The 111,205-nt window shown below is 65.8% G+C and carries 115 protein-coding genes, 1 tRNA gene and 1 pseudogene (2 of these 117 cut by a window edge); 66 read left to right on the forward strand and 51 right to left on the reverse strand.

The features are described 5' to 3' along the window. The 3 genes in view from FVF75_RS05140 to FVF75_RS05150 are tightly spaced (at most 16 nt apart) and all read right to left on the reverse strand, a layout consistent with a single transcriptional unit that may run on beyond the window. Nucleotides 1-98, reverse strand: the beginning of a protein-coding gene (locus tag FVF75_RS05140) for a MaoC family dehydratase (RefSeq protein ID WP_148376880.1). Its footprint begins 937 nt before the window's first position; the window shows 98 of its 1,035 coding nt (coding positions 1-98); it begins with the start codon at nt 96-98; its stop codon lies beyond the left edge, outside the window. A gap of 16 nt (nt 99-114) precedes the next feature. Next, nucleotides 115-672 carry an NnrU family protein gene (locus FVF75_RS05145; RefSeq protein ID WP_148376881.1) on the reverse strand — a complete coding sequence of 186 codons (558 nt, stop codon included), beginning with the start codon at nt 670-672 and terminating at the stop codon, nt 115-117. Nucleotides 673-675: 3 nt separating this feature from the next. After that, entirely contained in the window at nt 676-1,530 is an 855-nt protein-coding gene (locus FVF75_RS05150; RefSeq protein ID WP_148376882.1) for an HpcH/HpaI aldolase/citrate lyase family protein, read from the reverse strand. Nucleotides 1,531-1,708: 178 nt separating this feature from the next. Here FVF75_RS05150 and FVF75_RS05155 point away from each other — a divergent pair, with 178 nt between their 5' ends. The 13 genes from FVF75_RS05155 (at nt 1,709) to lpdA (ending at nt 15,448) form a co-directional block, all read left to right on the forward strand. Continuing rightward, complete coding sequence (locus tag FVF75_RS05155) at nt 1,709-2,023, forward strand: hypothetical protein (RefSeq protein ID WP_148376883.1); 315 nt, start codon at nt 1,709-1,711, stop codon at nt 2,021-2,023. Between the two features lie 290 nt (nt 2,024-2,313). Continuing rightward, a complete protein-coding gene (gene mdh / locus FVF75_RS05160) occupies nt 2,314-3,276 on the forward strand; it encodes a malate dehydrogenase (protein WP_148376884.1) in 963 nt (320 codons plus the stop codon). A gap of 213 nt (nt 3,277-3,489) precedes the next feature. Continuing rightward, a complete protein-coding gene (locus tag FVF75_RS05165; protein WP_187392979.1) occupies nt 3,490-4,509 on the forward strand; it encodes a LicD family protein in 1,020 nt (339 codons plus the stop codon). 5 nt (nt 4,510-4,514) lie between these two features. After that, the gene (locus FVF75_RS05170) at nt 4,515-4,910 is read left to right on the forward strand and encodes an FAD synthase family protein (protein ID WP_148376886.1); all 396 of its coding nucleotides are present in this window, start codon (nt 4,515-4,517) and stop codon (nt 4,908-4,910) included. Nucleotides 4,911-5,192: 282 nt separating this feature from the next. Beyond that, nucleotides 5,193-6,386 carry an ADP-forming succinate--CoA ligase subunit beta gene (sucC, locus tag FVF75_RS05175; protein ID WP_148376887.1) on the forward strand — a complete coding sequence of 398 codons (1,194 nt, stop codon included), beginning with the start codon at nt 5,193-5,195 and terminating at the stop codon, nt 6,384-6,386. Between the two features lie 4 nt (nt 6,387-6,390). Then, on the forward strand, nt 6,391-7,272 hold the full coding sequence (gene sucD / locus FVF75_RS05180; protein ID WP_148376888.1) for a succinate--CoA ligase subunit alpha: 882 nt from the start codon (nt 6,391-6,393) through the stop codon (nt 7,270-7,272). Beyond that, nucleotides 7,272-7,871: a hypothetical protein gene (locus tag FVF75_RS05185; RefSeq protein WP_148376889.1), complete on the forward strand. Its 600-nt coding sequence runs from the start codon at nt 7,272-7,274 to the stop codon at nt 7,869-7,871. Before sucD ends, FVF75_RS05185 begins: the two co-directional genes overlap by 1 nt. A gap of 154 nt (nt 7,872-8,025) precedes the next feature. Beyond that, nucleotides 8,026-8,313 carry a hypothetical protein gene (locus FVF75_RS05190; RefSeq protein WP_148376890.1) on the forward strand — a complete coding sequence of 96 codons (288 nt, stop codon included), beginning with the start codon at nt 8,026-8,028 and terminating at the stop codon, nt 8,311-8,313. Next, nucleotides 8,310-11,282, forward strand: coding sequence for a 2-oxoglutarate dehydrogenase E1 component (locus FVF75_RS05195; RefSeq protein ID WP_148376891.1), 2,973 nt, complete (start codon nt 8,310-8,312; stop codon nt 11,280-11,282). Before FVF75_RS05190 ends, FVF75_RS05195 begins: the two co-directional genes overlap by 4 nt. 2 nt (nt 11,283-11,284) lie before the next feature. Further along, entirely contained in the window at nt 11,285-12,823 is a 1,539-nt protein-coding gene (gene odhB / locus FVF75_RS05200; protein ID WP_148376892.1) for a 2-oxoglutarate dehydrogenase complex dihydrolipoyllysine-residue succinyltransferase, read from the forward strand. A 145-nt stretch (nt 12,824-12,968) separates the two neighbouring features. Then, nucleotides 12,969-13,469 carry a hypothetical protein gene (locus FVF75_RS05205; RefSeq protein WP_148376893.1) on the forward strand — a complete coding sequence of 167 codons (501 nt, stop codon included), beginning with the start codon at nt 12,969-12,971 and terminating at the stop codon, nt 13,467-13,469. A gap of 107 nt (nt 13,470-13,576) precedes the next feature. Next, a complete protein-coding gene (locus FVF75_RS05210; protein ID WP_148377355.1) occupies nt 13,577-13,987 on the forward strand; it encodes an MAPEG family protein in 411 nt (136 codons plus the stop codon). Nucleotides 13,988-14,062: 75 nt separating this feature from the next. Beyond that, nucleotides 14,063-15,448 carry a dihydrolipoyl dehydrogenase gene (lpdA, locus tag FVF75_RS05215; RefSeq protein WP_148376894.1) on the forward strand — a complete coding sequence of 462 codons (1,386 nt, stop codon included), beginning with the start codon at nt 14,063-14,065 and terminating at the stop codon, nt 15,446-15,448. Nucleotides 15,449-15,452: 4 nt separating this feature from the next. On the opposite strand, the gene FVF75_RS05220 is transcribed toward lpdA, so the two are convergent. After that, the gene (locus FVF75_RS05220; protein ID WP_148376895.1) at nt 15,453-16,118 is read right to left on the reverse strand and encodes a GntR family transcriptional regulator; all 666 of its coding nucleotides are present in this window, start codon (nt 16,116-16,118) and stop codon (nt 15,453-15,455) included. Between the two features lie 31 nt (nt 16,119-16,149). After that, nucleotides 16,150-16,848 (reverse strand): M48 family metallopeptidase, encoded by a 699-nt coding sequence (locus FVF75_RS05225; protein WP_148376896.1) that lies wholly within the window; start codon nt 16,846-16,848, stop codon nt 16,150-16,152. A 128-nt stretch (nt 16,849-16,976) separates the two neighbouring features. Here FVF75_RS05225 and FVF75_RS05230 point away from each other — a divergent pair, with 128 nt between their 5' ends. From FVF75_RS05230 to FVF75_RS05240, 3 genes are all read left to right on the forward strand, one after another. Further along, nucleotides 16,977-17,303 (forward strand): TIGR02300 family protein, encoded by a 327-nt coding sequence (locus tag FVF75_RS05230; RefSeq protein ID WP_148376897.1) that lies wholly within the window; start codon nt 16,977-16,979, stop codon nt 17,301-17,303. Nucleotides 17,304-17,491: 188 nt separating this feature from the next. Next, nucleotides 17,492-17,567, forward strand: a tRNA-Ala gene (locus tag FVF75_RS05235). Between the two features lie 162 nt (nt 17,568-17,729). Beyond that, nucleotides 17,730-18,848: an amidohydrolase gene (locus tag FVF75_RS05240; protein WP_246138003.1), complete on the forward strand. Its 1,119-nt coding sequence runs from the start codon at nt 17,730-17,732 to the stop codon at nt 18,846-18,848. A gap of 3 nt (nt 18,849-18,851) precedes the next feature. Here FVF75_RS05240 and FVF75_RS05245 read toward each other — a convergent pair whose 3' ends face one another. The 11 genes from FVF75_RS05245 to FVF75_RS05295 form a co-directional block, all read right to left on the reverse strand. Beyond that, the gene (locus FVF75_RS05245) at nt 18,852-19,550 is read right to left on the reverse strand and encodes a c-type cytochrome (RefSeq protein WP_148376899.1); all 699 of its coding nucleotides are present in this window, start codon (nt 19,548-19,550) and stop codon (nt 18,852-18,854) included. A 17-nt stretch (nt 19,551-19,567) separates the two neighbouring features. After that, the gene (locus FVF75_RS05250) at nt 19,568-20,512 is read right to left on the reverse strand and encodes a sulfurtransferase (protein WP_148376900.1); all 945 of its coding nucleotides are present in this window, start codon (nt 20,510-20,512) and stop codon (nt 19,568-19,570) included. 40 nt (nt 20,513-20,552) lie between these two features. Further along, the gene (locus tag FVF75_RS05255; protein ID WP_148376901.1) at nt 20,553-20,744 is read right to left on the reverse strand and encodes a hypothetical protein; all 192 of its coding nucleotides are present in this window, start codon (nt 20,742-20,744) and stop codon (nt 20,553-20,555) included. An 11-nt stretch (nt 20,745-20,755) separates the two neighbouring features. Then, the gene (locus FVF75_RS05260; protein ID WP_148376902.1) at nt 20,756-21,034 is read right to left on the reverse strand and encodes a hypothetical protein; all 279 of its coding nucleotides are present in this window, start codon (nt 21,032-21,034) and stop codon (nt 20,756-20,758) included. Between the two features lie 9 nt (nt 21,035-21,043). Then, nucleotides 21,044-21,334, reverse strand: coding sequence for a hypothetical protein (locus FVF75_RS05265; protein WP_148376903.1), 291 nt, complete (start codon nt 21,332-21,334; stop codon nt 21,044-21,046). A 23-nt stretch (nt 21,335-21,357) separates the two neighbouring features. Beyond that, nucleotides 21,358-21,903 (reverse strand): rhodanese-like domain-containing protein, encoded by a 546-nt coding sequence (locus FVF75_RS05270; RefSeq protein ID WP_148376904.1) that lies wholly within the window; start codon nt 21,901-21,903, stop codon nt 21,358-21,360. Nucleotide 21,904: 1 nt separating this feature from the next. Beyond that, a complete protein-coding gene (locus tag FVF75_RS05275) occupies nt 21,905-22,174 on the reverse strand; it encodes a hypothetical protein (protein WP_148376905.1) in 270 nt (89 codons plus the stop codon). Between the two features lie 108 nt (nt 22,175-22,282). Then, entirely contained in the window at nt 22,283-22,492 is a 210-nt protein-coding gene (locus FVF75_RS05280; RefSeq protein WP_148376906.1) for a hypothetical protein, read from the reverse strand. Between the two features lie 4 nt (nt 22,493-22,496). After that, entirely contained in the window at nt 22,497-22,799 is a 303-nt protein-coding gene (locus tag FVF75_RS05285) for a sulfurtransferase TusA family protein (protein WP_148376907.1), read from the reverse strand. A gap of 27 nt (nt 22,800-22,826) precedes the next feature. After that, a complete protein-coding gene (locus tag FVF75_RS05290) occupies nt 22,827-23,462 on the reverse strand; it encodes a YeeE/YedE thiosulfate transporter family protein (RefSeq protein ID WP_148376908.1) in 636 nt (211 codons plus the stop codon). Between the two features lie 3 nt (nt 23,463-23,465). Next, on the reverse strand, nt 23,466-23,963 hold the full coding sequence (locus FVF75_RS05295) for a YeeE/YedE thiosulfate transporter family protein (RefSeq protein WP_148376909.1): 498 nt from the start codon (nt 23,961-23,963) through the stop codon (nt 23,466-23,468). Nucleotides 23,964-24,143: 180 nt separating this feature from the next. Here FVF75_RS05295 and FVF75_RS05300 point away from each other — a divergent pair, with 180 nt between their 5' ends. Beyond that, entirely contained in the window at nt 24,144-24,449 is a 306-nt protein-coding gene (locus tag FVF75_RS05300) for a ribbon-helix-helix domain-containing protein (RefSeq protein ID WP_148376910.1), read from the forward strand. A 320-nt stretch (nt 24,450-24,769) separates the two neighbouring features. After that, nucleotides 24,770-26,335, forward strand: a complete 1,566-nt coding sequence (locus tag FVF75_RS05305) for an ABC transporter substrate-binding protein (RefSeq protein WP_148376911.1) — start codon at nt 24,770-24,772, stop codon at nt 26,333-26,335. 52 nt (nt 26,336-26,387) lie between these two features. Here FVF75_RS05305 and FVF75_RS05310 read toward each other — a convergent pair whose 3' ends face one another. The 5 genes from FVF75_RS05310 to eutB form a co-directional block, all read right to left on the reverse strand. Then, nucleotides 26,388-27,758 carry an aspartate aminotransferase family protein gene (locus tag FVF75_RS05310; protein WP_148376912.1) on the reverse strand — a complete coding sequence of 457 codons (1,371 nt, stop codon included), beginning with the start codon at nt 27,756-27,758 and terminating at the stop codon, nt 26,388-26,390. A 17-nt stretch (nt 27,759-27,775) separates the two neighbouring features. Continuing rightward, on the reverse strand, nt 27,776-29,251 hold the full coding sequence (locus FVF75_RS05315) for an NAD-dependent succinate-semialdehyde dehydrogenase (RefSeq protein WP_148376913.1): 1,476 nt from the start codon (nt 29,249-29,251) through the stop codon (nt 27,776-27,778). Nucleotides 29,252-29,373: 122 nt separating this feature from the next. Then, nucleotides 29,374-29,850, reverse strand: a complete 477-nt coding sequence (locus FVF75_RS05320; protein WP_148377356.1) for an Lrp/AsnC family transcriptional regulator — start codon at nt 29,848-29,850, stop codon at nt 29,374-29,376. Next, nucleotides 29,850-30,830, reverse strand: coding sequence for a cyclodeaminase (locus FVF75_RS05325; RefSeq protein WP_148376914.1), 981 nt, complete (start codon nt 30,828-30,830; stop codon nt 29,850-29,852). Before FVF75_RS05325 ends, FVF75_RS05320 begins: the two co-directional genes overlap by 1 nt. Continuing rightward, nucleotides 30,820-31,824 carry a hydroxyectoine utilization dehydratase EutB gene (eutB, locus tag FVF75_RS05330; protein ID WP_148376915.1) on the reverse strand — a complete coding sequence of 335 codons (1,005 nt, stop codon included), beginning with the start codon at nt 31,822-31,824 and terminating at the stop codon, nt 30,820-30,822. The genes FVF75_RS05325 and eutB overlap by 11 nt, the downstream gene beginning before the upstream one ends. A 156-nt stretch (nt 31,825-31,980) precedes the next feature. Here eutB and bcoG point away from each other — a divergent pair, with 156 nt between their 5' ends. From bcoG to FVF75_RS05360, 6 genes and pseudogenes are all read left to right on the forward strand, one after another. Further along, complete coding sequence (bcoG, locus tag FVF75_RS05335) at nt 31,981-32,892, forward strand: 3-dehydrocarnitine:acetyl-CoA trimethylamine transferase BcoG (protein ID WP_148376916.1); 912 nt, start codon at nt 31,981-31,983, stop codon at nt 32,890-32,892. Continuing rightward, nucleotides 32,889-33,842 (forward strand): annotated as a pseudogene (locus FVF75_RS05340) (3-hydroxyacyl-CoA dehydrogenase NAD-binding domain-containing protein); the annotation flags it as partial. The gene bcoG and the pseudogene FVF75_RS05340, both read left to right, overlap by 4 nt. A gap of 384 nt (nt 33,843-34,226) precedes the next feature. Continuing rightward, entirely contained in the window at nt 34,227-35,834 is a 1,608-nt protein-coding gene (locus FVF75_RS05345; RefSeq protein ID WP_148376917.1) for an ABC transporter substrate-binding protein, read from the forward strand. A 176-nt stretch (nt 35,835-36,010) separates the two neighbouring features. Continuing rightward, nucleotides 36,011-36,967: an ABC transporter permease gene (locus tag FVF75_RS05350; protein WP_148376918.1), complete on the forward strand. Its 957-nt coding sequence runs from the start codon at nt 36,011-36,013 to the stop codon at nt 36,965-36,967. Nucleotides 36,968-36,977: 10 nt separating this feature from the next. Further along, on the forward strand, nt 36,978-38,042 hold the full coding sequence (locus tag FVF75_RS05355; RefSeq protein ID WP_148376919.1) for an ABC transporter permease: 1,065 nt from the start codon (nt 36,978-36,980) through the stop codon (nt 38,040-38,042). Between the two features lie 4 nt (nt 38,043-38,046). Further along, the gene (locus FVF75_RS05360; RefSeq protein WP_148376920.1) at nt 38,047-39,732 is read left to right on the forward strand and encodes an ABC transporter ATP-binding protein; all 1,686 of its coding nucleotides are present in this window, start codon (nt 38,047-38,049) and stop codon (nt 39,730-39,732) included. A gap of 89 nt (nt 39,733-39,821) precedes the next feature. On the opposite strand, the gene FVF75_RS17815 is transcribed toward FVF75_RS05360, so the two are convergent. Further along, complete coding sequence (locus FVF75_RS17815; RefSeq protein WP_281289571.1) at nt 39,822-39,944, reverse strand: hypothetical protein; 123 nt, start codon at nt 39,942-39,944, stop codon at nt 39,822-39,824. 343 nt (nt 39,945-40,287) lie between these two features. Here FVF75_RS17815 and FVF75_RS05365 point away from each other — a divergent pair, with 343 nt between their 5' ends. From FVF75_RS05365 to FVF75_RS05405, 9 genes are all read left to right on the forward strand, one after another. Further along, nucleotides 40,288-41,757 (forward strand): MFS transporter, encoded by a 1,470-nt coding sequence (locus tag FVF75_RS05365; RefSeq protein ID WP_148376921.1) that lies wholly within the window; start codon nt 40,288-40,290, stop codon nt 41,755-41,757. Nucleotides 41,758-41,961: 204 nt separating this feature from the next. Next, nucleotides 41,962-42,465, forward strand: coding sequence for a type III secretion system chaperone family protein (locus tag FVF75_RS05370; RefSeq protein ID WP_148376922.1), 504 nt, complete (start codon nt 41,962-41,964; stop codon nt 42,463-42,465). A gap of 162 nt (nt 42,466-42,627) precedes the next feature. Beyond that, a complete protein-coding gene (gene proC / locus FVF75_RS05375) occupies nt 42,628-43,440 on the forward strand; it encodes a pyrroline-5-carboxylate reductase (protein WP_148376923.1) in 813 nt (270 codons plus the stop codon). Then, nucleotides 43,437-43,775: a tRNA-binding protein gene (locus tag FVF75_RS05380; RefSeq protein ID WP_148376924.1), complete on the forward strand. Its 339-nt coding sequence runs from the start codon at nt 43,437-43,439 to the stop codon at nt 43,773-43,775. Before proC ends, FVF75_RS05380 begins: the two co-directional genes overlap by 4 nt. Then, the gene (locus FVF75_RS05385) at nt 43,775-44,725 is read left to right on the forward strand and encodes a 2-hydroxyacid dehydrogenase (RefSeq protein WP_148376925.1); all 951 of its coding nucleotides are present in this window, start codon (nt 43,775-43,777) and stop codon (nt 44,723-44,725) included. The genes FVF75_RS05380 and FVF75_RS05385 overlap by 1 nt, the downstream gene beginning before the upstream one ends. Nucleotides 44,726-44,803: 78 nt before the next feature. Continuing rightward, nucleotides 44,804-45,412 carry a thymidine kinase gene (locus tag FVF75_RS05390; protein WP_148376926.1) on the forward strand — a complete coding sequence of 203 codons (609 nt, stop codon included), beginning with the start codon at nt 44,804-44,806 and terminating at the stop codon, nt 45,410-45,412. A 128-nt stretch (nt 45,413-45,540) separates the two neighbouring features. After that, nucleotides 45,541-46,029 (forward strand): TRAP transporter small permease subunit, encoded by a 489-nt coding sequence (locus tag FVF75_RS05395; RefSeq protein ID WP_222861196.1) that lies wholly within the window; start codon nt 45,541-45,543, stop codon nt 46,027-46,029. After that, a complete protein-coding gene (locus tag FVF75_RS05400; RefSeq protein ID WP_148376928.1) occupies nt 46,019-47,575 on the forward strand; it encodes a TRAP transporter large permease in 1,557 nt (518 codons plus the stop codon). Before FVF75_RS05395 ends, FVF75_RS05400 begins: the two co-directional genes overlap by 11 nt. Before the next feature lie 27 nt (nt 47,576-47,602). After that, nucleotides 47,603-48,667: a TRAP transporter substrate-binding protein gene (locus tag FVF75_RS05405; protein ID WP_148376929.1), complete on the forward strand. Its 1,065-nt coding sequence runs from the start codon at nt 47,603-47,605 to the stop codon at nt 48,665-48,667. Nucleotides 48,668-48,719: 52 nt separating this feature from the next. Here the strand turns inward: FVF75_RS05405 and FVF75_RS05410 are convergent, their stop codons facing one another. Beyond that, nucleotides 48,720-49,637, reverse strand: a complete 918-nt coding sequence (locus FVF75_RS05410) for a LysR family transcriptional regulator (protein ID WP_148376930.1) — start codon at nt 49,635-49,637, stop codon at nt 48,720-48,722. Between the two features lie 119 nt (nt 49,638-49,756). Here FVF75_RS05410 and FVF75_RS05415 point away from each other — a divergent pair, with 119 nt between their 5' ends. The 5 genes from FVF75_RS05415 to FVF75_RS05435 all read left to right on the forward strand — a co-directional run bounded on the left by FVF75_RS05415 (nt 49,757) and on the right by FVF75_RS05435 (nt 55,145). Next, nucleotides 49,757-51,187: a form I ribulose bisphosphate carboxylase large subunit gene (locus tag FVF75_RS05415; protein WP_148376931.1), complete on the forward strand. Its 1,431-nt coding sequence runs from the start codon at nt 49,757-49,759 to the stop codon at nt 51,185-51,187. Nucleotides 51,188-51,222: 35 nt separating this feature from the next. Then, nucleotides 51,223-51,579, forward strand: a complete 357-nt coding sequence (locus tag FVF75_RS05420) for a ribulose bisphosphate carboxylase small subunit (RefSeq protein ID WP_148376932.1) — start codon at nt 51,223-51,225, stop codon at nt 51,577-51,579. 17 nt (nt 51,580-51,596) lie between these two features. Continuing rightward, nucleotides 51,597-52,406, forward strand: a complete 810-nt coding sequence (locus FVF75_RS05425) for a CbbQ/NirQ/NorQ/GpvN family protein (RefSeq protein WP_187392981.1) — start codon at nt 51,597-51,599, stop codon at nt 52,404-52,406. Between the two features lie 73 nt (nt 52,407-52,479). Continuing rightward, entirely contained in the window at nt 52,480-54,822 is a 2,343-nt protein-coding gene (locus tag FVF75_RS05430) for a nitric oxide reductase activation protein NorD (RefSeq protein WP_148376933.1), read from the forward strand. Between the two features lie 11 nt (nt 54,823-54,833). Then, nucleotides 54,834-55,145, forward strand: coding sequence for a hypothetical protein (locus FVF75_RS05435; RefSeq protein WP_148376934.1), 312 nt, complete (start codon nt 54,834-54,836; stop codon nt 55,143-55,145). A gap of 3 nt (nt 55,146-55,148) precedes the next feature. Here the strand turns inward: FVF75_RS05435 and FVF75_RS05440 are convergent, their stop codons facing one another. The 4 genes from FVF75_RS05440 to rplS all read right to left on the reverse strand — a co-directional run bounded on the left by FVF75_RS05440 (nt 55,149) and on the right by rplS (nt 57,750). Next, nucleotides 55,149-55,961: a division plane positioning ATPase MipZ gene (locus FVF75_RS05440; RefSeq protein ID WP_148376935.1), complete on the reverse strand. Its 813-nt coding sequence runs from the start codon at nt 55,959-55,961 to the stop codon at nt 55,149-55,151. Between the two features lie 100 nt (nt 55,962-56,061). Next, nucleotides 56,062-57,075, reverse strand: a complete 1,014-nt coding sequence (locus FVF75_RS05445) for a glycoside hydrolase 5 family protein (protein WP_148376936.1) — start codon at nt 57,073-57,075, stop codon at nt 56,062-56,064. 67 nt (nt 57,076-57,142) lie between these two features. Next, nucleotides 57,143-57,364, reverse strand: coding sequence for a 50S ribosomal protein L31 (gene rpmE, locus FVF75_RS05450; RefSeq protein WP_148376937.1), 222 nt, complete (start codon nt 57,362-57,364; stop codon nt 57,143-57,145). An 11-nt stretch (nt 57,365-57,375) separates the two neighbouring features. Beyond that, a complete protein-coding gene (gene rplS, locus FVF75_RS05455; protein WP_148376938.1) occupies nt 57,376-57,750 on the reverse strand; it encodes a 50S ribosomal protein L19 in 375 nt (124 codons plus the stop codon). 582 nt (nt 57,751-58,332) lie between these two features. On the opposite strand from rplS, the gene FVF75_RS05460 reads away from it, so the two are divergent. Then, a complete protein-coding gene (locus tag FVF75_RS05460) occupies nt 58,333-58,971 on the forward strand; it encodes an outer membrane protein (RefSeq protein ID WP_148376939.1) in 639 nt (212 codons plus the stop codon). A 33-nt stretch (nt 58,972-59,004) separates the two neighbouring features. Here FVF75_RS05460 and trmD read toward each other — a convergent pair whose 3' ends face one another. From trmD to ffh, 10 genes are all read right to left on the reverse strand, one after another. Continuing rightward, nucleotides 59,005-59,784: a tRNA (guanosine(37)-N1)-methyltransferase TrmD gene (gene trmD, locus FVF75_RS05465; protein WP_148376940.1), complete on the reverse strand. Its 780-nt coding sequence runs from the start codon at nt 59,782-59,784 to the stop codon at nt 59,005-59,007. A 44-nt stretch (nt 59,785-59,828) separates the two neighbouring features. Then, nucleotides 59,829-60,722, reverse strand: coding sequence for a hypothetical protein (locus FVF75_RS05470; RefSeq protein ID WP_148376941.1), 894 nt, complete (start codon nt 60,720-60,722; stop codon nt 59,829-59,831). Between the two features lie 72 nt (nt 60,723-60,794). Beyond that, nucleotides 60,795-61,604 (reverse strand): hypothetical protein, encoded by an 810-nt coding sequence (locus FVF75_RS05475; RefSeq protein ID WP_148376942.1) that lies wholly within the window; start codon nt 61,602-61,604, stop codon nt 60,795-60,797. Continuing rightward, entirely contained in the window at nt 61,601-62,113 is a 513-nt protein-coding gene (gene rimM, locus FVF75_RS05480; RefSeq protein WP_148376943.1) for a ribosome maturation factor RimM, read from the reverse strand. The genes FVF75_RS05475 and rimM overlap by 4 nt, the downstream gene beginning before the upstream one ends. 72 nt (nt 62,114-62,185) lie before the next feature. Further along, on the reverse strand, nt 62,186-62,596 hold the full coding sequence (rpsP, locus tag FVF75_RS05485) for a 30S ribosomal protein S16 (protein WP_148376944.1): 411 nt from the start codon (nt 62,594-62,596) through the stop codon (nt 62,186-62,188). Between the two features lie 36 nt (nt 62,597-62,632). After that, nucleotides 62,633-62,941 (reverse strand): chorismate mutase, encoded by a 309-nt coding sequence (locus FVF75_RS05490; protein WP_148376945.1) that lies wholly within the window; start codon nt 62,939-62,941, stop codon nt 62,633-62,635. A 20-nt stretch (nt 62,942-62,961) separates the two neighbouring features. After that, nucleotides 62,962-63,504 (reverse strand): GNAT family N-acetyltransferase, encoded by a 543-nt coding sequence (locus FVF75_RS05495; RefSeq protein WP_246138004.1) that lies wholly within the window; start codon nt 63,502-63,504, stop codon nt 62,962-62,964. Continuing rightward, nucleotides 63,501-64,031: a GNAT family N-acetyltransferase gene (locus FVF75_RS05500; protein WP_148376946.1), complete on the reverse strand. Its 531-nt coding sequence runs from the start codon at nt 64,029-64,031 to the stop codon at nt 63,501-63,503. Before FVF75_RS05500 ends, FVF75_RS05495 begins: the two co-directional genes overlap by 4 nt. Further along, complete coding sequence (locus FVF75_RS05505; protein ID WP_148376947.1) at nt 64,028-64,633, reverse strand: GNAT family N-acetyltransferase; 606 nt, start codon at nt 64,631-64,633, stop codon at nt 64,028-64,030. Before FVF75_RS05505 ends, FVF75_RS05500 begins: the two co-directional genes overlap by 4 nt. Then, on the reverse strand, nt 64,633-66,120 hold the full coding sequence (gene ffh, locus FVF75_RS05510) for a signal recognition particle protein (RefSeq protein ID WP_148376948.1): 1,488 nt from the start codon (nt 66,118-66,120) through the stop codon (nt 64,633-64,635). The genes FVF75_RS05505 and ffh overlap by 1 nt, the downstream gene beginning before the upstream one ends. A gap of 341 nt (nt 66,121-66,461) precedes the next feature. Here ffh and FVF75_RS05515 point away from each other — a divergent pair, with 341 nt between their 5' ends. After that, complete coding sequence (locus FVF75_RS05515) at nt 66,462-67,232, forward strand: glycosyltransferase family protein (protein WP_148376949.1); 771 nt, start codon at nt 66,462-66,464, stop codon at nt 67,230-67,232. On the opposite strand, the gene FVF75_RS05520 is transcribed toward FVF75_RS05515, so the two are convergent. After that, nucleotides 67,229-67,705 carry a hypothetical protein gene (locus FVF75_RS05520; RefSeq protein ID WP_148376950.1) on the reverse strand — a complete coding sequence of 159 codons (477 nt, stop codon included), beginning with the start codon at nt 67,703-67,705 and terminating at the stop codon, nt 67,229-67,231. The two genes, FVF75_RS05515 and FVF75_RS05520, sit on opposite strands and share 4 nt — an antisense overlap. A gap of 130 nt (nt 67,706-67,835) precedes the next feature. On the opposite strand from FVF75_RS05520, the gene FVF75_RS05525 reads away from it, so the two are divergent. The 3 genes from FVF75_RS05525 (at nt 67,836) to FVF75_RS05535 (ending at nt 70,199) form a co-directional block, all read left to right on the forward strand. After that, complete coding sequence (locus tag FVF75_RS05525; RefSeq protein WP_148376951.1) at nt 67,836-68,702, forward strand: LysR family transcriptional regulator; 867 nt, start codon at nt 67,836-67,838, stop codon at nt 68,700-68,702. After that, nucleotides 68,699-69,595, forward strand: coding sequence for a DMT family transporter (locus tag FVF75_RS05530; RefSeq protein WP_281289572.1), 897 nt, complete (start codon nt 68,699-68,701; stop codon nt 69,593-69,595). The genes FVF75_RS05525 and FVF75_RS05530 overlap by 4 nt, the downstream gene beginning before the upstream one ends. Nucleotides 69,596-69,731: 136 nt before the next feature. Then, a complete protein-coding gene (locus tag FVF75_RS05535) occupies nt 69,732-70,199 on the forward strand; it encodes an Hsp20 family protein (RefSeq protein ID WP_174770070.1) in 468 nt (155 codons plus the stop codon). 71 nt (nt 70,200-70,270) lie between these two features. On the opposite strand, the gene FVF75_RS05540 is transcribed toward FVF75_RS05535, so the two are convergent. Beyond that, entirely contained in the window at nt 70,271-70,636 is a 366-nt protein-coding gene (locus FVF75_RS05540) for a hypothetical protein (protein WP_148376953.1), read from the reverse strand. Between the two features lie 120 nt (nt 70,637-70,756). After that, on the reverse strand, nt 70,757-71,239 hold the full coding sequence (locus FVF75_RS05545) for an HPP family protein (RefSeq protein WP_217353125.1): 483 nt from the start codon (nt 71,237-71,239) through the stop codon (nt 70,757-70,759). Between the two features lie 264 nt (nt 71,240-71,503). On the opposite strand from FVF75_RS05545, the gene FVF75_RS05550 reads away from it, so the two are divergent. Then, on the forward strand, nt 71,504-72,043 hold the full coding sequence (locus tag FVF75_RS05550; RefSeq protein WP_187392982.1) for a globin domain-containing protein: 540 nt from the start codon (nt 71,504-71,506) through the stop codon (nt 72,041-72,043). Between the two features lie 8 nt (nt 72,044-72,051). Here FVF75_RS05550 and FVF75_RS05555 read toward each other — a convergent pair whose 3' ends face one another. Further along, entirely contained in the window at nt 72,052-73,530 is a 1,479-nt protein-coding gene (locus FVF75_RS05555) for an NAD-dependent succinate-semialdehyde dehydrogenase (protein WP_148376956.1), read from the reverse strand. 82 nt (nt 73,531-73,612) lie between these two features. On the opposite strand from FVF75_RS05555, the gene FVF75_RS05560 reads away from it, so the two are divergent. After that, nucleotides 73,613-74,413 carry an alpha/beta hydrolase gene (locus FVF75_RS05560; protein ID WP_148376957.1) on the forward strand — a complete coding sequence of 267 codons (801 nt, stop codon included), beginning with the start codon at nt 73,613-73,615 and terminating at the stop codon, nt 74,411-74,413. A gap of 3 nt (nt 74,414-74,416) precedes the next feature. On the opposite strand, the gene FVF75_RS05565 is transcribed toward FVF75_RS05560, so the two are convergent. The 4 genes from FVF75_RS05565 to FVF75_RS05580 form a co-directional block, all read right to left on the reverse strand. Further along, nucleotides 74,417-74,932 carry a hypothetical protein gene (locus tag FVF75_RS05565; protein ID WP_246138005.1) on the reverse strand — a complete coding sequence of 172 codons (516 nt, stop codon included), beginning with the start codon at nt 74,930-74,932 and terminating at the stop codon, nt 74,417-74,419. A gap of 104 nt (nt 74,933-75,036) precedes the next feature. Then, nucleotides 75,037-76,029 (reverse strand): P1 family peptidase, encoded by a 993-nt coding sequence (locus tag FVF75_RS05570; RefSeq protein WP_148376959.1) that lies wholly within the window; start codon nt 76,027-76,029, stop codon nt 75,037-75,039. 72 nt (nt 76,030-76,101) lie between these two features. Beyond that, nucleotides 76,102-76,842 carry an SDR family oxidoreductase gene (locus FVF75_RS05575; RefSeq protein WP_148376960.1) on the reverse strand — a complete coding sequence of 247 codons (741 nt, stop codon included), beginning with the start codon at nt 76,840-76,842 and terminating at the stop codon, nt 76,102-76,104. A 35-nt stretch (nt 76,843-76,877) separates the two neighbouring features. Continuing rightward, on the reverse strand, nt 76,878-78,038 hold the full coding sequence (locus tag FVF75_RS05580) for a winged helix-turn-helix domain-containing protein (protein WP_148376961.1): 1,161 nt from the start codon (nt 78,036-78,038) through the stop codon (nt 76,878-76,880). An 85-nt stretch (nt 78,039-78,123) separates the two neighbouring features. Here FVF75_RS05580 and FVF75_RS05585 point away from each other — a divergent pair, with 85 nt between their 5' ends. Genes FVF75_RS05585 through FVF75_RS05600 form a run of 4 tightly spaced genes read left to right on the forward strand, consistent with a single transcriptional unit; the run spans nt 78,124 to nt 82,919 of the window. Next, nucleotides 78,124-79,071, forward strand: a complete 948-nt coding sequence (locus FVF75_RS05585) for an ABC transporter permease (protein WP_148376962.1) — start codon at nt 78,124-78,126, stop codon at nt 79,069-79,071. Nucleotides 79,072-79,073: 2 nt separating this feature from the next. Beyond that, nucleotides 79,074-79,889, forward strand: a complete 816-nt coding sequence (locus tag FVF75_RS05590; RefSeq protein WP_148377360.1) for an ABC transporter permease — start codon at nt 79,074-79,076, stop codon at nt 79,887-79,889. After that, entirely contained in the window at nt 79,886-81,478 is a 1,593-nt protein-coding gene (locus FVF75_RS05595; protein WP_148376963.1) for an ABC transporter ATP-binding protein, read from the forward strand. Before FVF75_RS05590 ends, FVF75_RS05595 begins: the two co-directional genes overlap by 4 nt. Then, nucleotides 81,471-82,919 carry an aldehyde dehydrogenase family protein gene (locus tag FVF75_RS05600; RefSeq protein ID WP_148376964.1) on the forward strand — a complete coding sequence of 483 codons (1,449 nt, stop codon included), beginning with the start codon at nt 81,471-81,473 and terminating at the stop codon, nt 82,917-82,919. Before FVF75_RS05595 ends, FVF75_RS05600 begins: the two co-directional genes overlap by 8 nt. A gap of 2 nt (nt 82,920-82,921) precedes the next feature. On the opposite strand, the gene FVF75_RS05605 is transcribed toward FVF75_RS05600, so the two are convergent. Then, nucleotides 82,922-84,199 carry an acetylornithine deacetylase/succinyl-diaminopimelate desuccinylase family protein gene (locus tag FVF75_RS05605; protein ID WP_148376965.1) on the reverse strand — a complete coding sequence of 426 codons (1,278 nt, stop codon included), beginning with the start codon at nt 84,197-84,199 and terminating at the stop codon, nt 82,922-82,924. Between the two features lie 37 nt (nt 84,200-84,236). Next, nucleotides 84,237-86,120 carry an SLC13 family permease gene (locus FVF75_RS05610; protein ID WP_148377361.1) on the reverse strand — a complete coding sequence of 628 codons (1,884 nt, stop codon included), beginning with the start codon at nt 86,118-86,120 and terminating at the stop codon, nt 84,237-84,239. A 210-nt stretch (nt 86,121-86,330) separates the two neighbouring features. Here FVF75_RS05610 and FVF75_RS05615 point away from each other — a divergent pair, with 210 nt between their 5' ends. From FVF75_RS05615 to FVF75_RS05650, 8 genes are all read left to right on the forward strand, one after another. Then, a complete protein-coding gene (locus FVF75_RS05615; protein ID WP_148376966.1) occupies nt 86,331-87,410 on the forward strand; it encodes a coiled-coil domain-containing protein in 1,080 nt (359 codons plus the stop codon). Next, nucleotides 87,411-88,553 (forward strand): hypothetical protein, encoded by a 1,143-nt coding sequence (locus FVF75_RS05620; protein WP_148376967.1) that lies wholly within the window; start codon nt 87,411-87,413, stop codon nt 88,551-88,553. A gap of 92 nt (nt 88,554-88,645) precedes the next feature. Next, nucleotides 88,646-90,586: an AAA family ATPase gene (locus FVF75_RS05625; RefSeq protein WP_148376968.1), complete on the forward strand. Its 1,941-nt coding sequence runs from the start codon at nt 88,646-88,648 to the stop codon at nt 90,584-90,586. After that, nucleotides 90,583-90,942 carry a hypothetical protein gene (locus FVF75_RS05630; RefSeq protein ID WP_148376969.1) on the forward strand — a complete coding sequence of 120 codons (360 nt, stop codon included), beginning with the start codon at nt 90,583-90,585 and terminating at the stop codon, nt 90,940-90,942. The genes FVF75_RS05625 and FVF75_RS05630 overlap by 4 nt, the downstream gene beginning before the upstream one ends. Beyond that, the gene (locus FVF75_RS05635) at nt 90,939-92,285 is read left to right on the forward strand and encodes a DUF6638 family protein (protein ID WP_148376970.1); all 1,347 of its coding nucleotides are present in this window, start codon (nt 90,939-90,941) and stop codon (nt 92,283-92,285) included. The genes FVF75_RS05630 and FVF75_RS05635 overlap by 4 nt, the downstream gene beginning before the upstream one ends. A gap of 2 nt (nt 92,286-92,287) precedes the next feature. After that, a complete protein-coding gene (locus tag FVF75_RS05640) occupies nt 92,288-92,563 on the forward strand; it encodes a hypothetical protein (RefSeq protein ID WP_148376971.1) in 276 nt (91 codons plus the stop codon). 7 nt (nt 92,564-92,570) lie between these two features. Then, nucleotides 92,571-93,248: a DUF1523 family protein gene (locus tag FVF75_RS05645; protein ID WP_148376972.1), complete on the forward strand. Its 678-nt coding sequence runs from the start codon at nt 92,571-92,573 to the stop codon at nt 93,246-93,248. A gap of 202 nt (nt 93,249-93,450) precedes the next feature. Then, nucleotides 93,451-94,920, forward strand: coding sequence for an ABC transporter substrate-binding protein (locus FVF75_RS05650; RefSeq protein ID WP_148376973.1), 1,470 nt, complete (start codon nt 93,451-93,453; stop codon nt 94,918-94,920). A gap of 117 nt (nt 94,921-95,037) precedes the next feature. Here FVF75_RS05650 and FVF75_RS05655 read toward each other — a convergent pair whose 3' ends face one another. The 3 genes from FVF75_RS05655 to deoC form a co-directional block, all read right to left on the reverse strand. Beyond that, nucleotides 95,038-95,775 (reverse strand): hypothetical protein, encoded by a 738-nt coding sequence (locus tag FVF75_RS05655; RefSeq protein WP_148376974.1) that lies wholly within the window; start codon nt 95,773-95,775, stop codon nt 95,038-95,040. 143 nt (nt 95,776-95,918) lie between these two features. Continuing rightward, nucleotides 95,919-98,267, reverse strand: a complete 2,349-nt coding sequence (locus tag FVF75_RS05660) for an aldehyde dehydrogenase family protein (protein WP_148376975.1) — start codon at nt 98,265-98,267, stop codon at nt 95,919-95,921. A gap of 4 nt (nt 98,268-98,271) precedes the next feature. Beyond that, entirely contained in the window at nt 98,272-99,279 is a 1,008-nt protein-coding gene (gene deoC, locus FVF75_RS05665; protein ID WP_246138006.1) for a deoxyribose-phosphate aldolase, read from the reverse strand. Nucleotides 99,280-99,718: 439 nt separating this feature from the next. Between deoC and FVF75_RS05670 the strand changes: the two genes are divergently transcribed. The 5 genes from FVF75_RS05670 to oppF all read left to right on the forward strand — a co-directional run bounded on the left by FVF75_RS05670 (nt 99,719) and on the right by oppF (nt 105,236). Next, a complete protein-coding gene (locus tag FVF75_RS05670; protein ID WP_246138007.1) occupies nt 99,719-101,329 on the forward strand; it encodes a peptide ABC transporter substrate-binding protein in 1,611 nt (536 codons plus the stop codon). A 71-nt stretch (nt 101,330-101,400) separates the two neighbouring features. Next, nucleotides 101,401-102,324 carry an oligopeptide ABC transporter permease OppB gene (gene oppB, locus FVF75_RS05675; RefSeq protein WP_148376977.1) on the forward strand — a complete coding sequence of 308 codons (924 nt, stop codon included), beginning with the start codon at nt 101,401-101,403 and terminating at the stop codon, nt 102,322-102,324. Between the two features lie 57 nt (nt 102,325-102,381). Beyond that, nucleotides 102,382-103,272, forward strand: coding sequence for an ABC transporter permease subunit (locus FVF75_RS05680; RefSeq protein WP_246138026.1), 891 nt, complete (start codon nt 102,382-102,384; stop codon nt 103,270-103,272). 9 nt (nt 103,273-103,281) lie between these two features. Further along, nucleotides 103,282-104,259 (forward strand): oligopeptide/dipeptide ABC transporter ATP-binding protein, encoded by a 978-nt coding sequence (locus FVF75_RS05685; protein WP_148376979.1) that lies wholly within the window; start codon nt 103,282-103,284, stop codon nt 104,257-104,259. Beyond that, entirely contained in the window at nt 104,256-105,236 is a 981-nt protein-coding gene (oppF, locus tag FVF75_RS05690; protein WP_148376980.1) for a murein tripeptide/oligopeptide ABC transporter ATP binding protein OppF, read from the forward strand. Before FVF75_RS05685 ends, oppF begins: the two co-directional genes overlap by 4 nt. Nucleotides 105,237-105,251: 15 nt before the next feature. Here oppF and FVF75_RS05695 read toward each other — a convergent pair whose 3' ends face one another. Beyond that, nucleotides 105,252-106,274, reverse strand: a complete 1,023-nt coding sequence (locus FVF75_RS05695; RefSeq protein ID WP_148376981.1) for an NADP-dependent oxidoreductase — start codon at nt 106,272-106,274, stop codon at nt 105,252-105,254. Nucleotides 106,275-106,367: 93 nt separating this feature from the next. Here FVF75_RS05695 and FVF75_RS05700 point away from each other — a divergent pair, with 93 nt between their 5' ends. The 4 genes from FVF75_RS05700 to FVF75_RS05715 all read left to right on the forward strand — a co-directional run. After that, complete coding sequence (locus FVF75_RS05700) at nt 106,368-107,999, forward strand: long-chain fatty acid--CoA ligase (RefSeq protein ID WP_148376982.1); 1,632 nt, start codon at nt 106,368-106,370, stop codon at nt 107,997-107,999. A gap of 66 nt (nt 108,000-108,065) precedes the next feature. Next, the gene (locus tag FVF75_RS05705) at nt 108,066-109,268 is read left to right on the forward strand and encodes an acetyl-CoA C-acyltransferase (RefSeq protein ID WP_148376983.1); all 1,203 of its coding nucleotides are present in this window, start codon (nt 108,066-108,068) and stop codon (nt 109,266-109,268) included. Between the two features lie 79 nt (nt 109,269-109,347). After that, entirely contained in the window at nt 109,348-110,583 is a 1,236-nt protein-coding gene (locus FVF75_RS05710) for an acyl-CoA dehydrogenase family protein (protein ID WP_148376984.1), read from the forward strand. Nucleotides 110,584-110,587: 4 nt separating this feature from the next. Further along, a protein-coding gene (locus FVF75_RS05715; RefSeq protein WP_148376985.1) for a phosphotransferase family protein crosses the window boundary here: on the forward strand, nt 110,588-111,205 show its 5' portion. 411 nt of this gene lie beyond the right edge of the window; 618 of the gene's 1,029 nt are visible here — the first part of the coding sequence; it begins with the start codon at nt 110,588-110,590; its stop codon lies beyond the right edge, outside the window.

Here is a 111,205-nt window from a genome sequence, read left to right on the forward strand (position 1 = left end):
GCGCGTTCACCGCCCGAGACGGTGCGCGGCACGGCGTGGCGGATCACCTCGCCGATGCGGTAGTCCTCGAAAAACCGGCCCGGGTTGGTCTTGGCCATGCGCGCGCCCTCCGGCTCAGGAATAGGTGCCGAGGAACGGATTGTACCCGAGCCACCAGTGAATTGCCGCGATCACGGCATAAAGCACGACCGCGGCCACCACCGCCTTCATGTCGTTCTTTAGCGGCCCCGGCGCAGGCCGGTCCCACGGCACCGCCCGGCTGATCAGGTACATCGACGCAACCGCATAAAGCGCCAGACCGCCAAACAGCACGATCGAGGCCAGATCGCCGTTCACCAGGAGATGCGACAGCGCCCAGATCACCAGACCCGTCAGCATGTTGTGGCGCACCTTCGACGCCACCACACCCTTGACGCTGCCTGCCGCGAAGAAAAACAGCGCGATCAGCATCAGGAGGTTGTTGAGATGCCCCATCCCCGGCAGCGGCGCATAGACCGGCACCACCTCGGCCCCGCGATAGCCGATCACCATCAACACGATCCCGGCCAGCGCCATCAGCGCGACAATGCCCTTGCCGGCCTGGTCGCCCATCGCCGCCCGCGGCCCGGGCGCTATGCGTTTCAGGGTATGCGACAGCACCCAGAGGATGAGGCCGATGATGAGAAGTGTCATGTGTTATCCTTCGCGTTGCTCGATTGCCTCGGCCTTGGCGATCAAGGCCTTCGCCGTCACGATATGCAGATTTTCGACGATCTTGCCATCCACCACCGCAACGCCCTCGCCGCGCGCCTCGACCTCTTCGAAGGCGGCGATCTGGCGGCGGGCCAGGTCGAGATCGGCCTCGGAGGGGGCGAAAACCTCGTTTGCGATGGCGATCTGGTCGGGGTGGATCAGCGTCTTTCCGTCAAAGCCCAGGTCGCGCCCTTGCTCGCATTCGGCGCGCAGACCGGCCTCGTCCTTGAAGGCGTTATAGACGCCATCGACAATCGGAATGCCATCGGCGCGGGCCGCGATCAGGCTCATTTGCAGGGCGGTCTGGATCTCGGCGCGGTCCGGTCCGGGGCGGCAGCCCAGTTCCTTGACCAGGTCGTTGGTGCCCATCACGATGCCCGCCAGACGCGGATGCGCCGCGATGGTGCGCGCGTTCAGAACCCCCGAGGCGGTTTCCATCATCGCCCAGATCGGCACGTCCGCGATCATCTCGGCCAGCGTCTCGATATCCAGCGCCGAGTTGACCTTGGGCAGGAGCAGCCCGTCGATATCGGCACCGCGAAAGGCGTGGATATCGGCATTGCCCCACATCGTGTCAAAGCCGTTTATGCGCACCAGTTTCGCCCGGTCGCCATAGCCGCCCTTGTCGATCTCGGCGCGCAGAGTCGCGCGGGCGGCGTCCTTTGCGTCGGGCGCCACCGCGTCCTCGAGATCGAAGATGATCGCGTCCGCCGGCAGCCCCCGTGCCTTGTCGAGCGCGCGTTCCTTCGAGCCGGGAATATAGAGAACCGAACGGTAGGGGCGCATCGACTGGGTCATGATTCTGTCACTCCGCAATTTTGTTGCGGAACCGACCACAGGTGCGCACGAAACCGCAAGAGCGAATTTGCCGCGACGCAGAGAAACCCGCGCGCCCCCGCACCGAACGCATGGTTAACCGATCTTTACCCCGCCTCTGGCAGGCTGTTGGCAATCCGATCTTTCGAAGGGACACGCCATGCACCGCCATCATTTCGCCCTGACCCTCGCGCTTGGAGCCGGGATCATCCTTCTCGCCACGCAATCGCTGCGCGCCGAGGATGCGGTCTGCGGTATCCGCGACAGGGTGCTGGACCACCTCGCCACCACCTTTGGCGAACGGCGGCAGGCGGCGGGGCTGGCAGGCGCGGCGCAGATGGTCGAGATGTTCGCCTCCGACACGACCGGCACCTGGACGATCCTCGTGACCACCGCCAGCGGCGTCACCTGCATGATTGCTGCGGGAACGGACTATGAGGCCGTGCCGCCGCCGGTCGCCGGAGATCCGGCGTAGGCATCAAAGCCCGGATCGAGAATCAATGCCGAGGCCAGGGCGCCCCCGTTCCGATGCCGCCCTCGGCCATCCCGGACCAGAACGCCGCCGACAGGCTGACGGCAGAGAATGCAGGCTGCCGCCGCGTCGCCCCGAGACCACGCGAAGCCGTGGTTTTTCAGTTGGGTTAGCGGCATCAGGCGATTGCGCGGGGGTGACTTCACCCATCATGCCGCAGCGCGGCACCCTTGCGCCACGGGCGCAACGGGGCTAGGCATCGCGCCGAACCAACCTGATCGGAGATCGAAATCATGGCTCGACCCAAGATTGCCCTCATCGGCGCTGGCCAGATCGGCGGCACCCTTGCCCACCTCGCCGCGCTCAAGGAACTCGGTGATGTCGTTCTGTTCGACATCGCGGACGGCACCCCCCAGGGCAAGGCGCTGGACATCGCCGAATCCGGCCCGGTCGAGGGTTTCGACGCGGCGCTGAAAGGTACCACGGACTATTCCGACATCGCCGGTGCCGATGTCTGCATCGTCACCGCCGGTGTCCCGCGCAAGCCGGGGATGAGCCGCGACGACCTTCTGGGCATCAACCTCAAGGTGATGAAGTCGGTCGGTGAAGGCATCCGCGACAACGCGCCCGACGCCTTCGTGATCTGCATCACCAACCCGCTGGATGCGATGGTCTGGGCGCTGCAGCAGTATTCCGGCCTGCCCGCCGAAAAGGTCGTCGGCATGGCCGGCGTGCTCGACGCCGCCCGCTTCCGCCACTTCCTGTCGCTCGAATTCGACGTGTCCATGAAGGACGTGACCGCCTTCGTTCTGGGCGGCCACGGCGACACCATGGTGCCGCTCACCCGCTATTCCACGGTCGCCGGCATCCCGCTGCCTGACCTCGTGAAAATGGGCTGGACCACGCAGGAAAACCTTGACGCCATCGTGCAGCGCACCCGCGACGGCGGTGCCGAGATCGTCGGCCTGCTCAAGACCGGCTCGGCCTTCTACGCCCCCGCGACCTCGGCGATCGAGATGGCCGAAGCCTATCTCAAGGACCAGAAACGCCTGCTGCCCTGCGCGGCCTGGGTCGATGGCGCGTTCGGGCTTGAAGGCATGTATGTCGGCGTGCCCACGATCATCGGCGCCGGCGGCATCGAGCGTATCGTCGATATCAAGCTGTCGAAGGACGAGCAGGCGATGTTCGACACTTCGGTCGAGGCCGTGAAGGGTCTGGTCAAGGCCTGCAAGGGTATCGACGAAAGCCTGGGCTAGGCGATTTCCGGCGATATGGCTATTGGGCCGACAGCAAATCGGCCCAATAGCTTGCCGAAATGGATTGGTTCTGATCTGTTTTCCCGCTACTGATGCAAGTGCAGAAACTGCAAAGGGCCGCGCGCGGCGACACGGAATCCTTCGCCCTGCCGACGAGTATGAGATCCTCATTCGTACGAGCCCAAAACGCTTAGGTTCGCAAGGAACAGATGTATGCCCGATGTTGCCACTGCACGACACGCATCAGAACCAACGCGAGAGGTGAGCCCACGTACAAACGTCCTGTTCACTGAGTTCGACAAATGCGTGCGCGACCGGCGCGTCTCCGAAATGATCAGTTACCGTCACCTCCGACGGCTTCTGTCAAGCGTCCCAACGCGGGAGCGAGACGAGAGCTGGACCGAACGACTAATCCTTCTCTATTATCTGAAAGGCAAACGCCGCGCGCGCGCCGCGAGATTGTGCAAGGCTTTGTCGGAAAAGCGTCAGGCCGAAGGACGAGAGGTCGACGATGTCGCCTTCCGGCAGCGCCTATCGCAGGCTCTCCACCCATTCGATCTGTGCCAGCACGGAGTCAAGCTCCCGTTCCGCAACCGCGACACAGCAAAAGACGCGCAGACAGTTAGTTCTTTTCTCACGGTTTTGTCGGATCTAGGCTACGAGGCGTTCATTAATTCGGGCACGTTGCTGGGTGCGGTGCGGGAAAATCGATTTCTGGAACATGACGACGACTTCGACATCGCCGTCGTTCTCAAAATCGAAGACCCCGAACAAGCAATCTCCGCGTTCTATCGTCTCCATGAGGATCTGAAGCGGTCGGGCCGCTTCGTGATCCGGCCGCTGGAGAGAGCCAACAGTCCGATCCTTAAGATCCTTCTGCCTGACAGCAAGAAACACGATCCGCATTTCGACGTTTTTCCGGCATGGTTGATGGAGGGTAAGTTCCATATCTGGCCATATACCAGCGGGATCTTGGATGAGTCCGACGTTCTGCCACTTGGCAAGCAGTCGATCGGCGGCATCAACTTTCCGGCTCCGCGAGACGCCGAGAAGACGCTCGCACTGAATTATGGCGATGATTGGCGCACGCCGAACTCGCGGTTCGTGTTCCCGTGGCTTGAGGCGCGCGAGAATTTTTCTCGGTTTCTAGATATCTACATGGCCGATCATCGCCGCAATCGCAGAAAGGCCATGATGAGGCTACGACTACATTTTCTCCTCAAACGCTGGTGATGCCAATGAAGACTGTCATTACTTTTGGCACTTTCGATCTGTTTCACGTTGGGCATCTGAATATCCTGAGGCGCTCGGCCGAGCTGGGCGATCGGCTTGTCGTTGGGGTGTCGACCGACGAGTTGAACTTAGCGAAGAAGGGCCGAGCGCCGGTCTATTGCACGCAGGAACGGATGATGATTATCGCCGCCCTAGACTGTGTGGACGAGGTCTTCATTGAGGAAAGCCTGGAAAGAAAGCGTGACTACATACTGCAGTTCAGTGCCGATATCCTCGTCATGGGTGATGACTGGCGAGGCCATTTCGACAGCTTCAAGCAGCTATGCGACGTGCATTATCTGCCCCGAACCCAAGGCATTTCCACCACCGATGTTGTCGCGCGCATCCGAAAATACGCCTGAGCGGCAAATCATGATGGCCGATCCTCCGCTTGTCACACGCTTTGTTACAGCCCGCGCAGCGACGTGTCCCCAATGCCTGCCACGCCGCGCGACCGGTCCCGACTCGCGGAAGAATCGTGGTTGCGGGAAGCGCCTCTGACAACGATGTGATCACATATTTCAGACGTGTGATCACAAAACCGATCATTTCACGCCGAAAACCCCGTCAGACCCAGATAGCCGTTTATTCCCGCCTGCAAGATGTGCATGGTCCCGGCAACCGAAAGCAGATGGGACGAGTTCATGAACATCCATGAATACCAGGCGAAGGCCCTTCTTCGCAGCTACGGCGCCCCGGTCTCCGATGGCCGGGTCGTGACCAAGGCCGACGAGGCCAAGACCAAGGCGAGCGAGCTTGACGGCCCGCTCTGGGTGGTCAAGGCGCAGATCCATGCCGGCGGACGCGGCAAGGGCAGCTTCAAGGAGGCCGAGGCGGGCGAAAAGGGCGGCGTGAGGCTGGCCAAGTCGGTCGAGGAAGCCGCCGAGGAGGCCAGGAAGATGCTGGGCCGCACGCTGGTGACGCACCAGACCGGCCCGGCGGGCAAGCAGGTCAACCGCATCTACATCGAGGCCGGTTCGGGCATCGAGCGCGAGCTTTACCTGGCGCTTCTGGTCGACCGCGTGACCAGCCGGATTTCCTTCGTCTGTTCGACCGAAGGCGGCATGGACATCGAGGAGGTCGCCGCCAAGACGCCCGAGAAGATCCTGTCGTTCTCGGTCGATCCGGCCACCGGCTACCAGGGTTTCCACGGCCGCCGCATCGCCTTCAACCTCGGCCTCGAAGGCGCGCAGGTCAAACAGTGCGTGGCGCTGATGGGCACGCTCTACAAGCTCTTCACCGAAAAAGACATGGAGATGCTCGAGATCAACCCGCTGATCGTCTCGGATGCCGGCGACCTCAAGGTGCTGGACGCCAAGTTCAGCTTCGACGGCAACGCGATCTATCGCCACCCCGACATCGCCGAACTGCGCGACACCACCGAGGAAGACCCCAAGGAGCTTGAGGCATCGAAATACGACCTCAACTACATCGCGCTTGATGGCGAGATCGGCTGCATGGTGAACGGCGCGGGCCTCGCGATGGCGACGATGGACATCATCAAGCTCTACGGCGCGGAACCGGCCAACTTCCTCGATGTTGGCGGCGGCGCGACCAAGGAGAAGGTGACCGAAGCCTTCAAGATCATCACCTCGGACCCGCAGGTCAAAGGCATCCTCGTCAACATCTTCGGCGGCATCATGCGCTGCGACGTGATCGCCGAGGGTGTGATCGCCGCGGTCAAGGAGGTCGGCCTGCAAGTGCCGCTGGTCGTGCGGCTCGAGGGCACCAATGTCGAGAAGGGCAAGGAGATCATCGCAAACTCCGGCCTCAACGTGATCGCCGCCGACAACCTGTCGGACGGCGCCGAGAAGATCGTGAAAGCGGTGAAGGGGTAGGACAATGGCCATTCTCGTAGACGAAAACACCAAGGTGATCTGCCAGGGCTTCACCGGCTCGCAGGGCACTTTCCACTCCGAACAGGCGATTGCCTATGGCACCAAGATGGTCGGCGGCGTGACCCCCGGCAAGGGCGGGCAAAAGCACCTCGACCTGCCCGTGTTCAACTCGGTGCACGAGGCCAAGGCCGTGACCGAGGCCAACGCCAGCGTCATCTACGTGCCGCCGCCCTTCGCGGCGGACTCGATCCTTGAGGCGATCGACGCCGAGATGGAATTGATCGTCTGCATCACCGAGGGCATTCCGGTGCTCGACATGATGAAGGTGAAGCGCGCGCTGGACGGGTCCAAATCGCGGCTGATCGGCCCGAACTGCCCCGGCGTCATCACGCCCGACGCCTGCAAGATCGGCATCATGCCCGGCCATATCCACAAGCGCGGGTCGGTCGGCGTCGTGTCGCGCTCCGGCACGCTGACCTATGAGGCGGTCAAGCAGACCTCCGACATCGGCCTTGGCCAGTCGACCGCCGTGGGCATCGGCGGCGACCCGATCAAGGGCACCGAGCATATCGACGTGCTCGACATGTTCCTCGACGATGACGAAACCCATTCGATCATCATGATCGGCGAAATCGGCGGCTCCGCCGAGGAAGAAGCCGCCGCGTTCCTCGCCGAGCAGAAGAAAAAGGGCCGCTGGAAGCCGGTCGCAGGCTTCATCGCCGGGCGCACCGCCCCTCCGGGCCGGCGCATGGGCCACGCGGGCGCCATCGTCGCCGGCGGCAAGGGCGGCGCCGAGGACAAGATCGAAGCGATGCGCGCCGCCGGCATCATCGTCGCCGACAGCCCGGCCACGCTGGGCGAGGCGGTGTTGAAGGCGATCGGCTGATGGCTCGGCGCATGGCTCTTTCGGCGACGTTGTGCGGGCTGCTTGCGATGCCCGCCGCGGCACAGGATGCCGCTGGAATCGACATGCTGATGGAGCTGTGCACCCCCATCGCGGCGTCCGGCGCGTCTGTGCGCGCCGGATTGCGCGACGCAGGCTGGGCCGAGTTGGCCAAGCCCGATGCAGGCGCCGCCGTGGCCAATCTTGTGGCCTCGCAGATGTGGCATATGGAATCCGGGGCCTCGACCGAACAGCAACTTGCCCTGACCAAGGACTACACCGATGCCTTCTATGCCTCGCTCGGCAACGACATGCTCGGGCCGATCTATGCCCTGGGCGACGAGGTTGCGATGGTCCTTGCCGACGGGGGCAACCTGTCGTGCATCTGGGCCGGACCCGACAGCGATGCCCTCGCGGCCCGTATCGCGGCCGTTGGCGGGTTTCCTGCCGCGGACGGCACCGTGACGGGTGCAAAGACGCAGATCGTCGAGGTCGCGGGCACGGATTACCGGCGGATCGAGACCTATGCTTTCATCGAGGCGTCCGACCGCGCCGGCCCCTTGCCCTTCGCCGCCCGGCTGGACCGCTCGCCGGCCCAGTGACCCGCCGCATTGCCCCACGGAGGTTTTGCCATGACCGACCACATCCCCACCCGCAACTCGCCCGCCGCGCCGGGCGCCGACGGGACCTAGACCCGTGTTCGGGCGGCGGCATCTTTCGGGTCGGCGCCGTTTCCCCGGTTGGCGGGAGGACCGCATGACTCTTGTCAGCGTCGCCCGGGATTTCATCCATCCGCGGGCCGCCGGTCCTGCCGGTGCGGCGCGGCAATTGGGGCTGGATACACGCCGCACCCGCCCGCATATGACCATGAAGACCCGCGCCTCGGACCCGGACAGCCGGCGGGTGCCGCGCGCGGACCGAAACGACGAGATCACTGAGATCGTGCACCAGCGCCTTGCGTGGGCGTTCGGGCACGCAGGTTATTCCCCGGAGGTGCCGGACGATCGCCGGCAACCGCCGCAACAGCCGAGGTTGGAGACATGACGGACCAATCCCCCAACGACCAGTTCAAGGCCAGCTCGTTCATGCAGGGCCACAACGCGGCCTATCTGGAACAGCTCCAGGCGCGCTACGCCGATGACCCGGATGCGGTCGATGCCTCGTGGCAGGCGTTCTTCCGCGCGCTGGGCGATGCCGACCAGGACGCCCGCGCCGAGGCCAGCGGGCCAAGCTGGGCGCGCGCCGACTGGCCGCCGGTTCCCGGTGGCGATCTTGTTCATGCCCTGGACGGGCAATGGCCGGACGAGGCCAAGCCCGAGAAGGTGGCCGAAAAGATCCGCGCCAAGGCCGAGGAGGTTGGCGTCAAGGTGTCCGACGGCGAGATCCGACGTGCCGTGCTCGACTCGGTGCGCGCGCTGATGCTGATCCGGGCCTATCGTATCCGTGGCCACCTGGCCGCCGACCTCGACCCGCTGAACATGCGCGACGAGACCAACCACCCCGAGCTGGAGCCGGCCTCCTACGGCTTCAAGGAGGCCGACATGGACCGGCCGATCTTTCTCGATCAGGTGCTGGGGATGGAAACGGCGACCATGCGCCAGATCGTCGATCTGGTCCGGCGCACCTATTGCGGCACCTTCGCGCTGCAATACATGCATATTTCCGACCCGGAACAGGCCGGCTGGCTGAAAGAACGGATCGAGGGGCTTGGCAAGGAAATCCACTTCACCCGCAAGGGCCGCCGGGCGATCCTGAACAAGCTGGTCGAGGCCGAGGGCTTCGAGAAATTCCTGCACGTCAAATACATGGGCACCAAGCGGTTCGGCCTCGATGGCGGCGAGGCGCTGGTGCCGGCGATGGAGCAGATCATCAAGCGTGGTGGCCAGTTGGGCCTCAAGGAGATCGTCATCGGCATGCCGCACCGCGGCCGCCTGTCGGTGCTCGCCAACGTGATGAACAAGCCCTACCGCGCGATCTTCAACGAGTTCCAGGGCGGCAGCTTCAAGCCCGAGGATGTCGATGGTTCCGGTGACGTGAAATACCACCTCGGCGCGTCGGAGGATCGCGAGTTCGACGGCAACAACGTCCACCTGTCGCTGACCGCCAACCCCTCGCACCTCGAGGCGGTGAACCCGGTGGTGCTGGGCAAGGTGCGCGCCAAGCAGGCGCAGTTGAACGACACCACGCGCACCCGGGTGCTGCCGATCCTGCTGCATGGCGACGCCGCCTTTGCCGGGCAGGGCGTGGTGGCCGAGGGGTTCGGGCTGTCGGGCCTTGTCGGGCACCGCACCGGCGGCACCATCCATATCGTGGTGAACAACCAGATCGGCTTTACCACCGCGCCCAGCTTCTCGCGCTCGTCGCCCTATCCGACCGACATCGCGCTGATGGTCGAGGCGCCGATCTTCCACGTCAACGGCGACGATCCCGAAGCCGTGGTGCACGCCGCCCGCGTGGCGATCGAGTTCCGGCAGAAGTTCCACAAGGACGTGGTGATCGACATCTTCTGCTATCGGCGCTTCGGTCACAACGAGGGGGATGAACCGATGTTCACCAACCCCCTGATGTACAAGAACATCAAGACCCACAAGACGACGCTGCAACTCTACACCGAACGGCTGATCCGCGACGGGCTGATGCCCGAGGGCGAGATCGAGGACATGAAGACCGCGTTCCAGGCGCATCTGAACGAGGAATTCGAGGCCTCCAACGACTACAAGCCGAACAAGGCCGACTGGCTGGATGGCCGCTGGTCGCATCTGAACCGCCAGGGCGAGGAATACCAGCGCGGCCAGACCGCCATTCCCGAGGCGACCTTCGACGAGATCGGCGAGGCGCTGACGCGGGTGCCCGAAGGGTTCGACCTGCACAAGACGGTGGGCCGCCTGCTCGAGGCCAAGACACAGATGTTCGAGAGCGGCACGGGCTTTGACTGGGCCACCGCCGAGGCGCTGGCCTTCGGCTCGCTCCTGCTCGAAGGCTACCCGGTGCGTCTGTCGGGGCAGGACTCGACCCGCGGCACCTTCTCGCAGCGCCATTCCGCCTTCATCGACCAGACCACCGAGGACCGCCACTATCCCCTCAACCACATCCGCGAGGGGCAGGCGCATTACGAGGTCATCGACTCGATGCTGTCGGAATACGCGGTGCTGGGCTTCGAATACGGCTATTCGCTGGCCGAGCCGAACGCGCTGACGCTGTGGGAGGCGCAGTTCGGCGATTTCGCCAACGGCGCGCAGATCATGTTCGACCAGTTCATCTCGTCGGGCGAATCCAAATGGCTGCGCATGTCGGGGCTGGTCTGCCTGTTGCCGCATGGCTACGAAGGGCAAGGGCCGGAACACTCCTCGGCGCGGCTGGAACGTTTCCTGCAGATGTGCGGCGCCGACAACTGGATCGTCGCCAACTGCACGACCCCGGCCAACTATTTCCACATCCTGCGCCGGCAGTTGCACCGCACCTACCGCAAGCCGCTGATCCTGATGACGCCGAAATCCTTGCTGCGCCACAAGCTCGCGGTGTCCGATACCAAGGATTTCGTCGAAGGTTCGTCCTTCCACCGCGTGCTCTGGGACGATGCCGACCGTGACAACGGCACCGGGCGGTCGGACGCGAAACTGGTTCCCGACGACAAGATCAGGCGCGTCGTGCTGTGCTCCGGCAAGGTCTATTACGACCTTCTGGCCGCGCGCGATGAACAGGGGCTGGAGGACATCTATATCCTCCGGGTCGAGCAGTTCTATCCCTTCCCGGCGCTGTCGCTGGTCAAGGAGCTGGAACGCTTTGCCAATGCCGACGTTGTCTGGTGCCAGGAAGAACCCAAGAACCAGGGCGGCTGGACCTTCATGGAGCCGAATATCGAATGGGTCCTGGGCCGTATTCGCGATGACGGATCGCGCCCGATCTATGTCGGGCGTCCGGCTTCGGCCTCGCCCGCGACGGGCCTTGCAAGCCAGCACAAAGCACAACAAGAAGCGCTCGTGAACGAAGCGCTGACGATTGAAGGAAATTGACCATGAGCATCGAAGTTCGGGTTCCGACCCTGGGCGAAAGCGTGACCGAGGCGACCGTCGCGACCTGGTTCAAGAAACCCGGCGACAAGGTCGCCGCCGATGAAATGCTCTGCGAACTCGAGACCGACAAGGTGACGGTCGAGGTTCCGGCGCCCGCTGCCGGCGTGCTGGGCGATATCGTCGCCGCCGAGGGCGAAACCGTCGGCGTCGACGCGCTGCTGGCGACGATTTCCGAGGGTGATGGCGCGGGCGATGCCCCGGCGCCGAAGGCGGAGGCCAAGGCCAAGGCGCCGGCAGACGATGCCCCCGAGGCTGATGCGGATCAGCAGGACGAGCCCGCCGAGGATATCGACGTGATGGTGCCCGCGCTGGGCGAGAGCGTGACCGAAGCGACCGTTTCCTCGTGGTTCAAGAAGCCCGGCGACAAGGTCGCGGCGGACGAGATGCTGTGCGAACTCGAAACCGACAAGGTTTCGGTCGAAGTGCCGTCTCCGGCGGCCGGTGTGCTGTCAAAAGTGCTGGCGGACGAAGGCGAGACCGTCGCGGCCGGCGGCAAGCTGGCGGTGATTTCGGGGTCGGGCGGGGCCGTGGCCAAACCGAAGGACGCTGGCGACAAACCCGCCGCCGCGCCCTCCGGCAAGGATGTCGAGGACGCGCCCTCCGCCAAGAAGGCCATGGCCGAGGCCGGGCTGTCGCGCGATCAGGTCGAAGGCACCGGGCGTGACGGGCGGATCATGAAGGAAGACGTGCAAAAGGCCGTCGCCGCCGCCAGCACCGCCGCCCCCCAGCCGAAGGCCGAGACCAGCGCGGCGCCGCGCCAGGCGGTTCCCGCCGAGGACGAGGCCCGCGAGGAACGGGTGAAGATGACGCGCCTGCGCCAGACCATCGCGCGCCGGCTGAAGGATGCCCAGAACACCGCCGCGATGCTGACCACCTACAACGAGGCGGACATGTCCGAGGTGATGACGATCCGCGATCTCTACAAGGACCAGTTCCTCAAGAAGCACGGCGTCAAGATGGGCTTCATGTCGTTCTTCGTGAAAGCCTGCGTCCACGCGCTGCACGAGGTGCCCGAGGTCAACGCCGAGATCGACGGGACCGACGTGGTCTACAAGAACTACGTGCACATGGGCGTCGCCGTCGGCACGCCCTCGGGCCTTGTCGTGCCGGTGGTGCGCGATGCCGACTCGATGAGCTTCCACGCCATCGAGCAGAAGATCGCCGAACTCGGGGTCAAGGCCCGCGACGGCAAGCTGTCGATGGCCGAGATGCAGGGCGGCAGCTTCACCATCTCGAATGGCGGCGTCTACGGCTCGCTGATGTCCTCGCCGATCCTGAACCCGCCGCAGTCGGGCATCCTCGGGATGCACAAGATCCAGGAGCGCCCGGTGGTGGTGAACGGCGAGATCGTGATCCGCCCGATGATGTATCTGGCACTGAGCTACGACCACCGCGTCGTCGACGGCAAGGGCGCGGTCACCTTCCTCGTGCGGGTGAAAGAGGCGTTGGAAGATCCGCGGCGGTTGCTGATGGATTTGTAAGGGGGCGGGGTATTTGCCCCACCCGGAAATCACGAGGGACGCGGGGCGCGCCCACGCCTGCCGCAGGGCGGGGCCGCCCCTCCCTCCGCGATGCGGCGGCCTCGGGCCATCGGGAAAAAATCAATAAACTACAAGGGATAGACCCATGACGATTGCGAAAGCTGTTTCTTTCACCGCCCTTCTTGCGCTTGCCGCCTGTGCCGGGGCCGAGATCAACCAGCCGCCGGTGCAATACACCGCAACCAAGCCGCTGAACGAGATCAGCACCACCACCTTCACCACCCGCACCTTCACCCGGGTCGACGGCAAGCGGGCCGAGGTTTCGGGCGTGTCCTGCACATTCCAGGGCGACGGCTTCAAGTCGTCCTTCACCACGCCCGCAGTGGTGATCGCGCCCAACATGCACATGCGCACGCCGGCGGCGTCGGTGACCTGCAACTACAACGGTCAGAGCAAGACCCGCGTGCTGATGCCGTTCAACCAGACGCTGGCCGAGATCAACTCGGGCGCGATGTCGATCGGCGCGGGGGCGGGGATCGTCGGCGTTCTGGTCGGCGGCGCGGTCGCCGCGGCGCAGGCGTCCGGCCGCGACGCATCGCAGGATGTCTACGCCTATCCGGATGCGGTGATCGAGTTTCCCGGCTAGAGTTATGCCAGAATGGACGCGATGACAGAGCAAGACGGGACGACACGGCAGCGCGCGCAAGGCCGAGCGGCGGCCGGGTCGTGCCGGTCGGGGGCGGGCCGATGCCGATGACCCCCGAGCTTACCGTCCTCGCCCTCGCGGGCCTTCTGCAAGGCGTCCAGTTCACGCTCATGAGCGTCGCTGCCAACCTCGATGTCGGCCCGGCCAAGACCACCTCGCCGCGCGATCTCGACCGGATGGGCAGGCCGCTGGCCGATCAGTTGTCGCGCGGCCCCGCGCGGCTCTACCGCGCCTTCAACAATCACTTCGAGGGGCTGATCCTGTTCACGGTCGCGGTGGTGGTCGTGACGCTCTCGGGCCAGTCCACCCCCTTTACCGCCGCCTGTGCCTGGGTCTATCTCGGGGTGCGGGTGGTCTATGTCCCGGCCTATTATTTCGGCTGGTCGCCGTGGCGGTCGCTGATCTGGATGGTCGGGTTCGCCGCGACCATGTTGATGATCTTGGCGGCGCTGCTATGAGGCGTGGCGGCGAGAATTTCAAAGGCGCGGGGCATCGTCCGCGCGCACCCCGTTTAACGGCCCAAGGAGGCGGCAATGGCAGAATATGATGTGATCGTGATCGGTGGCGGCCCGGGTGGCTATGTCTGTGCCATCCGCTGCGCCCAACTGGGCCTGAAAACCGCCTGCGTCGAGGGCCGCGAGACGCTGGGCGGCACCTGCCTCAACGTCGGCTGCATCCCGTCCAAGGCGCTCTTGCACGCCAGCCACATGCTGCACGAGGCCGAGACCAATTTCGCGGCGATGGGGCTGAAGGGCAAGTCGCCCTCGGTCGATTTCAAGCAGATGCTGGCCTACAAGGACGACGTGATCGGCCAGAACACCAAGGGCATCGAGTTCCTGTTCAAGAAGAACAAGATCGACTGGATCAAGGGCTGGGCGACGGTCCCGGCCAAGGGCGAGGTCAAGGTCGGCGACGAGACCCACAAGGCCAAACACATTGTCATCGCCACGGGGTCCGAGCCGTCGAGCCTGCCGGGGGCCGAGGTTGACGAAAAGGTCGTCGTGACCTCGACCGGGGCGCTGGAGCTGCCGAAGATCCCGAAGAAGATGGTGGTGATCGGGGCCGGTGTGATCGGGCTCGAGATGGGGTCGGTCTATGCCCGCCTCGGCACCGAGGTGACGGTGGTGGAATACCTCGACGCGATCACGCCGGGGATGGATGGCGAGATTCAAAAGACCTTCCAGCGCACGCTGAAGAAACAGGGCCTTACCTTCGTGATGGGCGCCGCCGTGCAGTCGGTCGATGCCAAGAAGACCAAGGCGACGGTGCACTACAAGCTGCGCAAGGACGACAGCGAGGCCAGCCTCGATGCCGACGTGGTGCTGGTGGCGACCGGGCGCAAACCCTTTACCGAGGGGCTGGGGCTGGACGCGCTGGGCGTCAAGCTGACCGAGCGCGGGCAGATCGCCACGAAGGACCGGAAGACCTCGGTGGAGGGGATCTGGGCCATCGGCGACGCGATCGAAGGCCCGATGCTGGCCCACAAGGCCGAGGACGAGGGCATGGCGGTGGCCGAGAGCATCGCGGGGCAAGCGGGCCATGTGAATTACGGCGTGATCCCCAGCGTGATCTACACCACCCCCGAGGTGGCCGCGGTGGGCAAGACCGAGGAGCAACTGAAGGACGAGGGCCGCGCCTACAAGGTCGGCAAGTTCAGCTTCATGGGCAACGGCCGGGCCAAGGCGGTGTTCCAGGGCGACGGCTTCGTCAAGATCCTTGCCGACAAGGACACCGACCGCATCCTGGGCGTGCACATCATGGGGCCGTCGGCGGGCGAGTTGATCCACGAGGCCTGCGTCGCGATGGAGTTCGGCGCCTCCGCCGAAGACCTCGCCCGCACCTGCCACGCGCATCCGACTTTCTCGGAGGCGGTGCGCGAGGCCGCGTTGGCCTGCGGCGACGGGCCGATCCACAGCTGAGGGGCTACAGCCCCACCAGCATCCGCAACCCCTGGGTGACATCGGCGCGCACCGCAAGGCGCAGCGCCGGTTCATCGCCCGCCGCCAGCGCGGCCAGGATCATCCGGTGATGGCGGTGCATGTCCGTGCGTTCACGCGACATGTAAAGCGCGCGCATGGTCGGGCCGAGTTGCAGCCACACGGTTTCCGCCAGTGCCAGCATCGCGGGGGCCTGGGCGCGCAGATACAGCGTGCGGTGAAACTCGAGGTTCGAGCGGATGTAGCCGACCACCTCGTGCTTGGCGACCTGCTCGGCCACCCGCGCGTTGATGCTGCGCAGCCGCTCGATCAGCGCCAGGTGCGCACGCGGCAGGGCGCGTGCCGCCAATTCGGGCTCCAACAACGCGCGCAGGGCGGCCAGTTCCTCGATCCGCTCGGGGCCAAGGTCCGGTGTGGTGACGCGGCCCGAGCTTGACAGCGTCAGCGCCCCCTCGGCGGCCAGCCGGCGCACCGCCTCGCGCGCCGGGGTCATCGAGACGTCGAACTCCCGCCCGATGCCGCGCAGGGTCAGCGCGACGCCCGGCTCGATCTCGCCGAACATGATCCGGCTGCGCAGCGCGCGATAGACGCGTTCATGCGCGGACAATCCGGCATCGCCGGTGGGCAGTTGCGGATTCTGCGGCGTCAACATGCGGCAAATGTGATCACAAAATCCGCCCGCGTCAATCGCGGAAGCGATACCGGTGCAACTCCGCGCCTTTGCGCCGCAACCAGCGGCGCGGCGCCTGGTGATCCGGGGTCAGCCTCTCGACCACGCGCCAGAAGGCGGGGGAATGGTTCATCTCGGCCAGATGCGCCACTTCGTGCGCGGCGACGTAGTCCAGCACCTCGGGCGGCGCCATCACCAGCCGCCACGAGAACATCAGGTTGCCCTGGGCGCTGCATGAGCCCCAGCGCGACCGGGTGTCGCGCAGGGTGATCCGGCCATGCGGGCGGCCAAGGGCATCGGCGTGGCGCGCGGATGCCTCGACCAGCGCGTCGCGCGCCCTGAGCTTGAGGAACGCCGCCAGCCGGGCCGGCGTCGCCTCGGCCCCGGTCTCGGGCACATGGATCACGCCCGCGCCCAACCGCACCGCCCGACCGCTGCCGGCGACGATCCGGTGCGGTGTGCCATGCAGCGGCAGCATCTCGCCGGGCATCGGGCGCACATCGACGGCACGCGCCTCCAGATGGCCGCGAATCCACTCGGCCTTGTCGCGGGCGAAGGCCAGCGCCGCGCGCTGACCGATGCCGCGCGGGACCGTAAGGGTGACGCGGCCATCGAGCGACGATACCCGAAGCGACAGCCGCCGCGCCCGCGCCGACGGCCTCAGCGTCAACTCGATCGGCGGATCGCCGGGAAGCACCACCTGCTCAGCCATTCCGTCTCCCCGTGCCTTTGGCTCGGCATGGTTTCACCATTGCGCCGAAAAGCCTTTGACACCCTTTCGCACATGTGGCAATCGCACCAAATCTCTCAGAACGACCTGAAGACGGAAAGGGGTATTCGATGCCCAAGGAAGAATGGGGCACCAAGCGCGTGTGCCCGGAAACCGGCAAGCGGTTCTATGACCTGAACGCCAACCCGGTGGTCAGCCCGTATACCGGCAAGGTCGTGGAAATCGACACCGGCAAGACCTCGCGGACCATGGTTGCCGACAAGGCCGACAAGGCGACGAAGGCCAAGGAAAAAGAAAAAGACGACCTGGTCGACGACGAGGTCATCATCGAGGACGACGACGACGTCGATCTCGAGGACGATGTGCTCGACGACGACGAGGATGACGATGTCTCGCTCGACGATATCGCCGACGTGGCGGCGCCGGACGACGACTGAGCCTCTCGGATCGCAAATGAACCGGGCCGGGCCGCATCGCATGCGCCGGCCCGTTTTGATTCCAGCTGGTTCCGCCCGGGGTCTCGCTGTCGAAATCCCCCTTGCGGCGGATTCGGATTTTTCCCCTTGAACTGCATTTGCGCCTCGCCTACATACCGCGAGCGACGGGCGCATGCCCGTCCAAGGATGGGGCCTTAGCTCAGTTGGGAGAGCGCTTGCATGGCATGCAAGAGGTCAGGGGTTCGACCCCCCTAGGCTCCACCAAAACTCCGTTCCTGTGAAAAGCGATCGCGGCACCGCCGGTCATCGGCCATGACTCCGCCTTGGCGACGCTTGACCCGGTGCGAGCGGTCGTGGAACGCTCGGGTCGGGCAGGTAGCGCCAGATGGGGCAGAGATGAACGACCGGTCAGACCTTCACCGAACCATGACCGGCTGGCGCCGTGATCTGCACCGCCATCCCGAGTTCGGTTTCGAGGAACACCGCACCGCGGCCTTCGTTGCCCGGACGTTGCGCGACCTTGGTTTCGATGTGGCCGAGGGCATCGGCGGAACCGGCGTGGTCGGCACACTGGCGCGCGGCGGCTCGAACCGGGCCATTGCCCTGCGTGCCGACATGGACGCGCTGCGCATCGACGAGGCGACCGGGGCGGACTGGGCCTCGGCCACCCCCGGCACGATGCACGCCTGCGGCCATGACGGCCACACCGCGATGCTGCTCGGCGCGGCCGGCCTGCTGGCGCAAGAGGGCGGGTTCGACGGCACCCTGCGCCTTGTCTTTCAGCCTGCCGAGGAATGGGGCTGCGGCGCGCAGGCGATGCTGGACGACGGCCTGTTGTCGCGGTTTCCGTTCGACGAGATCTATGGGCTGCACAACCTGCCCGGCCTGCCGGTGGGGCATGTCGAGACCCGCGCCGGTGCGATCATGTCGGCCGAGGATATCTTCGAGATCACGCTGAATGGGCAGGGCGGCCATGCGGCGCAGCCACACCGGGCGCGCGAGGTCATGCTGCCCGCAGCAGGGCTGGTGCAGGCGCTGCATTCCATCGTGTCACGCCGCCTCGACCCCGCCGATGTGGCGGTGTTGTCGGTGACCGAATTGACCACGGACGGCGCGCGCAATGTGCTGCCGGGCCGGGCGGTCATCCGGGGCGATGTGCGCAGTTTCCGGTCCGAAGTTTCGGCGCGGATCGAAGAGCAGATGCGGCGCATCGCGGCTGGCGTGGCGGCGCAGCACGGAATCGAGGCCGATGTCAGCTATCGCCGGGAATTCGTGCCGCTGCTCAACGATGCGGACTTGACCGCCGCCGTCGCCGAGGCGGCGCGCCCGGTCTCGGCGGCGGTCGATGTAGAGGCCGCGCCGATGACCGCGTCGGAGGATTTCGCGCGGTTTCTGGCCCATGTTCCCGGCTGTTTCGCCTTTATCGGCAATGGCGAGGCGTCGGCCCCGCTGCACAGCCCGGCCTATGACTTCAATGACGACGCCCTGATCCACGGCGCCCGCCTGCTGGCCGCGATCGTCGCCCGGCGCCTGCCCGAAGGCTAGCGATTACCCGTCGTCTCCGTGGATTTCCGCGGTGCGGTAGTAGGCCCACAGCGCCACCACCTGACGCTCGGTCAGGGGGTTCACGAATGCAATGCTCGCGTCGCCTTTGACCCCGTTGATGAGCCGCGACAGAAAGACCTCGTCCGCCTCCTCGCGGGCCATCAGGCGCAGGTCGCGGCCCGGCAGGGGCATGTCGGGGTCGCCGTTGCCGAAACCGTCGTGGCAGCCCATGCAATAGGCCTGGTGGATCGCCTCCGCCTCGGCCAGGTCGGCGCCGGGCGGGGGAATGTTCAAGCGTGCGGCCAGCGCGAGCGGGTGGTCCGAGGACAGCGTTTGCAACAGCCCGGCTAGTGCGGCGCGGTCGGCGGCGGTGTCGAAGGACCGGTCGGTCCAGACGGTCAGCGCGGCGGCCCCGTCCTCGTCACCGGCCTTCAATAGCAGCCAGGGCAGGAGGCCCAGGGCACCCTCGATGCGGGCGGTCAGACCCTCGGCATGGCGCGGGGGCAGGGTTCTGTCGTCAAGGCGCACAACGTCGCCCAGCGCCACCCGCAACTCGGCCGGCAGGATCTGCGTCGCCGACCAGTCAAGGCCGGGATCGGCCGCGGCGGGCCCCGTCAGCCCGACCAACAGGAGCGTGGCCGCAACGCGATCAAGCGCTGCGGCCACCCGTGTTCTTGCAATGCCGTGACGCTTGCGCGTCATGGGCCGGTCCTCCGCCCTTATTGCGCGGCGATGGCTTGTTCCACCGGCATTCCGGCAGCGGTCCAGGCCGTCATCGACCCGTCATACATCTGCGCCTGCTTGTTGCCCAGGATCTCGGACGACACGAACCAACCGATCGAGGCCCAGTGCCCGGTGTTGCAGAAGGTGACCTGGTCGCCGGTGGTCGGCACGCCCGCCGCCTCGTAGAGCTTGGCCAGCGTCGCGGCGTCGCGGAAGGTGCCGCCGCCGTTTTCCGTCATCCAGCTTTGCGGCAGGTTGACCGCGCCGGGGATGGTGCCGGAGGCCTTCGAGGCGCCGTGGCGGTTGACGCCGAGGAACTGGTCGGCGGTGCGGTTATCGACCGGCAGGGCGCCGGCGTCGATCGCGGCCTGCACTTCGGCCTCGTCGAGCAGCATTTCCTCGCGCAGCGCCACGGTGAAGGTCGCCGGCGTGGCCTCGACCGCACCCTTGTCGAGCGGGTTGACCGGGTTCTTGTCGGCATCCACCTCGGCCAGGTAGGCCCCCATGCCGCCGTTCAGGATCGAGACGTTGTCATGGCCCAGAACCTTGAAGGTCCAGTACATCCGCGTCGCGGTGCCCATCTCCGACGAGTCCGCACCGGCCGGAACCAGCACCACGTGGGTGTCGTTGCCGATGCCGAGCGCGCCGATATGGGCCGCCAGCGCCGAGGGGTCGGCCGGGAACATGCCCGGCACGCCATCCGCGCCGACACGCCAGCCGTCCTTGCCGTAGTTGGTGTTGACCGCGCCCGGAATATGCCCGCGCAGATAGTCGGTCGAGCCGCGCGAATCGAGGAACACGACGCCCTCGGCGCCGATGTTGGCCTTGACCCAGTCGACATCGACCAGCGGATCGGCGGCCAGTGCCGGAGTGGCAACCAGCGCAATCAGCATGGCCAGCGTTGCCACCAGCGCCCGCAGTGAGTGTTGTAGGTGTTTCATTTTGGTCCTCCCTTGGTATCGGATCGGGGCAGCGCGCCCCTTACAGCGTCACGATGAGATCGGCGGACAGGATTGCCCGCGCCACCGCCGCCCAGCCGTCTGTGTCGTCCGGTGCAAGCCCGGTCGTATCGGCACGCGCGACGGTCAGCGTGCCCCCTAGCGTCTCGACCGCTTCCGCGACGCGCTCGGCGTCGGGAAACAGTCCAGTCTTGAGTTCCAGTATCGTCGTCATGCCCGTGCCCCTCAGATATTGACCACGCGGTCGGCTGCGGCGATGGCCTGCCCCAGCGCCGCGGCGTCGAGATACGGCAGGTCGTTCGCCATTGCCTTGACGGTGGTTTCCGGCTCGATGTCGCTCAGCTCCAGCAGTTCCGCCTGGGCCGCGTTCTCGTCGCTCTCGGCGACCGGTTCGGTCATGAAGACCAGCCGGACCTCGTGTCCGAAGATGGTCAGCCCGGCGGCCACGCGCATCGCCTCGGTGTGATCGCGGCGGCCAAGGACAAGGATGCTTTTCTCGTTCATGTCGCTCTCCTACAGGCTGACGACCTGGCCGGCCTCGGCCATCAGGGCGGAATTGACCGTCTGGCTGCCGCGTTCGGCGGGGCAGTCCTGGCCCGCCATGTGCAGATCCCACGAGTGTTCGCAGACCGCGATCCGCTCGGCATCCTTCGCGGCGTCGACGAACCCGGCGTCATTCAGGACCGTGACCCCGTCATTGGTAAGAAAACATCCCCAATTCGCGCCTTCCGCCGACAGCGCGCGGCCAAGGGCTGCAGCGACCGGGGCGGCGTCGGGGGTGGTGATGTGTAAAAGCACGTCCATGTCGGATCGGTCCTTTCGAATGCTCAGGTGTCCGGCGCGAAGGCGACGGTGTCGCTGCTTGCGCGCGCGAAGGCGGTCAGTTGTTGCAGGGGCGGCGGCGCGTCGGCGTCCAGCCGCATCGCCTGGGTGCGCATCGGGGCGGTGAAGATCACTTCGCGGCTGAAACTGCGGCTTTCACCGCGATCCGTGTGCTCAGGCGCCCCGGCCAGCAGCACCACCTCGCGTTGTCCGGCAAGGTAGATCAGCGCGGCAACCGCCTCGGCACGCGGGTCGGATGCGGGATAGATCGCGACGGTTTCGTCGCCGCCAAGGCCGATCGTGCCCAGAAGCCAGCGCAAGGCGTGAAAACTGACCGGCGACGCGGTGTCGTCTGCGAACAGTTCCTCCGCCGGCAGGCAGCGGGCGCCGTCCGGCGCGGCCTTGCCGCAGGTGGCTTCGGCGCGAATGTCGACGATACGCGCGCCATCCGGCAGATCGCTGACCGTCGCCAAGGGACCAGCCGCGAGCGGCAGGGCCGGCGCGAGGGTCAGCGCGCCCAAAGCAAGACCTGCGATCCGGCCGACCCTCACCTCAGCAGCCTCCGAACTTGAGTTCCGGCGCAGCCGCGGCACCAGCCTCGACCACCGGCGGGTTCTCGACATAGTAGCCCATAAGCTCGATCACGGGTAGCTTGCCGAAGCCCTGGCCGACATCCACATCGTCCATCAGTTCCGCCGGTTGCGGGGTCCGTGCCGCCTCGATCGTCGCACGGTCGAGCGCGGCGAAGGGGAAGGCGATCCAGGCGACGGCAAGCGACGCCAGGACGCTGGATGTGCAGAATATGATGCTGGTTCGGTCCATCCCATCCTCCTCTCAGAGCGAATCCCGCAGGAACGCCACATACATGACCCCGAAGGCCAGAACGCCCAGGATGATTTGTGCGGTGGTTTCGAAATCCATCTGCGTCTCCTAGTCGCCGCGATAGTGGCGGATCAGTTCGTTGATGCTGACCGGTTCGTCGGTGATCGGGTGCATGACCTGCGGGGTGAAATGCGGCACCCCGTCCCGGTCCACCCGCATCGAGGGGGGTGGTGATATCAGCGTCCAGCCTATGCCCACGACGGTGATCGCCAGCGCGCCCCAGCCATAGACATTCATGAAGATTTTTGCGGGGGTCATGACCTCAGTCCTTGCGGATGTAGACTTTCCAGCAGCGCGGCGCCTGGATGGTCTCCAGATGCACCGCCCCCATCTCGTCGCACATCGGCGGCAGCGCCTCGACCGAGGACGGGTTGTCGACCAGCACCTCGACGACTTCGCCCGAGCCGATCTGTCCGACCGCCTTCTTGGTCATCAACTGCGGTCTCGGGCAGCTGTCGCCCAGGCAGTCGATGCTGCGCGCCAGCGTGACGACGGTGCCGTCGCTGAGTGTGGCGGTGCCGGTCTCGACGGCGGCTTCTTTCTTCTTTCCTCCGAACAGTCCCATGCTGTCCTCCCTTTTTGTCGGTGTGACTTATTCTGCGGGTTGCGCGAGCGCGACCGCGCCGGCCTGTGACTCGCGATGGCGCTCGGCCTGCGCCTCTTCCTTGCGCCGGATCGCGCGGTAGATCCAGAACAGCACGGCGGCCTGGACGATGCCGAAGACGATCGCCGGGACGCCCAGTTTTTCTTGCAGCGTGGCGGCGTTGGCATAGCCAAGCTGGAGGGCTTCGAGGTTCGGCTCGCCGGTCATCGACGCGGGTGCGGGCGGCCAGTAGTTCACCGACCAGACCAGCGAGAACAGGAACATCCCGACGAAGGTGAACAGAAGCGCCCAGAGCGCGCCGACATTGCCCTCGCCGGTCTTGACCCAGGTCGAGACCGTGCAGGCCCCGGCCAGCACCATGCCGACGCCGAAGATGAACAGCCCGGCGAAGGTGTTGAGGCCGACGTCGAAATACATCGGGTTGCCCTCGCCGATGGTCAGGAACCCGGTGAAGCCGATGGTCAGGATGATCATCGCGACCAGCAGCGCCTTGGTGTTGCGATAGGTCTTGAACAGGATCGCGTCACGCAGGGCGGCGGTGTTGCAGAACCGCGAGCGCTGAACCAGCAGACCGACGACCGATCCGAACACGAAAGCGACAAGGCATTGTCCGATGGCGCTCATGTCTCAGCCCTCCAGGATTTTCTTGTAGATCAGCGACCCGACCCAGGCGCCGGCCAGGATGCCGGAGATCGCCAGATAGCCGCCCATGTTCATTTCCGGACCCATGCCGAAGAACGTCGAGACGTTGCAGACGAAGGCCAGCCGGATGCCGATGCCCATGAGCAGGCCGCCGATGGTGATCATCACCCATTCCGACAGGCGGCGCGGCACGCGGATGTAGAATTCCTTGGACAGAACCGCGCTGACGAAAGCGCCGAACAGCATCCCGAGGCTGATGTAGATCTTCCAGTAGGTCGGGTCGGGATCGAACACGAGCGTCCAGAACGGCAGGCGCTCAAGTTCATCGCCCATGAAGACCTGCGCGATCAGGCCGGTCATCATGGTCTCGCCCCCGCCGACCGTCCAGGCGCCGATCAGGAGGAACATGAAGATGTCCAGAATGGCGATGGCGGTCAGTGCGATCACCGGATCCAGGGTTTTCTTGAAAAATTCGGTTGGCAAAGTGTCCTCCCCGTTCTGACGTCAAATGTCGCAGCCTTGAGAAAAGCCTAGGACCAGCGGCGGGCGAGGTGGTAGTAATTATTGGAAACATGCGAAGCGCAGGACGAAATAGCGTTTCGGGCCGCGCGAACTGCCGGCCGGGCATGGAACCAGGTGGAATCCGGGCGGGATGTAGACGATATGTCCATTTACGTTGAAATCGAGGCCGATGATTTTCTTGGCCACATGTTCAAATCCTGCACGCTCGACCAGGCCAACGAGTTCATTCCTGAGAAACGCGGCTTTCGAATCCACGGCCACAGCACGACGATTCGGCTGGAGCGCGTGTTCTGGACGGTGCTCGAGGACATGTCGGACCGGATGGGAATCACCCTGCCGCAGCTTGTCGGGCAGATCCACGACCAGTGCCTTGTCGCCAACGACAAGAACATCTCGTCCTGCCTGCGGGTGATCTGCATGAAATACATGAACATCTACGCCGCCTGACGTCGCGCCGCCGACGACGGGCCGGGTTTCGGCCCGGGGATGGCGGGCGCGGCAACCGGCCATGCTGCTGCTGGCGCGGCCCGCCCCGGCGCATCATTCGGGGCTTGCGCGACCCGCTCGGCCCCTGTCGTCCGCACCGTGCCTGGGGCCTGGATTTGAAGCCCCGGCAGGCGGGGTGTTCGGGCAAATCCCCGACAGCCGTTCCAAATCGCCGCAATACGGTCTAAAAGCGACATATACTGTCGCGCCTGAACCATTGACAGCCGGTCGCCCGGGCTGCGCGACGCCCTGACCGCCAAGAAAAAACCCAGGGGATCTCCATGACCAGGACGCCGATTTCGATCGCACAACCGAACCTCAACCGCCGAACCTTGCTGACCGCCGGGGCGGCGTTCACCGGGTTGGCGGCCGCCGGCCTGCGGCCCGCCCGGGCGCAGACGCGGGGCGGCACCTTCCGCGTCGCAAAGGGCCACGGACAGACCACCGACACGCTGAACCCGGCAACCTATGAAAACGGCTTCATGATCGCCGCGTCGCACGGCTACCACGGCTTTCTGACCGGGTTCGCCCGCGACGGCTCGATCGAGCCGCAGGTGGCGGAAAGCTGGGAGGCCTCCGCCGACGCCGCCACATGGCGGTTCAAGATCCGGCCCGGCGTTACCTTCCACAACGGGAAATCGGTGACTGCCGAGGACGTGGCGACCTCGATCAACTATCACCGGGGCGAGCAATCGACATCCGCCGCCAAGCCGCTGGTCGAGGCGATCACCGATATCACCACCGAGGGCGAGACCGTGATCTTCACGCTCGAGGCGGGCAATGCAGACTTCCCGGCGACCTTCACCGACTATCACCTGGCGATCCTGCCGCCGGGGGATGATCGCGGCGTCGACTGGCGCGCGGGGATCGGTTGCGGCCCCTACAAGCTGGTCGAATTCGATGCCGGCGTGATCGCCCGGTTCGAACGCTTTTCCGATGACTGGGACGACAACCGGGGCTTCTTCGACGCGGTCGAGATGCTGGCGGTGATCGACCTGAACGCCCGCACCACGGCGCTGATCTCGGGTGATGTGCATGCCATCGACAAGCTCGACCTCAAGACGGTCGGCTTGCTGGGCCGCAATCCCGGCCTGACGGTCAACTCGGTCGCTGGCAACCAGCACTACACCTTTGCGATGCTGTGCGACAAGGACCCGTTCACCGATGTGAACGTGCGCCGGGCGCTGAAACACGCGATCAACCGCGAGGAACTGGTCGAGAAAATCCTGTTCGGCTATGGCTCGGTCGGCAACGACCACCCGATCGGACGGGGCCAGCGGTTCTACAACGACGAGCTGGAGCAGACCACCTATGACCCCGACAAGGCGAAATTCTACCTCAAGGAGGCCGGGCTCGACAGCCTGAACGTCACCCTCTCGGCGGCGGACGCGGCCTTTGCCGGGGCGGTCGATGCGGCGGTCTTGTTCCAGAACTCGGCCAGCTCGGCGGGAATCGACATCAACGTCAACCGGGTGCCCAACGACGGTTACTGGTCGGATGTGTGGATGAACGACCCGTTCTCGGCGGTCTATTGGGGCGGCCGTCCGGTCGAGGACGCGATGCTCTCCACCGCCTATGCCTCGGGCGCGGCGTGGAACGACACCCACTGGGAAAACGCCCGCTTCAACGAGCTTCTCGTGGCGGCGCGCGCCGAACTGGACGAGCCCAAGCGGCGCGAGATGTATTACGAGATGCAGGCGATCCTGAACGACGATGGCGGCGCCATCATCCCGATGTTCGCCAACTACGTCTTCGCGACCGGACCGGACGTGGTCACCGGCGACGAGTTCTCGTCGCATTGGGACATGGACGGCGAACGCTGGATGGAGCGTTGGTCCTTCGCCTGACCTGACGGCGCGCGGGGCCTTTTCGCCTCGCGCGTGTCGATGGCGCGGCGTTCTAGCCGAACACGGCCGTGACTGCCTTTTTCGTGGCCGCGACGATGATGTCGGCCTCGTCCCGCGTCAGGCACATCGGGGGGGCAAAGCCCAGGATATCGCCCTGCGGCATCGCCCGCCCGATCACGCCCTCGGCGACCAGCGCCGCCGCGATCCGGTAGCCGACCTTGTCCCCGGCCTCGAAGAATTCCCGGTTGTCGCGGTCCTTGACGAACTCGACCGCACACAGCATCCCCTCGCCGCGAATGTCGCCGACATGGGCGTGATCGCCCAGCGCGTCCGCCATCGCATCGCGGAAATACTCGCCGACGACAGCGGCGTTCTTCACCAGCCCCAACTCGTCGATCAGCCGCAGGTTGGCCACCCCTGCCGCCGCCCCGATCGGGTGGGCGGAATAGGTCCAGCCGTGGCCGATCGGGCCGTTCTCATCCGTGCCCTGCTCCAGCACCGCCCACATCTTGTCCGAAACAATAGACCCTGACAGCGGCGCATAGGCCGAGGTCAGCCCCTTGGCGATGGTGATCAGGTCGGGCCGCAATCCGTAGTGTTCCGACCCGAACATCGTGCCCAGCCGGCCAAAGCCCGTCACCACCTCGTCGGCGATCAACAGGATGTCGTGTTTCTCCAGCACCGCCTGGATCGCGTCCCAATATCCCGCAGGCGGCGGCACGATGCCGCCGGTGCCCAGAACCGGCTCGCCGATCATCGCGGCGATGGTGTCGGCGCCCTCGCGCGCGATCAGGGCTTCAAGCTCATGGGCGCAATGCTCGGTGAAGGCGTCCTCGCTCATCGACAGGTCGTCGCGGCGGAAATAGTAGGGCGCTTCGGTGTGGATCACCTGGCTCAGCGGCAGGTCGAACTTCTTGTGAAACAGCTCCAGCCCGGTCAGCGAGCCGGTCATCAGGCCAGAGCCGTGATAGCCGCGCCAGCGCGAGATGATCTTCTTCTTCTCGGGGCGGCCCAGGATGTTGTTGTAATACCAGATCAGCTTGATGTTGGTCTCGTTCGCGTCCGAGCCGGACAGGCCGAAATAGACCTTGGACATATGATCCGGCGCGCGGTCGAGGATCATCTTGGCCAGCGTGATCGAGGCCTCGGTGCCATGCCCGACATAGGCGTGGTAATAGGCCAGTTCGCGCGCCTGCTCGGCAATCGCCTCGGTGATCTCGGAGCGGCCATAGCCGACGTTGACGCAGTAAAGCCCGGCGAAGGCATCGAGCAGCCGGTTGCCCTCGCGGTCCTGGATATAGCAGCCCTCGCCGCCGGTGATGACGCGCTGCGGGGCATCGCCGCGGGCGAACTCGGCCAGGTGGGTCGAGGGATGGAAAAAGTTGTCGCGGTCCCAGGCTTCGAGTTGGTCGTTCTTCAGCATGTCTTTTCCTTCTTGCGTCAGGCCCAGTCGCGGCAGACGTATTTGATTTCCATGAATTCTTCCATGCCCCGCCGCGCGCCTTCGCGGCCCAGGCCCGATTGCTTGGTGCCGCCGAACGGGATCGGCGCGCCGGTGACCTTGGTGCGGTTGACCGCGACCATGCCGAATTGCAACGCCCGGCTGACCCGGTAGATGCGGCGCGGGTCGTGCGAATGGACATAGGCCACCAGCCCGTATTCGGTGGCATTTGCCCGCGCGATCACCTCGTCCTCGGTGTCGAACGGCGTGATCGGCGCGACCGGGCCGAAGGTTTCCTCGCGCATGATCGCGGCGCTGTCGGGCACGTCGGTCAGGACTGTGGGCTGGTAGAACAAGGGGCCAAGCGCGTCGACCTTGCCGCCACAGGCGAGCGTCGCGCCTTTCTCCAGCGCATCGGCCACATGCTCGGCCTGCTTGGCCACGGCCTTCTGGTTCATCAACGGCCCGATGTCGGGGTCGTCGATGCCGTGGCCGATGGTGAGCGCCTTCGTGGCGGCGATGAACTTCTCGCAGAACGCGTCATAGACCGGGCGTTCCACGTAGATCCGGTTTGCGCCCAGGCAATCCTGCCCGGAGGTGGCGAACTTGGCCTTGATGGTCTCGGCCACCGCATGATCGAGATCGCTGTTCTTGAACACGATCACCGGGGCGTGGCCGCCCAGCTCCATCACCAGCCGCTTCACCGTGTCGGCGGACGCGCGGTAGAGCAGGCGCCCCACCTCGGTCGAGCCGGTGAAGGACAGCGCGCGCACCCGGGCGTCATCGGTCCAGGGCGGCACAACGGTGGTGGCCCGCCCGGTCACCACGTTGAACACGCCGGGCGGAAAGCCCGCGCGCTCGGCCAGTTCCGCCAGCGCCAGCGCGCAGTAGGGCGTTTCATGCGCCGGGTGGGCGACGACGGTGCAACCGGCGGCAAGCGCGGCGGCGGCCTTGCGCGTCAGCATCGCGGCGGGGAAATTCCACGGCGTGATCAGCGCGGCCACGCCCACCGGCTCCAGCCACAACTCGACCTCGGCATCGTGCAGGTGGCTGGTCACGCCCTCGATGTTCGGGCGCTTGGCCTCCTCGGCGTAGAACTCGACGAAACTGGCGGCATAGTCGATCTCGCCCCTGGCCTCGGACAAGGGCTTGCCCTGTTCCAGCGTCATGATCAGGGCGAGGTCGTCCCTGTGCGCCATCATCAGGTCGAACCAACGCCGCAGGATCGCGGACCGCTCCTGTGGCAACAGGTAGGACCAGGCGGCAAAGGCGGCCTGGGCGGCGTCGACGGCGGCGGCGGAATCCTCTGCCGTCAGGCTGGCCACGTCGCCCAGCGTGTCGCCGGTGGCGGGGTCGGTGACCGCAAGCGTCGCGCCGTCCGATGCCGCGACCCACTTGCCGCCGACGTAGGAAAACCCCCGCACCAATCGCATGTCGGCGATGTCGCGCCGGGCGGAAATGGCTGTGTCCTGCATGGTCCCTCCTTATTGCTGGAGAGACTCTGGCATGTCAGGGGCGGCAATCGGGGCTGAATCGGTGGCGGATCGGAGAGGATTCCTCTCTTGCCGGGCGAACAGGTTTCGAAATTGCCCTGCGATCAGCTGTCCAGCAGGTCGCCAAAGGGCGGCGGGCCGCCCTCCTTGACCGGCTTGGTCACCACGTAGGTGAAATACCGCGCCAGCCCGATCCGCGCCTGCAGCATGTCGTCGATCAGTCTTTGATAGGCGTCGATGTCGCGGGTCACGATCTTCATCAGGTAGTCGAACCCGCCCCCCAGCGCCCAGCAGGCCGTCACCTCTTCATAGCGGCCAAGCGCCGCCTCGAAGGTCTGGAAGCTGGCGGCGGTATGGTCCGCAAGCTCGACCGCGACGAACACGGTCACATGCGGCGCGATCTTCTTGAGGTTGATGCGCGCGCCGTAGCCTTCGATCAGCCCGGCCTTCTCCAGCCGCTTGAGGCGGTTCCAGCACGGCGTGGCCGACAGCCCGACGCGCGCGGCCAGGTCGGTCTTGGAAATGCGCCCCTCGACCGCCAGAACCCGCAGGATGGCGATGTCGCGGGCGTCGAGCCGCATCATGCCCGGATCACCGTGCCGGCATCGCCCAGCACACCGGCGGCATGGCTGGCGATCGCGGTGTCCTGCGCGCCGGTGCCGGTCAGGTCGCAGATGGTAATCTGGTCCTGCGCGGTGCGTCCGGGGTGCGTGCCGGTGATGACCTCGCCAAGTTCGGGCGGCGTGTCGGCCATCAATCCGGCGGCGCGCGCGGCCTCAAGTTCGCCCGACACCGCGCATTGGCTGACCCGGTCGCAGACATAAAGGTCCGCCGCCGCCAGCGCCGCAGGGTCAATTTCAGTCTTGCCGGCCTGATCCGCCCCCATCGCGGTGATGTGCAGGCCCAAATGCAGCCACTCGGCCCTGACCAGCGGCCCGCGCGACGGCGTCGAGGTGACGACAAGCTGCGCGTTGCGCACCAGCGCCTCGGCATCGGTCACATCGGCCTCGATCCCCAGATCGCGGGCCAGATCGGCGGCGCAGGCTTGGGCCTTGTCGGGGTCGCGGCCATGCACCAGCACCCGCCCAAACGGCCTGACCAGATGCGCCGCTTTGATCTGCAAACGCGCCTGAACGCCGGTGCCGATTACCCCGGCGGTCGTTACCACCTCGGGGGCAAGGTGGCGCGCGGCCACCGCGCCGGCGGCGGCGGTGCGGATGTCGGTGAGATATCCGTTGTCGAGAAACACCGCCTGAACCAGCCCGGTGGTCGATGAGAACAGGATCATCAGCCCGTTGAGGCTGGGCAAGCCCAGCTTGGGGTTGTCGAAGAAACCGGGGCTGACCTTGATCGCGAACCCGTCGAAGCCGGGGATATAGGCGGTTTTCACATCAACCTCGCCATTGGCCTCGGGCAGGTCCATCGACAGGATCGGCGGCATCACCACGTTGCCCGCGCCAAGCGCGGCAAAGGCGCGCTCCACCACGTCGACGGCCGCATGGTCGAGGGGCACGGCCTTGCGCAATTCGGCCTCGGTCACGATGCGGATGTCATGCGCCATAGGCTTTGCCCTTCACCACCAGATCGCCCAGCGCCACGTCCTGCCCGGTGACGATCCGGGTGAACATCTTCATGTCGGGGTTGCGCCCGGTGATCACCGTCGCCACCGGCCCGCGCGCCGTGACCTTGCCGGTCAGAAGCGCCGCGATTCCGACCACCGCGCCGCCTTCGGCCACCATCCGGTCTTCGTAGTAGAGCACCTGCATCGCGTCGCGGATGTCGTCCTCGCTGACCAGCACGGTCTCGTCGAGAAACTCGCGGCACAGCGCGAAAGTGTGCCGGTTGTCGGTCCCCAGCCCGCCGCCGAGGCTGTCGGCAAGGCTGGCCACCTCGTCGACGGCGACCGGATGTCCGGCGGCCAGCGCCGCGTGCATGGCCGCCCCCCGGTCCATCGACACGCCGATCACCCGGATATCGGGGTCCATCGCCTTGACCGCGACCGCGATGCCTGCCGCCAGCCCGCCCCCCGAGAGCGGCACGAGGATGCTGTTGAGATCGGGCCGCGCCTCGAGCAGTTCCAGCCCGATGATGCCTTGCCCGGCGATCACCTTCGGGTCGTCGAAGGGCGGGATCTCGACCAGCCCTTCCTCGGCGACCAGCCGCGTCGCCGCCTCTTGTGCTTCGTCCTGCGAGCGGCCGTGGATCAGCACCTCGGCCCCCAGCGCGCGGATGCCGTCGATCTTGGCCTGGGGCACAAGCTCGGACATGCAAATCACCGCGCGCAACCCGCGCAGCCGGGCGGAATAGGCCACGCCGCGCCCGTGATTGCCGGTGGAACAGCAGGTTACGCCGGCAGTGCCCTTGGGCAGCGCCATGACCGCGTTGAGCGCGCCGCGCAGCTTGAAGGCCCCGATCGGCTGGGCGATTTCGAGCTTGAGAAGAACTTCATGCCCGGCGCGTTGGGTCAGGAAGGGCGAGGGCACCAGCGGTGTCATATCCGCCTGGCCCCGGATCACCCGTTGCGCGGCCAGAATATCGGCAAGGGTCACGCTCATGTCCGGTCCTTTTGCATGGTTTGGGCTGATTTCGGCAATGGCAGTCACACCACCACGACGCTTCCCGCCAAGTCAAGCGGCGGGAATCCGGTTGTGGGGTCGGTCGCGTCTGGGGCAGGGTCGGGTCGGTCCTGCCGCAACCAGAGGAGACCGCCGATGCCCCTTGCCATGAACCGCGACGTTTTCATCACCTGTGCCGTGACCGGCTCGGGGGCGACGCAGGACCGCTCGCCGCATGTGCCGCGCACGCCGCGCGAGATTGCCGACAGCGCCATCGCGGCGGCACGGGCGGGGGCGGCGGTGGTGCATTGCCATGTCCGCGACCCTGACACCGGCGCACCGTCACGCCGCCCCGATCTTTACCGCGAAGTGACCGAGCGCATCCGTGACGCCGATGTCGACGTGGTCCTGAACCTGACCGCGGGGATGGGCGGCGACATCGTGTTCGGTCCGCCCGACGCGCCCCTGCCGCTGAACCCCGAGGGCACCGACATGATCGGCGCGCAGGATCGCCTGGTGCATGTCGCCGAGTGCCTGCCGGAGATCTGCACGCTGGACTGCGGCACGATGAATTTCGCCGAGGCCGACTATGTCATGACCAACACGCCGGGCATGTTGCGCGCGATGGGGCAGGCGATGACCGAGCTTGGTATCAGGCCCGAGATCGAGGCGTTCGACACCGGGCATTTGTGGTTCGCGCGCGAACTGGTGCGCGAGGGCACGCTGGCCCCGCCCGCACTGGTGCAGCTTTGCATGGGGGTGCCGTGGGGGGCGCCCAATGACCTGAACACCTTTCTGGCGATGGTCAATGCGGTGCCCGACGACTGGACCTGGTCGGCCTTCAGCCTGGGGCGCGACCAGATGCCGTTCGTCGCCGCCTCGGTGCTGGCGGGTGGCAACGTTCGGGTCGGGCTGGAGGACAACCTGTTTCTCGACAAGGGCGTGCTGGCGACCAACGCGCAACTGGTCGACCGCGCGGTCGGGATCGTCGAGCGGCTGGGCGCGCGGGTGATCGGCCCCGAGGCCGTGCGCGAGCGGCTCGGTCTGGTCAAGAGGGCGCCGCGATGAGCCGGGCGGCCATCGTCGGAGGCGGCGTGATCGGCGGCGGCTGGGCCGCGCGGTTCCTGCTGGCGGGCTGGGACGTGGCCCTGTTCGACCCCGATCCCGAAGCCGGGCGCAAGGTCACCGAGGTTCTCGACAATGCCCGCCGCAGTCTGCCCGCCCTCTACGACACCGACCTGCCGGGCGAGGGGCGGCTTGACTGGCACGACGACCTGGCCAGCGCGGTCGCCGGGGCGGATTGGGTGCAGGAAAGCGTGCCGGAGCGGCTCGACCTCAAGCACCGGGTGCTGGGCACGATCTGCGACCATGCGCCGGCGGATGCGGTGATCGGGTCGTCCACCTCGGGCTTCAAGCCGTCCGAGTTGAATTCACAGGGCGCGCGGGCGATCGTCGCGCATCCGTTCAACCCGGTCTATCTGCTGCCGCTGGTGGAACTGGTCGGCGCGCCCGACAGCACCGCCCGCGCCGCCGACATCCTGCGCGCCATCGGCATGTATCCCCTGACATTGCGTCGTGAGATTGCCGCGCATATCGCGGACCGGCTGCTCGAGGCGGTCTGGCGCGAAAGCCTGTGGCTGGTCAAGGACGGCATCGCCACCACCGAAGAGATCGACGAGGCCATTCGCATGGGGTTCGGCCTGCGCTGGGCACAGATGGGGCTGTTCGAGACCTACCGGATCGCCGGTGGCGAGGCGGGGATGAAGCACTTCATGGCGCAATTCGGCCCGGCCTTGTCATGGCCCTGGACCAAGCTCATGGACGTGCCCGCCTTTACCGATGAGCTTGTCGACCTGATCGCCGGCCAGTCCGACGCGCAATCCGGGCATATGTCGGTCCGCGAGCTCGAGCGGCTGCGTGATGACAACCTGGTCGGCATCATGCGGGTGCTCAAGACCACGCAAACCGGCGCGGGCGGTGTGATCGTGGCGCATGAGGACATGCTGCGGCATGGCGGGCCGGCGGACTGACCTCCGACACGCAAGAAAGTTGCTTTTTGCCCCGTTCGAGCGTAGCTTCGTTGTTTGAGCGACAGCGACAGCAGGCGTGCAATTTCTGGCGCCGTTTCAGGGACTTCGCCGCGAGTCGAGGATCTGCGACACCCTCCGATCCGGACAGCCTCCGCCGTTCCGGCAAGGAATGATCAAACCGACTTGTCTGTTTGCGACATCACTGCTTCGCGAGGCAAGGAAAAAAATCGTGATTTCCGGGGTGGATAAGGGGGGTCGTTTCGTGTTTTGCTTGGCGCATGTCGCATTTGAGCTTTCTTTCGCCTATTCGGAGGAAGATGCTTGACCATGGTTGCCGCGTGTGCGGATGGCCAAAATCTACAGGGAGACAACATGACAAAAAAAGACCAGGAACTGATTGACCGGATCGCCGAGGGCGCCCGCAAGGGCCGGATCTCGCGTCGGGACTTCATGTATTATTCGACCGCGGCCGGCCTGACCGCGACCACGGCCACCGGGCTCTGGACCAAGAGTGCCGCGGCGGCCCCGCAGCGCGGCGGCACCTTCCGCTGGGGTCTGCATGACGGCAACACCGGCGATACCCACGATCCGGGCACTTATGTCACCCGGACGATGATCTTCCTTGCCCATACCCACCGCAGCTATCTGACGATGATCAACGGCGACGGCTCGCTCGGCCCCGATCTGGCCGACAGCTGGGAAGCGTCCGCCGACGCGTCGGAATGGACCTTCAACCTGAACCAGAATGCCAGCTTCCACAGCGGCAGGAAGGTGACCGCCGACGACGTCATTGCATCGCTCAACCATCACCGCGGCGACGAGACCACCTCGGCGGCCAAGGCGCTGCTGACCGATGTGGTCGAGATCACCAAGGACGGCGACCATACCGTCAAGGTCAAGCTGACCGGTGGCAATGCCGACCTTCCGTGGCTGATGACCGACTACCATTTCGCGATCTGCCCCGCCAATGACGACGGCACGATCGACTGGAAATCGGGCGACGGCTCGGGCCCCTACAAGATCGATTCGGGCGAATTCGGCGTGCAATTCAGCCTCAGCCGCCACGATGGCTGGCACGGCGAGGGCGCGTGGTTCGACAAGGTCGACATCATCACCCTGAACGACCCGAACGCGCGTCAGACCGCGCTGGTCACGGGCGATGTGGACTCGGTCTCGCTGATCGAGCTCAAGACGATGGCGCTGTTGCAGCGTGATCCGAACATCAACATCTTCAACATCCCCTCGGCGGGCGCGATCACATTGCCGATGCTGTGCGACACGCCACCGTTCGACAATGTCGATGTTCGCAACGCGCTGAAGCTGTCGATGAACCGCGACGAGATCATCGAGAAGATCGCGTTCGGCGCCGCGACCAAGGCCAACGACTTCCACCACTCGCCGGCCCAGCCCTACTGGCCCGACGACATTCCGCAGCGCGAGTATGACCCGGATCAGGCCAAGTCGCTCTTGAAGAAGGCGGGTGCCGAGGGACTTTCGGTCAGCATCTCGACCGCCGACAGCGTCTATGCCGGCGCCGTCGACATGGCCGTGCTCTATGCCGAACAGGCCAAGGCCTCGGGCATCAACATCGACGTGGTGCGCGAGCCGAACGATGGCTACTATTCCGATGTGTGGCTGAAAAAGCCGTGGTGCCTCGTGTCCTGGGGCGCACGCCCGACGCCGGACGTGATGTATACGCTGGCCTACAAGTCGGACGCGGCCTGGAACGAGAGCCGCTGGCAGAACGAGCGGTTCAACGAACTGCTGCTTCAGGCCAAGGCCGAACTGGACGACACGCTGCGCGCCGAAATGTATCGCGAAATGGCGATGCTGGCGCGTGACGATGGCGGCACCGTCATCCCGTTCTTCAACAACTTCGTCTACGCGGCCCGCGCCAACGTGGGCACCCCCGACCAACTGGCGGCAAGCTGGGAAAGCGACGGGGCCCGCGCCGCAAGCCGCTGGTGGTTCACCTCCTGAGCCGCCTGAAAAGACAGGGCCCGGCGCGTTTCGCGTGCCGGGCCTGCTCCGGTCGCACCCCGACAAGCCGGCAAGACAAGACCGGCCGCGCCGGCCGATCCCGACATCGGTGGCGAGGGGACAAGGTGACGGCAATAATGACCGGCGAAAACGCCGGGTCCAATGGGGAGTGAACGATGGGCGATTTGACACGGCTCGTGCTCAAACGGCTGGGTCTGGGATTACTGACTCTTCTGGTCGTATCGATCCTGATCTTCTTCGCGGTCGAACTGCTGCCCGGCGATATCGCCGAGGCGGTGCTTGGCCAGAGCGCAACGCCGGAAACCGTGGCCGAGATGCGGCGGCAACTCGGTCTGGATCAGCCGGCCGTCTGGCGATACCTGCAATGGCTGGGTGGCGCGGTGCAGGGCGACTTCGGCGTCTCCCTGGTGTCCGGCGAACCCGTGAGCGAGGCCATCGGCGACCGGTTCGTCAACACCCTGTTCCTCGCGGCCTATGCGGCGGTCATCGCGGTGCCGATCTCGATCATCCTGGGCGTGACGGTCGCGCTGCTGCGCAACACGCTGTTCGACCGGGTCGCCAACGTGCTGACCCTGACGTCGATCTCGTCGCCCGAGTTCTTTCTCGGCTACATCCTGATCCTGTTTCTCGCGGTCAAGACCAACATGTTCCCGGCCATCGCGAGCCTGTCCAGCGACATGAGCCTGAGCGAGCTTCTGAACCGCACCTTCCTGCCGGCGCTGACCCTCGTGCTGGTCGTCACGGCGCACATGATGCGCATGACCCGGGCGGCGATCATCAACCTGCTGGCCTCGCCCTATATCGAGATGGCGCGGCTCAAGGGCACGCCGCCGTGGAAGGTCATCGTCAAGCATGCACTGCCGAACGCCTGGGCGCCGATCATCAACGTGATCGCGCTGAACCTGGCCTATCTCATCACCGGCGTCGTGCTGGTCGAGGTCGTGTTCGTCTATCCGGGCATCGGGCAGGCGCTGGTCGATGCGGTGGCGAAACGGGATTTCCCGATCGTGCAGGCCTGCTGTCTGATCTTCGCGGCCACCTTCATCCTGCTGAACCTCGCCGCCGACGTCGGCGCGATTCTGACAAACCCGCGTTTGCGGCATCCGAAGTGAGGGCGGCAAAATGAGTGTATTCGTCATTGGATATTACGCGGCCCTGATCGCCGCGTCCTGCCTGGCGGCCTATTTCAACTACCGCCGGACCTTCATGCTCCTGTTCTCGCTGACGCTGGTGTCCTTCGTGCTGGGCATCATCGGCGGCACCCCGGCGCTCAGGGTCGTCACGATCTTCGCCGGCGCGCTGGCGCTGGCGGTCGGCACCTCCTACGCGTTCAAGGAGTTCCTGGTGCAGATCGCCCGGCCGAACCTGGCCAAGGAGTTGCGCACCGCCCCCCTGACCGCGTCGTTCGGGATGTTCGTGATCTTCACCTACGCCATCGCCGGCATCTTCGCGCCGGTGATCGCACCGCATGGCGAGGCCGAGGTGATCGCGTCGGCCTTCGCGCCGCCGGATGCCAACATGCTTCTTGGGGCCGACCAGCTTGGCCGCGACGTGTTCAGCCGCATCATCTATGGCGCGCGAAACACCGTCGGGCTGGCGTTGACCGCGACCATCCTCGCCTTCCTGATGGGGGCGCTGGCCGGGCTTCTGGCCGCGGTCAAGGGCGGCTGGTTCGATCAGATCATGGGCCGGGCCGCCGATGTCATCATGTCGGTGCCGTCGCTGATCTTCGCGCTTCTGATGCTGTCGATCTTCGGCACCAGCCTTGTCGTGATCGTGATCGTCGTGGCGGTGATCTACTCGCCCCGGGTGTTCCGCCTGACGCGCGCGGTTGCCGGCAACATCGTGGTGATGGACTATATCGAAGCCGCCAAGCTGCGCGGCGAAGGCGACTGGTATCTGATCCGGCGTGAAATCCTGCCGAACTCGATGTCGCCGCTGATCGCGGAATTCGGGCTCGAGTTCTGCTTCGTCTTCCTCTTGATCGCCGGTCTCAGCTTCCTCGGTCTTGGCATCCAGCCACCGACCGCCGACTGGGGGTCGATGGTGCGCGAAAACGCGACACTGATCTCGTTCGGCGACATCACGCCTCTGATCCCGGCGGCGGCGATCGCGCTGTTGACCGTGGCCGTCAACTTCGTGGTCGACTGGATGCTGTTCCGGTCCTCCGGCCTGAAGGAGCATTGATAAGATGACCAAGTTTTCCGACAAGGACATCCTGCTGGAGATCAAGGATCTCCGCATCCAGGGCTATTCCGACGAAACCTGGGTCGACATCATCAAGGGGGTCGACCTGACACTGCACCGCGGCGAGGTGATGGGGCTGATCGGCGAATCCGGTGCCGGCAAATCCACCATCGGTGCGGCCGCGATGGGCTATGCCCGCGATGGCACGCGGATCTGCGAGGGCTCCTCGATCGAGTTCGACGGGATGGAGTTGACCACGGCCACCGAGAGCGAACGCCGCGCGCTGCGCGGCTCGCGCATCGCCTATGTGGCGCAGTCGGCGGCGGCCTCGTTCAACCCGGCGCACCGGATCATCGACCAGCACACCGAGGCGCCGGTGCATTACCGGATCAAGAAACGCCTCGAAGCGCAGGAAGACGCGATGGAGCTTTACGAGCGCCTGCGCCTTCCCAACCCGCAGGAAATCGGCTTTCGCTATCCGCACCAGGTGTCCGGCGGGCAGTTGCAACGGGCGATGACGGCGATGGCGATGTCCTGCCGCCCCGACCTGATCATCTTCGACGAGCCGACAACGGCGCTGGATGTGACCACCCAGATCGAGGTGCTGGCGGCGATCCGCGACATCGTGGACCAGTTCAACACCGCCGCGATCTACATCACCCACGATCTCGCGGTGGTGGCGCAGATGGCCGATACGATCAAGGTGCTGCTCAAAGGCGAAGAGGTCGAACAGGCCTCGACCGAGGAGATGCTGGACAACCCGCAGGAGGATTACACCAAGAGCCTCTGGGCGGTGCGCAGTTTCAAACGCAAACAGAAATCGCGCCCGACCGATGGCACCGAACCGTTGATCTCGGTGCAGAACGTGCACGCGGCCTATACCGGCGGGGTCAAGGTGCTGGATGACGTGTCGTTCGATATCTATCCCGGCATGACCGTGGCGGTGGTGGGCGAATCCGGGTCGGGCAAGTCGACCACGGCGCGGGTCATCACCGGACTGCTGCCGCCGATGGAGGGGCAGGTGTTGTTCAAGGGCGAGCCGTTGCCGCCGAAATACACCGACCGGACGCGGGATCAGTTGCGCCAGGCGCAGATGATCTACCAGATGGCCGATACCGCGCTCAACCCCAAGGTCAAGATCCACGAGATCATCGGCCGCCCGGCGCAGTTCTATTCCGGTCTCAAGGGGACCGCGCTGAAACAGCGGGTCGACGAGTTGCTCGACCTGATCGAACTGGAGCCGTCGCAGTATTACAACCGCTATCCGCCGGAACTGTCAGGGGGGCAGAAGCAGCGCATCGGCATCGCCCGCGCGCTGGCCGCCGAGCCTGAGTTCATCATCTGCGACGAGGTGACATCGGCGCTCGACCAACTGGTCGCCGAGGGCATCCTGAGGCTGCTGGACCGGCTCCAGAGAGAGCTTGGCCTTGCCTACATGTTCATCACCCACGACCTTGCCACGGTGCGTTCGATTGCCGACGAGGTGGTGGTGATGCAGAACGGCAAGGTGGTGGAGCAGGGGCCGAAGGACGAGATGTTCAGGCCGCCGCACCACCCCTATACCGACCTGCTGCTGTCTTCGGTTCCCGAGATGGACCCGAACTGGCTGACCGAGCTTCTGGAAGAGCGCGGGCTGGACAACATCGGAGAGGCCGCCACCTCCAAGGGAGATGCGGCGCCCTCGACCTGATGCGGCAGATCGGGAATGCCACAGACGCACGCCCGCGGCCCCGGCGACGATGATGTCGGGGTCACGGATACGGCGTCAGATGCGGATGCTCAGACGATGGCCAGGGCCGTCGCGCCCATGGTGACAAGCAGGAGTCCATAGACGACAAGCAGCGCAGGAAAAGTCGCGCCGCGCGCCCGGTATTCACGGATCAGATCGTCTCGTGTCAGCATGGCAGCCTCCTGTGTCTGGGCCATACGAATCACTCGTGCTTAAAGCCCCAGTTAGGCGATCCACCTGCACCAATCAAGGATAGACCGGGAAATGCCCATGCGCAAAACGCATGGCTGCTCCAACCCCGGCGCATGGCGTGGCGGTCTCTGGCGGAAGGGATTGAATCGAATGTGGTTTTCCCGCGCCGCTTCGATCCGACATCGTCGTGCAAATCGGCCCCGGCTGGGCTATGGCAGGGGCAGATTTCGCCTTACCCAGACGGACCGACCCGAATTGACCCACAGCCCCGCCGCAGATTCGGGTGATTACCCAGTCGCCCTGCCATTGCCGCACCGGCAGCGGATGCTGGTGCTCGGCATCATCATGCTGTGCATTTTCACCGCGATGCTGTCCAACCAGATCGTCGCCACGGCACTGCCCTCGATCGTGTCGAGCTTCGACGGGATGGAGCGGTTCGGCTGGGTCGGCTCGGCCTATCTGCTGGCGCAGGCGACGGTGATGCCGATCTACGGCAAGATTGGTGACCTGATCGGGCGCAAGGCGGTCCTGATCTTCGCGCTGTCGATCTTCCTGCTCGGGTCGGCCAGTTGCGCGCTGGCCTGGTCGATGGAAAGCCTGATCGCCGCCCGGGCGTTCCAGGGCCTCGGGGGTGGCGGCATCATCGTCAGTGCTTTCGGCGTGACCGCGGATATCTTCCAGCCGCGTGAGCGCGCCCGCTATCAAAGCTACAACAGCCTGCTGCTGGTCGCCTCGGCCTCGATCGGGCCGACGGCGGGCGGGGTTCTGAGCGCCACGCTGGGCTGGCGGTCGATCTTTCTGGTGACGCTGCCGCTGGGCCTGATCGCGCTGGCCGGGATCGTCGCGCTTCTGCCGCGTGCCCGCCCCGGCCGCGCGGTGCAGATCGACTATGGCGGGGCGCTGACGCTGGCGGTCGCGATCATCGGGCTGGTGCTGGTTGCCGACAGCCACCAGATCTTCGGCAGTTTCGCGACCTGGCAGAGCGTCGGCCTGTTCGCCCTGATCGCCGCCGCCCTGGTCGTCTGGGTTCGCATCGAACGGCGCGCGCAAGAACCCGTGATCCCCCTGTCGCTGTTTCGCAGCCGAAACTTCTCGCTGCTGCTGATCGTCGCCGCCGTCAGCGGGGCGGTGACCATCGGGCTTTTGAATTTCGTCGCCCTCTACCTCCAGATGGCGCTGGGCTTCGCGCCGACCATCGCCGGGCTGTTCTTCATCGTCATCACCGGCGGTCTCGCGGTGGGGGCACTGGCGGCGGGGCGGGTGATTTCGGCCACCGGGCTTTACAAACCCCTGCTTGTCGCCGGCGCCATCCTCACCGGCGTCGCGCTGGCCGGGCTGGCCGGCTTTCCGGTGGGTGGTCCGGTCTGGGTATTGGGTGCGGTCCTGCTGGTGCACGGGTTCGCCAGCGGGCTGTCGCAACAGGCGCCGATCATCGGCGCGCAATACGAAGTGTCGCGCGGCCATATCGGCGCGGCCACAGGCGCGATGACGCTGGCGCGCATTGGCGGCGCCTCGTTGGCGATGTCGGTCTACAGCGCGATCGTCTCGTCCGGGCTCGCCACGGTTTCGGTCCCCGGTGTCGCGGCGATCGACGGGTTGTCGCCCCTGGCTCTGCCCGATCTCGACCCGGCCGTGCGCGACGCCGTCGAGGCAGGCTTCGCCTCGGCGCTGCGGCCGATGTTCCTGACCGCCGCGGGCCTGGCCTTCGCCTCGTTCATCGCCGCGCTTTTCCTGCGCCGCGTCAGGTTCGAGCCGGATCGCGCCCCGTCCGAGCGGCAGATCCGGCCGGAGTAATGCGCGAAAAATGCAAGCGGCGAGTCCCCAAGCGACTCGATTCGTTTGGAAATCGTGAATTTTCCGATTTTTCCTTTACAGGAGTCAACGAATAACCCACCATATCTCGTAGGGACCAGGCGCGGGAGACGCCAGACCCGGTAGAGGCACCGAGTTCTTGTGTGGCTGCATCCACAAGGGCTCTGCGAGCAGAAGGGGACAGCCATGACGGCGACCGAGTACTATCTCGACTCCGAAGAGATTCATCCGATTGATATCGTCGAACACCTCGCCGAGCATCACGCTTGGGATTTCGACCGGGTGGCCGACGACCAGATCGCCATGGCGGTCGAGGGTCAGTGGCGCACCTATTCGATCACGCTGGCCTGGTCGGCGGTGGACGAAACCCTACGCCTGATCTGCACCTTCGAAATGGAGCCGCCGGAGGACAAACTGCCGGCGCTCTACGAGGCGCTGAATTCGACCAACGACATGTGCTGGGCCGGTGCCTTCACCTATTGGCACGAACAGCGGCTGATGGTCTATCGCTACGGGCTGGTGCTGGCGGGCGGCCAGATCGCCGGGCAGGCGCAGATCAACCGGCTGATTTCCACCGCGGTGATGAATGCCGAACGCTTCTACCCGGCCTTCCAACTGGTCACATGGGGCGACCGCAGCGTCGAAAGCGCCATGCAGGTCGCCATCGCCGAGGCATACGGGCGCGCCTAGACCGCGCGTTTGAAGATACCAGGCTGGCGTTGTTCCCTTGGCGCCGGCACCTCGTGCGCCCTCCTTCGGGAGGGCGCGAAGGTTTCCGCCACCCCGGCTTTACATCTCGAAAACACGCTCTACCCTGCCGCCCTGATCTGAACGGGACGGGACGGAAGTGTGATGGACATGGACGATCTGAACGCGCGCGGGCTGGTGCTTCTGGGCTGCGGCAAGATGGGGTCGGCGATGCTCGAGGGCTGGCTTGGGCGCGGGCTGGCGGCGGGGTCGGTCTGGGTAATCGACCCCAATCCGAGCGACTGGCTCAAGGGCCTCGACGGGCTGAACCTGAACGCCGATCTGCCGCCCGATCCGGCCATCGTGCTGATCGCGGTCAAGCCGCAGATGATGGGCGAGGCGCTGCCGACGCTTGCCGCCGTCAAGGGCGACACCCTGTTCATGTCAGTGGCCGCCGGCACCCCGATCCGCGCCTACGAGGCCGCATTGGGCGAAGACCGCCGGATCGTGCGGGCGATGCCGAACACGCCCGCCGCGATCGGGCGCGGCATCAGCGCCATTGTCGGCAATACCCATGCGACGCCCGCCGACCTCGACCTGGCCGAGCGCCTGCTGGCGGCGGTCGGGCAGGTGGTGCGGCTGGACAGCGAAGACCAGATGGACGGGGTCACGGCGGTGTCCGGTTCCGGCCCGGCCTATGTCTTTCACCTGATCGAGACGCTGGCGGCGGCTGGCGCGGCGCAGGGGCTGGCCCCCGACCTGGCGATGCAGCTGGCCAAGGCGACGGTCGGGGGCGCGGGCGCGCTGGCCGAGGCCGCGCAGGACGATCCGGCGCAATTGCGGGTGAACGTCACCAGCCCGGGCGGCACCACGCAGGCCGCGCTCAACGTGCTGATGGACGAGGAAAACGGCTTTCCCGCCCTTCTGCGCCGCGCGGTTGCCGCCGCCGCCGACCGCTCGCGGGAGTTGGGGGCATGAGCGAGATCAGTTTCGACGACTTCCTAAAGGTCGATATCCGCAAGGGCACGGTGATCGACGCGCAGCCCTTTCCCGAGGCGCGAAAGCCCGCGATCAAGCTCTGGGTGGATTATGGTGACGAGATCGGCGTGCGCAAAAGCTCCGCGCAGATCACGGTGCACTATTCGCCCGAGGCGCTGATCGGAAAGGAGGTGCTGGCGGTCGTCAACTTCCCGCCGCGCCAGATCGGCAAGTTCATGTCCGAGGCGCTGGTGCTCGGCCTGCCGGATGCGGATGGCGAGGTGGTGCTGATTACGCCCGACAAATCGGTGCCCAACGGCGCAAGGATGTATTGATGGCCCGCGTTTTCGTCACCCGCACCTACCCCGCCGAAGTGCTCGACGCGCTGTCCGCCCATGAGGTGGTGCTGCGCGACAAGACCACGCCCGCCTCGCGTGACACGCTGATCGCGGCGCTGCGCGACCACGACGCGATCCTGCCGACGCTGGGCGACATGTTCCCCGCCGACCTTCTCAAAGCCGCCGGGCCGATCCGGGCGCGGCTCTTGGCGAATTTCGGGGTCGGCTACAACCACATCGACGTGGCCGCCGCCCGCGCGCATGGGCTGGCCGTCACCAACACGCCCGGCGTGTTGACCGATGCCACCGCCGATCTGGCGCTGACCCTGATCCTCGCCACCGCACGGCGCGCGGGCGAGGGCGAGCGGTTGGTGCGGGCCGGGAACTGGCAGGGCTGGCACCCGACGGAGCTTTTGGGGATGCAGGTCACCGGCAGGACCGTCGGCATCATCGGCATGGGCCGGATCGGTGAGGCGATTGCGCGGCGCTGTCATTTCGGGTTCGGCATGGAGGTGGTGTTCTACAACCGCTCGGCCAAGTCGCCGGATGTCCCTGCGCGGCAACTGGACAGCATCGAGGCGGTCGCCCGGGCCGCCGATATCGTCGTCGTCGCGGTGCCGGGGGGGGCCGAGACGCACCACCTGGTCGGCGCCGGGACCCTGGCCGCGATGGGGCCGCACGCCATCCTCGTGAACATCGCGCGCGGCGACGTGGTGGACGAGGCCGCGCTGATCGCGGCGCTCGAGGCCGGGCAGATCGCCGGGGCGGGGCTGGATGTCTATGAACATGAGCCTGCGGTGCCCGAGGCGCTGAGGCGGATGGAGAACGTCACCCTGCTGCCGCATCTCGGCTCGGCCACGCTGGAGACGCGGGTGGCGATGGGGCTGAAGGCGGTCGAGAACATCCTTGCCCTGTTCGATGGAAAACCGTTGGTCAGCCCGGTCTGAAACCGCCGGGGCGGTTGACGCATATCCGGGGAATGTCTTACCCGCTGCGCACCAGGGGACGACCGGCAAGGGACAGCGATGGCGAAACTGCATTTCATCTATGCCACCATGGGCGCGGGCAAGAGCAGCCTGTTGATCCAGACCGAATGGAACTACCGCGAGCGCGACATGCGCTGCCTCTTGCTGACGGCGGCTTTCGATCACCGCGACGGGCACCGCAAGATCTCGTCGCGGATCGGGCTGAAAGTCGATGCCGAGACCTTCGAGCCGGGCCAGAGCCTGATGGAAACCCACCTGCGCAAGGCGGCGGATGACGGCATCAACTGCGTGCTGGTCGACGAGGCGCAATTCCTGACCCGCCCCCAGGTCGAGGAACTGGCCGTTGCGGTCGACGACTTCAACCTTCCGGTGATGTGCTACGGGCTGCGCACCGATTTCCGGGGGCAGCTCTTCGAAGGCTCCGCCGCGCTGCTGGCGCTGGCCGACGAGTTCCGCGAGGCGCGCACGATCTGCAAATGCGGTCGCAAGGCCACGATGGTTTACCGCACCGGGGCGGGTGGCGTGGCGGTGTTCGATGGCGATCAGGTCGAGATCGGAGGCAACGAACGCTACGTGCCGGTGTGCCGCAAGCATTGGCGCGAGGCGACGCGCCCGGCCCGTGCCGGCGGTGGCGACAAACTGGCCTGAAGGCGCGAAAACCGGCCCGGGCGGCTTGCGCCACGCATCGTTGTCACGGCATATGAAGCCGGAGCCGGCACCGGATCGGCGCATTCCCGCGGGGCGGAATGCACAAGGGACGCGGAGGGGCGCGAGAGGTGAAACGCATCGTCGACCGGCTCCACCGGGTCACGCTGGGCGTTGCCCTCGCACTGTTCGCGGCGATGTTCGCGGTTCAGGTGGTGATCGTGCTCATGCGCTACGTGATGGGCGTCGGGTTCCTCGAATTTCAGGACGTGGTGACCTATTCCTTCTCGTCGCTGGTGGTGCTGTCGGTGCCGCTGGCGATGCACCTTGACCGGCATGTGCGCGTCGACGTGCTGCGGGCGAAATTCGCACCCGGGCGAAACCGCAGGATCGACCGGATCGGGCATCTCATCTTTACCTTGCCGGTGTTCGGCCTGATGCTGTGGAACGCGGCGCCGCTGGTGTCGGCATCGTGGAAAATCCGCGAAGGGTCGATGGAGACCGGCGGGCTTGGCGGTCTGTTCGTGGTGAAATCGACCGTCATCGTGATGTGCGTGCTGGTCTTGATCATCGCGCTGGCCGACCTGGCCGACCGCGAGGGGCCGCGCGATGACGATTGAGCTGTTCTGGATCGTCGTGCTGGGCGTGGGCCTGCTGGCGGGCATCCTGTCGGGCCTGCCGATGATGTTGGTGATCGCCGGGGTGCCGACCCTTATCGCCCTCGCCTCGAGCCTGTTTGGCCATTTCGACCTGGTGTATTTCCAGGCCGTGCCGCAGCGCGTGTTCGGGGTGATGGAAAACCGGCTGCTGATCGCTGTGCCGCTGTTCGTGCTGGTCGGCGTGCTGCTTGACCGATCGAAACAGGCCGAACGGATGCTGACCTCGATCAACCGGCTGCTCGGCGGCACGCAAAGCGGGCTGGCCCTGTCGGTGATCGTGGTTTCAACGCTCATCGCGGCCTCGACCGGCATCATCGGCGCGACCATCGTGATGCTGGGCACGATCAGCCTGCCGACGCTGCTGCGCGCCGGGGTGGACGAGAAAACCTCGTCGGGCCTGATCTGCGCCTGCGGCACGCTGGGCCAGATCATCCCGCCGTCGATCATCCTGATCCTCCTGGGCGACCAGGTGTCCAACGCCTATATCGAGGCGCAGCAGAACGCCGGCAATTTCGCCCCCGACCCGGTGACGGTGGGCGATCTTTTCGCCGGGGCGATGCTGCCGGGGCTGTTGCTGGTGGGGCTTTATGCGCTCTACGTGCTGGTCAGGCTGCGTCCGGGCGCGGGCGGGGCGGTGCCCAAGCCGGCCAACGATCCGATCCGCATCGGCGAGGTTGTGGCCGGCATCCTGCCCACCCTTGCGCTGATCGTGGCGGTGCTGGGGTCGATCCTGATGGGCTTCGCCACCCCGACCGAGGCGGCAGGCGTAGGCGTGGCCGGGGCGATCCTGGTGGCCGCGGCCCAGAGTTCGCGTCGGCACAAGCGGATCGCGCTGGCCACGGCGGCATTCGCGCTGGCGTTGCTCGGGGCCTCGGCGGCGGGGTTTTTGCGGGTCGATTTCACCTCCGGCCAGCTCGATTTCTCGCTCGGCACGCTGGTGACCGTGGGGCTGCTGGTGGCGCTCGGGGCCGGGCTTCTGACCGCCGCCATCGCGCTGGTGCGAAACGGCGTGCTGATCGGGGCGATTGCCGAGACGATCTATGTCTCGGGCATGATCTTCGGCATCATCATCGCCGCCAGCGTGCTGTCCTTGGTGTTTCGCGGCTATGGCGGCGACGAGATGGTCGCCGACCTGATGCACACGGTCCCCGGCGGGGCCTACGGGATGCTGGTGGCGACGATGCTGGTGGTGTTCCTCCTGGGCTTCATCCTCGAATTCGTCGAGATCATCTTCATCATCATTCCCATTGTCGGCCCGGTGATCCTGCAAGGCGACATCAGCCCGGTCTGGTTCGCGGTCCTGTTTGCGATGAACCTGCAAACCTCGTTTCTGACCCCGCCGTTCGGCTTTGCGCTGTTCTATTTCCGCTCGGTCGCGCCACCGGGCCTCTCGACAGGCACGATTTACCGCTCCATCATCCCCTTCGTCGCGATCCAGATCGTGGCGATCGGAATTCTGGCCATGTTTCCGGCACTGGCGACGTGGCTGCCATCCGTTGTTTTCTGACGAGAACGACCAAAACCGGAGGACCATATGAAACGTCGCCAATTCCTGAAGACCGGGGCCTTTGCCGCCCCCGCCGCCGCACTGGCTGCCCCCGCCGTGGCGCAGGGCAAGATCGAGTGGAAGATGCCGACCTCGTTTCCGGCGCAGGCGCCGGGCGTGGGCACCAACGCCACCACCTTTGCAGCCCGGGTCGCGGCGATGACGGACGGGCAGTTGACGCTCAAGGTGTTCTCGGCGGGTGAACTTGTCCCGCCCTTCGGTGTCGAGGATGCCGTGGAACAGGGCACGGCCGAGATCGGCCATTCGACGCCCTACTATGCCGCCTCGAAGAATACCGCCGTGCACTATTTCTCGGCGGTGCCGTTCGGCATGACGGCGGTCGAAACCTCGGCCTGGATTCGCTATGGCGGCGGGCAGGAGTTGTGGAACGACCTTTATGCCCAGCGCAACCTCGTGCCGTTCTATTCGGGCAACTCGGGGGTGCAGGCGGCGGGCTGGTTCAAGTCGCCGATCGAAAAGCTCGAAGACCTCTCGGGTCTCAACATGCGTATCGCCGGACTGGGTGGCGAGGCCATGCGCAAGGTCGGCGTCAACGCCGTGCTGCTGCCGGCACAGGAAATTTTTCCGTCATTCCAGTCGGGCGCGATCGACGCCGCCGAATGGGTCGGCCCGATGCTCGACCAGGCGTTCGGTCTGCAGAAGGTGGCGAACTACTGCTATGTGCCGGCCTTCCACGAGCCGTCGGCCGGCCTCGAGGTCGTGGTCAACAAGGATGCCTGGGACACGCTGCCCGCGCATCTGCAAGCGGTGATCGAAAACGCCGCCGACGCCGCCGCCGCTGAATCGCTGGCCCAGTTCGATTATTTCAACACCGTCGCGATGCAGCAGCTTATGGAGCAGGGCGTCGAATTCCGCGCCTTCCCCGACGACGTGGTCGCGGCGCTGAAGACCGCGTCTGCCGAGGTGCTCGACGAGAACGCCGCCGCCAACGCTGACTTTGCCGCCGTCAAGGAAAGCTATGACGCCTACCTGGCGCTGGCGCGTGACTATGCGATGGCGGTCAAGGTGCCGACCTTCACCCAGCGCATGTGAGCGTGATGTGACCCCTCCGGGTCCGGCGATGGCCGGACCCGGACGCCGCGCCTCAGGTATTCGCCACCTCGTCCGCGCCCTCGGCCATCAGGAAATCCAGAAACCCGCGCGCCGCGTTCGACAGGTGCTTGCCCTCGCGGTGCACCGCATACCATTGCCGGTGCAGCGGAAACCCGGCCACATCCAGCACCGCGACCTCGCCCGCCAGAAGCTCCAGCCGAAGCGCGTGCAGCGACAGGAACGCCACCCCCAGACCGGCGGCGACCGCCTGCTTGATCGCCTCGACATCGTCAAGCTCCAGATGCGCGCCCGCCTCGATGCCCGCCTCCGCGAACAGCGCCTGCACCGCCTTGCGTGTGCCCGAGCCGGGTTCGCGCCGGATCAGCGGTTCGCGTGCCAGCCGCGCCAGCGCGATGCCGGTCTCGGATGTCAGCGGATGATCGGCGCGCGCCACCGGCACGATCACGTTTTCCAGGAATGGCCGTTCCACCACCGACAGCCCCTCGGGCGGCTGCCCCATGATGCACAGATCGTCGGAATTGGTCGCCAGCCGCGCCAGCACGGTCTGGCGGTTGGCGATCTCGAGATGCGGCTCGACCTTGGGAAACCGGCGTTTGAATGCACCCAGAAGCTGCGGCACCACGTATTTCGCCGAGGACACCACCGCGACGGACAGCGGCCCTGCCACCTCGCCCTCGAGATCGCGCAGGGCCTGTTCAAGCTCTGCCATGCGCCCGAGAATGTCGCGGCTGGCTTCGGCCACCGCTTTGCCCGCCCGCGTCAGGTGCAGCGTCTTGCCGATCTGTTCGGTCAGGGGCAGCCCGATCTTGTCCTCGAGCGCGCGCACCTGCATCGACACCGAGGGCTGCGTCAGGTGAACCTCCTCGGCCGCGCGGGTGACGGACCCGTGCCGCGCCACGGCTTCGAACAGACGCAGTTGCTGCAGGGTCGGGGCGATGTATTTTGGCATACAGTTTTATCTATGATGATGATAAAAACTATTTACTATTTTTTATGCCACCGGTCAACTATCCCTGACGCAGCGGCCCATCCGGGCCATGGCGACGGATTGGGAGGAGCATGACCGAAATGCCGAAGGATCAAGTCAAGACCTACAGCGCCGGGGTGAAGGACTATCGGGAAACCTACTGGATGCCCGAATACACCCCCAAGGACACCGATTTTCTGGCCTGCTTCAAGGTCATCCCACAGGACGGCGTGCCGCGCGAAGAAGCCGCCGCCGCGGTTGCCGCCGAAAGCTCGACCGGCACCTGGACGACGGTCTGGACCGACCTTCTGACCGACCTCGATTACTACAAGGGCCGCGCCTATGCGATCGAGGACGTGCCGGGCAACGACGAGGCGTTCTATGCCTTCATCGCCTACCCGATCGACCTGTTCGAGGAAGGCTCGGTGGTCAACATCCTGACCTCGCTGGTCGGCAACGTCTTCGGCTTCAAGGCGGTGCGCGCGCTTCGTCTTGAGGATGTCCGCATCCCGCTGGCCTACGTGATGACCTGTGGCGGCCCGCCGCACGGCATCCAGGTCGAGCGGGACGTGATGAACAAGTATGGCCGCCCGCTCTTGGGTTGCACGATCAAGCCCAAGCTGGGGCTGTCGGCCAAGAACTATGGCCGCGCGGTCTATGAATGCCTGCGCGGGGGGCTCGATTTCACCAAGGACGACGAGAACGTCAACTCGCAGCCGTTCATGCGCTGGCGGCAGCGCTTCGACTTCGTGATGGAGGCCATCGACAAGGCCGAGGCCGAGACCGGCGAGCGCAAGGGGCATTACCTGAACGTCACCGCGCCGACGCCCGAAGAGATGTACAAGCGCGCCGAATACGCCAAGGAGCTTGGCGCGCCGATCATCATGCACGACTACCTGACCGGCGGGTTCACCGCCAACACGGGGCTGGCCAACTGGTGCCGCGACAACGGCATGCTTCTGCACATCCACCGCGCCATGCACGCGGTTCTGGACCGCAACCCGAACCACGGCATCCATTTCCGGGTGCTGACCAAGATGCTGCGGCTGTCGGGTGGCGATCACCTGCATACCGGCACCGTGGTCGGCAAGCTCGAGGGCGACCGAGCGTCGACCCTGGGCTGGATCGACCTCTTGCGCGAACGCTACGTCAAGGAAGACCGCTCGCGCGGGATCTTCTTCGACCAGGACTGGGGCGCGATGCCGGGTGCTTTCGCGGTCGCCTCGGGCGGCATTCACGTCTGGCACATGCCGGCGCTGGTCACGATCTTCGGCGACGACGCGGTGCTTCAGTTCGGCGGCGGCACGCTGGGCCACCCCTGGGGCAACGCGGCGGGGGCCGCGGCCAACCGGGTGGCGCTGGAAGCCTGCGTCGAGGCGCGCAACCAGGGTCGCGCGCTCGAGACCGAGGGGAAGGAGATCCTGACCGAGGCGGCCAAGGCCAGCCCGGAACTGGCCATCGCGATGGAGACCTGGAAAGAGATCAAGTTCGAGTTCGACACCGTCGACAAGCTCGACGTGCAGCACCGCTGATCTTCGCCCGACCACAACAGACAAAGGACAGAGCCATGAGCGACATGCAGGACTATTCGTCGAGCCTTTCCGACGCCACCAGCCGCAAGTTCGAAACCTTCTCCTACCTGCCGGAAATGGACGCCGCGCGTATCCGCAAGCAGGTGGAATACATCGTGTCCAAGGGCTGGAACCCGGCAATCGAGCACACCGAGCCGGAAAACGCCTTCGACCACTACTGGTACATGTGGAAGCTGCCGATGTTCGGGGAAACCGATGTCGACCGTATCCTGGCCGAGGCCGAAGCCTGCCACAAGGCGCACCCGGACAATCACGTCCGCCTGGTCGGTTTCGACAACTACGCCCAGTCCAAGGGTGCCGAGATGGTGGTGTTTCGCGGCAATCCGGTCTGAACCGAAGGGGGCGGGAGATGAACGTGCAAAGCGCCGAGGAATACCGGGTCGCGGCGGAACCCTATTACCGCGTCACCGACGGTGAGGATGCGCTGTATGAAGCCGCCTATGCCCGCCGGATGCCGATGATGCTGAAAGGGCCGACCGGCTGCGGCAAGTCGCGGTTCGTGGAATACATGGCCTGGAAGCTGAACCGCCCCCTGATCACCGTGGCCTGCAACGAGGACATGACCGCCTCCGACCTGGTCGGGCGCTTCCTGCTCGACAAGGATGGCACCCGCTGGCAGGACGGCCCCCTGACCACGGCGGCGCGGATCGGGGCGATCTGTTACCTCGACGAGATCGTCGAGGCACGGCAGGACACCACCGTGGTGATCCATCCGCTGACCGACCACCGCCGGCAATTGCCGCTCGACAAGAAGGGCGAGTTGCTTGAGGCGCATCCCGATTTCCAGCTCGTTATCTCCTACAACCCCGGCTACCAGTCCTTGATGAAAGACCTCAAGCAGTCGACCAAGCAACGCTTCGGCGCGCTCGATTTCGACTATCCCGAGGCGGCGCTGGAAGCCGAGATCGTGGCGCGCGAAACCGGCGTCGACGATGAGACCGCGATGAAACTGGTGCAGATCGCCGGGCGCAGCCGCAACCTCAAGGGGCACGGGCTGGACGAGGGGATTTCGACGCGGCTCCTGGTCTATGCCGGCCAGATGATCGCCGAGGGCGTCGATCCGGTCGCCGCCTGCCGGATGACGCTGGTGACGCCGCTGACCGACGATCCCGACATGCGCCAGACCCTGCAGGCGGCGGTCGAGACGTTTTTCGTGTGATGCAGCGCGCCCCGTGCGGGCGCGTATCCCGGCGCCGCCCGGCGCCGGTGCCGCCAGACCGAAAGGCCCGGACATGACCATCGACCTTGATGATTTTCGTGCCTGCGTCGCCAAGGCGCCGCCCGACCTTGTCGCCACCATCGAACCCACCTTTCACGAAGCCGCGCGGGTGATGTCGCCCGCCGGTCTCGAGGTCTATCTCGAAGGCGCCAGGGCGCTGTGCAATCTCGGGCGCGGCCATGACCTGGTGTTCGCCTACCTCGAGAACATGCCCGCCGTGGTGCGCGAATGCGGCGAGGAGGTGATCCGCGACAGCGTGAACGCGGCCCTGAAACTCGCCTCGATGACCTCGGGCGACGTGATCGCGCTGATGTTCTCGTCGCTGCCCACCGCCGCGCGGCGCCTGGGCGATCCCGAGCTTCTGACCGGCTACCTCGCCCTGATCCACAAGCTGTCGGCCAACGCGGCGCGCGGTCTGCGCCCGATGCTGGGCCGGATCGACGAGCTTTTGTCCAAGCTCACGCTCTCGGGCCTGCGCCGCTGGGCGATGTTCGGGGCCGAAGCCCACCGCCGCGACCTGCCGAACCTGGCCCGCTATTTCGCGCTGGAAACCGCCGATTCCCGCAAGATGCTGCAGCAGGAGCGTCGCGGCACGCTGTTCATCGACAGCCAGCGCAAACTGAACTTCTACCTGCGTGCGCTCTGGGGCCGCGATTTTTTCCTGCGCCCGACGGCCGCCGACCACGAGGGGTTCCGCCCCTATCTCGACCAGTTCGCGCTACACCTGCCGGACGCGCTGGACGATATCGCGGGGGTTTCAGGCTCCGACCTCTACCGCGCCATGGCCACGCATATGGCCGCGCACCTGCAATACACCTCGGCGGCGATCTCGGCCGAGCAGCTCAGCCCGGCGCAGATGTTCTTTATCGGGCTGGTCGAGGATGCCCGTATCGAGGCCCTGGCGGCGCGCGATTTTCCGGGGCTGGGCAAGCTCTGGGGCCGGCTTCTGGCGGTTGACCAAGAGGCCGCGCCGGAGCATCCGACCCTTGCCGCGCTGGAACGCGTCGCGCGGCGCCTGAACGATCCGGCGGTCCCGGCCGGGGACGAAGCGCTGGACGCGCTGGGCGACAGGTTCCATGACGCGATCACGACCCGCGGTGACGACAACCAGCTTGCCTGGGACCTGGGGCTTGAGCTTTTCCACATCTTCGCCGCGCGCCGCGACGTGCCGAGCCTGCGCATCCTCAACGCCATCCGCATCCCGTACCGCGACGACAATCGCTTCGTCTGGGCCTTCGAGGAGTTCGACTGGAGCCGCGACGGCACCGCTTATACCCCGGCCAGCCAGCGGCAGGTGCGCAAATACGTGTCAGTGCTGGAAATGGCGCATGAGGTCGATGCCGAGTTGGCCGGTGACGACGCGCAGGAAATCTGGGTCTGCAAGGACGAGTTCCGGCCCTATGAGGATGCAGGCGAGGCCACCACCTCGTTCAACGAGATGTGGGGCAAAGAGCCGATTTCGCCGCCCTATCACTACCCGGAGTGGGACTACCGGGTGCAGCTATACCGCCCCGATTGGGCCACGCTGCACGAACGCCGGGCCACCCGGGGCGATCCCGGCGCGGTCGAGGACATACTGCTGGACCACAAGCCCGTCGCGCAACGCATCCGCCGGATCATTGACATGCTGTCGCCGGTTGGCGTCCAGCGGGTGCGGGGTTTGGAGGACGGCGACGAGATCGACCTCAATGCCGCCGTCGACGCCATGGTATCGATCCGCATGGGCCAGCAGCCCGACCCGCGCATTACCATGCGCAACGTGATCAAGCGCCGCGATCTGGCCGTGACGGTGCTGCTGGACCTGTCGGAAAGCACCAACGACACGATGGAGGGGTCCGACAAGACGGTGCTGGAGTTGACGCGCGAGGCCGCGACGCTGGTGGCGACCGCGATTGACGGTATCGGCGACCCCTACGCGCTGCACGGCTTTGCCTCGGACGGGCGCCATGACGTGCAGTATTTCCGCTTCAAGGACTTCGGCCAGCGCTTTGACGACGACGCCAAGGCCCGGCTTGACGGGATGCGCGGCGGGTTGTCGACCCGGATGGGCACCGCCCTGCGCCACGCCGGAACCCACCTGATGCGCCAGCCCGAGCGGCGCAAGCTGATCCTTCTGGTGACCGATGGCGCGCCTGCCGATGTCGATGAACGCGACCCGCAGCATTTGCGCCACGACACGCGCAAGGCGGTCGAGGAGTTGCAGTCCAAGGGTGTGCTGACCTATTGCCTGACGCTCGACCCCGAGGCCGACCGTTACGTCAAACGGATTTTTGGCGAGAACAACTATACCATCGTGGATCATGTCGAGCGTCTGCCCGAAAAGCTGCCGACCCTGTTCGCCAGCCTGACCAGTTAGGATCGCCGAAGATGACAACCGAACGAACCTATGTCGGGATCGACCAGGACCTGAATGGCGGCATGACCGACACCGGCAAGATCATCCGCGATGCCTGGGCGTTCGGGCTGATCCCCGAAACCGAGACCTGCGCCGGCTGGACCGTCCCCCGGATCGAGGCGCTGTGGCAGCAGGTGCAGGACCGCTGGGAGAGCCACGGGTTTCGCGTCGCGGACCTGCCCGCGCCGATCCGCGACAGGTATCTCGCGATACAGTCCGAGGCGGTGGCGCGGGCGCGGGATGCTGGGTGGAACCCGGATCGCGATCTGGCGGACGAGGACTGACGCCTAGAAATCCGCCGTCACGCCGGGCAGGTTCAGGGCCTTGATCAGGTCGCGCAATTCCTGCCGGGCGGCGACATTCGAGATGTTCATCTGCCCGACCACCCCCACGTCGCGCAGATCGAGCAGCGTCAGCCCGCGCGGAAACAGCTCGCGGAAGATCACCCGCTCGTTGAAGCCCGGCGCGGTGCGAAACCCGATCCGCCGCGACAGGTCGTCGAGCGCATGGCCCATCTTTTCCTTGTTGTGCATCGCCTGCGCCCCCAGCCGGTTGCGCACCACCACCCAGTCGATCGGCTTCAGCCCGGCCTGCGCCCGCAACTGGCGCGCGTTCCACACCATCTCGGAATAGACCGAGGGTGAGAGGATCTTGCCGGTCTCGCCGTCGATATGGGCCAGAAGGTCGAAATCGACGAAACTGTCGTTGAGCGGCGTGATCAGCGTGTCGGCCAGCGTATGCGCCACCTGGCTCAGCCGTGTGTGCGAGCCGGGGCAGTCGATCACGATGAAGTCGCAGTCACGCTCCATCGCCGCGACGGCCTGGCTCAGCCGCCGGTCATAGGCGTTCTCGCCGGGGCCGAGGCTGGCCTGATCGACCTCGGGCAGGTCGTGATAGACGGGCGTTGGCAGGGCAAGATCGTGGCGCTTGATCGTGGTCAGGCGGTTGGCGATGAAACGCGCGACGGTCTTCTGGCGCAGGTCGAGGTCGAGCATCCCGGTCCGGTGCCCCATCCGCGCCAGCGCCGTGGCCACGTGCATCGAGACCGTGGACTTGCCCGCGCCGCCCTTTTCATTTCCCACGACGATGATATGCGCCACGCTGTCACCCTACCAAATGTCGCGCGTTTGTCGCGCTTGGCCACAGGATAACGTGGTCCGCAGCCTGAGGAAAGGTGCGACGCACCATCGCGCCCGCGTTCTATCGCATGGCCGCGCGGAACACCTCCAGCGCCGGCTTGGGACGACCGTGCCGGTCATAGAGGCCTGAGAGGGAATGATACGACCCCGGATCGTCCGTCAGCTTGAAGTAATAGGCCCGCGCGACCGGCAATCGGGCGACCGTATCGAGGTAGAGGCCAAGACGGGAGGCGTGATACTCCGGCGATGTCGGCTCGACCTCGGGGTTGGGGCCGCCGAATTCGGTCAGCCAGACCGGGCGTCCCCCGGTGCGGGCCCGAACCCAGGCGACCGCGTCGGGCCAGGCGTTTACAGCGTCGTAGAGGTGCAGGTCGGCCACGTCGTAATCTGCCTGCGCCAGCGCCGCCGATACCATGTCGCGCGCGGCGCGGTTGCGCTCCGGGTCTTTCTCGCACAGATTCTGCATGATCGGGGTCGCATCGACCTCCGGGCCAAGGTCCGGCACCAGCCCGCCCTCGCAGAAAACCACCGAGTAGGGCGCGCGCCCGGTGACGCCGCCCAGCACCAGCGTCAGGTCCGGGCGCAGCCGGCGCACGGTTGCGGCGAACCGGGCGTGCAGCGCAAGGAACTCCGCCGTGCTGCCGGGAAAGCGGCTGTCCCATTCATTGGCGAACTGGATCGCCTCCAGATCGTCGCCGACCGCCGCCAGCAGCGCGCCGAGGAACGCCTCGAACGGGGCATCGGGGGCAATGGCGCAGGCTTTATCGTTGCGTCTGAGGCAGGCCGCGTCCGGCCCATCCGCCGAGACGGTCAGAAGCACCCGCAGCCCACCCGCGCGCAGGGCGCCGATCCGGCGCTGGAGCGGCGCGAAATCTTCGGGCGTTGCGTGAAGCGGCCTTCGCGCCCAGGTTTCCCCGATCCGAACATGACGCACCCCAAGCTCGTCCAGCGCGGTGACGGTAAAGGCCCGCGCCGCGTCGTCCCCGGCCGGTGGAAAGGCGATGCCGATCACCGGCCCGGACAGCGCAGGCAGCGGAGCGACGAGAAGCGCGAGGACGAGGGCGAGATGCTTCATGCCGCCATCAAACGAAAAACCCGCTGCCGGGGCAACGGGTTCTCGTGGTCTCGCAAGGCGGGACGGCTCAGAAGCCGAGGCCTGCGTACTTGTTCTTGAACTTCGACACGCGGCCGCCGGTGTCCATCAGGCGCGAGCTGCCGCCGGTCCAGGCCGGGTGAACCGAGGGGTCGATGTCGAGCGACAGGGTGTCGCCCTCGCTGCCCCAGGTCGATTTCATCTGCACCACGGTGCCATCGGTCATCTTGACGTCGATGATGTGGTAGTCGGGATGAGTGTCCTTTTTCATCGCGTCGGTCCTCAGCTTTTCGGGGCTTTGTAGTGGCTGTCTTCCGCGATCCGGGCCGATTTGCCACGGCGCGACCGCAGGTAGTAGAGCTTGGCGCGGCGCACACGGCCACGGCGCACGACCTCGATCGAGTCGATGTTGGTCGAATAGAGCGGGAACACGCGTTCCACACCCTCGCCGAAGGAAATCTTGCGCACGGTGAACGAGCCGGCAATGCCCTTGCCGTTGTTGCGGCCGATGCAGACGCCTTCGTAGTTCTGCACCCGGGTGCGCGACCCTTCGGTCACCTTGAAGCCGACACGCACGGTGTCGCCCGCCTTGAAATCCGGAATATCCTTGCCCAGCGCGGCGATCTGCTCGGCTTCCAGTTCTGCGATCAGGTCCATCCGATCACTCCTATGTTCGCTCGCGGTTCTGTCCGCGAAGGTGTGCCGCCTCAGAGCTCTCGGTCTTCGTCCGGGTCCGACTGCCCCAAAAAGGGGGTCGCCCGCCAGAGTTCAGGTCGTCTTTGCTGTTGTGCTTCGCCCGACCGGTCATGCCCCGCGGAAGAACACGGGAACCCGAACAAGCAAAGGCCCGCGCGACTCGCATGAGCCCCCGGACGAGCGGGGGTATAGGGCGATCGGGGCGAGGGGGCAAGGGGGTTGGCAAGATGGGCGGTGCGCAGCTCGCATTCCCTGCGCGCGCCGGCGACGAACGAGGGGCAGAGCCGCCCCATGTCCTGAGTCTCGACCTCCGGGGCACCGACAGGGTGTGGTCGATCAGGGGGCTGGATCGTGATCACCCGATCCAGACCTTGCGGGAACAGGTTCTGTCCGAGCGTCCTTGCAGAGTCGGCGTGACTTTTGTTGCAAAAATGAGACTTTCGTTTTTCGACTTGCCGGAATGTTGCGCGGTCACATTGCCCCCAGCGCAAAACTGTATTACCCAAATCGCGAGTAACCAATTGTTCTGAAGGAGCAGCAATTATGAAGACTGCAATCATCTCCACCGTCGTCGCCTCGTTCGTTGCCACTGCGGCCTCGGCCGGCACCATCGTTGCGCCCACGCCCGACCCGGTGATCATGCCGACCCCGGCGCCGGTCATGTCGTATTGGGATGGCTTCTATGCCGGTGCTGCCCTCGGCTGGGCGACTGGAGAATATACAAACTATGGCAACACTCCTGCAACTGTGACGCCGGGCGATGGCTTCTCCTACGGCGGTTTCGTAGGCTACAACTTCGTGATGGATGGCGGCTTCATGGTCGGTGCCGAACTGGCTGGGGGGCGCTTCAGCCTCGAAGACGCCGCCGCCGTCAACGAACTGAACATGACCCTGTTCGATGCCAAGCTGCGCGTCGGGTTCGAGGCCGACCGGGCCTTGGTCTACGCCTCGGGCGGCTACACTATGGGAACCGGTGAGGTTGTCAATACCTCCCCTGGTAGTCCCTATTCCGGAGAGGGTACCGGTTGGAACCTCGGCGCCGGTGTCGACTACCTCGTGACCGACAGCATGTTCGTCGGGGCCGAGTATGTCTACCGTGATATTACCGACTCGTTGAATGCCACACCGGCTTGGGATGCGCAGTTCCACACCTTCTCGGTTCGGGCCGGTATCAAGTTCTGATCTCGAAATACCTCGATCTCCGCGGGGCGGTCCTTAGGGGCCGCCCCGTTTCTTTTCCACATGCGCCGCCCACAGGTCCGGCCGTCGCTCGCGGGTGATCCGTTCGGCTTCGGCCTGCCGCAACTTGCCGATCTCGCCATGATGGCCTGACAGCAGCACATCGGGGATCGTCCGTCCGCGCCACTCGGCCGGGCGGGTGTAGTGCGGATGCTCCAGCAGCCCGTGCGAAAAGCTCTCGTCCTCGGTCGAGGCCAGGTTGCCCAGCACGCCGGGGCGCAGGCGCACCGCGGCGTCGATCACCGCCATCGCCGCGATCTCGCCGCCGGTCATCACGAAATCGCCCAGCGAGACCTCTTCGATGCCGTATTCCTCAAGCACCCGCTCGTCGACGCCCTCGAACCGCCCGCACAGAAGCGTCACGCCCTCGCACGCGGCGAAGCGCTGCGCCGTCGCCTGATCGAACCGTGCCCCGCGCGGCGACAGGTAGACCAGCGGCCAGCGCGCCCGGTCCGTCGGCATATCCGCGCCCACATGATCGAGCGCATCGGCCAGCACGTCGGCGCGCAGCACCATGCCCGCGCCGCCGCCCGCCGGGGTGTCGTCGACGTTCTTGTGCCGGCCCACGCCGAAGGGGCGCAGATCGGTCACATCGAGCCGCCAGCGCCCTTCGTCCAGCGCCTTGCCGGTCAGGCTTTCGCCCAGCACGCCGGGAAAGGCGCCGGGGACCAGCGTGATGACCTTGGCCACCCAGGCCGAGCAGGGCCGGTCGGGCGCCACGTCGGTCTGGTCCTGGGGTTCGGGGTTTTCGCTCATGGCGCTGTCCTACAATGCCCACGCCTTGGCGTGAACGGCTTTCTTCAACGGTCTTGCGCCACGCTCTCGCTCAGGTCCTTCAGCTTGGCATATCCCTCGCCCGGAAAGGTGGCCTCAAGTTCGTCCAGCCAGACCGGGTCCGGCAACTGATCGCGCGGCGCTTGGGCATCGACAAGGTCGATGACGCGGGCGCGGGCCTCGAAGCGGACGGAGGGATGCGGTGCGTTCAAAAGCAGCGTGGGGGTAAGCCCGGCCTCGCCCCGCGTGATCAACTCAGCCTGGATCGCCGGGCTGGCGACGTATCGCAACAGGGCGAAGTCGATCACCGCGCCCGCTTCGCCAACGCCGCCCGCCGCGTCATAGAAGGGATCGAAGGCCGTGGCCTTCACCTCGGCCTCCAGCCGCTGCACGATGGGGTCGACAAGCCCGACATCGATGCGCTCGACCGCGTACAGAGCCTCCAGCGCGCGGTCCAGCGCCGCGGCGGCCTTCGGGTCAGGGTCCGGCCAGGGGTCGGCCTCCGGCGCCGGTTGGTCCGCGCCCATCACCGCGATGTCCTTCAGAGCGGAGTCGAGAAACACCTCCATCTCGGCGGCATCGCGAAACGCCCATGCGCCGTAGAAAGCCGCCGCCCCAGTGATCGCCAACGGCAACCAGATCGGCAGCGCCACGACGCCAACGACCCGCGCCACCAGCAACCCGAGGCCATAGCACAGGGCGACCAGCACCACCTGCACCGCGGCCATGAACGCCAGCCCGGCCCAGCCCGCGCCGGTCGCGAGGTCGGGCTTTCGCGTCGCGGCGACATGCAGCAGGAACAGCGCCGCAAAAACCGGCAGCACGCGAAGCGGATGCGTGGCGATGCCGGCCAGCAGCACGCCGCCGTAGAGCGCGGCGGACAACAGGGCAAGCCCGGTGCGGCTGTAACGGCCGATCATTGCCTTGCCTCCCTCAAACCCCGCGCCCTGGGCCAAGAAAAGGCGAAACCGGGGGACAATGCCACCCGAAATTCACCCCTCGTCGATCCCCGCCAGCGCGATCAGCATCGCCTTGGCGTCGGCGCATTCCTCGTCGTCCAGCGCCGAGCGGTTCAATTCCAGCACCGCCGCGACGGTCTCTTCGTCGGGTGTGACCTTGAGGCGGCGATGCGGGATCATGGCGGCGACCACGTCGTCGGGCACGTCCAGTGCGCGCAGGATCGGCCAAGCGGGGCCAAGCCGGTGGTCGCGGCTGCCTTCCAGAGGTGCGCGGATCAACGGGCGGTCGCCAAGTGTGGCTTCGACCGCAGCGAGAAGCGGGCCGGTTTCGGCAACCGGGGCAAGGCGCGTGGAAAACACCTCACGGTCGAGGTCCAGGCGCGACACCTTGAGGTTTTGCCAATAGAGGCTCGCCAGCCAGTCCCGCGACGCGCGGGTCGAGACCAGAAACCGAAGGTCGGGATTGCCGAAGCGGGCCTCGATCCGGCGGCGAACCTCGCCGATCAAGACCGGCAAGGCACCATAGTCCCGCACCGGCCCCAGCCCCGGAATGTGCCCCGACAGATCGACATTGACGATGCACAGCGTCGGACCGGAGGTTTGCGTATCCGACAGCCGTGCCGCCAGTGCCGCGCCAAGCCGATCCAGCGCGCCGGGGGTCGGGGTCTGGCTGTAGCGTTTGGCCGCTTCGCTGACCTCGGGCCAGCTTTTGCGCCCGACGAATTCCGCGAACGGGGCAAGCAGCGCGCGGTTGTCGAACAGCGTGCGTTCGGCGGTCGAGGTGCCGGTCTTGTGCAGGCCGAAATGGACCAGAACGTGCCGGGGCCGCACAGCAGCAATCATTCCCCGAACACACCTTCCGGCGGGTCGGCCACGATCCGTCCGGCCCCAAGGTCGACAGTCGGAACGGCGGCCAGCGTGAAGGGCAGAAGCACCGGCGCATCCAGTCCGGGGCCGGTGATCTCGAGGATGTCGCCCGCGCCGTGGTTATGCACCGCGGCCACGGAGCCAAGTTTCCTGCCACCGGTGTCATACACCGACAGCCCGATCAGATCGGCATGGTAGAACTCATCGTCGGGCAGCGAGGGCAGGGCGCTGCGGTCGACGAAAAGCCGCGTGCCCCGCAGCGCGTCGGCCTGTTCCCTGGTCGAAATCCCGGACACCCGCGCGGCGAAGCCGTTGGCGATCGGGCGCGAGATTTCGAGGGTGAACGAGCGCGCGCCATCCTCGGTCCAGAGCGGGCCGTAGGTGGCGATCGCCTCGGGGGCGGTGCAAAAGCTTTTCAGCCGCACCTCGCCATGCACGCCGAACGCCCCGGCAAACGCGCCAACGCAAATGCGATCCTGGCTCATCGCCTCCTCCTGATGCAAACGGGCGCGGACCCTGCCGGCCCCGCGCCCATGAAGCCGCTCGGGTTCCGCCGATTACTCGGCCGATTCCTCGGCGGCAGCCTCTTCGGCAGCTTCTTCGGCGGGCGCTGCGGCCGGGGCGTTTGCGGCAGCGGCCTTTTCGGCCTTCTCGGCGGCGCGCTCCTGGGCCTTGGTGCCGGGCTGGCCCTTTTTCAGGTTGGCACGCTCTTTCTTCTCGAGCACACCGGCGGCTTCCAGCATCCGGGCGACCCGGTCGGTCGGCTGCGCGCCCTTGTCGAGCCACGCCTTGATCGCGTCGAGGTCCATTTTCACCCGGTCTTCCGAATCCTTGGGCAGCAACGGGTTGTAGGTGCCCAGCTTTTCGATGAAGCGGCCATCGCGGGGCATCCGCGAGTCGGCGGCAACGATGCGATAGAACGGGCGCTTTTTCGAGCCGCCGCGGGCGAGACGAATTTTCATAGCCATGGTCAGTTTCTCCTGTTTGCTAGCTATCTGAAGGGCCTATGCCCCTTCATCCTGGAATTTCTCGTGGTGGTGGATGACTTCCCGAATGATGAAATTCAGGAAAGCCTTGGCGAATTCCGGGTCCAGATCGGCCCGTTTCGCCAGGTCTTCGAGCCGCTCGATCTGGGCCGCTTCGCGGGCCGGATCGGATGCGGGAAGGTCGTGTTCGGCCTTGAGCCGGCCCACCGCCTGGGTGTGCTTGAACCGCTCGCCCAGCGTGTAGACGAGGATCGCGTCGAGCCGGTCGATCGAGGCGCGATGCTCCTTGAGCAGCGCGGCGGCGCGGGCGGTGTCGTCGTCGGTCATGTCTGCCTCGTTGCGCGGGGTCATGCGGCCACCTCGTCGGGCGAGGGATGGCGCCAGATTTCGCAGGTGCCGTGTTTCGGGTGCTCAAAGCTCGATTCGCGCACCGCCCCGAGACGCGTTGCCAGCGCCACGGACCGGGCGTTGTCCGGCAGGATCAGCGAGATCGCGGTGATCCAGCCCAGTTTGGCATAGGCATAGCGCCGTGCCGCTCTGGTGGCCTCGAATGCCAGCCCCTTGCCCTCGGCATGGGCCATCAGGGTCCAGCCCAGTTCCGGCTCGGGCCAGCCGTCAGGATACCACATGCCGGCGCGGCCCATGTAGCGCCCGGTCGCCTTGTCCTCGAGCGCCCAGAAACCGAAACCGCGCAGGCCCCAGTGGCCGAGAAACCCGGCAAACGCCCGCCAGACCTGATCGCGCGGCAGCGGCCCGCCGACGAAACGCGACCGCTCGCTGTCGAAAAACGCGGCCTCATCCTCGAAGTCGCACGGCTTGGGGGCGCGCAGGATTAGCCGCTCGGTCTCGAGCGTCGGGATCGAAAAGGTGGTGGGGGCCAGCGCGCTCACCGTGCCAGATCCTCCGGCGAGGGGTGACGGAAAACCCGCGTGACCTGGCCGCCGGACGAGGTCCAGTCACGCTCATACCAGGCCCCCAGACGGGTGGCGAGACCGGCGGAGCGGTCGTTGCCGTGCACGATCAGCGAGATCAGCGTGCTCATCCCCAGCGGCCCGTAGGCATGGGCGCGCATCGCCTCGGCGGCCTCGCGGGCATAGCCTTTGCCCTCGATCCCGGTGGAATGCACGAACCAGCCGATTTCCGGCTCCGGCCAGCCTTCGGGCGCCCAGAGGCCGACCATGCCGACACCGTCGCCGCCTTTGGTCTCGACGGTCCAGAAGCCATAGCCGCGCAGGGCAAAATGGCCAAGGTTGGAGGCGAACCAGCGCCAGGCCTGATCGCGCGAGATGACGCCGCCGAAACCTTCGGAGCGCGGTTCGGAATAGAACTGCGCCACGGCGTCGAAGTCGCGTTCTTCCGGCGCGCGCAGGACCAGCCGCTCGGTGGTCAGGGTGGGGATGTCGAGGGTCGGGCTCATGCGTAGGCCTCCATGCCGCCATCGGCATCGTCGGGCGCATGGCGATAGACCAGGATGTCGTCGTCGATTTCCGCCGCCGCCACATCGTCGCGCCATGCGCCAAGACGCTCGGCCAGCCGGATCGAGCGACCGTTGGGCGGGTCGATGTAGGAGACCAGCGCGGGCAGGGCGAGCGTGTCGAGCGCCCAGGCCTTGACCGCCTGTGCCGCCTCGAAGGCGATGCCCCGGCCCTCGGCGGCCTGGTCGATGAACCAGCCCAGTTCCGGTTCGCGGTCGCCCTCTTCGAAACAGGTCGGAATGAAGCCCAGCACCGCGCCGCCGTCGCGCGCCTCGATCGTCCAGAGGCCGTGGCCGCGCAGGTGCCAGCCGGCAACGCATTGGCAGAAGTCGAGCCAGGCTGCGCGGCGATCCAGCGGGCCGCCCATATGCACCGCGCGGTCGCTCATCAGGATGGCGCCGAAAAGGGCGAAATCCTCGATCCGGGGCGCGCGGAGGATCAGCCGCGCGGTCTCGAGCCGAGGCAGGCTGGTCTGCAGCGCCGCCGCCTGCACGGCGGCCTCGCCGGTCGACGGCACTTCGTGGGGATATGCGGCGGGCGTCATCACTTCTTCTTGCCGAAGCCCGACAGGCCCGAGGGCAGGCCCATGCCGCCGCCGAGGCCGGGCATCCCGCCCTTGCCACCCAGCATCCTGGCGGCTTCTTCCATCGCCTTGGGGTCGTTCATGTCGGGCATACCGCCTTTGCCGCCCAGGCTTTTCATGGCCTGTTTCAGCATCCCGCCTTTGCCCATCTTGCCCATCTTCTTCATCATGTCGGCCATCTGGCGCTGCATCTTGAGCAGTTTGTTGAGATCCGACACCTCCTGCCCGGCGCCCTTGGCGATGCGCTTCTTGCGGCTGGCCTGCAACAGTTGCGGGTTGGCGCGCTCGCGCTTGGTCATCGACTGGATCAGCGCGATCTGGCGGGTGATGACCTTGTCGTCAAATCCCGCCTCCTGCACCTGCTTGGCCATCTTGCCCATGCCGGGCATCATGCCCATGACGCTTTCCATGCCGCCCATCTTCTGCATCTGCTCAAGCTGGCCCTTGAGGTCGTTCATGTTGAACTGACCCTTCTGGAAGCGGCGCATCATGCGCTCGGCCTGTTCGGCCTCGAGCGTTTCCTGCGCCTTCTCGACCAGCGCCACGATGTCGCCCATGCCGAGGATGCGGCCCGCGATGCGCTCCGGTTCGAAGGTCTCCAGCGCGTCCATCTTCTCGCCGACGCCGACGAACCGGATCGGCTTGCCGGTGACGGCACGCATCGACAAGGCCGCACCGCCGCGCCCGTCGCCGTCCATCCGGGTCAGTACGACGCCGGAGATGCCGATCTTGTCGTCGAACTCCTGCGCCACCTCGACCGCGACCTGGCCGGTCAGCCCGTCGACCACCAGAAGGGTTTCGCGCGGGTTGACGGCGGCCGAGACCTGCTCGACCTCGCTCATCAGCACTTCGTCGATATGCAGCCGCCCGGCGGTGTCGAGCATGTAGACGTCATAACCGCCCAGCGTCGCCTGCTGTTTGGCCCGCTTGGCGATGTCGACGGGTTTCTGCCCGGCAACGATCGGCAGCGTGTCGACGCCGATCTGCGCGCCCAGCACTTCGAGCTGTTGCATGGCGGCGGGGCGGTAGACGTCGAGCGAGGCCATCAGCACGCGCTTGCCGTCGCGCTCCTTGAGCCGCTTGGCCAGTTTCGCCGTCGAGGTGGTCTTGCCACCGCCCTGAAGCCCGACCATCAGGATCGGGGCGGGTGGGTTGTCGATCTTGAGCTTGCCGGGGTCTTCGTCGCCGGTGAGGACCGCGACCAGTTCGTCATGCACGATCTTGACGACCTGCTGGCCCGGCGTCACCGACTTGGTGACCGCCTGACCGGTGGCCTTGTCCTGCACCCGCTTGACGAAATCGCGCGCCACCGGCAGCGACACGTCGGCCTCGAGCAGCGCCACCCGCACCTCGCGCAGCGCCGTCTTGACGTCGTCGGCTGACAGCGCGCCCTGCTTGGTCAGGCGCTCGAAGACACCTGACAGGCGGTCTGAAAGGCTCTCGAACATGTCATCGGCTCCTTTGCCGTTTTGGCCTGTGCCCCCAAGATAGGGGCGGGTGCGCGATGGTCCAAATGGCCGGCGCCGCCTTGGGCACCGTGAATGCAGGTGCGCCCCCGTGGGCGCAACGCGCTGACGGGGGGCGATCCCGGCCATGGGCCAAGGGACCGGAAGCTGTGATACTTCCGGGGTCGCGAGGCGTTTAGGCGGGTGCGGGCGGCGAGTCAAGCGGGGGACGCTGTCCCCCACGGCCAATTCGCGTTGCGAATTGACCTCCCCCTGGAGTGTATTTGCCAAGATGAATTGGCAAGGGCTTGTGCCTGCGCGGGATTTGCGTCTGAGATCGGCGGATGGACAAGGGCGTCATCTACGTGGCCACGGGGCCGGAGTATCGCGATCTGGCCGAGGTATCGGCCCGGTCGCTGCGCGCGGTGGAGCCGGATTTGCCGGTCGATCTATTCACCGACGACCCCGGCTCGGCGGCGCCGGGGCTGTTTGATCAGGTGCACCGGATCGACGATCCGCACCCACGGTCCAAACTCGATTGCATGGCGCAGACACGATTTGCGCGCACGCTGTTTCTGGATGCCGATACGCTGGTGGTGGCGCCGCTAGGCGATCTGTTCGACCTGCTGGAGCGGTTCGAGATGGCGCTGGCGCATGATGTGCGGCGCGCTTCCGATCTGATCCGGGCCGGGCTGGAGGAGGTGACGCCCTATGCCTTTCCGCAGATGAACTCGGGCGTGGTTCTCTACCGCCGGTCGCCCGGGGTGATGGATTTCCTGGCCGAATGGGCGCGGCGTTTTGCGGCCAGCGGGCAGGCGCGCGACCAGGTGGTGTTGAAGGACATGCTGTGGCGGAGCGACCTGCGCTTCTACGTGCTGCCGCCCGAGTTCAACCTGCGCCGGGTGACGGTGCTGGATGCCTGGGAACCTCTGGATGCGCGTCCGACCATCCTGCATTCGCATCGGCTGATGGATCACATGCGGGGGACGGGGGCGCGGATTACCGATGCGCCGGCGCTGGTCGAGGCCGAGCGCGCGGCGCTGGCGGCGGAGTGGGAGGCTGTCGGCGGGCGCGACCCCGACCCGGTGCGGCGGTTTTTCAGGGGCAAAACCTAGCGCGTCTTGCCGAGCCAGTCGTTGATCTTGGCTTCGACCAGGTGGTGCGACGAGCCGCTGGAATAGGCCAGCGTGACCGGGTGGCGTCCGACGCTCTTGCCGCGGTCGAAGACCAGCACCACGCGGTAGGTCACACCGCCCTCGGAGCCGTGGCTGGTCTCGATCTCGGCACGGCCGATGTCACTGAGCTTGTGCCGGACCCGGGCGCCGCCGAAGAGGTTCTTGCGCCGAAACTCGACCCAGTCGTCGGGGCGGTGGAACACCACCTGCACCCGGCGCACGAACGCCCAGAAGGCCAAAAGGCCAAGGCCGCCGCCCAGAAGGGCGAACACGATGCCCCAGCCCTCACCGGCCAGCATCAGCCCGATGCCGACCCCGACGAAGATCATGATGAAGACGATCAGCCCGAGGCCCAGAAGGATCGGGCGGTCCTCGACGATCAGAAGGTCGGGCGTGTCGGTGGTGATTTTCATCTGCGGCCCCGGCGGTTTTTCGGAAAGTAGCCCGGGGGACTTGGTTGGGGAAGGGACATCGCCCGCTTGCAACCGCGAACAGGATCAGCCTAACGTCGAAGGAAATGTTCACTCACGCACAGGACGGGCCATGCAGGACTGGGACGAATACCGCACCGCCTACGAAGTCGTGCGCCACGGAACTGTCAGCGGGGCGGCGGCGGCGCTCGGGGTGCATCATGCCACGGTAATCCGCCATGTCGACGCGCTCGAGGCGCGGTTGGGGGTGAAACTGTTTCAGCGCCATGCCCGCGGCTATACCCCGACCGAGGCGGGGGCCGATCTGGCCCGGGTCGCGCAGGCCACCGACGATCAGTTCGCCCAGCTTGGCGCGCGTCTGACGGGGCAGGGCGCGGCGGTGTCGGGCGAGCTGGTGGTGACCACGTTGGCGAGTTCCGTGCCCCGTCTGTTGCCAGTGCTGGCGCAGTTTCGCGCCGCGCACCCGGAGGTCCGGATCACCTGCCGCACCGGGCGCAGGCTGTTCCGGCTGGAATATGGCGAGGCGCATGTGGCGATCCGTGCCGGCAGCCCGCCGCGCGAACCCGACAACGTGGTGCAGGAGTTGACGACCGTCCGCCCGGCGCTGTTTGCCGCCCCCGCCTATGTCGCGCGCCGGGGGATGCCGACCGAGGCGGACCTTGCGACACATGATTTCATCGGGCCGGACAGCGACAATCCGGGCCCGCCGGCGCTGAAATGGCTGGTCGCGAATGTGCCCGCCGACCGGATCGTGTTCCGCGCCAATGACGAAACCAGCCTGACCGTCGCGTTGCTGGCCGGGCTTGGCCTCGGATTCGCCTCACCGGGCGAGGACCGCGATCTGATCGAGGTGATGCCGCCGCGCGCGGAGTGGTCTTCGACCCTGTGGCTGGTCACGCACATGGATCTGCACCGCACCGCCAAGGTTCAGGCGCTGACGCGGTTTCTCAAGGCGGCGATGGCGGATGGTGCGCCGTGATCCGGTATGGCGGGGCCGAGGCGGTCAAGGGGCATCTTGCGATGCTGGCCTTTTCGGCGCTGATCGGGGGATCGTTTTCGTTCGGTGGGCTGATCGCCAACGACATCGCGCCGGTGGTGTCGCAGGCGCTGCGCTTTGCCATGGCGGCCGTGGTCCTTGGCATCGCCGCCCTGGCGACCGGGCAGTTGCGCCGTGCCGATCTGGCGGCGCCCTGGCGCTACCTGATGCTGGGCGCCATGATGGCGATCTACTTCGTGATGATGTTCGAGGCGCTGAAGACGGCGACGCCGGTGTCGACCTCGGCGGTGATGACGTTGATGCCGATCATGACGGCGGTGTTTTCCTTCCTGATCCTGCGGCAGACAACGACGCGGCGGATGGTGGCGGCGCTGGCGGTCGGGGCGGCGGGGGCGCTCTGGGTGATTTTCCGCGGCGACCGGGCCGCGCTGATGACCTTCGATGTCGGCCGGGGCGAGTTGATCTTCTTTGTCGGCTGCATCGCGCATGCGCTTTACGTGCCGTTGACGCGCTGGTCGAACCGGGGCGAGGCGGCGGTGACGACCTCGTTTCTGGTGCTGTTGGCTGCGACGATGCTGGTGTTTGCCTATGGCTGGACCGAGATCCGTGCGACCGATTACGGCGCGTTGCGCCCGATGGTCTGGGTCGCGCTGGGCTATCTGGTGATCGGCACGACGGCGGTGACATTCGTGCTGGTCGCCTATGCGTCGATGCGGCTGGATGGGGCCAAGGTGCTGGCCTATACCTACCTCACGCCGGGCTGGGTGATCCTGTGGGAGCTGGCGTTCGGGAACGGCTTGCCGGGGGCGATGGTGCTGCCGGGCGTGGGGCTGACGATGCTGGCGCTGGCGATGCTGCTCAAGCACGAAACCTGAGCGGGCAGGCGGTTTCCGACCTCTTGAAACCGCCCGACAGCTTCCTAATTCAATCATGCGGACGCCGCCGAGCGGGTCCGTTTTCGCCCGTCCCAGAGGGAGGGCACAACCTGTTGTCGCTCAATGGAGGATGACCATGCGCAACTTTGACCTTTCGCCGCTCTACCGGGCCACGGTCGGCTTTGACCAGCTTGCCGAAATGATGGACCGGGTGTTCACCAACGATGTGAGCCGCGAGACCTATCCGCCCTACAACATCGAGAAAACCGGCGATGATGCCTGGCGCATCTCGGTGGCCGTGGCGGGCTTCACCGACGACGAGTTGAATGTCGAGGTGAAGGAAAACGCCCTGTTCATTTCGGCCCGCAAGGCCGAGGACGACCAGGAGCGGACCTATCTTTATCGCGGCATCGCCACCCGCGCCTTCGAGCGTCGGTTCCACCTGGCCGAGCACGTCCGCGTGACCGGTGCGGCGCATGAGAACGGCATGCTGCACATCGACCTTGTGCGCGAAGTGCCCGAGGCGCTGAAACCGCGCCGGATCGAGATCGCATCGTCGCGCGATGTCGAGACGAAGGCGATCGAAGCCGAGACCGCGGCCTGACCGCAGGTCTTGTAGCTGCATGACCGGGGCGCGCTCTCAGCCGGGGGCGCGCCTTTTGCGTTCGGATCGCCTCAACATGGCTGGTTCCAGCGCACGATGATGGTGCCCACCGTGTTGGTCGCGTCGTCCCAATAGATCGTCACCGCGCGCCGGGCCGTTGCGGCGGCGCGCAGGTTGTCGAGCGTCGGGGCGTAGCGGTTGACCTGCCCCGGGCTCAGCGGCGCGATGCCGCCGCCATAGACGATGCGGTCGGGATGAAAGGCGATGACCGCGCCGATGCCCTGAAACGACCAGCTGATCGAGACACCTGATCCTGTGGACCAGTCGGTCCAGGCCCCGTTCGGGCGGCCGGTCGCGTTCTGCGACGCGGCCTGGGCCGCACCTGGCAATGCGCCCCAAAGCGCGGCGGCGGCGATGATGGGCTTGAAGACACTCATGCGAAAACTCCCTGATACAGGCACGGGCGGCGTGTCCGACCTGTCGGGAAGTATGCGGGCGGCCCGTCCGATCTGGTAACGCGCATGCCTGGCGATGGCGGGGTTTGGCCTGTTCGGCCGTCAGGGCCGCATCCGGGGCCAGTGCTGGCCGACGCCGATGTTGTTCACCACCAGCGCGACCAGAAGCAGCGCCAGCGCCCCCAGTCCGACCGGCAGCACCGCATAGCTGTAGCCCATCGCGTGAATTTCCGGCGACCCGGCCACGGCGATCAGCGCCGAGGCGCCGCCCGGCGGGTGCACGCTGCGGGTGATCTGCATCGCGAAGATCGCCAAAGACACCGCCAGCGCGGCGGCCAGCCAGTCGGCCTGGCCAAGCACCAGATAGACCGAAACCCCGATCAGGGCCGACAGCACATGCCCGACAAGGACGTTGTAGGGTTGCGCGAACGGGCTGGTCGGCGTGCCGTAGAGCAGCACCGCCGTGGCCCCGAACGCCCCGATCATCAGGGTCAGGTCGGTGTCGGCCAGCCCATGCTGCGCCAGCCCGGCGACAAGCCCGATCCCGACGAACCCCCCGATCAGGCTGCGCAGCGCCGTAATCACGTCCGGGCGCGTCGCAAGGCGCGAAACGGGGCGCGAAAAAGGCCGGAGCCGAGGGGGATTCCGTTGGTCCATCGTGATTCTCTATCACAGTTATTCGAATAAACGAATATAAAATTTCACGGCGGCGTGATCTTGCGAAAAAATCCGAAAGCCCGGCTATGCGCCGAGGCCCGACCCCCGGTTTTCACGCGAATCGTTACGGCTTCTTAAGAGTTCCCTGCTTGATTGGGGCTGGGGACGCGCGACGCCTCGGATCGGATGCCAATGGAAGACATTGAATATGAACTGATTCAGCACTGCATGGAGGATCTGTCTCTGTCACGCCTGGAATTCCCGCGCCGGTTTTATGAGCGTCTGTTCCGCCGCGCGCCGGAAATCGAAAAGCTGTTTACCAAGGACAGAACCCGTCAGAGCCTTATGCTCTACGCCGTCATGGCCATGGTGGTCCGTTGCATGCGCTCGGGCAAGGATGTGTCGGGGGAACTCGGCCAATTCGGCCGCCGACATGCGCGTGTCGGGGTGCGCGAAGAAATGTTTCCCATCTTCGGGCAGGCATTCATCGACACGATGGTCGAGTTTCTGCCGCACCGGCATGCGGAGGTTCTGGAACGCGCCTGGACGCCGACATTTGCGCGCATCTCCACCGGCGTGATCGCCGGGATGCGAAACACCACCCCCGATGCGCCGCTGTTCCGGCCCGATCCCAAGCGGCGGTCAAACCCGCCCACCTGTCCGAATCGGGCCGGAAACCACGGCGGAAAAAGCCGCGGTCCAAGCAAGGCGCCGGCCCCAATCGAGGACTAGGAAAGCCGTCAGACCGACATGCAGATGTATTTCATCTCGAGGAATTCCTCGATGCCGTGGCGGCTGCCCTCGCGGCCCAGTCCCGATTGCTTGACCCCACCGAACGGCGCCACCTCGGTCGAGATGATGCCGGTGTTGACCCCGACGATGCCATACTCCAGCGCCTCGGCCACCTTGTAGACCCGGCTGAGGTTGTTGGCATAGAAATACGACGCCAGCCCGAAGATCGTGTCGTTGGCCTGCGCGATGACATCATCCTCGTCGGTGAACCGGAACAGGGGGGCCAGGGGTCCGAAGGTCTCGTCTGTGGCGAACTCCATGTCGCAGGTCGCGCCGGTGACGATCGTGGGCTCATAGAACAGCCCGCCCAGATCGTGCGGCCGGCCACCCAGAATGACCTCGGCCCCCTTCGCCTTGGCGTCGGCCAGATGCTCCTCGACCTTCCTGACCGCATCGGCCGAGACCAGCGGACCCAGCGCCGTGCCTTCGTCCAGCCCGTCGCCGACCTTCAGCTTGGCCACCGCCACCTTGAGCTTCTCGGCGAAGGCATCATAGACGCCGTCCTGCACATAGATCCGGTTGGCGCAGACACAGGTCTGGCCGTTGTTGCGGAACTTGCAGGCGATCGCGCCCTCGACGGCGGCATCCAGGTCGGCATCGTCGAACACGATGAAGGGTGCGTTGCCGCCCAGCTCCATCGAGCATTTCTTGACCTGGTCGGCGGCCTGCCTGAGCAGGATGCGCCCCACCTCGGTCGAGCCGGTAAAGGTGATCTTGCGCACCGTCGGGTTCTCGGAAAACTCCTTGCCGATCTCGGAGGACCGCGACGAGGTGACGACGCTGAACAGCCCCGCCGGCAGCCCGGCCCGCTCGGCCAGCACCGCCAGCGCCAGCGCCGACAGCGGCGTCTCGCCCGCCGGTTTGGCGACAAAGCCGCAGCCCGCCGCCAGCGCCGGCCCGGCCTTCCGCGTGATCATCGCGTTGGGGAAATTCCACGGCGTGATCGAGGCGGCAACCCCGATCGGCTGGCGAATGACCATCAACCGCTTGTCCGGCTGATGGCCCGGAATGGTCTCGCCATAGATGCGCTTGCCCTCTTCGGCGAACCACTCGATGAAACTGGCACCATAGGCGATTTCGCCCATCGCCTCGGCCAGCGGCTTGCCCATCTCGGCGGTCAGGATCGCGGCCAGGTCGGACTGGTTTTCCATCATCAGATCGAACCAGGCGCGCAGGATGTTGGCGCGCTCCTTCGCGGTTTTCGCCCGCCAGCCCTTCTGCGCGGCCTCGGCGCCCGCGATGGCGCGCGCGGTCTCGTCGCGGCCAAGGTCGGGCACCTCGCAGATCACGTCACCACGCGCCGGGTTGGTGACGGCAAAGGACTTGCCGCTGTCGGCCGCGATCCATTCACCCGCAACATAGGCGCGGGTGGCAAGAAGTGACGGGTCTTTGAGGATGGATGCAAGATCGGTTGCGTCGCGCGCCATTTTGGTCTCCCTTGTGTTCTGCGGTGGACCACCTAGGTCAAACCGCGAGCCGCCCCCTGGTTCTGCGCAAAGGACGTGCCCTGTGGATAACGATCTGGCCTATGCTAACGCCGATTTCATACCGGATGCCATGGCCTATCCGCCGCGCTGGGCCAAATCGGCAGAGGCATTCCGCCTGCGGCAGGGACCACGCGCACGGCTTGCCATCGCCTACGGCCCCGGACCGCGCCAGAAGCTCGATCTTTTCCTTCCGAAAACCGCGCCCGAAGGTCTGGTGATGTTCGTCCACGGCGGCTACTGGCGGCAGTTCCACCGGTCCGACTGGTCGCACATGGCCGCCGGCGCGTTGCAGCGGGGGCAGGCGGTGGCGGTACCCTCCTACACGCTGGCGCCCGAGGCGCGCATTTCCGACATCACCCGCCAGATCTCGGCGGCGCTGCGCCTGGCCGCGCGCCAGGTGGACGGGCCGATCGTGCTGGCGGGCCATTCCGCCGGCGGGCACCTGGTGGCCCGGATGAATTGCACCGACGTGCCTCTGCCCGATCCGCTGGTCGCGCGCATCCGCCGGATCGTTCCGATCTCGCCGGTGGGTGACCTGCGCCCGCTTCTCAAGACCCGGATGAACGAAGACCTGCGGCTCGACGAGGCCGAAGCAGAGGCCGAAAGCCCGACCCTGAACAAATCCCGGCGCAAGATCGAGACGTTGGTCTGGGTCGGGGCCGAGGAACGCCCGGCCTTTCTCGACCAGGCGAAATGGCTCGACGAAGCCTGGGACGAGGCGACCCGCCAGGTCGCCCCGGGTCGGCATCATTTCGACGTCATAGAAGACCTGGAAGACCCCGACAGCGCGCTGATGAAAGCGATGCTGCCGAAATCGGCCTGAGCCTCAGCGCGCGAAATCCTCGAGCGCCTCGTAGTCGATGTTCTCGAGCACGCCGACCATCAGATCGACATCGGCGCCACTGGCCTGGATCAGGATGCGATTGTCGACCAGCCCGGTCAGTTCGCCATCGTCGTTGACGAATTTCTGCCGCCCGACGCGTTCGAGCTTCATCCCCAGCATGGCGGCGTTCGACACCATCGCGCCCATCGCGGTGACCATCGGATTGTTTGCCATGATGGTGATCGTGAAGCTGTCCGCGCCGTCGGAATACTCGGCCTCGGCCCCCATGCCACCGCCCAGCATCGCCAGCCCGGTGTTCATCTCTTCGCTGACCTCGCGGGTCCAGCCTGCGGGCGCTTCGGGCAGAAAGGCGGTCAATTCCGCGGTTTTCATCGCCTGAAGCAGTTGCTTGGCGTAGTCCAGCTCCTCGATGGCATAGTCGATGTCGCCTTCTTCATAGGCGTCCATCGCCGAGGTCAGCGTGTCGGTCACCTCGTCGGCAAGAGCCGGATTCGACATGGAAACCAACGCCAGGGAAAACAGTGTCGCGCGAAACATGGGATACCTCCGATTGTGACTCGCGGCACCCTAGCAAGGAACCATCAGGCTGGCTATGGCGTCGCTCAGGCCTCGCCAAAACGCGCCTGCCAGGTCGGCAACAGATCCCCCGGCGCCGGACGTGCGGCATGGACGCCCCGCGCGATGGCGCGCGCAAGACAGGTCGCGGCGGCATGCCCGATCATCAGCGGATCGACCACCGGGTCGGCGATCTCGCGTGCGCTGGTCGCGGCGGCAAAGACCAGGTCTCCATCCATCGGCGTATGGCTGGGATGAATGGCCCGCGCCATGCCGTCATGCGCGGCGGTGGCCAGACGCGTGGCCTCGGCCTGGGTCAGTTTCGCGTCGGTCGCAACGATGGCGATGGTGGTGTTCTCGCCCATGTTGGCCTTGGTGCGCGGCTCTTCGCCCGGATCGAATCCGGTGACCGGCCCGCGCCCGCCGAACTCGCCGCCGAACTCCCAGGGCGCGGCCCAGAACCGCCCGTCCGGCCCGGTCACATGCCCGACCGCGTTGACCACCACCAGCGCACCGACCGTGATGCCACAGTCAAGCACCAGCGAGGCCGAGCCCAGCCCGCCCTTCAACCCCGCCGTGGTCGCGCCGGTGCCCGCGCCGACCGATCCCAGCGCGAATTCCTCGCCCGCATCCGCCAGCGCCGTGCGGCCCAGCGCCTTGTAGGGGTTCTCGTCCCAGTCCTTGTCGCCGCCGTTGATCAGATCGAACACGATCGCCCCCGGCACGATCGGCACCTTCTGCCCACCCACGTCAAAGCCCCGGCCCATGGCGCGCAACCCGTCGGCAACACCCGACGCGGCATCCAGCCCGAAGGCCGAACCGCCCGCCAGCACCAGCGCGTCGACCTGCTGCACGGTCTTGTCGGGCGCCAGGAGGTCGGTCTCGCGCGTCCCCGGCGCACCGCCCATCACATGCACCGCCGCGACGAACGGCGCATCGCCCAACAGAACCGTCGCCCCGGTCTTCACCGCCGCGTCCGACGCGTTGCCGACCCGCAGGCCGGCCACGTCGGTGATCAGGTTTCGCTTGCCCGGTTTCATGCTGACCGCCCCTTCATCTTGGCTGAAATACTCCGGGGGAGTGCGAGGGGGCTGGCCCCCTCGCCACTGCCCTCAGATACAGCGCCCGCCGTCGACTTCCATCACCACGCCCGTCACCATCGAGGCCTCGTCCGAGCACAGGAAACCGGCCGCGTTGCCCATGTCCTCGGGCGTGGAAAACCGCCCCAGCGGGATCGTCGACAGGAATTTCGCGCGCATCTGAGGCGTGTCCTCGCCCATGAAACTTGCCAGCAAAGGCGTCTCGCCCGCCACCGGCGCAATCGCGTTCACCCGGATGCCGAAGGGCGCCAGTTCCACCGCCATGGATTTTGTCGCGGTGATCATCCAGCCTTTCGAGGCATTGTACCAACTGAGGTTTGCGCGCGGGCTCAGCCCGGCGGTCGAGGCAACGTTGAGGATCGCACCCCCCTTCGCGGCCTTCATCGCAGGCACCAGCGCGCGGGCCGTCAGGTAAACCGACTTGGCGTTCACCCGAAACACCCGGTCGAACAGGTCTTCTGCCACCTCCTCCATCGGCATCGGCTTGTGGGTGATGCCAGCGTTGTTCACCAGGATATCGACCCGCCCGAAGGCCGCCAGCGCCGCTTCGGCCATCGTGCCGACCGACGCGCCGTCACCAACGTCGACCGCCTGCGCCATGCCGCCGATCTCGCGCGCGACCTCTTCGGCGGCGTCGCGGTTGATATCGGCCACCATCACGCGCGCGCGCTCGGCGGCGAACTTTCGCGCGATGCCTGCGCCAAAGCCCGAGCCGGCGCCGGTCACGATCGCCGTCTTGCCCTCTAGTCTCATCCTGTCCTCCGGTTCCGGCGCAAGATTGCGGGCATTCACGGCCGGGGGCAAGGGGCATCCCAGCGGATCGCCTCGAGCCCGGCAAAGCGGCGAAACCGCTGCAGTTCCGCCGTCAGCCTGTCGCCGCGCGCAGCGGGCCACGCCACCCCCGGCTCCTGCCAGAACCCGGCCACGACGAGCACACCCGCCTGCCGCTCGGCGCGCAACTCGATCCGCCCGACAAAGCGGTCGCCTTCCAAGAGCGGATAGACGTAGTAGCCGAACACCCGCTTTGCCTTCGGCACGAACATCTCGTTGCGATAGGCAAAGCCGAACAGCCGCTCCAACCGCGTCCGGTCGCGGACTGCCGGGTCGAACGGGTTGATCAGCCGCATCCGTGTGCCGGGCGAGGGCGCGGCCGCGATCCGCGCCGCGATGTCAGGCGGTGCCAGCGCCTCGGTCGTGCCGCCGCCCGCCGCCTCGACCTCGACCGGCCGCAGATCGGCGGCCTCGCTCCAGCGCCTGACCTCGGCGGGGGTGGCGGCCTGCCAGAACTGCATGATTTCCGAGCGCGTCGCCACGCCCAGCCGGTCGATCGCGCGCCCGCACAGCCAATCCACCTGCTCGCCCTCGGTTTTGCCGTGGTCGATGCCGTCCGCAAAGACACGCGTGCCAAGGTCGTAGAACTTCACGAACTTCTCGCGGTGCGACGTCGCCAGCGTGCCCGCATACCACATCTGATCGAGCGCCTTCTTGTGCGGCGGGCGCGCCCACATGTCGCGCGCGCCCTCGATCCTGGTGTCGAACGCGTGGGTCGAGAGCGGGCCTTCGGCCTCGATCCGGTCGCGGATGCGGTGGATCTCGTCCTGCGCCAGACCGGAATGATACCAACTGCCGCGCGCCACCCGCTCGCCCAGCACCCGGAACCGGCGCGACCAGAAGGGCAGCACCTCGGCGGGGATCAGCGAGGCGTCGTGGGTAAAATGCTCGAACAGATCGCGCGATTTCAGCAGTCGCCAGACCCGCTCCTCGCGGTAGCCCGTCGCCCGGCTCCACAGGATATGGTCCTGCGCGCGGGCGACGTTACGGATGGTGTCGATCTGCAAAAACCCCAGCGCGCGGATGATCTCGGCGGGGTCGCGCGGCCCGTCCGTGAGCAACATCTGCGCCAGCCACAGCCGGCGCGCGTCGCGGTTTCTGATCCTGAGCCGGGCCATGCGCAGACCTTGCCATGTCACCCGGCGCGGGGGAAGGTACGCAATCCCTCTTTCCCCGGCGTTGCCGCCGTCATAGGCTCGCCCCATGCTGCGTTTCGCCCTCAACCGCGCCCTGTCGCTCGGCCTGAGCCTTCTGGTCGCCTCGGTCGTGATTTTCGCGGTGATCGAGGTGATCCCCGGCGATCCTGCGGCCTTCATGCTGGGGCTGAATGCCCAGCCCGAGGCTGTCGAGGCGCTGCGCGATCAGCTTGGGCTGAACGGATCATTAATCAGTCGTTATCTCGGGTGGCTCGGCGGGATGCTGACCGGCGATTTCGGCGTGTCCTACACCTACAAGGTGCCGGTGAGCGAGCTGATCCTGCAACGGCTCTGGGTGTCGCTGCCGCTGGCGCTCTATGCACTGATCCTCTCCACCCTCATCGCGTTCCCGGTCGGCCTGATCGCCGCGGCGCGACGCGGAAGCGCCACCGATTACGGCATCATGGGGGCGACGCAACTTGGCATCGCGGTGCCGAACTTCTGGTTCGCCATGCTTCTGGTGCTGGTCTTCGCGGTCAACCTGCGCTGGTTCTCGGCGGGTGGGTTTCCGGGCTGGGATGCGGGCATCGGCCCGGCGCTCAAGGCGCTGACCCTGCCCGCCGTCGCGCTGGCGCTGCCGCAAGCCTCGATCCTTGCGCGCGTGATGCGCTCGGCCCTGATCGAGACGCTGGGGCAGGATTACATCCGCACCGCGCGCGCCAAGGGGCTGACGCGGCGCCAGGCGACCACCCGCCATGCGCTGAGAAACGCGATGATCCCGGTGCTGACGATCATCGGGCTTCAGTTCTCGTTCCTGCTGGCCGGCGCGATCATCATCGAGAACGTGTTCTATCTGCCCGGCCTCGGGCGGCTGATCTTTCAGGGCATCACCCAGCGTGACCTGATCGTGGTCGAAAGCCTGGTGATGATCCTGGTCTTCGCCGTGATCCTCGTGACCTTCTTGGTCGACATCGCCTATGCCGCCGTCGATCCGCGCCTGAGGCGGCGCGCATGAGGCTGCCTGCGCAACTGATCCTCGGCGGCGTGCTGACGGCGCTGTTTCTGGCCGCAGCCCTCATCAGCTTCGTCTGGACGCCGCATGACGTCGCCAGCCTGTCGATCCCCGACAAGCTGCAAGATCCTTCCGCAACCTACTGGCTGGGCACCGACCATTTCGGGCGCGACACGCTGTCGATGCTGATGGTGGGCGCGCGCACCTCGATTGCCGTCGCGCTGGTGGCGGTCGGGATCGGCATCGGCCTCGGCGTGCCGCTGGGCCTGTTGGCGGCGGCATATCGCGGCAGCCTGCTGGACGAGGTGGTGATGCGCGGCAACGACCTTATCTTCGCCTTTCCGGCGCTGGTCATCGCGATCCTGATCACCGCCGTGTTCGGCCCCTCGGCGCTGAACGCGATCCTTGCCATCGGCATCTTCAACATCCCGGTCTTTGCCCGCGTGACGCGCGGCGGCGCGCTGAGCCTGTGGACGCTCGATTATGTTCTGGCGGCGCGGGTCGCGGGCAAGGGGCGGTTTCGCATCAGCTATGAACACATCCTGCCCAACATCCTGAACCTGCTGATCGTGCAGGGCACCATCCAGTTTTCGCTGGGGATTCTGGCCGAAGCGGCGCTGAGCTATATCGGCCTTGGCGCGCAACCGCCGCTGCCTAGCTGGGGCCGGATGCTGGCCGATGCGCAGACCATGATCTACACCGACGCGCGCCTCGCGATCCTGCCGGGGCTGGCTATCGTGGCGATGGTGCTGGGACTGAACCTGATGGGCGACGGTTTGCGCGACGTGCTCGACCCGAGGGTCAGGAGGGCGCGGGGATGATCCGGCTCGACCGCCTTTCTGTCAGTGTGCATGGCCTGCCGATCCTGCGCGATGTCACGCTCGAGATCGCACCGGGCAAGGTCACCGGGCTGGTGGGCGAAAGCGGCTCTGGCAAGTCGATGACAGCGCTGGCGATGATGGGACTGTTGCCGCAGGGCTTCGTGACCAATGGCCATGCCTGGCTGGACGATCGCGACCTCACGACCCTGCCTGAGCGCGAGATGTGCCGACTGCGCGGCAACCGCGTCGGCATGATCTTCCAGGAGCCGATGACGGCGCTGAACCCGGTGCGCTGCATCGGCGATCAGGTGGCGGAAACGCTCATCATTCACGGCAAGGCCAACCGTGCCGACGCGATGGACATCGCCCGCCAACGGCTCGACCGCGTCGGCCTTCCCGATGACCGCTTCCCGCTCACCCGCTATCCGCACGAGCTGTCTGGCGGTCAGCGGCAACGGGTCTGCATCGCCATGGCGGTCGCCCTGAACCCCAAGCTTCTGATCGCGGATGAGCCGACCACGGCGCTCGACGTGACAACGCAGGCGCAGATTCTCGACCTTCTGAAAGGGTTGGTTGAGGAAGAGGGGATGAGCCTGCTTCTGATCACCCATGACCTAGCCGTGGTCGCGGACATGGCCGACCACGTCGCGGTCATGCAGGAGGGCGAGATCGTCGAGCAGGGGCCGACCGAGGTGCTGTTTCGCACCATGGCGCATCCCTACACACGCAAGCTGTTCGCCGCCTCGTCGCATCAGCCCGCTCGCGTGGCGCAGGCCGAGGATGTGCCGCTTTTGTCGGTCGAGGGTGCGGTGCGCGACTATCCGACCGCGCGCAAGGGCGTGTTCGGTCGTCCGGGCAGCTTTCGCGCGGTGGACGATGTGAGCTTTTCGGTCAATCGCGGCGAAAGCCTGGGGCTGGTGGGGGAGTCCGGCTGTGGCAAGTCCACCCTGACGCGCGCGATCCTGGGGCTGGATGCGCTGCAGGGCGGGTCGATCCGTCTGGACGGGCAGGAGATCCACGCCGGTCCGCATCCCGATGGCGCCATACGACGCCGTATGCAGGTGGTGTTTCAGGACCCCTACGGCAGCTTCAACCCGCGCTGGCGGGTCGAGCGGCTGGTGGCGGAACCGTTCCACCTGATGGACACCCGCCCACCTGACACGCGCGACCGGGTCGCGACGGCGCTGGGCGATGTCGGCCTGCCTCCCGAGGCGATGGAGCGCTATATCCACGAATTCTCAGGCGGCCAGCGCCAGCGCATCGCCATCGCCCGGGCCCTGATCACCAACCCCGACCTGATCATCCTCGACGAGGCGGTCTCGGCGCTCGACGTGTCGATCCGGGCGCAGATCCTCGACCTGCTGGCAAAGCTGCAACGTGAGCACGGGCTGGCCTATCTGTTCATCTCGCACGACCTGTCTGTGGTGCGCGCGATCACCGACCGGGTGATGGTGATGCAGGCGGGCAGGATCGTCGAGGAAGGTGCAACCGACAAGGTGTTCACCGATCCGCAACATGACTACACCCGCACCCTGATCGCCGCGACGCCGGTGATCCCGGCGGCCTGGCAAGGAGAGAGCGATGATTGACCTCTGGTATGACCCGACCAAGGGGTTCGTGAACGGCGCATGGCGCGACCCTGCGGGTGGTGGGCAATTGCCGATCGAAAACCCCTCGACCGGCGAGGTGATCGGCAGCATCGCGCGCGGCACCGCCACCGACATCGACGCCGCCGTCACCGCCGCGCAAGGCGCGCTGACAGGCGACTGGGGCCGGATGAGCGCGCTGGAGCGGGGCCGCATCCTGACCCGCATCGGCCAGTTGGTCCTGACCCGGATCGACGACCTTGCGCGGATCGAGGCGATGGACGTGGGCAAGCCGCTGACACAAGCCCGCGCCGACGCGGTGGCGCTGGCGCGCTACATGGAGTTCTACGGTGGCGCCGCCGACAAGGTGATGGGCGAGACCATTCCCTATCTCGAAGGTTACACCGTCTATACGCTGCGCGAGCCGCATGGCGTGACCGGCCATATCGTCCCGTGGAACTACCCGATGCAGATCATCGGGCGTTCGGTCGGGGCGGCACTGGCGATGGGCAATGCCTGCGTGTTGAAACCGGCGGAGGAAGCCTGCCTCACCGCGCTTGCCTTTGTCGCCTTGGCCGAGGAGGCGGGCTTGCCGCCCGGCGCGCTCAATGTCGTGCCGGGGTTGGGCGAGGAGGCCGGGGCGGCGCTGTCGGCGCATCCCGGCGTCAATCACATCAGCTTTACCGGCTCGGTCGGGGTCGGCGCGCTGGTGCAGAAGGCCGCCGCCGACAACGTGGTGCCGGTGACGCTGGAGCTTGGCGGCAAGTCGCCGCAGATCGTGTTCGAGGACGCCGACCTTGACGCGGCGCTGCCGTTCCTCGTCGGCGCCTGCATCCAGAACGCGGGCCAGACCTGTTCGGCGGCCTCGCGGGTGTTGATCCAGCGCGGCGTCTATGACGGGCTGATTGCGCGCATGGCCGACAGTTACAACGGCATGGTCTCCGCCCCCGCCAGCGCCGATGCCAACCTCGGCCCGCTGATCTCGGCCAGGCAGAAGGCGATTGTCGAGGGGTATCTCGCCAAGGGCGCGGACCTGCGCATCGCCGGGCAGGGCAGCATTGCCCCGGACGCGCCCGCCGGTGGCCACTACGTCCCGGCGACGCTGTTCGCCGATGTGCCGCCCGACCACCCGCTGGCGCAGCAAGAGATTTTCGGCCCGGTTCAGGTCGCCATCCCCTTCGATACCGAGGATGAGGCCGTCGCCATCGCCAACGGCACCGGCTTCGGCCTTGTCGCCAGTATCTGGACCGAGAACGGCGCGCGCCAGATGCGGCTGGCGAAACGCATCAAGGCCGGACAGGTGTTCATCAACAATTACGGCGCGGGCGGCGGCGTTGAATTGCCGTTCGGCGGCGTCGGCAAGTCAGGCCACGGCCGCGAAAAGGGGTTCGAGGCGCTTTACGGCTTCTCGACCCTCAAGACCGTCGCCGCGCGCCACGGCTGAGGCTAGAGAAGCTCGTCCAGCACCAGCGCCATGACCCCGGCGCTGTCGATCATGTCGTCGATCCCGATCCACTCGTCGGGCTGGTGTGCGAGGTCGAGGATGCCCGGCCCGTAGGCGATGCAGTTCTTCAGCCGCCCGATCCGGTCGATATGCTTCTGGTCATAGGTGCCCGGCGACACCACGTATTCGGGCCGCTGCCCCAGCACCTTCTCGATGGCCGCCGCGGTCGAGGTCACGACCGGCGCATCCTCGGCGGTCATGGTCGGGATCACCTCGTGCATGTCGCGGATTTCATAGACGAAACCCGGTCGCTCGGCCTTGACCCGCTCCATCAGCGCGGCGACCTCGGCCTTGACCTCGGAGATGTCCTCTTCGATCAGAAAGCGGCGGTCGATCACGATGCGGCAGCGGTCGGCAACGCAGGGTGCGGGAAAGCCGGTGTAGTCCTCGTCCGGCTCACGCTCGCCGCCGTGGATCGAGTTGATGTTGAGCGTCGATTGCTTCGCGCCCTCCGGCACCACCGGCATCTCGGTGCGTTTCGATGCCAAGAGCGGGTAGAGCGTGCGCTCCATTTCCTCCAGCACCGCGCCCATGTGCCGGATCGCGCTGTCGCCAAGGAACGGCATCGAGCCATGCGCGATGCGGCCCTGGGTCTCGATCTCGGCCCACCAGACGCCGCGATGGCCAAGGCAGATGCGATCCTTGTTGAGCGGCTCGGGGATGATGACATGCTGCACCCGGTCGGGGTCGAACCGGCCCTGTTCGGCCAGATAGGCCACCCCGCCATAGCCGCCCGATTCCTCGTCCGCCGTGGCGCTGATCTCGATGGCGCCCTTGAAATCGGGGCGGGCGGCAATGAACGCCTCGGCGGCGATCACCGACGTCGCCAAACCGCCTTTCATGTCGCAGGCGCCGCGGCCATAGATGCGCCCACCCTCGACCTCGCCGCCGAATGGATCGCGGGTCCAGCCGTGGCCGACCTCGACCACGTCGTGATGCGAGTTGAAATGCACGCAGTCGCCGGGCCGCGCCCCCTCGCGCCGGGCCACGAGGTTCCAGCGCGGATAACGGTCGCTGTCGCCGATCGCGCCGGTCGCACGGATCAACTCGACGGTGAACCCCGACGCCTCGAGACGCGCGCCCAGCCACTCGACCAGCGCGCGATAGTTCTGCCCGGGCGGGTTCAGCGTGGGAATGCGGATCAGGCCTTGCGTCAGCGCGATCAGGTCGTCGCGCCGGGCGGCGACTTCGGCGAGGATTGGCTTGGTGTGTCTGGTCATGAACCCAAGTTAGGTCCGAACGCGTCCGCGCACAACGTCAGTAGAACAGCGCCATGACCCCTTGCGACACGACCAGAAAGATCACCGTCATGATGCCGCCCGACCGCAGGAAATCGGCCACCCGGTAGCCGGCGGGCGCCATCAGCAGTGCGTTGACCTGGTGCGTGGGGATCAGGAACGAGTTCGACGTCGAGATCGCCACCGTCAGCGCGAAGATCGCCGGATCGCCCCCGGCCTCGCGCGCGATCGAGATGGCAAGCGGCACCAGCAGAACCGTGGCGCCGACGTTGGACATCACAAGCGTGAAGCCTGTTGCCAGCACCGCTACGCCCACCTGCAACGCCCAGATCGGCCAGCCATTCAAGAGCGACAGGACCTGGTGCGCGATCCAGTCGGCGGTGCCGGTGTGCTGCACCGCTAGGCCCAGCGGGATCAGCGAGGCCAGCAGAAACACGGTGTTCCAACTCACCGCGCGATAGGCCTCGTCCATCGACAGCACGCGCGTTGCGATCATGCCCACCGCGCCGACAAGCAGCGCCAGCGACAGGCGCAGGTCCGAGAACAGGATCAGCCCGAGCGCCACGAGGAAGAACAGAAGCGCCCAGCCCATCTTGCGCGGGCGCAGGTCTTCTTCGGGGAAGTCGGTGGTGATCACGACGAAATCGCGGTTCGATTTCATCAACGACAGCATTTCCCACGGGGTATGCACCACCAGCGTGTCGCCCGCCTGAAGCTTCTGGGCGCCTAGGACCACCGGCTTTCGCTCGGCGGTCTCGACCAGGCTCATCGTCTCTTCGCCGCGGTGGATCGCCAGCAGGCTCATGCCGTAGGTCAGGCGAAAGCGCAGCTCCGAAGGCGTCTTGCCGATGATCGAGGCGCCCGGTCTCACCACGATCTCGGCAACCCCGGCCTTGGTGGTGGCGAAATCCTCGGCGAACTCGTCGAGCCGCGGCAGCACGTTGATGTCGTAGATATCGCAGATTTCCTTGATCACCTTGTGCCGGCCCAGGATCGCCAACCGGCAGGGGGTCTGGATCGACTTGGTGGTGGACGGGTTCAATTCCTTGTCGCGTCCGTGTTTCGCGCCGATGATGTAAAGGTGGTGCGCGTTCATGATGTCGTCGATCTTGTGCCCCAGCAGGATGTTGCCCGCGGGCACGTCGACCTCGACCAGATCGGCCTTCAGGCCATAGGTGCTCTTGAGATACTCGCCCATCGTCTGGCCGGTCGTCGCGTCTTCTCCCTTCGAGCGCGACGGCAACACCCAACGCCCGAAGATCACGAAATAGAGGATGCCCGAGGTGATCAGCGCCAGCCCGATCGGCATCGGCGCGAACAGGCCGAAGGCCTTGATCCGCTCGTCCGGGGCCAGATCCTCGTTGGCGCCTGCGATCAGATCGTTGAGCAGGATCATCGGCGACGATCCGACCATCGTCATGGTGCCACCCAGGATGGCGGTGAAGCCCATCGGCATCAGCAGCCGCGACAGCGGCAGGCCCGTGCGCGCCGAGATTCTCGAAACCACCGGCAGGAACAGCGCCGCCGCCCCGACGTTCTGCATGAAAGACGAGATGAAACCGACGGTGCCCGAGATGATCGGCACGATCCGTTTCTCGCTGGTGCCGCCGATCTGCAGAATCCAGGCCGCGACCTTGTTCATGATCCCGGTCCGGTCCAGCCCCGCGCCGATGATCATCACGGCGATGATCGAGATCACGGCATTTGAACTGAAACCGGAAAACAGGTGGTTGATGTCCGCCAGGTTCTCGAGGCCGGGCATGTAGCTGAGAACGCCGATCAGAACCATCACCAGAACCGCGGCGAGGTCGACCCGCACGACCTCGCTCACGAACAGGAACACGGTGAAGGCAAGAATGCCCAGCACCACCATCATCTCAACTGTCAGTGTTACGGCTTCCACCCGGTCGGACTTTCCGTTGCACACCCCAAGTGCGGGCAATTGCGGTGCAGTATGGAGTGCGATTCTCGTGGCACCAAGGGAAACATTGACGCGTGCGAATATGTGCGTGCAAAAACCCCCAACGGCGCAGAATTGCATCTCCCCATCGCTTGAAAATCGCGCTACCCTCGACCAGATCAATGTTATTACCATTTACTTTGAGGATGACCGATGGCCGCGACACTCGATGCCCAGATCAAGGAAAGCCAAGCCCAGGTGACCGAGGCGCAATCCAAGATCGCCGAACTGACCAGCAGGATCGAGACCGCGCGCAGCAAGATGGAGGCCGGCGACGACATCGCCATCGACATAGAGAACGCCACGCTGGATGACGTGCACGCCCATACCAAGGTGATGAACGCCAATATCGCCGAGTTGATCATGGGGCTGGATGACGTGACGGCGGCGTTTTCCAAGGATTTCGACGAGATGCGCACCAAGACGGGGTGGGAAAGCTTCGTCGGCGTGTTCTCGCGCGCCAAGTCGGAAAGCATGCGCCAGGAGCGGATGCGCACCGCCTCGATCGACGACAAGTTGCAGGACCTGATCGCCAAGTCCGACGTGATCGTGAAGCTTCTGCAGGGTCAGCTCGACATGCTGAACGAGCAGAAAACCCGGGTCGAGGCGAACCTGACCGAGACGCTGGACGACCGCGAGGCGACGGTGGGCGGGCTCGAGGCCGTGCGCGCCGAGATCCGGGCAATGGACCCGAAGATCATCGAGCTCGAGAACAAGATTTCGGTCGAACAGGACGCCGCCGCGCGCACCAAGCTGGAAACCGAACTGGCCGCGATGAACGCCAAATACAACGAACTGGTGCAGCAGGAACAGGTCGATCTGGCCCGCTCGCAGACGCTCGAGCGCTATATCGAGAAGGGCAAGACCTGGGTCGACAGCCTGCAGAACCAGGCCGCGACGCAGATGGTCCTGATCAACAAGCTGCAAACCGACACCAAGCAGCGCGTGGTGCTCTATGACGCGCTGTCCAAGTCGCTCAAGACCGCGCAGCAGCAGGACGTGGCGCACCGGATCAACGAGATCGGCGTCGAGACCGACAAGGAAGCCCAGGCCGCGATGGCCTCGATCGGCACCGCGACCAACCAGAAGATGGCCGACATGATGGAAGCGCACGAAGACCACATGGTGTTCGCCCGCGAAGTGCTCGAGGCCAAGGCCCGCGCCGACGAACGCTTCGCGCGCCGCTTTGCCGAGATCGTCGAGAAGCACGACAAGAACCTTTACGGGGCGTAAGTGGCCGATACCCCCGACCTCACCCGTGACCACGTCGACCTCGAGGATACCCAGGTCACGCGTCGCTATTTCGCGACGTTTCAGGCGATCATCGGACACCTGGGCCGGGTGGCGGCGCAGTTCGAGGCCGAGGGCAGCCTTACCCGGACCGAGGTCGAGGTGCTGGGGCGCCACCTGATCGGGCTGGGCCTGACCTTTCGGGCGCTGGCCAACAAGTATCACATGGCCGGGCGCATCGACGGGCCGCTGCCGGGAAAACTGACCTTCGACCACACCGAAAGCGGCTTTCCGGTGCATGCCGAACTGATGCAGATGGCGTCGGACGCGGCGCAGGCGGGCAAGCACCTGAAGAACATGCCCGGGCCGGACGAGTTGAAGGCGCAGATGGTGCGCGAGATCGTCGGCAACCTCACGATCCCGACCCGGCTGCAATTCGCCATGAGCCAACGGCTCTACTACGAGGAGTTGGTGCGGGGCGATCTGTTCTGGCCGCAGATGCACCCGGACGCGGTCTGGCTGGGCAACCTTGCCGAGGGGCGCGAGCCGAGGCGGCGCTATCTTCTGCATTGGGCGGTCTACGATTCGCTGCAGAACATCCCGACGATCTACCTGATGGATGTCGAGGACACGGGGCGCACCGCCCTGCCCAAGGACCAGGAACGCTGGCCCGAGGTGCAGGCGCATCTGAGCGCGCAGGCGGTGGCCGGGCTGAAGCTGGTGACCATCGCCACCGGGTTCGACCGCGACTTCGACGACCTGCACCCGAAACGGCTGCGCCGGTTTCATGTCGGGCCGATGTATTCGCATTCCTACACCCGCCAGACCGGACCGCTGCGCGAAGTGCTCGAAGACGCCAAGGCGCCGCCGGGGCAGGACTGGGCGCTGGCCTGGACGGTGGAGGATCTGGTCAGCGAGCGGGTGGAGACGGAAAAGGCCGGGTGGTTTTCCAGCGTCGAGCGCGAGATTTTTGCGCTCGACCCGTTCGGTGGGAGGGGTGCCGATCTGGGCGCGACGCGGATGGAGCGGGCGATCATCCTGCCGCAGCGCCCGTTCCAGGTATTGGCCGAGCGGAACCCGCCGGGGTTCGGCGATGTGCGCAAGTTCGTGGTCAGCGACGGGGGGCGGGTGTTGTCGTATCGGTGAGGTTTCGCACCGGCTGGCGCCGGCGCGACCCGCCGGGGGCGCGGCCCCCCGGACCCCCCGGAGTATTTCAGCCAAGATGAAGAGGTTAAGTGATGTCGTTGCCGGCCGATCAGATGGAGCTTCGCGAAGAGGAGATCCGGGCGCAGTATGACGTGGCCGCCGGGATGCTGGAGGGGTTCGATCATACCCCCCGGATCGCGCGGCCCAAGGTGGCGGAGACGCCGGTGGAGCGCTCGCCGGGGATATCGCGCGGGCGGCGGTTTCGATCGACAACGCCGGGGCTGGTGACACGCTCGACGGCGCGCCCCGAAGGGGTTCGGCTGATCGAGCGGATCGAGGCGGCGGATGGTGGCGATCCGATCATTTCGCCCATCCAGGCGACGGTTCTGCATTCCCTGCGGCGGGCATTGGCGATCGCGCTGGCCGTGGCCAAGGGCTACGCCGAGCAGACCGGGCTGGTGGCGCTGAAGAAGCAGAACCTCAAAGCGGCCTTGCCCAGGGACCGGTCCGCGGAGTTCTCGGAACTTCTGGCGGGCGAAAGCCTGGTCGCGCTGTCGGTCTTTGCCAATGCCACCGCGTTCCTGCTGGCGCCGCACCTGAGCGGGGTCAGTGTCGAGGTCGGCCATGTCGAGGAGATCCTGACCGACAATGCCGGGCTGGCGCTGCATGGCGCGCTGTGGGAACTGGACCAGGAGATCGCCGCCTTTGCCGAGGACGAGCCCCGGCTGGTGGCGACCGTGATGGCCTATGCCGAGCAGTTGATGGAGAAGGTGGCGCTGCGCGCGCAGGGTGCGCCGCGCCTGGCCGGGTTCACTGGCGCGCATTACCGCATCGAGGCCGACGATTTCGTGATCTCGGGCTTCTCGCCCAGCCGCAAGTCGCGCGGCACCAAGCTGACGATGACGTTCAAGAAGCCGCACGAGGTGGTCGGCAACCACATCGCCAAATATCAGGCGATGAAGCTGTCGAAAATGCTGATGGCCTATGATTTCGAGCGCCGGCTGAACCCGTTTGCCGAGCTTGGCGGCTTCATATTCACCTTCATGGGCGACGGCATGCCGGGCACCGGCAAGACCACGCTGATCCAGATGATGGCCGGGCTGATCTCGGGCTATTGCGAGAACGCGGGCTATCCGTTCCGGTTTCAGAACCTGTCGACCGAGAGCATCGACAGCTATCAGGGCAAGTCGGCGCAGAACGCCAAGGCCTTCATCAACAACGTGATCGACCCCAACGTGATCGGGTTCGGCACCATCGACGATATCGACCAGTTGGCGGGCAAGCGTGGCGACCGGCAATCCTCGGCGGGCCAGCTTGAGATCACCGCCGTGCTGATGGAGAGCTTCGCCGGCGCCAATACCGTGGTGCGCGGCAACTGCACCTTCGGGATGTTCTCGAACTACCCCGAGAACGTCGACGACGCGCTGCGCCAGCGGGCGGGGGCGCGGTTTCTGGTCGACGGGCCGAAGACGCGCGACGACTACATCGACATCCTTGCGCTCTTGATGGGCAAGAACCATGCGATCCCGCTGGGCGATCACGACCTCTACGCCGCGCAGGAGATCAAGCGCGCCGTGGCCGAGAGCTTCGAGAGCCATTCGCGCCCGCAGGAAGACGGGCTGATCCGGGTTTATGAGCGGATCGCGAAGGACATCGGCAAGCTCGACACCATCGCCAAGCTGGGCACCTACCTCAAGGCCATCCAGGAGGCGGACCCGAAATTCACCGGCCGCGCGATCAAGAACATCACCGATGCGGTGAAGGTGCGGGCGATGGATTTCGAACTGCCGGACGAGTGGATGGAGGAACCGGACCTGTTCCTGTTCAAGCCCTATGACGAGAAAAAGGCGATGATCGAGGAGTTGCGCCAGCCGATCACCGTCGAGATGGTGATGCAGGAAATCAACCGCTACGCCGACAGCGAGTTCCGCTATGCCGAAAAGTCCGACGAGGCGGCGATTGCGCGCATGGTGCGCGAATTCGGGCTGACCGAGGAGGCCAAGCGGCGGTATCTGGAGGGGAAGGGCGCGTGATGAATTTCGCGGGGATCGGCCTGGCCAACACCTTCCTGCCGCTGGCGGGTCTGGTGGCGCTGGCGCTGATCCTGCCCATCTTTACGGTGCCGCGCGCGACACGCTCGCAGGGGCGGCTGGCGGTCGGGGTCGGGCTGGCCGCGGGGCTGACCTTCGTGGCGGCGCTGGGCCTATTCGCAGCACTTCACGCGCAGGCGGGCAATGCGCTGAGGCCCGGCACGGTGCTGCGCCCGGCGGCGATGTCGGCGCTTGCCTGGGGGCCGCTGCTGGCGCTGGCCTGGCTGGCGCGCGCGCAGGGGGTCGAGAAGCGGCGGGGCGAGGATATGGCGCGTGTCACGAGGGAGACCCAACCATGAAACGCCTCATCCAACGTGGCCTGATGTTCGGCAATCTGATCCGCGTCGACAGCCCGGCGCTGGTCGAGCGTTACAACCGCGCGCTGGAGCGGCTGATCGGCAAGCGCACCGGGCTTGACGATTTCCACATCGACATTTCCGGCTATTCCTACGAGATCGGCGAGGAGTTGGGCGATCACCTCTATCTCAACCCCAACGGTGTCAACCGGCAGTTCATCATCCTGACCACCGAGCAGCGCAAGGCGCCGCTGCTGAACGCGCAGTTCTCGACTTCGCGCGGCATTCTCAAGCAGTTCATCGAGGACAACGAGGCCAAGCTCTTTGCCCTCACCGCGCAGGACGCGGTGGCGGGCGAACTGGACAATTCGGTGTTCCAGGTGACGACCCCGGACAGGCTGTTCGATATTCGCAAGATCACCGTGATCGCGGACACGACGCACAGCCATGTCGCCAACGCCCGCAAGCTGGCCGACAGGATCGAGCGGTTCCAGACCGAGCCCGACGCCTGGTTCGACGATGTGCTGATCGCCGAGATGATCGAACTGGCGCGTGAAACCGGCGATGTCACCCGCAATCCGATCGACCTCGACCGGCCCAGCTATACCCAGGACAATTTCTGGACGGCGCATTTCGGCGGCATATACGTGTTCCGCGATGCCGAGCACCCGGCGGCGATCACGGCCCGGCCCAGGTCCGAGGTGGGCGAGATGCCGGTCGCGACCTTCGATCTGTCCCAGCGCAACCGCATCGCGAGCTTTCTCGAGCAAAACAAGTTGGTCGAGCCGATCATCAAGGCGCGCGGCGTCGACGGGGCCGCGATCCTGCGTCAGAAGATGGATTTCATCCTGGTCGACGCCGCCACCACCCAGGGCCTGCCGGTCGCCGGGTTCGATCCGCGCAGTCTGCACCGGCTGGCGCAGACGATGGGCGCGAAGCTGCCCGAGGAGTTTCTCAAGCTCAACGAACTGGTGCGCTGGGCGCTGAACGGCGGCAAGTGGCCGCGCATCGCCTCGGATTCGCCGGCCTATTTCTACACCCTGCGCGCCCGTCCCGATCATCCCGACCGCGACCTGATCAACCAGTTGCTCGCGGAACTGGCCCCTTTGGACGTGCGCCAGCTCTTCATCTGCCACAAACCCGCCTTCTACGCCGCCTACATGGGTTGGCCCGAGGCCAAGAAGGACTACGTCGCCGATTTCCTGCAACACGACTACATGGCCAACAAGGCCGGCGCCCGCGAGGCGCTGTTCGGCGGGCGTGAAACGGCGGTGAAGGATAGCCCCAGGCCGCCCGGCGATGATATCATCGCCCTTGTCGGCCCCTGGGGCGCGGTTCGGAGATAGGCATGGGTTTCATTCGTCTGATCATTTTCGGCTTTTTGCTGCTCAGCGTGATCTACGTCGCGATCTCGATCTATTCCCGCTCGATCCGGCGCGAAAAGCTCGAGGACCGCTGGGCCGAGGAACACCCCGGCGACATGGAAAGCCCAGAGCGCGATGCCTATATCGAAACAGGCATGACCGAATACCAGAACTCGATCCGCCCGAAACTGGTCCTGCTCGTCTATATCATACCGACCATCGCGGTCGGTCTCATCCTGTATCTGACCAACGCCAATTGAGGGCCTCATGCGCACCGCGAAAAACGTCATCCTCGGTCTTGTCGCCTTCGTCATTCTGGCCCTGTTCCACTACGTCCTGCCGCAACACGATGTCGCCCGGATCACCGGGACCGAGATCATCCGCATGGATTTCAGCCGCGTGAACCGCCTGTTTTTCGCGCAGAAGGATTCAGGCAACGTCGAACTGACCACCCGCGACGTGCGCCTGATCAACACGGTGCGAAAAAAGACCTTCCTGCTGGGCTTCATCCAGCGCAAAAAGGAAGGCGTGATGGTCTACCGCAACGAGGATACCGGCTGGATCTGGCCGCCCTATTTCAAGTTCGACTCCGCCGACCTCCAGGCCGAGGCGCTGGCCAATCTCTCAAGCCCGGATAACGAACAATGGGTGGTCATCACCCACTACGGCTGGCGCAACCGCTTCTTCACCATCTACCCCAACGCGGTGGCGATCCGGCCGGTCGCGGGGCCGGACGTGACCGTCATCCCGTGGTTCAACATCTTCTTCTTCGTCTTCCTGGGCGTCGCGGTGCTGTTCGTCCGGGCGATGTGGCTGCAGTTTCGCGAACGCACCGTCGACCCGGCGCTGGAAGACACCCGCGACGCCTGGGAAAAGGTCGATGCCTATGCCGACGAAAAACGCGGTCGCCTGTCGCGCTGGTTCGGCACCTGGCGCGGGAAATAGCCGGCCCGGTGCCGGTTTCGTTCTTCACCTTGGCCAAATACTCCGGGGGTGACGTTCAGATTGCACGGCAATCTGAACGGAGGGGGCAGCGCCCCCTCGCCACGATCGCCCGCCGCCCCGGCGGGTGAAAAAACTTGCACCCCAGACCCAAGCCGCGTTTGATTGCGCCAACCCGAAACCCGGGACGACAGGAGGACGACCCATGAAACATCTGCTCAACGCAGCCGCCATTCTGGCCCTTTCCGCCGGCACGGCCTTTGCCCAGCAGGACACCCTCACCCTCGGAATGGTGCTCGAGCCGCCCAACCTCGATCCGACCGGCGGCGCCGCGGCCGCCATCGACGAGGTGGTCTATGCCAACATCTTCGAAGGCCTCACCCGTTTCGGCCCCGATGGCGCGGTCAAGCCCGCACTGGCCGAAAGCTGGGAGGTGAGCGAGGATGGAACCGTCTACACCTTCCACCTGCATGACGGCGTGAAGTTCCACGACGGCACCGACATGACCGCCGAGGACGTGGTGTTCACCCTCGACCGGGCGCGGGCCGAAGATTCGACCAACGCGCAAAAGGCGCTGTTTGCCGGGATCGATAGCGTCGAGGCGGTGGACGCAACCACCGTCAAGGTGACGCTCGCCGCGCCCAACGGCAATTTCCCCTTCAACATGGCCTGGGGCGACGCGGTGATCGTGGCGCCGGAATCCATCGACAACGCCGCCACAGCGCCGGTCGGCACCGGTCCTTTCACCTTCACCGAATGGGTGCAGGGCGATCATGTGACGATCACCCGCAACCCGGACTACTGGGGCGAGGCGCCGGCACTGGCCAGCGCGACCTTCAAGTTCATCTCCGACCCCAACGCCGCTTTCGCCGCGATGATGGCCGGCGATGTCGACGCCTTCCCGAACTTCCCCGCGCCCGAAACCCTCAGCCAGTTCGAGGGCGACCCGCGCTTTCGCGTCATTGTCGGCTCGACCGAGGGCGAGACGATCCTTGCGATGAACAACAAGCAGCCGCCGCTCGACAACGTCCTGGTGCGTGAGGCGATTGCCCACGCGATCAACCGCCAGGAACTGATCGACGGCGCCATGTTCGGCTTTGGCACCCCCATCGGCACCCATTTCGCGCCTCATAACCCCGATTACGTCGATCTGACCGGCATGTCGGACTACGACCCCGAGAAATCCCGCGCGCTGCTGGCCGAAGCGGGGGTCGAGGACCTGACCCTGCGGCTGATGCTGCCACCTCCGTCCTACGCCCGGCGCGGCGGCGAGATCATTGCGGCGCAACTGCGAGAGGTCGGGATCGAGACCGAGATCACCAACATGGAATGGGCGCAGTGGCTGGAACAGGTGTTCGGCGGCAAGGATTTCGACCTGACCATCGTCAGCCATACCGAGCCCGCCGACATCAACATCTATGCAAGGCCGGACTACTACTTCCAGTATGACAACCCGGACTTCCAGGCCCTGATCGAGGAGCTGTCGGTGACCTCCGACCCGGCCAGGCGCGCCGAACTGAACAAGGAGGCGCAGGAAACGATCGCCGCCGACTACGTCAACGGCTACCTGTTCCAGCTCGCCAAGACCGGCGTGGCCAACGCCAAGATCATGGGGCTTTGGGAAAACGCGCCGACCCAGGCGAATGACCTGACGGGGGTTTACTGGGCTGAGTGATCGGGGTTTTGTGAAAGAATGGGGGCGCCGGCGGGTCCGGCGCCCTTTTGCGTGGCGGTGGTTGGTTGGGGTCGGTTTGGTGGAAAGTCGTATAGGTTTTTTTGGCAACACTTCGTTTTAGTCTGTGAAGTATTTCTCCCGGGTGCGCTGTAAAAGCAGTCCGAGCCTGCTTGAAATCTTTTGCCCATTTTCCACTTCCGCCTTACAGTACTCGCGCAACAACCCGCAAAGGGGAAGAATAACTCTCGCTGCTTCCTGTATGCAAAGCTCCAGAGTGTTCCGTTGTTTGAATGGTCCACTGCGTATTGCTTTGCTGCCATCACGTTTCAGTTCAAAACCACCGGGCGACGGATGGCTTCCCAGTGTGGAAAGCGCTTTGTAATTTTGCTCTCTTCTTCGCATCTCAAAACCATCCCGATTATCTAAGTATTTGCGAATCTCAATGGGGCGGTATTTAACCGGGGTGTTTTTGGGGTCCGTCGACAGCCATTCCTCGGGGCGTCCGGGCTCATCCATTAGATAGCCTAATAGAAATTGAGTTTCGAGGAGGTCGCGGGCATACATCGCGCATCCAGTATAGTTGCCGGACATCGCGCTGCGCACGCAGTAGGATGAAGCATCGAAGGTTCGTAGGAACAACCCCATAAGCGCAACATGCCGGTCACCAGAAGGTCCAGCTCGTCGAGCTGTCTCAACGCAATCCATATATGCTTCGATCAGTTGAAGGTGATCCCGCAGATAAGGTTCCGATGCTATGACTTCCGTGGCCCACGTTCTCAGTTCATCTTCCGCGGCCCAGAGGCGCTTAAGGTTGCTCGGCACAACGTCAATCATTTTGGACAACCAATATTCCAATCTGGCGCGCTTATGGGTCAAACTGCTAACACAGAAATGACGACACAAGAGCGCCGAGAGTTTCTGTCAATCTTCCGCATCAAGGATAGTAGTAGCTTGATCAGGTCGAACCCGCAAAAAATTGAAATGCGAGAATATCCTCCCTACTCCCCGAACGGTATCCAAGTCGTCTTGACCTCGGTCGCGTGCTGCAGGAACTCCCGCCCTTCACTCTCCGCACCAAACCAGTCCCGCGCCAGCCCATTATTCACCCAGGTTCGTTTCAGGTTGCCCGCGCTCTCGGCCTCGATCATCGCGGACAGGTCCGCGCCCGACTGGCTCCAGATCGCGTCGACGTCGAGGTGGCCGGCCAGTGCCTTGGCGAAGTCGTCATGCGGGCCGGTCAGGATGTTGACCACGCCCGCCGGCACGTCCGAGGTCTCGAGCACCTGGTAGAAGTCCGTGGCGGCCAGCGGGAAGGGGTGCGAGGCGGCCAGCACCACGCGGTTGCCCATCGCGATTGCCGGTGCCATCAGCGACACGAGGCCCAGCAGCGGCGCCTCGTCCGGGCAGAACGCGCCGATCACGCCGACCGGTTCGTTCATCGCCAGCGCGGTTCCGCGCAGCGGCACGGGCTTGGCCGCGCCGTCGTATTTGTCGGCCCAGGCGGCGTAGGTGAACAGCCGGTCGATGCTGGCCGCGACCTCGCGCGCGCCGTGCCGCCCGCCCATCATCGCGTCGATCCGGGCGGCGAATTCATCCGCCCGCGCCGAAAGGTTTTCGCCGATATAGAACAGGATCTGCGCGCGCAGATGAGCCGTGGCGCGCGCCCAACCGGAAGCCGCCCGCGCCGCCTCGACCGCGTTCCTCACGTCCTTGCGGTTGGCGATCCCGGCGTGGCCCAGAAGCTTGCCGGACTTCGCCCAGACCGCGCGGGAATAGCCGCCGTCGGGCCGCGCCTGCTTGCCGCCGATGAACAGCTTGGCGGTGCGGTCGAGGTCGGGGCCGGTGGCGCTGGCCGGGGCCGGGAAGGGGGCGATGGGCTTCAGCGCCCTGGCCTTGCGCACGGGCCGGGTGTAGGCCAGCAGCCCCTCCCACCCGCCTTCGCGCCCGAAGCCGCTCTCGCGCACGCCGCCGAAACCGGCCGCCGCGTCGAACATGTTGGTGCCGTTCACCCAGACCACGCCCGCCGCCAGTTTTGGCGCCACATCCAGCGCAAGGTTGATGTTTTCGCTCCAGACGCTCGCCGCGAGGCCATAGCGGGTGTTGTTGGCCAGTTCGACCGCCTCGGCGGGGGTGCGGAAGGTGGTCGAGACCAGCACGGGCCCGAAAATCTCCTCCTGCATCAGCCGCGCCGCCGGGTCGAGCCCGGTGATCAGCGTCGGCGGGTAGTAGCTGCCCTGGTCGGGCAGTTTGCAGGGCGCGTGATAGACCTCACCGTCCTTGCCGCCCTCGGCCACCATGCGGGTGATCGTCTCAAGCTGCACCGGATCGACGATGGCGCCGATGTCGATGGACTTGTCCAAGGGATCGCCCATCCGCAGCGTCGCCATGCGCGCCTTGAGCTTGGTGTGGAACCGGTCGGCGATGCTTTCCTGCACGATCAGGCGCGACCCGGCGCAGCAGACCTGCCCCTGATTGAACCAGATCGCGTCCACCAGCCCCTCGATGGCGCTGTCGATATCAGCGTCGTCGAACACGATGTAGGGCGACTTGCCGCCCAACTCCAACGTCAGTGACTTGCCCGACCCGGCGGTCGCGCGGCGGATGATCCGGCCGACTTCGGTGGACCCCGTGAAGGCGATCTTGTCGACCTCGGAGGCGACCAGCGCCGCGCCGGTCGAACCTTCGCCGGTGACGAAATTGACCACCCCCGGCGGCAGCCCCGCCTCGGAGCAGATCTCGGCAAACACCATGGCCGACAGCGAGGTGTATTCCGCCGGTTTCAGGACCACCGTGTTGCCCATCGCGATGGCGGGTGCGATCTTCCACGACAGCATGAGCAGCGGGAAGTTCCACGGGATGATCTGGCCGCAGACGCCCAGCGCCTCGCGGTCCGGCAATTCGGAGCCCATCAGTTGCGCCATGCCGGCGTGATAGTAGAAATGCCGCGCCACCAGCGGCACGTCGATGTCGCGGCTTTCGCGGATCGGCTTGCCGTTGTCCAGCGTCTCGATCACCGCCAGCAAGCGGCTGTGTTTCTGCACCAGCCGGGCGATGGCATAGAGATAGCGCGCGCGCTGATGCCCGGTGAGTTTCGCCCAGCTCGGCTGCGCCTTGCGCGCAGCGGCGACGGCGACGTTCACCTCGTCCGGGGTCGAGCGCGTCAGCCCCGCCAGCCGCTCGCCGGTGGCCGGGTTGGACAGCACCATGTCCTCGCGCAGCGGCCCCCATTTGCCGCCCACGTAGTTGCCCGCGATGCCGCCCCGCGCCGCGATCCAGGCCATCGCCTCGGCGGCGCTTTCCGGGGCGGGTCCGTAGTCCATGCTGTCGAAGATTTCCTTGACGGTCATTCTTTCACCCCATCGCGTGGCGGTAGCTGGCCGAGTAATGCCCGGTCACATGGTGTTCCAACTGGCGCTCGATGTCGCCCAGAAGGCTCGACGCGCCGAAGCGGAACAGGTGCGGCGACAGCCAGGCGTCGCCCAACTCGTCCTTGAGCAGCGACAGGTAGATCAGCGAATCCTTGGCCTTCGAGATCCCGCCCGCGGGTTTGTAGCCGACGCGATACCCCGTGCGCTCGTGATAGTCGCGGATCGCGCGCATCATCACGAGGCTGACGGGCAGGGTGGCGTTCACGCTTTCCTTGCCGGTCGAGGTCTTGATGAAATCCGCCCCCGCCATCATCGCCACCAGCGAGGCGCGCGCGACGTTGCGCAAGGAACCTAGCTCGCCCGTGGCCAGGATCGCCTTCATATGCGCGTCGCCGCATTCGGCCCGCATCTCGCGCACCTCGTCGAAGAGCGCCTGCCAGTCGCCGGTCAGCACGTGGCGGCGGGAAATCACGATGTCGATCTCGCTGGCCCCGGCGCGCACGCTTTCGCCGATCTCGGCCAGCCGCAGCTTGTAGGGGCTGAGGCCCGCCGGAAACCCGGTCGAAACCGCGGCCACCGGGATGCCGGTGCCTTTCAGCGCCGCCACCGCGGTCGGCACCATTTCGTGATAGACGCAGACCGCGCCGGTTGTGATGCCTTCGACCCCGAGGGCGGCCAGGATATCCTCGCGCACCGGTTGGCGGGCCTTGGCACACAGCCGCCGCACCCGGCCCGGCGTATCGTCGCCCGCCAGCGTGGTCAGGTCGATCATGGTGATCGCCTTCAAGAGCCACGCCGCCTGATGCTCTTTCTTGAGCGACCGCCGCGTGCCGATCGTCGCCGCCCGGCGTTCGATCGCCGAGGTGTTGGCCTGCGCCGCGCGCACCCAATCCATGTCCAGCGCCATACCGGGGTTGCGCGCCTCGGTCGTCTGCGGCAGTTGCGCCGTCCCCGTGCCGGTCTGCGCCGTCGCCTCGCGTTCGGTCTGCACCTCGTCCTCCCAGGGCCTTTGCGGTCGGGAAGAAAGTCGCACGGGCCGGGTGGAATGGCAAGATTTACCGGGCGGTCAAAACCGGCCCCCGGATGCGCCGGGCGATCCGCGCGGAGAATCGCCACGGCGCGCGGCGCGGGCCAAGATCTGGGGGGTTGCGCAACGATGATGCGCGACCGGTCAATTTTCGCGGAGGGCCGGTCGGCGTGGTTGGTCAGGGCCGCCTCCAAACTCCCTAATTCGTTGAAACAAAACCGCTTTGAACGGGTGCCGCGTTGGGCCGGCTTTCCGTTGGGGAAGGAGTTGTGGAGAATCTGACCTTAAGGCTAGACTAAACCTATCCGCGTGCGCGGGCCGGGTGAGTCTTTCGGCCCGAAATAGGTATGTCCAACGCGCGCGTGACGTTGAACAGAGAGGAGTCACAATAATGAAAATCACCATGAGAGCGGCCCTGCTGGCCTCGGCTGTCGCCTTTGCCAGCCCGGCCCTTGCCGCCGGCACCGGCCCGAACGGCGAGCCGCTGGCCGACGATCAGACCTTCACCTACCGCGTGCTCGACGAGCACAGCTCGGTCGACCCGCAGATCGTCGAGGACGTGTCCGGCTCCGAAATCGTGCGTGACCTGTTCGAAGGTCTCTACAACCAGGATGCCGATGGCAACCTCGTGCCGGGCGTGGCCCTGTCGCACGAGCTTTCCGAAGACCGGATGACCTATACCTTCAAGCTGCGCCCCGAGGCCAAGTGGTCCGATGGCACCCCGGTGACGGCGGGCGATTTCGTCTATGGCTGGCAGCGTCTGGCCGACCCGGAAACCGCTTCGCCCTACCAGTGGTTCGTTTCGGTGATGAATCTGAAGAACGCCGAGGCGATCACGGCCGGCGAGATGGGCGTCGAGGAACTGGGCGTGAAGGCGATCGACGATCACACGCTCGAGGTCACGCTGGAAAGCCCGATGACCTACTTCCCGCTGACCACCACCCACGCCTCGACCTTCCCCAGCCCGAAATGGGTGATCGACGAGCATGGTGCGGACTGGACCAAGCCCGAGAATATCGTGGTGAACGGCGCCTACATCCTGACCGAACACGTGCCGCAGGAACGCTCGGTGCGCGAGCGCAACGAGATGTATTGGGACAACGAAGGCACCATCATCGACAAGGTGACGGCGCTGGTCATCAACGACGAGAACGTGGCGCTGACCCGCTACCTCGCCGGTGAGCTTGACCGCACCGAAGTGCCGGCCGGCCAGTATCCCTCGCTGAAAGAGCAATACCCGGACCAGGCGCTGAGCTTCCCGCGCCTGTGCAACTACTACTTCAACTTCAACCTGTCCGACATGGGGCCGGAAGCGACGCAGGATGTGCGCGTCCGTCAGGCGCTGTCGCTTGCGGTGAACCGCGACATCATCGTCGAGAACGTGCTTCAGGGCGGCCAGTTCCCGGCCTACACCTTCACCCCGGCGGCAACGGCCAACTTCGAGGTGCCGGAGATCGAATACGCCAACTGGACCCAGGCCGAGCGTGATGCCCGGGCCAAGGAACTGCTGGCCGAGGCCGGCTATGGCCCGGACAACCCGCTGGAGCTGACCTACCTCTACAACACCTCCGAGGCGCACAAGAAGATCGCCATCGCGGTGTCGCAGATGTGGAAGCAGACCCTCGGCGTGAACGTGACGCTGGAAAACCAGGAGTGGAAGACCTTCCTCGAGACCCGCGGCAACCACGACTTCGAGATCGCGCGCGGCGCCTGGTGCGGCGACTACAACGAGGCGTCGACCTTCCTCGACCTCGTGCAGACCGAGTCGGGCTACAACGACGCGGCCTATTCCAACGCCGAAGTCGACCAGCTTCTGAAAGAAGCCAAGGCGATGGACGATCCGCAGCCCAACTACACCCGGGTGGAAGAGATCCTGTCCGAGGAAATGCCGGTCATCCCGATCTATCACTATGCCGGCGTCTACATGATGGTGCCGGAAATCTCGGGCTCCTGGCCGGTGCAGAACGTCGAACAGAACTGGTATTCGAAAGACCTTTACAAAGTCGCCGAATGACGTTTTGACGCAAACGAGGGACGCCGCGGGCAAGGCTCGCGGCGTCCCGATTGTCTTGTCGGGGTTCGCCCATGCTCAGCTTCATCATCCGACGCATGGCGGTGGCCATCCCAACGCTTCTGGTGCTGGTGGTCGCGTCGTTCTACCTGATGCAATTCGCGCCGGGTGGGCCGTTCACCTCCGAACGCCCGCTGCCGCAGCAGGTGCTGGACAACATCGAGGCGAAATACGGCCTCGACCAGCCGACCTGGAAGCAGCTTCTGGATTATGTCGGCGGCATCGTCACCCAGTTCGATTTCGGCCCGTCCTATAAATACAAGGACCGGACCGTCAACGACATCATCGCCCAGGGCTTTCCGGTGACACTGACCTACGGCACGATCTCCTTCGTTCTGGCCATCCTCGTCGGCGGCGCGCTGGGCATCGCGGCGGCGATCCGGCAGAACTCGTGGCTCGACTATTTCGCGGTCGGCATCACCATCGGCGCGCAGGTGCTGCCGAACTTCGTGATGGCCCCGATCCTGATCCTGGTGTTCTCGCTGTGGCTGGGCTGGCTGCCTGGCGGCGGCTGGAACGGCGGCCAGTGGGATCATGTCATCATGCCGGTGATCGCGCTGTCGACCTCCTACATGGCCTCGATCGCGCGCCTCACGCGCTCGTCGATGCTCGAGGTGCTGCGCTCGAATTTCATCCGCACCGCCCGCGCCAAGGGCCTGCCCGACCGCACCATCATCTGGCGCCACGCGCTCAAGCCGACGCTGTTGCCGGTGGTGTCCTACCTCGGCCCGGCCTTCGTCGGCATGGTCACGGGGTCGTTCATCATCGACACGATCTTCTCGACCGGGGGCGTCGGCTATTTCTACGTCAACGCCGCCTTCAACCGCGACTACGCGGTGATGATGGGGCTGACGATCCTGCTCGGGTCGATGACGATCCTGTTCAACATGGTGGTCGATATCCTCTATGCGTGGATCGACCCCAAGATCCGGCTCTGAGGGGGCACGCGCATGTCACTTGCCAACCTGAACCCGCAGCAGCCCAAGACCGCCGAGATGGCTGAGCACATGGCCGAGGTGAAGGGCCGTTCGCTCTGGGCCGACGCCCGGGTGCGGTTCGTGCGCAACAAGGCGGCCATGGTCAGCCTCGTGGTGCTGATCCTGGTGTTTCTGTTCGCCTTCTTCGGCCACCTTCTGACGCCCTACGACAACGAGACGATCGACTGGAACGTGCTTGGCAACGTCGCCAAGGTCGGCCAGCCGTCGTTCGAGAACCGGCATTATTTCGGCTTCGACGACAGCGGCCGCGATCTCTATTCGCGTGTCGTGCAGGGCACCCAGATCAGCCTGATGGTCGGCATCGTCGGTGCCATGATCGCGGTGATCGTCGGCACCATCTACGGCGCGGTGGCCGGGTTCGTGGGCGGGCGGATCGACAACGCGATGATGCGCTTTGTCGATATCGCCATGTCGATCCCCTACATGTTCGTGTTGATCCTGCTTCTGGTGGTGTTCGGCCGCTCGATCGGGATGCTGTTCGTCGGCATCGGGCTGACCGCCTGGCTCGACATGAGCCGGATCGTGCGCGGCCAGACCCTGTCGATCAAGAACAAGGAATTCATCGAGGCCGCCGTCGCCACCGGCGTGCGCACGCCCACCATCATCCGCCGCCACATCGTGCCCAACCTGCTGGGCGTCGTCGTGGTCTATGCCACGCTGCTGGTGCCGCAGATGATCCTGACGGAAAGTTTCATTTCCTTCCTCGGCCTCGGCGTGCAGGAACCGCTGACCTCGTGGGGGGCGCTGATCTCGCAGGGCACCAGCACGATGAACTATGGCACCCTGTGGCAGTTGTTCTTCCCGCTGGCCTTCTTCGTGGTCACGATTTTCGCCTTTTTCTTCATCGGTGACGGGCTGCGCGACGCGCTCGATCCGAAGGACCGCTAGGAGAGCATGATGGCGCTTTTGGAAGTCCGCGACCTGACCGTCACCTTCGACACGCCCGACGGCACCGTCACGGCGGTGGACGGCATCAATTTCGACCTCAACCGGGGCGAGACCCTGGGCATCGTCGGCGAAAGCGGCTCGGGCAAAAGCCAGCTCGTGTTCGGCATCACCGGGCTTCTGGCCAGCAACGGGCGCGCGACCGGCTCCGCCAAGCTCGAGGGGCAGGAGATCGTGAACCTGCCCACCTCGAAACTCAACCGTATCCGGGCCGAGAAGATCGCGATGATCTTCCAGGACCCGATGACCTCGCTCAACCCCTACCTTCGCGTCTCCGACCAGATGGCCGAGGTGCTGGTGCATCACCGTGGCATCTCCAAGCGCGCCGCCGTGGCCGAGAGCGTGCGCCTGCTCGACGCCGTGCGCATTCCCGAGGCGAAAAGCCGGGTGACGATGTATCCGCACGAGTTTTCTGGCGGGATGCGCCAGCGGGTGATGATCGCGATGAGCCTCTTGTGCCAGCCCGACATCCTGATCGCGGACGAGCCCACCACCGCGCTCGACGTGACGGTGCAGGCGCAGATCATGCGGGTGTTGGCCGATCTGCAGGACGAGTTCGGCATGGCCATCATCCTGATCACCCATGACCTCGGCGTCGTCGCCGGCACCTGCGAGGAAACGCTGGTGATGTATGGCGGGCAGGTGATGGAGAACGGCAATACCGAGGCGATCTTCGAGCGCCCGACCCACCCCTACACGATGGGCCTGATGAAGGCGGTGCCGCGTCTCGACAAGGAAACCGAGATGCTGGAGACTATCCCCGGCAATCCGCCCAACATGATGGACATGCCCAAGGGCTGCCCCTTCGTGCCGCGCTGCGATTTCGCCGACGAGACCTGCTGGAAGGTGCGCCCGCCGCTTGAAATCGCACCCGGATTCGAGACCCGCAGACGCGCTTGCCACCGCACGCTGGAGGAACTGGAAGTATGACCGCCCCGATCCTCACGGTAACCGACCTCAAGGTCTGGTTCGATGTCAGGAAACCCGGCGCCATGCCCTGGGTCAAACCGCGCAGCCTCAAGGCCGTCGATGGCGTCAGCTTCGAGTTGTCGGCGGGCGAGACGCTGGGCATCGTCGGCGAGTCCGGCTGCGGCAAGTCCACCCTGGCGCGCGCCGTGATGCAGATGGTTCCGATCGAGGATGGCCGCGTGGTCTGGCTGGGCGACGACCTGACCGGGCTGGACACGCGCCAGATGCGCAAGCACCGCAGCCAGATGCAGATGATCTTTCAGGACCCGCTGGCCTCGCTCAACCCGCGCATGACCATCGGGCAGATCGTGGCCGAGCCGCTCAAGACGCATTTCCCCAACCTTTCCGCAAGCGAGATCAAGGCAAAGGTGCGCGAAGTGCTCGACCGGGTCGGCATCCTGCCCAACCTCGTCAACCGCTATCCGCACGAGTTTTCCGGCGGTCAGTGCCAGCGCATCGGCATCGCCCGCGCGCTGGTGGTCAACCCGCAGCTCATCATCTGCGACGAGCCGGTGTCGGCGCTCGACGTGTCGATCCAGGCGCAGGTGGTCAACCTGTTGATGAAACTGCAGAAAGACACCGGCGTTTCGCTGATCTTCATCGCCCATGACCTGAGCGTTGTGAAGCATATCTCGGACCGGGTGATGGTGCTCTACCTCGGTAACGTGATGGAAATTGCGACCTCGAAACAGCTCTACGCCAACCCCAAGCACCCCTATACCGAGGCGCTGATTTCAGCGGTGCCGATCCCCGACCCCAAGCTTGAGAAGGCCAAGGAGGTCATGCTGCTGGACATGGACCTTCCGTCACCGCTCGACCCGCCGTCGGGCTGCGTCTTTCGCACCCGCTGCCCGCTGGCCCAGCCGGTCTGCGCCGAGGTCAAGCCGCCGCTCGAGGACAAGGGCGAGGGGCAACTGGTCGCCTGCCATTTCCGCTGACGCGGGCACTCTTTCCTAGAGTTTGACGATCTGCTTGCCCCGGTTGCCGCCCTTCAACATCGCCATGAAGGCCGCCGGCGCGTTTTCCAGCCCTTCGGCCACGTCTTCGAGATACTTGACGGTGCCATCCGCCACCAGCGGCGCGACTTCGCCCAGGAACGTCGGAAACCGGTCCCAGTGGTCCGAGATGATGAAGCCCCTGATCGCCAGCCGTTTCACCAGCACGGTCCGCCACAGGCGGGGCAACTGGTCCGGCCCGTCCGGCGGCGCGTCGAGGTCGTAGTAGGCGACCATGCCGCACAGCGGAATGCGCCCGCCTGTGTTCATCAGCGGCAGCACGCCGTCCAGCACCTTGCCCGCGACGTTCTCGAAATAGATGTCGACGCCATCGGGCGCGGCCTCGGCAATCGCCGCGCGCATCTCGCGCCCGTCGGCATGGGCCCGGTGATCAAGGCAGGCGTCAAAGCCGAACATCTCGGTCGCCAGCCTGCATTTCTCGGCCCCGCCCGCGATCCCGACCGTGCGCAGCCCGTATTTCTTCGCCAACTGCCCCACCATCGAGCCGACCGGCCCGGTCGCCGCCGCCACCACCAGCGTTTCGCCCGCCTTGGGCTGGCCGTAGGCATTCAGCCCATGCCAGCCGGTGAACCCGGGCATCCCCAGAACTCCCAGCGCCGTGGTCGGCGGCAGCGCCGGGTCGAGCTTGATCAACCCCTTGCCCGACCTGACCGCATGGCTGGCCCAACCGAGATCGCCGGTGACCAGATCGCCCTCGGCAAGCCCCCTGGCCTTGGAGGCGATCACCACGCCCACACCCGCACCTTCCATCGGCGCGCCGACCTCGATGGGCGCAGAATAGCTTTTCGCCGCATCCATGCGTCCCCGCATGTATGGATCGAGCGAGAAATGCGTGACCCTGACCGCGACCTCGCCATCGCCCGGCTCGGGCAGGTCGAAATCCTCCAGCCGGAAGTTCCCCAGCGTCACCGCGCCCTGTGGCCGGCTGGCGAGGACAATTCGTTGCGCATCCTTCGGCATCTGTGCTTTCCTTCTGTCAATCCTTGCGGGCTCTCGTGACGCGAACAGAACCCGCCGGGAAAAGCAAGGGCAGACCCACCAGCGGAGGAATTGATGCAGGGCCTGATGATGAACCGCCCGCTGTCGATCATCGACATCCTGACCTATGCCGCCGAGGCGCATGCCGATGCCGGTATCGTGTCGGCCCGGACCGAAGGCGACATCCACCGCCAAAGCTACGTTGAAACGCTGGCCCGGGTCGGGCAACTGGCCCATGCCCTGCGCGCGCTGGGAATCGGTGAGGGCGACCGGGTGGCGACACTGGCCTGGAACGGCTACCGGCATTTCGAGCTTTACTATGCCGTGTCGGGGATCGGCGCGGTCTGTCACACGATCAACCCGCGGCTGTCGGCCGAACAGATGATTTATATCGTCAACCACGCCGAGGACCGGGTGATCTTCGTCGATACCACCTTCGTCCCGATCCTTGCCGGTCTGCGCGACCACCTGCCGCCCGATCTGCGCATCGTGGTGATGACGGATCACGACCACATGCCAGACACACCGATCGAGGTGCTGTGCTACGAGGGTCTGATCGACGGTCAGCCCGACACCTACGACTGGCCCGAGCTGGATGAGGACACCGCCGCGGGCCTGTGCTACAGCTCCGGCACCACCGGCAATCCCAAGGGCGCGCTCTACACCCACCGCTCGACCGTGCTGCACGGGCTGACGGTTTCGCTGGTGATGGGGCCGGCGCTGCCGCAGGGCACCAACGTGCTGCCGGTGGTGCCGCTGTTTCACGTCAACGCCTGGGGCCTGCCCTATGCCGGGCCGATGATGGGGGTGAACCTGGTAATGCCGGGGCCGGGGCTGGACGGGCCCAGCCTGTTCAAGCTGATGGAGTCCGAAGGCGTCTATTCCGCCTGGGGCGTGCCGACCGTCTGGATGGGGCTTCTGGCCGAGATCCGTGCCCAGGGCCGTCTGCCCGAGGGTTTCGGCGACGTGGTGATCGGCGGCTCGGCCCCGCCCCGCGCGATGATCGAGGCGTTCGAGAAACTCGGCGTCAAGGTCAACCACGCCTGGGGCATGACCGAGATGAGCCCGATCGGAACCCACGGCATCATTCCGCCCAAGATCCGCGACCTGCCGCTGGAAAAGCGCGTCGACTACCAGGTGCCGCAGGGCCGCCGGGTGTTCGGCGTCGAAATGAAGATCGTGGACGAGGCCGGCCATCGTCTGCCGCATGACGGCAAGGCAGCGGGCGAGCTTTTCGTGCGTGGCAATTCGGTGATCTGTGGCTACTACAACAACCCCGAGGCCAGTGCGGCGGCCATCGACGCCGATGGCTGGTTCGGCACCGGCGATGTCGCCTCGATCGACCCGGCCGGCTATCTGACCATCCAGGACCGCGCCAAGGATCTGATCAAGTCGGGCGGCGAGTGGATTTCCTCGATCGACCTCGAGAACGCGGCGATGTCGCACCCGGCCATCGCCAATTGCGCCGCCATCGGGGTGGCCCATCCGAAATGGGACGAACGCCCGGTGCTGATCGCGGTGGCGGCGGGCGAGGAGCGCCCGACGCTGGACGAGATGCACGCGCATATGGCCGCGCATTTCGCCAAGTGGCAGTTGCCGGACGATCTGATCTGGGTCGAGGCGCTGCCGCTCACCGCCACCGGCAAGGTCTCGAAAATGACGTTGCGGCACGACCTGGCCGATTACACCCATCCGGACGTGTCCTGACCCCGCCGGGGATGCGATGGTAAGCCCGTGGCCGAACCCTCGGCGAAAGACAGAAAGGACCATCCCATGCGCGACGCGCTCATCGTCTCTACCGCCCGCACCCCGATCGGCAAGGCCTATCGCGGTGCCTTCAACGACACCCAGGCCCAGGCCCTGATCGGCCATGCGGTGAAACACGCCGCCAGCCGTGCCGGGCTGGAGGGCGCCGAAATCGAGGACGTGATCGTCGGCGCGGCGCTGCAACAGGGCTCGACCGGCACCAACATCGGCCGCCAGGCCGCGATCCGCGCCGGGTTTCCCGACACCGTGTCGGGCATGTCGCTGGACCGGCAATGCGCCTCGGGCATGATGGCCATCGCCACTGCGGCGAAACAGGTGATCCATGACGGCATGGACATCGCTATCGGCGGCGGCGTCGAATCGATCAGCCTGGTGCAGACCGGCGACATGCGCATGGACCGCGCGCTCGACCCGTGGATCGTCGAGCACAAGCCGGCGCTCTACATGGCCATGCTGGAAACCGCCGAGGTGGTCGCCCAGCGCTACGGCGTCAGCCGCGAGGCGCAGGACGAATACGCCCTGCAATCGCAGCAACGCACCGCAGCGGCGCAGGCCGCGGGCAAGTTCGACGACGAGATCGTGCCGATGGCGTCCGTGATGAAGGTGAAGGACAAGGAAACCGGTGTGGTCTCCGATGTCGAGGTGACGCTCGAGAAGGACGAGGGCAACCGCCCCTCGACCACGCTCGAAGGACTGTCCTCGCTCAAACCCGTGCATTCCGGCGGCCAGCAGATCGCAGAGGGCGGTTTCATCACCGCCGGCAACGCCTCGCAGCTTTCCGATGGCGCCTCCGCCGCCGTGGTGATGGAGGCGCGCGAGGCCGAGCGTCGCGGGCTGACCCCCCTTGGCCGCTATGTCGGCATGGCGGTGGCGGGGCTGGACCCTGCCGAAATGGGCATCGGCCCGGTCCACGCGGTGCCGAAACTGCTCAAGCTCAATGGCCTGACGATGGACGACATCGGCTTGTGGGAACTGAACGAAGCCTTCGCCGTGCAGGTCATCTACAGCCGCGACACGCTTGGCATCCCGAACGATCTGCTCAACGTCAACGGCGGCGCGATTTCCATCGGCCACCCCTACGGCATGTCGGGCGCGCGCATGGTCGGCCACGCCCTGATCGAGGGCAAGCGGCGCGGCGCGCGCTATGTCGTCTGCACCATGTGCGTCGGCGGCGGCATGGGTGCGGCGGGCCTGTTCGAGGTGCTCTGAGGCAACCCCACCCGTTGTCGGGCGCGGCCCCGCCCGCTAGCCTGACAACGGGCAACCACCGAAACAAGGAGAAGGCCAGATGGATCTTGGCGTGACCGACAAGGTGCGACCGCTGATCGAGCAGGTGCGCAAGATGATCGCCGAAGAGATCGAGCCGCTGAACGAGGTGTTCTTTGCGGAGGTTGGCAAGCACCCCTCCGGCGACCGCTTCAAGCACACCGCCCGGCAGCTTGAAATCCTCGACGAGTTGAAGGCGAAGGCGCGCAAGCGGGGCCTGTGGAACTTCTGGCTGACCGGCAGCGACGAGGGCTATGGCCTGACCACGGTGGAATACGCCTATCTGGCCGAGGAAATGGGCAAGGTTCCGATCGCCGCCGAGGTGTTCAACTGCTCGGCGCCGGATACCGGCAACATGGAGGTGCTGGAACGCTACGGCACCGAGGCGCAGAAGGCCCGCTGGCTTGGCCCGCTGCTCGAGGGCGAGATCCGCTCGGCCTATGTGATGACCGAACCCGGCGTCGCCTCGTCCGATGCCGCCCAGCTTGATTTCCGCGCCGTGCGCGATGGCGACGACTGGGTGCTCAACGGCGAGAAATGGTGGATTTCCGGCGCAGGCGACCCGCGTTGTGCGGTCTACATCGTGATGGCCGCGACCGATCCCGACGCCCACAAGCACAGCCGCCACTCGATGTTCGTGATGCCCGCCGACACCCCAGGCGTCGAGGTCTTGCGCCCGATGGAGGTGTTCGGCGAGGACGACGCGCCGCACGGCCACATGCACATCCGCTTTACCGACGTGCGCATCCCCGCCGAGGCCATGATCCTGGGCCAGGGGCGCGGCTTCGAGGTGGCGCAGGGCCGGCTTGGCCCGGGCCGCATCCACCACACCATGCGCGCCATCGGCCAGGCCGAAAAGGCGCTGGAGATGATGTGCCGGCGCGGTCTGTCGCGCACCGCCTTCGGCAAGCGGCTGATCGAACTTGGCGCGAATTACGACATCATCGCCAACGCCCGCATGGAGATCGAGATGGCGCGGCTTCTCTGCCTCAAGGCGGCCTGGATGATGGACACCGCCGGCGTGCGCGAGGCGCAGCCGTGGATTTCCCAGATCAAGGTGGTCGCGCCGCTCATGGCCGGCAAGGTCATCGACGAGGCCATGCAACTGCACGGCGCGGCGGGCATCAGCCAGGATTTCGACCTCACCCGGATGTGGACCCATGTGCGCACGCTGCGCTTTGCCGATGGCCCGGACGCCGTCCATCGCCGCCAGGTCGCGCGCGCCGAACTGCGCAAATACACCAACGAAAAGATCTGAGCCGATGCCTCATGCCGCCGCCCAGCTTGACACCGAGGCCGTCGACCGCTGGCTGACCGCGCATCTGCCCGGCTATCGCGGCCCGCTCACCGCCGAGAAATTCGCCGCCGGGCAATCGAACCCCACCTTCCTTCTGCATGCCGCCTCGGGCGACTACGTGCTCCGGCGCAAGCCCCCCGGCCAGCTTCTGAAATCTGCCCATGCGGTCGATCGCGAGTTTCGCGTGCAAAAGGCGCTGGCGGGCACCGATGTGCCGGTCGCGCGGATGCATCTGCTTTGCGAGGATGAGAGCGTGATCGGCTCGGTCTTCTACGTCATGCAGGCGGTGCGGGGCCGGGCGATTCCAACCCCCGACATGCCCGGCGCAACGCCCGAGGAACGCGCCGCCGTCTTTGCCGAGATGGGCCGGGTTCTGGCGGCGATCCACGAGGTCGATATCGACGCCGTGGGTCTCTCCGACTTCGGCCCGCCCGGCAATTATTTCCACCGCCAGACCGACCGCTGGACCAAGCAATACCGCGCCTCCGAGACGCGTCAGATCGCCGACATGGACGCGCTGATCGGCTGGCTCGATGCCAACATGCCCGCGGATGACGGCCAGCGGCGGCTGGTGCATGGCGAC

The sequence above is a fragment of the Maritimibacter fusiformis genome (assembly GCF_008086115.1).
In the GTDB taxonomy this organism is placed as follows: domain Bacteria; phylum Pseudomonadota; class Alphaproteobacteria; order Rhodobacterales; family Rhodobacteraceae; genus Muriiphilus; species Muriiphilus fusiformis.

What these genes read in the sequence shown, in the direction of transcription:
- FVF75_RS05145 (WP_148376881.1), bottom strand. Translation starts at nt 672, where the DNA reads ATGACACTTCTCATCATCGGCCTCATCCTCTGGGTGCTGTCGCATACC.
- FVF75_RS05150 (WP_148376882.1), bottom strand. Translation starts at nt 1,530, where the DNA reads ATGACCCAGTCGATGCGCCCCTACCGTTCGGTTCTCTATATTCCCGGC.
- FVF75_RS05155 (WP_148376883.1), top strand. Translation starts at nt 1,709, where the DNA reads ATGCACCGCCATCATTTCGCCCTGACCCTCGCGCTTGGAGCCGGGATC.
- mdh (WP_148376884.1), top strand. Translation starts at nt 2,314, where the DNA reads ATGGCTCGACCCAAGATTGCCCTCATCGGCGCTGGCCAGATCGGCGGC.
- FVF75_RS05165 (WP_187392979.1), top strand. Translation starts at nt 3,490, where the DNA reads ATGCCCGATGTTGCCACTGCACGACACGCATCAGAACCAACGCGAGAG.
- FVF75_RS05170 (WP_148376886.1), top strand. Translation starts at nt 4,515, where the DNA reads ATGAAGACTGTCATTACTTTTGGCACTTTCGATCTGTTTCACGTTGGG.
- sucC (WP_148376887.1), top strand. Translation starts at nt 5,193, where the DNA reads ATGAACATCCATGAATACCAGGCGAAGGCCCTTCTTCGCAGCTACGGC.
- sucD (WP_148376888.1), top strand. Translation starts at nt 6,391, where the DNA reads ATGGCCATTCTCGTAGACGAAAACACCAAGGTGATCTGCCAGGGCTTC.
- FVF75_RS05185 (WP_148376889.1), top strand. Translation starts at nt 7,272, where the DNA reads ATGGCTCGGCGCATGGCTCTTTCGGCGACGTTGTGCGGGCTGCTTGCG.
- FVF75_RS05190 (WP_148376890.1), top strand. Translation starts at nt 8,026, where the DNA reads ATGACTCTTGTCAGCGTCGCCCGGGATTTCATCCATCCGCGGGCCGCC.
- FVF75_RS05195 (WP_148376891.1), top strand. Translation starts at nt 8,310, where the DNA reads ATGACGGACCAATCCCCCAACGACCAGTTCAAGGCCAGCTCGTTCATG.
- odhB (WP_148376892.1), top strand. Translation starts at nt 11,285, where the DNA reads ATGAGCATCGAAGTTCGGGTTCCGACCCTGGGCGAAAGCGTGACCGAG.
- FVF75_RS05205 (WP_148376893.1), top strand. Translation starts at nt 12,969, where the DNA reads ATGACGATTGCGAAAGCTGTTTCTTTCACCGCCCTTCTTGCGCTTGCC.
- FVF75_RS05210 (WP_148377355.1), top strand. Translation starts at nt 13,577, where the DNA reads ATGACCCCCGAGCTTACCGTCCTCGCCCTCGCGGGCCTTCTGCAAGGC.
- lpdA (WP_148376894.1), top strand. Translation starts at nt 14,063, where the DNA reads ATGGCAGAATATGATGTGATCGTGATCGGTGGCGGCCCGGGTGGCTAT.
- FVF75_RS05220 (WP_148376895.1), bottom strand. Translation starts at nt 16,118, where the DNA reads ATGTTGACGCCGCAGAATCCGCAACTGCCCACCGGCGATGCCGGATTG.
- FVF75_RS05225 (WP_148376896.1), bottom strand. Translation starts at nt 16,848, where the DNA reads ATGGCTGAGCAGGTGGTGCTTCCCGGCGATCCGCCGATCGAGTTGACG.
- FVF75_RS05230 (WP_148376897.1), top strand. Translation starts at nt 16,977, where the DNA reads ATGCCCAAGGAAGAATGGGGCACCAAGCGCGTGTGCCCGGAAACCGGC.
- FVF75_RS05240 (WP_246138003.1), top strand. Translation starts at nt 17,730, where the DNA reads ATGACCGGCTGGCGCCGTGATCTGCACCGCCATCCCGAGTTCGGTTTC.
- FVF75_RS05245 (WP_148376899.1), bottom strand. Translation starts at nt 19,550, where the DNA reads ATGACGCGCAAGCGTCACGGCATTGCAAGAACACGGGTGGCCGCAGCG.
- FVF75_RS05250 (WP_148376900.1), bottom strand. Translation starts at nt 20,512, where the DNA reads ATGAAACACCTACAACACTCACTGCGGGCGCTGGTGGCAACGCTGGCC.
- FVF75_RS05255 (WP_148376901.1), bottom strand. Translation starts at nt 20,744, where the DNA reads ATGACGACGATACTGGAACTCAAGACTGGACTGTTTCCCGACGCCGAG.
- FVF75_RS05260 (WP_148376902.1), bottom strand. Translation starts at nt 21,034, where the DNA reads ATGAACGAGAAAAGCATCCTTGTCCTTGGCCGCCGCGATCACACCGAG.
- FVF75_RS05265 (WP_148376903.1), bottom strand. Translation starts at nt 21,334, where the DNA reads ATGGACGTGCTTTTACACATCACCACCCCCGACGCCGCCCCGGTCGCT.
- FVF75_RS05275 (WP_148376905.1), bottom strand. Translation starts at nt 22,174, where the DNA reads ATGGACCGAACCAGCATCATATTCTGCACATCCAGCGTCCTGGCGTCG.
- FVF75_RS05280 (WP_148376906.1), bottom strand. Translation starts at nt 22,492, where the DNA reads ATGACCCCCGCAAAAATCTTCATGAATGTCTATGGCTGGGGCGCGCTG.
- FVF75_RS05285 (WP_148376907.1), bottom strand. Translation starts at nt 22,799, where the DNA reads ATGGGACTGTTCGGAGGAAAGAAGAAAGAAGCCGCCGTCGAGACCGGC.
- FVF75_RS05290 (WP_148376908.1), bottom strand. Translation starts at nt 23,462, where the DNA reads ATGAGCGCCATCGGACAATGCCTTGTCGCTTTCGTGTTCGGATCGGTC.
- FVF75_RS05300 (WP_148376910.1), top strand. Translation starts at nt 24,144, where the DNA reads ATGTCCATTTACGTTGAAATCGAGGCCGATGATTTTCTTGGCCACATG.
- FVF75_RS05305 (WP_148376911.1), top strand. Translation starts at nt 24,770, where the DNA reads ATGACCAGGACGCCGATTTCGATCGCACAACCGAACCTCAACCGCCGA.
- FVF75_RS05310 (WP_148376912.1), bottom strand. Translation starts at nt 27,758, where the DNA reads ATGCTGAAGAACGACCAACTCGAAGCCTGGGACCGCGACAACTTTTTC.
- FVF75_RS05315 (WP_148376913.1), bottom strand. Translation starts at nt 29,251, where the DNA reads ATGCAGGACACAGCCATTTCCGCCCGGCGCGACATCGCCGACATGCGA.
- FVF75_RS05320 (WP_148377356.1), bottom strand. Translation starts at nt 29,850, where the DNA reads ATGCGGCTCGACGCCCGCGACATCGCCATCCTGCGGGTTCTGGCGGTC.
- FVF75_RS05325 (WP_148376914.1), bottom strand. Translation starts at nt 30,830, where the DNA reads ATGGCGCATGACATCCGCATCGTGACCGAGGCCGAATTGCGCAAGGCC.
- eutB (WP_148376915.1), bottom strand. Translation starts at nt 31,824, where the DNA reads ATGAGCGTGACCCTTGCCGATATTCTGGCCGCGCAACGGGTGATCCGG.
- bcoG (WP_148376916.1), top strand. Translation starts at nt 31,981, where the DNA reads ATGCCCCTTGCCATGAACCGCGACGTTTTCATCACCTGTGCCGTGACC.
- FVF75_RS05345 (WP_148376917.1), top strand. Translation starts at nt 34,227, where the DNA reads ATGACAAAAAAAGACCAGGAACTGATTGACCGGATCGCCGAGGGCGCC.
- FVF75_RS05350 (WP_148376918.1), top strand. Translation starts at nt 36,011, where the DNA reads ATGGGCGATTTGACACGGCTCGTGCTCAAACGGCTGGGTCTGGGATTA.
- FVF75_RS05355 (WP_148376919.1), top strand. Translation starts at nt 36,978, where the DNA reads ATGAGTGTATTCGTCATTGGATATTACGCGGCCCTGATCGCCGCGTCC.
- FVF75_RS05360 (WP_148376920.1), top strand. Translation starts at nt 38,047, where the DNA reads ATGACCAAGTTTTCCGACAAGGACATCCTGCTGGAGATCAAGGATCTC.
- FVF75_RS17815 (WP_281289571.1), bottom strand. Translation starts at nt 39,944, where the DNA reads ATGCTGACACGAGACGATCTGATCCGTGAATACCGGGCGCGCGGCGCG.
- FVF75_RS05365 (WP_148376921.1), top strand. Translation starts at nt 40,288, where the DNA reads ATGCTGGTGCTCGGCATCATCATGCTGTGCATTTTCACCGCGATGCTG.
- FVF75_RS05370 (WP_148376922.1), top strand. Translation starts at nt 41,962, where the DNA reads ATGACGGCGACCGAGTACTATCTCGACTCCGAAGAGATTCATCCGATT.
- proC (WP_148376923.1), top strand. Translation starts at nt 42,628, where the DNA reads ATGGACATGGACGATCTGAACGCGCGCGGGCTGGTGCTTCTGGGCTGC.
- FVF75_RS05380 (WP_148376924.1), top strand. Translation starts at nt 43,437, where the DNA reads ATGAGCGAGATCAGTTTCGACGACTTCCTAAAGGTCGATATCCGCAAG.
- FVF75_RS05385 (WP_148376925.1), top strand. Translation starts at nt 43,775, where the DNA reads ATGGCCCGCGTTTTCGTCACCCGCACCTACCCCGCCGAAGTGCTCGAC.
- FVF75_RS05390 (WP_148376926.1), top strand. Translation starts at nt 44,804, where the DNA reads ATGGCGAAACTGCATTTCATCTATGCCACCATGGGCGCGGGCAAGAGC.
- FVF75_RS05400 (WP_148376928.1), top strand. Translation starts at nt 46,019, where the DNA reads ATGACGATTGAGCTGTTCTGGATCGTCGTGCTGGGCGTGGGCCTGCTG.
- FVF75_RS05405 (WP_148376929.1), top strand. Translation starts at nt 47,603, where the DNA reads ATGAAACGTCGCCAATTCCTGAAGACCGGGGCCTTTGCCGCCCCCGCC.
- FVF75_RS05410 (WP_148376930.1), bottom strand. Translation starts at nt 49,637, where the DNA reads ATGCCAAAATACATCGCCCCGACCCTGCAGCAACTGCGTCTGTTCGAA.
- FVF75_RS05415 (WP_148376931.1), top strand. Translation starts at nt 49,757, where the DNA reads ATGCCGAAGGATCAAGTCAAGACCTACAGCGCCGGGGTGAAGGACTAT.
- FVF75_RS05420 (WP_148376932.1), top strand. Translation starts at nt 51,223, where the DNA reads ATGAGCGACATGCAGGACTATTCGTCGAGCCTTTCCGACGCCACCAGC.
- FVF75_RS05425 (WP_187392981.1), top strand. Translation starts at nt 51,597, where the DNA reads ATGAACGTGCAAAGCGCCGAGGAATACCGGGTCGCGGCGGAACCCTAT.
- FVF75_RS05430 (WP_148376933.1), top strand. Translation starts at nt 52,480, where the DNA reads ATGACCATCGACCTTGATGATTTTCGTGCCTGCGTCGCCAAGGCGCCG.
- FVF75_RS05435 (WP_148376934.1), top strand. Translation starts at nt 54,834, where the DNA reads ATGACAACCGAACGAACCTATGTCGGGATCGACCAGGACCTGAATGGC.
- FVF75_RS05445 (WP_148376936.1), bottom strand. Translation starts at nt 57,075, where the DNA reads ATGAAGCATCTCGCCCTCGTCCTCGCGCTTCTCGTCGCTCCGCTGCCT.
- rpmE (WP_148376937.1), bottom strand. Translation starts at nt 57,364, where the DNA reads ATGAAAAAGGACACTCATCCCGACTACCACATCATCGACGTCAAGATG.
- rplS (WP_148376938.1), bottom strand. Translation starts at nt 57,750, where the DNA reads ATGGACCTGATCGCAGAACTGGAAGCCGAGCAGATCGCCGCGCTGGGC.
- FVF75_RS05460 (WP_148376939.1), top strand. Translation starts at nt 58,333, where the DNA reads ATGAAGACTGCAATCATCTCCACCGTCGTCGCCTCGTTCGTTGCCACT.
- trmD (WP_148376940.1), bottom strand. Translation starts at nt 59,784, where the DNA reads ATGAGCGAAAACCCCGAACCCCAGGACCAGACCGACGTGGCGCCCGAC.
- FVF75_RS05470 (WP_148376941.1), bottom strand. Translation starts at nt 60,722, where the DNA reads ATGATCGGCCGTTACAGCCGCACCGGGCTTGCCCTGTTGTCCGCCGCG.
- FVF75_RS05475 (WP_148376942.1), bottom strand. Translation starts at nt 61,604, where the DNA reads ATGATTGCTGCTGTGCGGCCCCGGCACGTTCTGGTCCATTTCGGCCTG.
- rimM (WP_148376943.1), bottom strand. Translation starts at nt 62,113, where the DNA reads ATGAGCCAGGATCGCATTTGCGTTGGCGCGTTTGCCGGGGCGTTCGGC.
- rpsP (WP_148376944.1), bottom strand. Translation starts at nt 62,596, where the DNA reads ATGGCTATGAAAATTCGTCTCGCCCGCGGCGGCTCGAAAAAGCGCCCG.
- FVF75_RS05490 (WP_148376945.1), bottom strand. Translation starts at nt 62,941, where the DNA reads ATGACCGACGACGACACCGCCCGCGCCGCCGCGCTGCTCAAGGAGCAT.
- FVF75_RS05500 (WP_148376946.1), bottom strand. Translation starts at nt 64,031, where the DNA reads ATGAGCCCGACCCTCGACATCCCCACCCTGACCACCGAGCGGCTGGTC.
- FVF75_RS05505 (WP_148376947.1), bottom strand. Translation starts at nt 64,633, where the DNA reads ATGACGCCCGCCGCATATCCCCACGAAGTGCCGTCGACCGGCGAGGCC.
- ffh (WP_148376948.1), bottom strand. Translation starts at nt 66,120, where the DNA reads ATGTTCGAGAGCCTTTCAGACCGCCTGTCAGGTGTCTTCGAGCGCCTG.
- FVF75_RS05515 (WP_148376949.1), top strand. Translation starts at nt 66,462, where the DNA reads ATGGACAAGGGCGTCATCTACGTGGCCACGGGGCCGGAGTATCGCGAT.
- FVF75_RS05520 (WP_148376950.1), bottom strand. Translation starts at nt 67,705, where the DNA reads ATGAAAATCACCACCGACACGCCCGACCTTCTGATCGTCGAGGACCGC.
- FVF75_RS05525 (WP_148376951.1), top strand. Translation starts at nt 67,836, where the DNA reads ATGCAGGACTGGGACGAATACCGCACCGCCTACGAAGTCGTGCGCCAC.
- FVF75_RS05535 (WP_174770070.1), top strand. Translation starts at nt 69,732, where the DNA reads ATGCGCAACTTTGACCTTTCGCCGCTCTACCGGGCCACGGTCGGCTTT.
- FVF75_RS05540 (WP_148376953.1), bottom strand. Translation starts at nt 70,636, where the DNA reads ATGAGTGTCTTCAAGCCCATCATCGCCGCCGCCGCGCTTTGGGGCGCA.
- FVF75_RS05550 (WP_187392982.1), top strand. Translation starts at nt 71,504, where the DNA reads ATGGAAGACATTGAATATGAACTGATTCAGCACTGCATGGAGGATCTG.
- FVF75_RS05555 (WP_148376956.1), bottom strand. Translation starts at nt 73,530, where the DNA reads ATGGCGCGCGACGCAACCGATCTTGCATCCATCCTCAAAGACCCGTCA.
- FVF75_RS05565 (WP_246138005.1), bottom strand. Translation starts at nt 74,932, where the DNA reads ATGTCGAATCCGGCTCTTGCCGACGAGGTGACCGACACGCTGACCTCG.
- FVF75_RS05570 (WP_148376959.1), bottom strand. Translation starts at nt 76,029, where the DNA reads ATGAAACCGGGCAAGCGAAACCTGATCACCGACGTGGCCGGCCTGCGG.
- FVF75_RS05575 (WP_148376960.1), bottom strand. Translation starts at nt 76,842, where the DNA reads ATGAGACTAGAGGGCAAGACGGCGATCGTGACCGGCGCCGGCTCGGGC.
- FVF75_RS05580 (WP_148376961.1), bottom strand. Translation starts at nt 78,038, where the DNA reads ATGGCCCGGCTCAGGATCAGAAACCGCGACGCGCGCCGGCTGTGGCTG.
- FVF75_RS05585 (WP_148376962.1), top strand. Translation starts at nt 78,124, where the DNA reads ATGCTGCGTTTCGCCCTCAACCGCGCCCTGTCGCTCGGCCTGAGCCTT.
- FVF75_RS05595 (WP_148376963.1), top strand. Translation starts at nt 79,886, where the DNA reads ATGATCCGGCTCGACCGCCTTTCTGTCAGTGTGCATGGCCTGCCGATC.
- FVF75_RS05600 (WP_148376964.1), top strand. Translation starts at nt 81,471, where the DNA reads ATGATTGACCTCTGGTATGACCCGACCAAGGGGTTCGTGAACGGCGCA.
- FVF75_RS05605 (WP_148376965.1), bottom strand. Translation starts at nt 84,199, where the DNA reads ATGACCAGACACACCAAGCCAATCCTCGCCGAAGTCGCCGCCCGGCGC.
- FVF75_RS05615 (WP_148376966.1), top strand. Translation starts at nt 86,331, where the DNA reads ATGGCCGCGACACTCGATGCCCAGATCAAGGAAAGCCAAGCCCAGGTG.
- FVF75_RS05625 (WP_148376968.1), top strand. Translation starts at nt 88,646, where the DNA reads ATGTCGTTGCCGGCCGATCAGATGGAGCTTCGCGAAGAGGAGATCCGG.
- FVF75_RS05635 (WP_148376970.1), top strand. Translation starts at nt 90,939, where the DNA reads ATGAAACGCCTCATCCAACGTGGCCTGATGTTCGGCAATCTGATCCGC.
- FVF75_RS05640 (WP_148376971.1), top strand. Translation starts at nt 92,288, where the DNA reads ATGGGTTTCATTCGTCTGATCATTTTCGGCTTTTTGCTGCTCAGCGTG.
- FVF75_RS05645 (WP_148376972.1), top strand. Translation starts at nt 92,571, where the DNA reads ATGCGCACCGCGAAAAACGTCATCCTCGGTCTTGTCGCCTTCGTCATT.
- FVF75_RS05650 (WP_148376973.1), top strand. Translation starts at nt 93,451, where the DNA reads ATGAAACATCTGCTCAACGCAGCCGCCATTCTGGCCCTTTCCGCCGGC.
- FVF75_RS05660 (WP_148376975.1), bottom strand. Translation starts at nt 98,267, where the DNA reads ATGACCGTCAAGGAAATCTTCGACAGCATGGACTACGGACCCGCCCCG.
- FVF75_RS05670 (WP_246138007.1), top strand. Translation starts at nt 99,719, where the DNA reads ATGAGAGCGGCCCTGCTGGCCTCGGCTGTCGCCTTTGCCAGCCCGGCC.
- oppB (WP_148376977.1), top strand. Translation starts at nt 101,401, where the DNA reads ATGCTCAGCTTCATCATCCGACGCATGGCGGTGGCCATCCCAACGCTT.
- FVF75_RS05680 (WP_246138026.1), top strand. Translation starts at nt 102,382, where the DNA reads ATGGCTGAGCACATGGCCGAGGTGAAGGGCCGTTCGCTCTGGGCCGAC.
- FVF75_RS05685 (WP_148376979.1), top strand. Translation starts at nt 103,282, where the DNA reads ATGGCGCTTTTGGAAGTCCGCGACCTGACCGTCACCTTCGACACGCCC.
- oppF (WP_148376980.1), top strand. Translation starts at nt 104,256, where the DNA reads ATGACCGCCCCGATCCTCACGGTAACCGACCTCAAGGTCTGGTTCGAT.
- FVF75_RS05695 (WP_148376981.1), bottom strand. Translation starts at nt 106,274, where the DNA reads ATGCCGAAGGATGCGCAACGAATTGTCCTCGCCAGCCGGCCACAGGGC.
- FVF75_RS05700 (WP_148376982.1), top strand. Translation starts at nt 106,368, where the DNA reads ATGCAGGGCCTGATGATGAACCGCCCGCTGTCGATCATCGACATCCTG.
- FVF75_RS05705 (WP_148376983.1), top strand. Translation starts at nt 108,066, where the DNA reads ATGCGCGACGCGCTCATCGTCTCTACCGCCCGCACCCCGATCGGCAAG.
- FVF75_RS05710 (WP_148376984.1), top strand. Translation starts at nt 109,348, where the DNA reads ATGGATCTTGGCGTGACCGACAAGGTGCGACCGCTGATCGAGCAGGTG.